Source organism: Brevibacterium luteolum, assembly GCF_013004595.1.
GTDB classification, from domain to species: domain Bacteria; phylum Actinomycetota; class Actinomycetes; order Actinomycetales; family Brevibacteriaceae; genus Brevibacterium; species Brevibacterium luteolum.
In genome coordinates this window covers 1-97,651 of record NZ_JABEMC010000009.1, presented here as the reverse complement: position 1 = coordinate 97,651, position 97,651 = coordinate 1, and the positions used below count along the sequence as shown (strand labels likewise).

General features: G+C 68.0%; 93 protein-coding genes, 2 pseudogenes and 1 riboswitch. Of the genes and pseudogenes, 46 read left to right on the top strand and 49 right to left on the bottom strand.

The window, feature by feature from the left end; genetic code table 11:
* Window positions 1–126: pseudogene (locus tag HLA91_RS12050) on the top strand (IS481 family transposase); the annotation flags it as partial.
* An 83-nt stretch (window positions 127–209) separates the two neighbouring features.
* Window positions 210–2,522 (top strand): immunoglobulin-like domain-containing protein, encoded by a 2,313-nt coding sequence (locus HLA91_RS12045; protein WP_170274875.1) that lies wholly within the window; start codon window positions 210–212, stop codon window positions 2,520–2,522.
* Window positions 2,523–2,690: 168 nt separating this feature from the next.
* Here HLA91_RS12045 and HLA91_RS12040 read toward each other — a convergent pair whose 3' ends face one another.
* Window positions 2,691–3,266, bottom strand: coding sequence for a CDP-alcohol phosphatidyltransferase family protein (locus tag HLA91_RS12040; protein WP_170274874.1), 576 nt, complete (start codon window positions 3,264–3,266; stop codon window positions 2,691–2,693).
* Complete coding sequence (locus HLA91_RS12035; RefSeq protein WP_170274873.1) at window positions 3,263–4,201, bottom strand: ABC transporter substrate-binding protein; 939 nt, start codon at window positions 4,199–4,201, stop codon at window positions 3,263–3,265. Before HLA91_RS12035 ends, HLA91_RS12040 begins: the two co-directional genes overlap by 4 nt.
* Window positions 4,202–4,338: 137 nt before the next feature.
* Between HLA91_RS12035 and HLA91_RS12030 the strand changes: the two genes are divergently transcribed.
* The 3 genes from HLA91_RS12030 (at window position 4,339) to HLA91_RS12020 (ending at window position 8,820) form a co-directional block, all read left to right on the top strand.
* On the top strand, window positions 4,339–4,926 hold the full coding sequence (locus HLA91_RS12030; protein ID WP_170274872.1) for a hypothetical protein: 588 nt from the start codon (window positions 4,339–4,341) through the stop codon (window positions 4,924–4,926).
* A 108-nt stretch (window positions 4,927–5,034) separates the two neighbouring features.
* A complete protein-coding gene (locus HLA91_RS12025; protein ID WP_170274871.1) occupies window positions 5,035–6,351 on the top strand; it encodes a C45 family autoproteolytic acyltransferase/hydrolase in 1,317 nt (438 codons plus the stop codon).
* A 90-nt stretch (window positions 6,352–6,441) separates the two neighbouring features.
* Complete coding sequence (locus tag HLA91_RS12020; RefSeq protein ID WP_170274870.1) at window positions 6,442–8,820, top strand: DUF255 domain-containing protein; 2,379 nt, start codon at window positions 6,442–6,444, stop codon at window positions 8,818–8,820.
* Between the two features lie 56 nt (window positions 8,821–8,876).
* Here the strand turns inward: HLA91_RS12020 and HLA91_RS12015 are convergent, their stop codons facing one another.
* From HLA91_RS12015 to HLA91_RS11985, 7 genes are all read right to left on the bottom strand, one after another.
* Window positions 8,877–9,644, bottom strand: coding sequence for a VOC family protein (locus HLA91_RS12015; RefSeq protein WP_170274869.1), 768 nt, complete (start codon window positions 9,642–9,644; stop codon window positions 8,877–8,879).
* Window positions 9,645–9,687: 43 nt separating this feature from the next.
* Entirely contained in the window at window positions 9,688–10,167 is a 480-nt protein-coding gene (locus HLA91_RS12010) for a VOC family protein (protein WP_170274868.1), read from the bottom strand.
* A gap of 41 nt (window positions 10,168–10,208) precedes the next feature.
* Window positions 10,209–11,012, bottom strand: coding sequence for a VOC family protein (locus HLA91_RS12005; protein WP_170274867.1), 804 nt, complete (start codon window positions 11,010–11,012; stop codon window positions 10,209–10,211).
* A gap of 112 nt (window positions 11,013–11,124) precedes the next feature.
* Window positions 11,125–11,850: a helix-turn-helix domain-containing protein gene (locus tag HLA91_RS12000; RefSeq protein WP_170274866.1), complete on the bottom strand. Its 726-nt coding sequence runs from the start codon at window positions 11,848–11,850 to the stop codon at window positions 11,125–11,127.
* 92 nt (window positions 11,851–11,942) lie between these two features.
* Window positions 11,943–12,914 carry an endonuclease domain-containing protein gene (locus HLA91_RS11995; protein WP_170274865.1) on the bottom strand — a complete coding sequence of 324 codons (972 nt, stop codon included), beginning with the start codon at window positions 12,912–12,914 and terminating at the stop codon, window positions 11,943–11,945.
* Between the two features lie 212 nt (window positions 12,915–13,126).
* Window positions 13,127–14,005 (bottom strand): class I SAM-dependent methyltransferase, encoded by an 879-nt coding sequence (locus HLA91_RS11990; RefSeq protein ID WP_170274864.1) that lies wholly within the window; start codon window positions 14,003–14,005, stop codon window positions 13,127–13,129.
* 136 nt (window positions 14,006–14,141) lie between these two features.
* Window positions 14,142–15,560: a M18 family aminopeptidase gene (locus tag HLA91_RS11985; RefSeq protein ID WP_170274863.1), complete on the bottom strand. Its 1,419-nt coding sequence runs from the start codon at window positions 15,558–15,560 to the stop codon at window positions 14,142–14,144.
* Between the two features lie 20 nt (window positions 15,561–15,580).
* On the opposite strand from HLA91_RS11985, the gene HLA91_RS11980 reads away from it, so the two are divergent.
* Both HLA91_RS11980 and HLA91_RS14225 read left to right on the top strand, forming a co-directional pair.
* Window positions 15,581–16,987 carry an MFS transporter gene (locus HLA91_RS11980; RefSeq protein ID WP_170274862.1) on the top strand — a complete coding sequence of 469 codons (1,407 nt, stop codon included), beginning with the start codon at window positions 15,581–15,583 and terminating at the stop codon, window positions 16,985–16,987.
* A 74-nt stretch (window positions 16,988–17,061) separates the two neighbouring features.
* Complete coding sequence (locus tag HLA91_RS14225) at window positions 17,062–18,564, top strand: DUF1684 domain-containing protein (protein WP_338076794.1); 1,503 nt, start codon at window positions 17,062–17,064, stop codon at window positions 18,562–18,564.
* Between the two features lie 217 nt (window positions 18,565–18,781).
* Here HLA91_RS14225 and HLA91_RS14220 read toward each other — a convergent pair.
* The 3 genes and pseudogenes from HLA91_RS14220 to HLA91_RS11965 form a co-directional block, all read right to left on the bottom strand.
* Window positions 18,782–19,051: pseudogene (locus HLA91_RS14220) on the bottom strand (DUF4440 domain-containing protein); the annotation flags it as partial.
* Between the two features lie 209 nt (window positions 19,052–19,260).
* Window positions 19,261–21,219: a M13 family metallopeptidase gene (locus tag HLA91_RS11970; RefSeq protein ID WP_170274860.1), complete on the bottom strand. Its 1,959-nt coding sequence runs from the start codon at window positions 21,217–21,219 to the stop codon at window positions 19,261–19,263.
* Between the two features lie 76 nt (window positions 21,220–21,295).
* Window positions 21,296–21,811 (bottom strand): mycothiol transferase, encoded by a 516-nt coding sequence (locus HLA91_RS11965; protein WP_170274859.1) that lies wholly within the window; start codon window positions 21,809–21,811, stop codon window positions 21,296–21,298.
* Window positions 21,812–21,907: 96 nt separating this feature from the next.
* On the opposite strand from HLA91_RS11965, the gene HLA91_RS11960 reads away from it, so the two are divergent.
* Both HLA91_RS11960 and HLA91_RS11955 read left to right on the top strand, forming a co-directional pair.
* Entirely contained in the window at window positions 21,908–22,471 is a 564-nt protein-coding gene (locus HLA91_RS11960; RefSeq protein WP_239557112.1) for a low molecular weight protein-tyrosine-phosphatase, read from the top strand.
* A 100-nt stretch (window positions 22,472–22,571) separates the two neighbouring features.
* Window positions 22,572–23,243 carry a copper resistance CopC family protein gene (locus tag HLA91_RS11955; RefSeq protein ID WP_239557113.1) on the top strand — a complete coding sequence of 224 codons (672 nt, stop codon included), beginning with the start codon at window positions 22,572–22,574 and terminating at the stop codon, window positions 23,241–23,243.
* Between the two features lie 161 nt (window positions 23,244–23,404).
* Here the strand turns inward: HLA91_RS11955 and HLA91_RS11950 are convergent, their stop codons facing one another.
* From HLA91_RS11950 to HLA91_RS11915, 8 genes are all read right to left on the bottom strand, one after another.
* Window positions 23,405–24,553 carry an FAD-dependent monooxygenase gene (locus HLA91_RS11950; protein WP_170274857.1) on the bottom strand — a complete coding sequence of 383 codons (1,149 nt, stop codon included), beginning with the start codon at window positions 24,551–24,553 and terminating at the stop codon, window positions 23,405–23,407.
* 400 nt (window positions 24,554–24,953) lie between these two features.
* Window positions 24,954–26,216 (bottom strand): MFS transporter, encoded by a 1,263-nt coding sequence (locus HLA91_RS11945; RefSeq protein WP_170274856.1) that lies wholly within the window; start codon window positions 26,214–26,216, stop codon window positions 24,954–24,956.
* 105 nt (window positions 26,217–26,321) lie between these two features.
* Entirely contained in the window at window positions 26,322–26,459 is a 138-nt protein-coding gene (locus HLA91_RS11940; RefSeq protein ID WP_170274855.1) for a hypothetical protein, read from the bottom strand.
* A 75-nt stretch (window positions 26,460–26,534) separates the two neighbouring features.
* Entirely contained in the window at window positions 26,535–28,184 is a 1,650-nt protein-coding gene (gene pgm, locus HLA91_RS11935; protein ID WP_170274854.1) for a phosphoglucomutase (alpha-D-glucose-1,6-bisphosphate-dependent), read from the bottom strand.
* Between the two features lie 163 nt (window positions 28,185–28,347).
* A complete protein-coding gene (locus HLA91_RS11930; RefSeq protein WP_170274853.1) occupies window positions 28,348–28,674 on the bottom strand; it encodes a rhodanese-like domain-containing protein in 327 nt (108 codons plus the stop codon).
* A gap of 133 nt (window positions 28,675–28,807) precedes the next feature.
* On the bottom strand, window positions 28,808–29,416 hold the full coding sequence (locus tag HLA91_RS13945; protein WP_239557114.1) for a TM2 domain-containing protein: 609 nt from the start codon (window positions 29,414–29,416) through the stop codon (window positions 28,808–28,810).
* Window positions 29,417–29,745: 329 nt separating this feature from the next.
* Window positions 29,746–31,251 carry a succinyl-CoA:acetate CoA-transferase ScpC gene (gene scpC, locus HLA91_RS11920; RefSeq protein WP_170274852.1) on the bottom strand — a complete coding sequence of 502 codons (1,506 nt, stop codon included), beginning with the start codon at window positions 31,249–31,251 and terminating at the stop codon, window positions 29,746–29,748.
* Window positions 31,252–31,373: 122 nt separating this feature from the next.
* A complete protein-coding gene (locus HLA91_RS11915; protein ID WP_170274851.1) occupies window positions 31,374–32,036 on the bottom strand; it encodes a TetR-type transcription factor C-terminal domain-containing protein in 663 nt (220 codons plus the stop codon).
* Between the two features lie 271 nt (window positions 32,037–32,307).
* On the opposite strand from HLA91_RS11915, the gene HLA91_RS11910 reads away from it, so the two are divergent.
* From HLA91_RS11910 to HLA91_RS11895, 4 genes are all read left to right on the top strand, one after another.
* Window positions 32,308–33,366 (top strand): phosphotransferase, encoded by a 1,059-nt coding sequence (locus tag HLA91_RS11910; RefSeq protein ID WP_170274850.1) that lies wholly within the window; start codon window positions 32,308–32,310, stop codon window positions 33,364–33,366.
* On the top strand, window positions 33,363–34,121 hold the full coding sequence (locus HLA91_RS11905; RefSeq protein ID WP_170274849.1) for a histidine phosphatase family protein: 759 nt from the start codon (window positions 33,363–33,365) through the stop codon (window positions 34,119–34,121). Before HLA91_RS11910 ends, HLA91_RS11905 begins: the two co-directional genes overlap by 4 nt.
* Window positions 34,122–34,267: 146 nt before the next feature.
* The gene (locus HLA91_RS11900; protein WP_102160812.1) at window positions 34,268–35,029 is read left to right on the top strand and encodes an SDR family NAD(P)-dependent oxidoreductase; all 762 of its coding nucleotides are present in this window, start codon (window positions 34,268–34,270) and stop codon (window positions 35,027–35,029) included.
* Between the two features lie 310 nt (window positions 35,030–35,339).
* Window positions 35,340–36,758, top strand: a complete 1,419-nt coding sequence (locus tag HLA91_RS11895; protein WP_170274848.1) for a sodium/glutamate symporter — start codon at window positions 35,340–35,342, stop codon at window positions 36,756–36,758.
* Window positions 36,759–36,893: 135 nt separating this feature from the next.
* On the opposite strand, the gene HLA91_RS11890 is transcribed toward HLA91_RS11895, so the two are convergent.
* Window positions 36,894–37,505, bottom strand: a complete 612-nt coding sequence (locus HLA91_RS11890; protein WP_257995020.1) for a hypothetical protein — start codon at window positions 37,503–37,505, stop codon at window positions 36,894–36,896.
* Between the two features lie 129 nt (window positions 37,506–37,634).
* Here HLA91_RS11890 and HLA91_RS11885 point away from each other — a divergent pair, with 129 nt between their 5' ends.
* The 5 genes from HLA91_RS11885 to HLA91_RS11865 all read left to right on the top strand — a co-directional run bounded on the left by HLA91_RS11885 (window position 37,635) and on the right by HLA91_RS11865 (window position 42,477).
* Window positions 37,635–38,600 carry a CPBP family glutamic-type intramembrane protease gene (locus tag HLA91_RS11885; RefSeq protein ID WP_170274847.1) on the top strand — a complete coding sequence of 322 codons (966 nt, stop codon included), beginning with the start codon at window positions 37,635–37,637 and terminating at the stop codon, window positions 38,598–38,600.
* Window positions 38,601–38,711: 111 nt separating this feature from the next.
* Complete coding sequence (locus HLA91_RS11880; protein WP_170274846.1) at window positions 38,712–40,289, top strand: sensor histidine kinase; 1,578 nt, start codon at window positions 38,712–38,714, stop codon at window positions 40,287–40,289.
* Window positions 40,280–40,942 (top strand): response regulator transcription factor, encoded by a 663-nt coding sequence (locus HLA91_RS11875; protein WP_170274845.1) that lies wholly within the window; start codon window positions 40,280–40,282, stop codon window positions 40,940–40,942. The genes HLA91_RS11880 and HLA91_RS11875 overlap by 10 nt, the downstream gene beginning before the upstream one ends.
* Window positions 40,943–40,954: 12 nt before the next feature.
* Window positions 40,955–42,097 (top strand): DUF4097 family beta strand repeat-containing protein, encoded by a 1,143-nt coding sequence (locus HLA91_RS11870; RefSeq protein WP_170274844.1) that lies wholly within the window; start codon window positions 40,955–40,957, stop codon window positions 42,095–42,097.
* 122 nt (window positions 42,098–42,219) lie between these two features.
* Window positions 42,220–42,477: a metal-sensitive transcriptional regulator gene (locus HLA91_RS11865; protein WP_102160826.1), complete on the top strand. Its 258-nt coding sequence runs from the start codon at window positions 42,220–42,222 to the stop codon at window positions 42,475–42,477.
* A gap of 12 nt (window positions 42,478–42,489) precedes the next feature.
* On the opposite strand, the gene HLA91_RS11860 is transcribed toward HLA91_RS11865, so the two are convergent.
* On the bottom strand, window positions 42,490–42,687 hold the full coding sequence (locus tag HLA91_RS11860) for a hypothetical protein (RefSeq protein WP_170274843.1): 198 nt from the start codon (window positions 42,685–42,687) through the stop codon (window positions 42,490–42,492).
* Window positions 42,688–42,872: 185 nt separating this feature from the next.
* On the opposite strand from HLA91_RS11860, the gene HLA91_RS11855 reads away from it, so the two are divergent.
* Entirely contained in the window at window positions 42,873–43,529 is a 657-nt protein-coding gene (locus HLA91_RS11855) for an SGNH/GDSL hydrolase family protein (protein WP_165884385.1), read from the top strand.
* 54 nt (window positions 43,530–43,583) lie between these two features.
* Here HLA91_RS11855 and HLA91_RS11850 read toward each other — a convergent pair whose 3' ends face one another.
* From HLA91_RS11850 to HLA91_RS11840, 3 genes are all read right to left on the bottom strand, one after another.
* Window positions 43,584–44,165 (bottom strand): CueP family metal-binding protein, encoded by a 582-nt coding sequence (locus HLA91_RS11850; protein ID WP_414632664.1) that lies wholly within the window; start codon window positions 44,163–44,165, stop codon window positions 43,584–43,586.
* Window positions 44,166–44,254: 89 nt separating this feature from the next.
* Entirely contained in the window at window positions 44,255–45,031 is a 777-nt protein-coding gene (locus tag HLA91_RS11845) for a cytochrome c biogenesis CcdA family protein (RefSeq protein WP_212754340.1), read from the bottom strand.
* On the bottom strand, window positions 45,031–45,645 hold the full coding sequence (locus HLA91_RS11840; RefSeq protein WP_239557115.1) for a TlpA family protein disulfide reductase: 615 nt from the start codon (window positions 45,643–45,645) through the stop codon (window positions 45,031–45,033). Before HLA91_RS11840 ends, HLA91_RS11845 begins: the two co-directional genes overlap by 1 nt.
* Window positions 45,646–45,861: 216 nt before the next feature.
* On the opposite strand from HLA91_RS11840, the gene HLA91_RS11835 reads away from it, so the two are divergent.
* The 8 genes from HLA91_RS11835 to idi all read left to right on the top strand — a co-directional run bounded on the left by HLA91_RS11835 (window position 45,862) and on the right by idi (window position 55,034).
* Entirely contained in the window at window positions 45,862–46,794 is a 933-nt protein-coding gene (locus HLA91_RS11835) for a cation diffusion facilitator family transporter (RefSeq protein ID WP_170274841.1), read from the top strand.
* A 73-nt stretch (window positions 46,795–46,867) separates the two neighbouring features.
* Window positions 46,868–47,581, top strand: a complete 714-nt coding sequence (locus HLA91_RS11830) for a response regulator transcription factor (RefSeq protein WP_170274840.1) — start codon at window positions 46,868–46,870, stop codon at window positions 47,579–47,581.
* The gene (locus HLA91_RS11825) at window positions 47,578–48,699 is read left to right on the top strand and encodes a sensor histidine kinase (protein ID WP_170274839.1); all 1,122 of its coding nucleotides are present in this window, start codon (window positions 47,578–47,580) and stop codon (window positions 48,697–48,699) included. The genes HLA91_RS11830 and HLA91_RS11825 overlap by 4 nt, the downstream gene beginning before the upstream one ends.
* A 95-nt stretch (window positions 48,700–48,794) precedes the next feature.
* Window positions 48,795–49,118, top strand: a complete 324-nt coding sequence (locus tag HLA91_RS11820) for a heavy-metal-associated domain-containing protein (protein WP_165884389.1) — start codon at window positions 48,795–48,797, stop codon at window positions 49,116–49,118.
* Between the two features lie 34 nt (window positions 49,119–49,152).
* On the top strand, window positions 49,153–51,402 hold the full coding sequence (locus tag HLA91_RS11815) for a copper-translocating P-type ATPase (RefSeq protein WP_170274838.1): 2,250 nt from the start codon (window positions 49,153–49,155) through the stop codon (window positions 51,400–51,402).
* Window positions 51,399–52,040 (top strand): DUF305 domain-containing protein, encoded by a 642-nt coding sequence (locus HLA91_RS11810; protein ID WP_170274837.1) that lies wholly within the window; start codon window positions 51,399–51,401, stop codon window positions 52,038–52,040. Before HLA91_RS11815 ends, HLA91_RS11810 begins: the two co-directional genes overlap by 4 nt.
* 163 nt (window positions 52,041–52,203) lie before the next feature.
* Entirely contained in the window at window positions 52,204–52,611 is a 408-nt protein-coding gene (locus tag HLA91_RS11805; protein WP_102160850.1) for a four-helix bundle copper-binding protein, read from the top strand.
* 425 nt (window positions 52,612–53,036) lie between these two features.
* Window positions 53,037–55,034: an isopentenyl-diphosphate Delta-isomerase gene (idi, locus tag HLA91_RS14290; RefSeq protein WP_170274836.1), complete on the top strand. Its 1,998-nt coding sequence runs from the start codon at window positions 53,037–53,039 to the stop codon at window positions 55,032–55,034.
* A 6-nt stretch (window positions 55,035–55,040) separates the two neighbouring features.
* Here idi and HLA91_RS11795 read toward each other — a convergent pair whose 3' ends face one another.
* Complete coding sequence (locus tag HLA91_RS11795) at window positions 55,041–55,955, bottom strand: amidohydrolase family protein (protein WP_170274835.1); 915 nt, start codon at window positions 55,953–55,955, stop codon at window positions 55,041–55,043.
* Between the two features lie 137 nt (window positions 55,956–56,092).
* Here HLA91_RS11795 and HLA91_RS11790 point away from each other — a divergent pair, with 137 nt between their 5' ends.
* Window positions 56,093–57,109: an NADP-dependent oxidoreductase gene (locus HLA91_RS11790; RefSeq protein WP_165884398.1), complete on the top strand. Its 1,017-nt coding sequence runs from the start codon at window positions 56,093–56,095 to the stop codon at window positions 57,107–57,109.
* 57 nt (window positions 57,110–57,166) lie between these two features.
* Here HLA91_RS11790 and HLA91_RS11785 read toward each other — a convergent pair whose 3' ends face one another.
* The 8 genes from HLA91_RS11785 to HLA91_RS11750 all read right to left on the bottom strand — a co-directional run bounded on the left by HLA91_RS11785 (window position 57,167) and on the right by HLA91_RS11750 (window position 63,363).
* On the bottom strand, window positions 57,167–58,204 hold the full coding sequence (locus tag HLA91_RS11785; protein WP_170274834.1) for an asparaginase domain-containing protein: 1,038 nt from the start codon (window positions 58,202–58,204) through the stop codon (window positions 57,167–57,169).
* 20 nt (window positions 58,205–58,224) lie between these two features.
* Entirely contained in the window at window positions 58,225–58,749 is a 525-nt protein-coding gene (locus tag HLA91_RS11780; RefSeq protein WP_204514243.1) for a DUF4442 domain-containing protein, read from the bottom strand.
* A gap of 65 nt (window positions 58,750–58,814) precedes the next feature.
* Complete coding sequence (locus HLA91_RS11775; RefSeq protein WP_170274833.1) at window positions 58,815–59,681, bottom strand: prenyltransferase; 867 nt, start codon at window positions 59,679–59,681, stop codon at window positions 58,815–58,817.
* The gene (locus HLA91_RS11770) at window positions 59,678–60,112 is read right to left on the bottom strand and encodes a lycopene cyclase domain-containing protein (RefSeq protein WP_259793957.1); all 435 of its coding nucleotides are present in this window, start codon (window positions 60,110–60,112) and stop codon (window positions 59,678–59,680) included. Before HLA91_RS11770 ends, HLA91_RS11775 begins: the two co-directional genes overlap by 4 nt.
* The gene (locus HLA91_RS11765; protein ID WP_170274832.1) at window positions 60,109–60,492 is read right to left on the bottom strand and encodes a lycopene cyclase domain-containing protein; all 384 of its coding nucleotides are present in this window, start codon (window positions 60,490–60,492) and stop codon (window positions 60,109–60,111) included. Before HLA91_RS11765 ends, HLA91_RS11770 begins: the two co-directional genes overlap by 4 nt.
* Window positions 60,489–62,072, bottom strand: coding sequence for a phytoene desaturase family protein (gene crtI, locus HLA91_RS11760; RefSeq protein ID WP_170274831.1), 1,584 nt, complete (start codon window positions 62,070–62,072; stop codon window positions 60,489–60,491). Before crtI ends, HLA91_RS11765 begins: the two co-directional genes overlap by 4 nt.
* The gene (locus HLA91_RS11755; protein ID WP_102160871.1) at window positions 62,069–62,974 is read right to left on the bottom strand and encodes a phytoene/squalene synthase family protein; all 906 of its coding nucleotides are present in this window, start codon (window positions 62,972–62,974) and stop codon (window positions 62,069–62,071) included. Before HLA91_RS11755 ends, crtI begins: the two co-directional genes overlap by 4 nt.
* Window positions 62,975–62,988: 14 nt before the next feature.
* Complete coding sequence (locus HLA91_RS11750; RefSeq protein ID WP_170274830.1) at window positions 62,989–63,363, bottom strand: DUF2568 domain-containing protein; 375 nt, start codon at window positions 63,361–63,363, stop codon at window positions 62,989–62,991.
* 206 nt (window positions 63,364–63,569) lie between these two features.
* On the opposite strand from HLA91_RS11750, the gene HLA91_RS11745 reads away from it, so the two are divergent.
* Entirely contained in the window at window positions 63,570–64,169 is a 600-nt protein-coding gene (locus HLA91_RS11745; RefSeq protein WP_170274829.1) for a PepSY domain-containing protein, read from the top strand.
* A 77-nt stretch (window positions 64,170–64,246) separates the two neighbouring features.
* Here the strand turns inward: HLA91_RS11745 and HLA91_RS11740 are convergent, their stop codons facing one another.
* Genes HLA91_RS11740 through HLA91_RS11730 form a run of 3 tightly spaced genes read right to left on the bottom strand, consistent with a single transcriptional unit; the run spans window position 64,247 to window position 67,829 of the window.
* Window positions 64,247–66,307 (bottom strand): TRAP transporter permease, encoded by a 2,061-nt coding sequence (locus HLA91_RS11740; RefSeq protein ID WP_170274828.1) that lies wholly within the window; start codon window positions 66,305–66,307, stop codon window positions 64,247–64,249.
* Window positions 66,308–66,327: 20 nt separating this feature from the next.
* Window positions 66,328–66,801 (bottom strand): DUF1850 domain-containing protein, encoded by a 474-nt coding sequence (locus tag HLA91_RS11735; protein WP_170274827.1) that lies wholly within the window; start codon window positions 66,799–66,801, stop codon window positions 66,328–66,330.
* A 47-nt stretch (window positions 66,802–66,848) separates the two neighbouring features.
* Complete coding sequence (locus tag HLA91_RS11730; RefSeq protein WP_170274826.1) at window positions 66,849–67,829, bottom strand: TAXI family TRAP transporter solute-binding subunit; 981 nt, start codon at window positions 67,827–67,829, stop codon at window positions 66,849–66,851.
* A gap of 385 nt (window positions 67,830–68,214) precedes the next feature.
* Between HLA91_RS11730 and dps the strand changes: the two genes are divergently transcribed.
* A complete protein-coding gene (gene dps / locus HLA91_RS11725) occupies window positions 68,215–68,718 on the top strand; it encodes a DNA starvation/stationary phase protection protein Dps (RefSeq protein ID WP_257995022.1) in 504 nt (167 codons plus the stop codon).
* A 79-nt stretch (window positions 68,719–68,797) separates the two neighbouring features.
* On the opposite strand, the gene HLA91_RS11720 is transcribed toward dps, so the two are convergent.
* Window positions 68,798–69,493, bottom strand: a complete 696-nt coding sequence (locus HLA91_RS11720; protein WP_170274825.1) for a GntR family transcriptional regulator — start codon at window positions 69,491–69,493, stop codon at window positions 68,798–68,800.
* Window positions 69,494–69,631: 138 nt separating this feature from the next.
* Here HLA91_RS11720 and HLA91_RS11715 point away from each other — a divergent pair, with 138 nt between their 5' ends.
* The gene (locus HLA91_RS11715; RefSeq protein WP_170274824.1) at window positions 69,632–70,381 is read left to right on the top strand and encodes a DsbA family protein; all 750 of its coding nucleotides are present in this window, start codon (window positions 69,632–69,634) and stop codon (window positions 70,379–70,381) included.
* A gap of 11 nt (window positions 70,382–70,392) precedes the next feature.
* On the opposite strand, the gene HLA91_RS11710 is transcribed toward HLA91_RS11715, so the two are convergent.
* Window positions 70,393–71,538: an ATP-binding protein gene (locus HLA91_RS11710; RefSeq protein WP_170274823.1), complete on the bottom strand. Its 1,146-nt coding sequence runs from the start codon at window positions 71,536–71,538 to the stop codon at window positions 70,393–70,395.
* A 167-nt stretch (window positions 71,539–71,705) separates the two neighbouring features.
* On the opposite strand from HLA91_RS11710, the gene HLA91_RS11705 reads away from it, so the two are divergent.
* Window positions 71,706–72,230, top strand: a complete 525-nt coding sequence (locus HLA91_RS11705) for a hypothetical protein (RefSeq protein WP_204514244.1) — start codon at window positions 71,706–71,708, stop codon at window positions 72,228–72,230.
* A gap of 450 nt (window positions 72,231–72,680) precedes the next feature.
* On the opposite strand, the gene HLA91_RS11700 is transcribed toward HLA91_RS11705, so the two are convergent.
* Together HLA91_RS11700 and HLA91_RS11695 are read right to left on the bottom strand one after the other, a co-directional pair.
* Window positions 72,681–73,091: an HNH endonuclease signature motif containing protein gene (locus HLA91_RS11700; RefSeq protein ID WP_170274822.1), complete on the bottom strand. Its 411-nt coding sequence runs from the start codon at window positions 73,089–73,091 to the stop codon at window positions 72,681–72,683.
* Entirely contained in the window at window positions 73,063–74,157 is a 1,095-nt protein-coding gene (locus HLA91_RS11695) for a DUF222 domain-containing protein (RefSeq protein ID WP_170274821.1), read from the bottom strand. The genes HLA91_RS11700 and HLA91_RS11695 overlap by 29 nt, the downstream gene beginning before the upstream one ends.
* A gap of 474 nt (window positions 74,158–74,631) precedes the next feature.
* Here HLA91_RS11695 and HLA91_RS11690 point away from each other — a divergent pair, with 474 nt between their 5' ends.
* The 5 genes from HLA91_RS11690 to HLA91_RS11670 all read left to right on the top strand — a co-directional run bounded on the left by HLA91_RS11690 (window position 74,632) and on the right by HLA91_RS11670 (window position 78,831).
* Window positions 74,632–75,273, top strand: coding sequence for an ABC transporter permease (locus tag HLA91_RS11690; protein WP_170274820.1), 642 nt, complete (start codon window positions 74,632–74,634; stop codon window positions 75,271–75,273).
* A complete protein-coding gene (locus HLA91_RS11685; protein ID WP_170274819.1) occupies window positions 75,266–76,741 on the top strand; it encodes an ABC transporter ATP-binding protein in 1,476 nt (491 codons plus the stop codon). The genes HLA91_RS11690 and HLA91_RS11685 overlap by 8 nt, the downstream gene beginning before the upstream one ends.
* Entirely contained in the window at window positions 76,738–77,487 is a 750-nt protein-coding gene (locus HLA91_RS11680; RefSeq protein WP_170274818.1) for an ABC transporter permease, read from the top strand. The genes HLA91_RS11685 and HLA91_RS11680 overlap by 4 nt, the downstream gene beginning before the upstream one ends.
* The gene (locus HLA91_RS11675; RefSeq protein ID WP_170274817.1) at window positions 77,484–78,512 is read left to right on the top strand and encodes a glycine betaine ABC transporter substrate-binding protein; all 1,029 of its coding nucleotides are present in this window, start codon (window positions 77,484–77,486) and stop codon (window positions 78,510–78,512) included. Before HLA91_RS11680 ends, HLA91_RS11675 begins: the two co-directional genes overlap by 4 nt.
* A 73-nt stretch (window positions 78,513–78,585) precedes the next feature.
* Window positions 78,586–78,831, top strand: coding sequence for a hypothetical protein (locus HLA91_RS11670; protein WP_170274816.1), 246 nt, complete (start codon window positions 78,586–78,588; stop codon window positions 78,829–78,831).
* On the opposite strand, the gene HLA91_RS11665 is transcribed toward HLA91_RS11670, so the two are convergent.
* Window positions 78,818–79,117: an amphi-Trp domain-containing protein gene (locus tag HLA91_RS11665; protein ID WP_170274815.1), complete on the bottom strand. Its 300-nt coding sequence runs from the start codon at window positions 79,115–79,117 to the stop codon at window positions 78,818–78,820. The genes HLA91_RS11670 and HLA91_RS11665 overlap by 14 nt on opposite strands.
* 286 nt (window positions 79,118–79,403) lie before the next feature.
* Between HLA91_RS11665 and HLA91_RS11660 the strand changes: the two genes are divergently transcribed.
* Window positions 79,404–80,411, top strand: a complete 1,008-nt coding sequence (locus HLA91_RS11660) for a baeRF3 domain-containing protein (RefSeq protein WP_170274814.1) — start codon at window positions 79,404–79,406, stop codon at window positions 80,409–80,411.
* 11 nt (window positions 80,412–80,422) lie between these two features.
* Here the strand turns inward: HLA91_RS11660 and ribH are convergent, their stop codons facing one another.
* The gene (gene ribH / locus HLA91_RS11655) at window positions 80,423–80,911 is read right to left on the bottom strand and encodes a 6,7-dimethyl-8-ribityllumazine synthase (protein ID WP_170274813.1); all 489 of its coding nucleotides are present in this window, start codon (window positions 80,909–80,911) and stop codon (window positions 80,423–80,425) included.
* Window positions 80,884–83,472 (bottom strand): bifunctional diaminohydroxyphosphoribosylaminopyrimidine deaminase/5-amino-6-(5-phosphoribosylamino)uracil reductase RibD, encoded by a 2,589-nt coding sequence (gene ribD / locus HLA91_RS13930; protein ID WP_425545967.1) that lies wholly within the window; start codon window positions 83,470–83,472, stop codon window positions 80,884–80,886. The genes ribH and ribD overlap by 28 nt, the downstream gene beginning before the upstream one ends.
* A gap of 101 nt (window positions 83,473–83,573) precedes the next feature.
* Window positions 83,574–83,716, bottom strand: a riboswitch (FMN riboswitch).
* 162 nt (window positions 83,717–83,878) lie between these two features.
* On the opposite strand from ribD, the gene HLA91_RS11640 reads away from it, so the two are divergent.
* On the top strand, window positions 83,879–85,405 hold the full coding sequence (locus HLA91_RS11640; protein ID WP_170274812.1) for an outer membrane protein assembly factor BamB family protein: 1,527 nt from the start codon (window positions 83,879–83,881) through the stop codon (window positions 85,403–85,405).
* A gap of 40 nt (window positions 85,406–85,445) precedes the next feature.
* Here the strand turns inward: HLA91_RS11640 and pdxS are convergent, their stop codons facing one another.
* Window positions 85,446–86,408, bottom strand: a complete 963-nt coding sequence (gene pdxS / locus HLA91_RS11635) for a pyridoxal 5'-phosphate synthase lyase subunit PdxS (RefSeq protein ID WP_170274811.1) — start codon at window positions 86,406–86,408, stop codon at window positions 85,446–85,448.
* Between the two features lie 195 nt (window positions 86,409–86,603).
* Here pdxS and HLA91_RS11630 point away from each other — a divergent pair, with 195 nt between their 5' ends.
* The gene (locus HLA91_RS11630) at window positions 86,604–87,992 is read left to right on the top strand and encodes an aminotransferase-like domain-containing protein (protein WP_170274810.1); all 1,389 of its coding nucleotides are present in this window, start codon (window positions 86,604–86,606) and stop codon (window positions 87,990–87,992) included.
* A gap of 6 nt (window positions 87,993–87,998) precedes the next feature.
* Here the strand turns inward: HLA91_RS11630 and HLA91_RS11625 are convergent, their stop codons facing one another.
* Complete coding sequence (locus HLA91_RS11625) at window positions 87,999–88,973, bottom strand: NAD(P)H-binding protein (protein WP_170274809.1); 975 nt, start codon at window positions 88,971–88,973, stop codon at window positions 87,999–88,001.
* Between the two features lie 25 nt (window positions 88,974–88,998).
* Here HLA91_RS11625 and HLA91_RS11620 point away from each other — a divergent pair, with 25 nt between their 5' ends.
* The 6 genes from HLA91_RS11620 to HLA91_RS11595 all read left to right on the top strand — a co-directional run bounded on the left by HLA91_RS11620 (window position 88,999) and on the right by HLA91_RS11595 (window position 94,778).
* Window positions 88,999–89,703 (top strand): CPBP family glutamic-type intramembrane protease, encoded by a 705-nt coding sequence (locus HLA91_RS11620; protein WP_170274808.1) that lies wholly within the window; start codon window positions 88,999–89,001, stop codon window positions 89,701–89,703.
* A gap of 97 nt (window positions 89,704–89,800) precedes the next feature.
* Window positions 89,801–90,007: a hypothetical protein gene (locus HLA91_RS13925; protein ID WP_239557116.1), complete on the top strand. Its 207-nt coding sequence runs from the start codon at window positions 89,801–89,803 to the stop codon at window positions 90,005–90,007.
* 299 nt (window positions 90,008–90,306) lie between these two features.
* Window positions 90,307–92,181 carry a molecular chaperone DnaK gene (gene dnaK / locus HLA91_RS11610; RefSeq protein WP_170274807.1) on the top strand — a complete coding sequence of 625 codons (1,875 nt, stop codon included), beginning with the start codon at window positions 90,307–90,309 and terminating at the stop codon, window positions 92,179–92,181.
* A complete protein-coding gene (locus tag HLA91_RS11605) occupies window positions 92,181–92,960 on the top strand; it encodes a nucleotide exchange factor GrpE (protein WP_170274806.1) in 780 nt (259 codons plus the stop codon). The genes dnaK and HLA91_RS11605 overlap by 1 nt, the downstream gene beginning before the upstream one ends.
* Window positions 92,961–93,188: 228 nt before the next feature.
* Complete coding sequence (locus HLA91_RS11600; RefSeq protein WP_170274805.1) at window positions 93,189–94,256, top strand: DnaJ C-terminal domain-containing protein; 1,068 nt, start codon at window positions 93,189–93,191, stop codon at window positions 94,254–94,256.
* 15 nt (window positions 94,257–94,271) lie between these two features.
* On the top strand, window positions 94,272–94,778 hold the full coding sequence (locus tag HLA91_RS11595) for a heat shock protein transcriptional repressor HspR (protein ID WP_170274804.1): 507 nt from the start codon (window positions 94,272–94,274) through the stop codon (window positions 94,776–94,778).
* A 219-nt stretch (window positions 94,779–94,997) separates the two neighbouring features.
* Here HLA91_RS11595 and HLA91_RS11590 read toward each other — a convergent pair whose 3' ends face one another.
* From HLA91_RS11590 to HLA91_RS11580, 3 genes are read right to left on the bottom strand one after another with little or no spacing between them, the layout of a single operon-like run.
* Complete coding sequence (locus HLA91_RS11590; protein ID WP_170274803.1) at window positions 94,998–95,726, bottom strand: hypothetical protein; 729 nt, start codon at window positions 95,724–95,726, stop codon at window positions 94,998–95,000.
* A gap of 32 nt (window positions 95,727–95,758) precedes the next feature.
* Window positions 95,759–96,538 (bottom strand): maleylpyruvate isomerase family mycothiol-dependent enzyme, encoded by a 780-nt coding sequence (locus tag HLA91_RS11585; RefSeq protein ID WP_170274802.1) that lies wholly within the window; start codon window positions 96,536–96,538, stop codon window positions 95,759–95,761.
* A gap of 51 nt (window positions 96,539–96,589) precedes the next feature.
* A complete protein-coding gene (locus tag HLA91_RS11580; RefSeq protein WP_170274801.1) occupies window positions 96,590–97,603 on the bottom strand; it encodes an SLC13 family permease in 1,014 nt (337 codons plus the stop codon).
* Window positions 97,604–97,651 lie beyond the last annotated feature (48 nt).

Genomic DNA, 97,651 nt, shown 5'->3' with positions numbered 1-97,651 from the left:
GAAGCCGAGCGGGAAGCCGCCTACGAGACGTTCCTCCACGACTACAATCAGCATCGAGCCCACACCGCTATCGGAGGCCTCACCCCAGCCGACCGCGTTCACAACCTCACGGGGAACTACACCTAGCCGACGGCGAGGGGCGCAACCTCGTCTACGGCGGCTCGAACTCCTCGGCGCCGAAGACCGGCCGCATCGACGTCGACGCCGATGTGCTCACCGCCGGTGAGAACACCATCGCCGTCCAGCTCCACCAGGGCCGGGCCACCAGCTCCGACATCTACCTCGACGTCGCCGACCTGAGCCTGAGCGCACCGGAGGAGAAGCCGGTGCACCACTCGCTGCTGCTGGGCATCGGCTCCGACCCCAGCGAACGCTACATCTCCTGGTTCACCACCTCCGGTGTCGATGAGTCCGTGCAGTTCGCGCCGGGTGAGCACACCGAGATGCCCGCCGACGCGCAGACCGTCGCCCCGGTCACCCGCGGCACCAGCGCAGTCGCCGGTGAGGAGTACGTCCACGCCACCCTGACCGGGCTCAAGCCGGGCACCTACTCCTACCGGGTGGGCTCCGAGGCCGGCGGCTGGACCGACATCGAGCAGTTCCGCGTCTACGAGGACACGCTTGAACACGAGTTCACGTTCATGGGCGACGCCCAGATCGGCGCCTCGGGCAACGTCGAGAAGGACCGCGCCGGCTGGCAGGCCACCCTCGATGCCGCCAACGAGATGTACCCGAACGCCCAGTTCATGTACTCCGCTGGCGACCAGGTGCAGACCTACGCCGGTGACGCAGGCGAATACCGCGCCTACCTGGATCCGAAGCAGATGCGCACCCAGGCCTCAGCACAGACCCTGGGCAACCACGACTACAACCGCACGAAGATCCAGGAACTCTACGGCCAGCACTTCCACCAGCCGAACATGTGGGACGGCGACCCGAGCAAGGGCACCTACTGGTTCAAGTACAACGGCGTCCTGCACCTCAACATCAGCACCGAGGACCGCGGCCGCTACGACGACTACCGCGCCTACCTCGAGCAGATCATCGCCGAGCAGTCCCACGACACCCACTGGACGGTGCTGACGTTCCACCGCTCGATCTTCTCCTCCGGTGCAACCCACTCGCAGTCGCTGACGACCAAGGGTCTGCGCGAGGGCATCGCCCCAATCGTCAAGGACCTCGACATCGACCTCGTGCTCGCCGGACACGACCACAGCTACACCCGCACCCACCTCATGGACGGCACCACACCGGTGCTGCCCGAAGGCGACGGGGCAGGTGCTGAGGGTGCCGGCTACGCGGCTACCCCGGACACCAACCCGGACGACGGCCACGACGTCGTCTATCCGAAGGACGGCCAGGTCATCTATATCACCGCGAACTCCTCCTCCGGGTCGAAGTACTACGAGCTCGTGCCGGACGGACTGGTGCCGTGGAAGTACACGAACAGCCAGAACTACACCCCGCAGTTCACCAACGTCGACGTCAAGGAATGCTCGATCACCTCGACGACGATGACGCACACCGGCGACCAGGTCGACAAGGTCGAACTCGTCAAGGACAAGTCAGCTCCGACGATCACCCACCCGGGCGACACGACCGTCCGCCTCGGCGCCGACTTCGATCCGATGGCCGGTGTCGAAGTCTCCGACGCCTGCAGCGACGTCACCGCCGGCGACATCACCGTCACCGGTGACGTCGACACCTCGACCCCGGGCGACTACGAGCTGACCTACACGGTCACCGACTCCTCGGGCAATGAGGCCACAGCCACCCGCACGATCACCGTGGCCGCCGGCGACGATCCGACCGAGAAGCCGACGGACGATCCCACCGGTGAGCCGACGGACGATCCCACCGGTGAGCCGACGGACGACCCCACCGAGAAGCCGACGGACGACCCGACGGGCCCCTCGGATGACCCGAGTGACCCGAGCGAAGATCCCACCGACCCGACCGAGGACCCGACTGACAGCGTGCGCGAACTGACCGTCACCCCTGAGACGATCACCGCCGCCGACTTCGTCACCGACGGTGCCGTCGAGATCGTCGCCCGCGGCTGCACACCGGGCAGCACCGCAACCGTCACCGTCGAACCGGAGGGCTCGGGCGTCACCGCGTTCACCGACACGGCGACCGCCGACGAGACCGGCGCGGCAGCGTTCACCGTCTACGGCGAGAACGCCGAGGCCCCGGAGGCCTACGTCGGCAGCTACGACGTCACCGTCCGCTGCGCAGGCGGAGACGATCTGACCGGCCGGTTCACCGTCGTCGCAGCAGATGATGGCGATGACGACGGATCAGACGACGGCCGGGACGATGACGGCCGCGACGATGACGGCCAGGGCGGCGGTGACCGGGAGGGTGACGGCACGCGCGAGGACCGCAACCGCGACTCCGACGGCCGTGAGCTGCCGCGCACCGGCAGCGACATCACCTGGGCGCTCGCCGCTGGCGGCGGACTCGTCGCACTCGGCGCCGGAGTCTTCGTCCTCGCCCGGCGCAGGACGAACCTGACCTGATGATCAGCGAACCTGACCTGATGACCAGGCAGACGCCAGCCTGAGCCACCACCTCGGCCACGGCAGGCAGGGACGCGGCCGCACCGACCGGTGCGGCCGCGTTCTGCTGTCAGGACACGTACCCGGCAACCGCCTCGGGAGCGGTGCCCACCGCCTCGGGCCCGGAACTCAGACCGCGGGACGCTGCCGACCGATCCGGATGAGCATGAGTGCGTAGTGGATGCCGGCGGCGAGGTGGAGGATGACGCCGGTGCTCAGCAGCCCGAGCGCGATCGTCTCGATCGGGGTGGCGGCCAGCGTCGGGGCGCTGCCGAGCAGCAGCAGCGGCAGCCCGGTCATGATGAGCGCGGTGCGGATCTTGCCCAGCCAGGTGACGTGCGAGTCCTGCGTGGCGTGCATGCGGGTCGCGCCGACGATGCCGAGGCCGAAGTCCGTGAGCACGATGACGAGCAGCATCCACACCGGCAGGATCCCGAAGAGCGTCATCGCCGCGCAGATGAACGCGATGCCCAGGCGGTCGGCGACCGGGTCGAGGACCGCGCCGACGCGGGAGGCCATGTTCCAGCGGCGGGCGATGAATCCGTCGATCCAGTCCGTTGCCCCGAACATCGCCAGCGCGATCGTCGCGAGGATCCGGTCGTCGGGTTCGCGCATGAGCCAGATGACGATCGGTACGAGCACCACCAGCCGGATGACCGAGATGACGTTGGGCAGCGTGAGCACTTCGCGGCGGGCAGGTCTCATGAGGCCAGGTCTTTCTCGGCTAGCCAGTCGCGGGCGATCGGCGCAGCCTTGCGGGTGCCGTAGTGGCTGCGCCGATTGAGCTGCTGGAGCTCGGCGATGTCGAGGCGCAGCGCCGCTCGGGCCAGCGCCTCGGTGAAGAACGGGTGCAGACTCGGCACCACCAGCGGGGTGACGAGCTGGGCGAGGACGAGTTTGCGCGGATCGCCCAGCACCTGCAGCTCGTCGCTCTCAAGCGCAGGATCGGCGGCCGGGATGAGCGCGACCGGCACCTCGCCGGCGGTGAGCATATCGCGGGCGGCCAGCGTGTCACCGGGGATCGTGTCGATGTACTCGGCCGTGACCCCGTAGGCGTCCTCCAGCCCGCGCGGACCGTACGGGCGGTGGCGCACATGTGCTCCCGCCGCGATTGCCACCGGCTCATCGACCCCGCGCAGCTCGCCGATGTCGACGAGCCGGTGCTCCTGCCCGTAGTTGCGGCGGATGACGAAGCACTCATGGTCAGCCGCCTCGGCGGGGGCGAGCACACGCATGTTCGTCGGCAGCGCCGACTGCAGCGCCAGCTGGATCTGGGCGGTGTCGACCTCGCGGATATCGGGCTTGAAGTACTGCAGCAGATGCCCGCCGTACTCCGGGAACACCTCGAGCCCCCCGGCCATGAACTGCGGCAGGTAGTCCTCCCGCTGACCCAGCTCGAACTTCCGCTCCACCTCGGCGCCGGCACCTTCGAGCACCTGGGCGAAGATCTCGGCGATGACGATGTTCGAGTAGTACGACTGCGAACCCACCCGCACCAGCGTGCCCGGCTCCGGCTTCTCCTCCTGCGGAGCCCGGATGATCGGCTCGGTGAGCCCGCACCCGGACAGCAGAGCCCCAGCCGCCGCCGAGGCGGTGAGTCCGGCTGCGGTCAGGAACCGCCGCCGAGGCAGTGGGGCCATGGTCTGGGCACCTGTCCTTTCGTGCCGGGAGGGTGGGGGCGGGTGGCTGCCGGGAGGGCTTCGGCATCGAGTGTAGCGAGGGGAGATGGACGCGCGCTGGCCGCAACCCGGCAGGGGGCCGACGCCAGACTGGCCGAATGCGACGCATCGACTTCCGCCGCCTGCCCGCACCTGCCGCCTGGAAGATGACAGCCGCTGTGATCGGGGTGCTGAGCCTGACCGGGCTGGCTGCCTGCGGGGACGGCGGGACGACCGGGCAGCCCGGGCATACCGGGCAGTCGGCAGGGACCGCCGGACAGACGAGTGCTGCCGATGCGGGTGACGATGCAGGTGCGGGTGACGATGCCGAGGCGGTCGATGTCACCCAGTCGGTCTCCGGACTCAGCGCAGCCGGATACACCTGCAGCAGCGAGACGTGCACGCGCACCGAAGCCGGTGTCGACTACACGGTGAGCCTGAGTGAGGACGAGCTGGAGGCCGAGGTGCGCGAGACCGGATCGCAGACCGCCCTGCACCCGCACTACGACACCCTGCTGCGCGAACTCGGCCAGGCAGTCGAACCCGGCCGGTACGCCGGCATGGACTGGGACGCGATCCGCGAATGGGCCAATGCGCATGCCGACTCCGATGACCACGACACCGCAGCCGGCGACTGGACCGTCTCCGCCCGCTTCGACGACACCAGCGGACAGCGCGCCCGCCAGCTCGTCATCACCCGCTCCTGAATCGGCCGCGCGGACACGGCTGCGGGCGCATGGCGGCCCGAGGGGCCGCCGCACTGCAGCTGAGACGCACCCTTGACCAGGCTCGACGCCCGCTGGAACCATGAGCCTATGGACGCCTCCCAGCCCTTCACCGAACCCCTGACTCCACCCGGCGACGTCGAGCCTGCCACGCTCATGATCACCGGAGACACGCCTCGGGACCGGGGCTATGCGCGCGGGCAGGCCGCCGCCGGGGACATCGCCCGCGCCGCGGCCGGGTATTCGGCCCTCTTCACCGCAGGGCAGATCCCGCCCCAGTCCCAGCGCGATGCCGCCGAAGCCTCGCTCACCGCGCTCGAAGCGTGGGATCCCCGTCAGGTCGAGGAGCTGCGCGGGGTGGCCGCCGGCGCCGCCGCGGCCGGCGCGACGTTCGACGGTCAGCCGCTGGAGCTGTGGCATGTGGGCCTGGTCGCCGCCCGCACCGAGATCCTCACCCTGGCCGTCGAACCGACCCCGGAGTGCTCGACGATCGCCTACGCCGCACCCGGCCGCACCGTCGGTGTGCAGACCTGGGACTGGCACGCCGAGTTCGCCGAATACTGGCACTACCAGCAGGTCAGCCCATGCGGGGAACCGGGCCTGTCGCATGCGGGATTCGCCGAGTACGGGATGCTCGGCAAGATCGGGCTCAACTCCGCCGGCGTCGGGGTGATGCTCAACATCCTCAAGAACCGCGACGACGCAGCCGGCGGGGTGCCCGTCCACGCGCTGCTCGCCGGGGTACTCGACCGGGCGCGCAGCGTCGAGGAGGCCCTCGACATCATCGACTCCGCCCACACCACCTCGTCCTCGGTCATCACCGTCGTCGGCTGCGATGACGCCGTCATGGTCGAGATCAGCCCGCACGGCACGTCCCGGCTGCGCCACGACAGCGAGGTCGTCGCCCTCGGCGGCGAGCCGATCGGCCCCGGCACCCCTGCCCCGAACTCCGGAGGCTTCCCGCACGGGCCCGGCGGCGGGGACCGGGGGATCGCGGCCAGTGGAGGATTCCTCATCCACACCAACCACTTCATCGCGCCTGACCAGCAGGACGGCGCCCTGCCGCTGTCGGCGACGAGCCGCTCCGAGGAGCGCATCAGCCTGCTCGACGAGAGGCTGCGCGGCTTCGCCGTCACGTCCTCAGCCGAGGGCGGACCGCACCCGGGTGCCGACGATCTGCTGGCCCTCATGTGCACCGGCACCGGCGACGCCCCGGTGTGCACGAGCGCGGATGCGCACGCGCCGTTCGGGCGGCGCACCGCCACTCTCGTCACCGTCGCCATCGATCCGAACGCCGGCACCATCCGGATGTCCCCGGGCAGCCCCCGCGAGCTGTTCGGCACCGACGCACCCGGCGCCTCGGGACCGGCCGAGGGCGCACGCCGGGAGACCTTCGAGGTCAGGTGAGCGGCAGACCGCCGTGAGACACTGAAGCTCCGGGACGCCGCAGTCCCGGCGACCGGCCGTGACCGGCCGGAGAAGGGAAGGACGCCCGCTGTGGCCAACAGACTCCGCGATGCCAGCAGTCCGTACCTGCGCCAGCACGCCGACAATCCCGTCGACTGGTGGCCGTGGTGTGCCGAGGCCTTCGATGAGGCCCGGTCCCGCGATGTGCCGGTGCTCGTCTCGATCGGGTACTCGACCTGCCACTGGTGCCATGTCATGGCCGCCGAATCGTTTGCCGACGCGGAGACTGCCGCTCAGCTCAACGCCGACTACGTCAGCATCAAGGTCGACCGCGAGGAGCTGCCGACCGTCGACGCCTACTATATGGACGCACTGCAGGCGATGCGCGGGGCCGGCGGCTGGCCGATGACCGTCATCGTCGACCACGACGGCCGGCCCTTCTTCACCGGCACCTACTTCCCGCCGCGGCCCCGGCCCGGCCAGCCGGCCTTCCGGCAGGTGCTCTCGGCGGTGACTGAGACGTGGCGGACCGAGCGCGAGCGCGTCGACGGGATCGCCTCCCACCTGACCGATGCGCTGGCCGCGGTGCATGAGAAGGTCGCCGCGAGCCTGCCTGCCGGCACCGCCGCCGAGGTGCCCGGCGCCGAGGAGCTCACCGCCGCCGTCGAGATGCTCGAAGGGTCCTTCGATGCGCGCACCGGCGGATTCGGACCCGCCCCGAAGTTCCCGCCGCTCATGACGGTCATCCAGCTCATCACCCACATCGCGCGGGTCGGGGTTGAAGACGCTGGCGGCGGTGGCGATTCCGGCAGCGGGGCTGATGCTGGGAGTGGGGCGCGGGCGCTGCGCATGGTGCGCACGACCATGTCCCACATCGCCGCCGGCGGGATGCGCGATCAGGTCGAAGGCGGCATCGCCCGCTACAGTGTCGACGGCCAGTGGCATGTGCCGCACTTCGAGAAGATGCTCTACGACAACGCCCTGTACATCCGTGCGACCACCGCCTGGTTCCGGCTCGAGCAGTGGCTGGCCGGCGGGGGAGGAGCCGGTGCGCAGGCAGCCTCCCGGTACGCGGCGCTGGCCGCCCGCGAAGCCCGCGAGACCATCGCCTATCTGCGCACCACACTGACACCTGAGGGCACCTTCGCCGCAGCCATCGACGCCGATTCGCTCGACGACCACGGCCGGTCAGTCGAAGGCGCCTACTACACCGTCGCCGCTGCCGACATGCAGGACGCCTTCCCCACCGGCAGCCTCTTCACTGCCGCCGGCAATGTTGAAGGCCGCAGCGTCGTCACCGCCCCGGCGATCCTCGACTGGCTGACCGACGGCCAGGCTGACCAGACCCCACCGTGGGAAGGCGAACAAGTCGCCGCCGACCGTCAGCTGCTCCTTGACATGCGCGCCGACCGTGCTTTCCCGCACGTCGATGACAAGACGGTCACCGAGTGGGACGCGCTCGCCGTCACGGCCCTGGCCGAGGCCTCGCTCGTCTTCGCTGAACCTGACTATGCTGACACCGCGCGCGAGGTGTTCGCTGCCCTGCTGGCCACCGCCGACCTGCCGGCCGGTCGGCTGCCGCGCAGCTCTTCTGCCGGGAAGCCGGGGGACAATGCCGGCGGGCTGGCCGACTGGGCAGGTGTGGGCCGGGCCGCGATCGCACTCGAGCTCCTCGATGCCGGTCGCCGCCACGAAGTCGGCGACAACCTCGGCATCGCCGTCGCTGCAGCCCGGCACATCCGCTCCCACTTCATCGACACGAACAGCGAGCCGATGCGCTGCACTGACGGCACTGACCCGGTCATCGGCATCAGCACCTCCGACCCGGTCGACAACGTCACCCCGGCAGGCCGCACCGCAGCAGCGGAGCTGTTCCTGTTGCTGGCCGAACTCATCGTCCCGGCCATCGGCTGGCGGGAACCCGGCGCCGGAGAGTCCGGTGACAGCAACGATCGCGACGCTGACGGGGATCGCTACGGCGGTGGCAGCAGCACTGGGGACGGCACAGGCGGCGGCCGCTACAGTGACGTCGGCCGCTCCGGCGACCGGTTCAACGACGGCGAGCACTCCGTGGGCGGCACGCGCGGCGACCAGGCCGAGACCGGTGTGAAGCTGCGGCCGCGCAGCGCCGCAGAGCTCGGCGCTGAGGCCAGCGACATCGTCTACGGGCTGCTGAGCGTCTACCGTCCGCTCATCCAGGAGGCCCCGCGCGGCTGTGGCTGGGCGCTGTACCTGTCCGAACTCCTCGAATCCCGGATGGTGCACGTCACGACCGCCAGCCGCACGCTCGCTGAGCGTGCTGCCCGCTATCCGCTCGTCGCCGTCGTCGAGATCGCAGCAGAAGGTCCCGGCGGATCCGTGCCCGAATCAGGAGCGACCGTCTGCCGGGATGCGATCTGCCTGCCGCCGCTGGTAGACGAGCAGGCGCTCACCCGGCAGCTCGACCGGCTCTCCCCGCCGCGCAGCTGAGCTGAGTGGGGAGGCGACCACCGCCTCGGGAACGGTACCGAAGCCGAGGCGGCCGGTCACTGCCCGTTGAGTACGAACTCCGCCCCACACGGGTCGGTGACAGGGGCGAACACCCCGAACGGCGTGCGGCCGGTCGATCCGATTGTGGCGCCGAGGCGCTCGGCTGCCTCGCAGCCGGCGGCGACCTCCGGGGTGTGGAAGTAGATGAGCCAGCGGGAGGACTGCTCAGGGTCCGGCATCGTCGCGGCATCGGCGAGCCCGCACACCACCGGACAGGGTGTGCCGTCGTCCAAGGTTCCGGTCGGTGAGCCGTTGGTGACATACCGGGTACCGTCATGGACGGTGCCGGTGCGATCGACGAGCGCCCAGTCGAAGACATCGCGGTAGAACTCTGCGGCGGCGTCGAAGGCGGTGCTGCGGCACTCGAACCATGCCGGGGTGCCGGGCGCATGCGGCAGGTCGAATCCGGTGATGGTGCCCGGCTGCCATACGTTGACTGTCGCGCCGCCGGGATCGTCGACGAAGATGAGCGCGCCGGTCTTGACTGGGCTCGGAGCTTCGTGCGGCTGTGTGCCGGCAGCCCGGGCGCGCTCGGCGGTGCGCGTGAGGTCGTCGGAGCGCAGATACACCCCGAAGCTGCTCGGCCATGGCTGGCCGGCTGGATCGGTCATCCCGCGGGTGCCGACGAAACCGCCGACGGTGTGGCCAGCAGAGGTGATGGTGGAGAACTCATCCGGCCCGGCTGGAGCCGCGAACTCCCAGCCGAAGAGACGGTGGTAGTATCCTGCGAGCGGTCGGGGTCCGGTGAGCCGAGGTCGAGCCAACAGGGTGCACCGGATCGGAAATCAGCAGTCATGGACAGTCCTTTCACACGCCCTGACCTGCGGTTTCGAGGGCGCTGATGTCGAGCTTGTGCATCTGCATCATCGTCTGGATCTGCGCATCGGTGCGGAGGAGGTCGGACATGTTCGCCGGCACGATCTGCCAGCTGAGCCCGAACCGGTCTTTGCACCAACCGCACTGCTCGGATTCGGGTACATGCGACAGTGCCTTCCAGTAGTAGTCGATTTCGTCCTGGTCTTTGCACTGGACAGTGAAAGAGGTCGCCTCGGAGAACGTGAACAGCGGGCCGCCGTCGAGGCAGATGAACGAGACCCCGTTGAGGATGAACTCCCCAGTGAGCACTTTGCCCTGCATGCCGGCGAAGTGCTCACTGAGGGACTCATCGGGGTATTCGGCGATGGAGACGATGCGTGAGTTGGGGAAGACGCTGACGTAGTACTCCATCGCCTCCCTGGCATTCGAGTCGAACCACAGGCATGGGCTGATCGGGAGGGTGGAGGTCATGGCATTTCCGTACTGTGATGGGGTGGCTGCGGCCGGGCTGGTCACAGTTCGTTGAGCATGAAGGCGGCACCCTGCGGGTCGGTGACCTGGCAGAAGCGGCCGAACGGCGACTGGCCGACCTCGCCGGTGGTGGCACCGAGGCGGTTGGCGGTCTCGAGTGAGGCGTCGAGGTCCTTCGTGCCGAAGAAGATCGACCACGTCGACTCCTGGAACTCCGGTGGCATGGCGGCGGCGTCGACGAGTCCGCAGACGGCTTCGCACTGGGTGCCGTCGGGCAGCGTCCCGGTGACCGAGCCGTTGGTGGCATAGCGCGGGGTGCCCTCCGGCGCGCTGTCCATCTCCACGACGGACCAGTCGAAGACCTCGCGGTAGAAGTCAGCCGAGGCATCGAAGTCGGTGCTGCGGCATTCGAACCACACCGGCGTGCCGTGTGTGAGCGGCAGCTCGAAGCCGGTCATCTGATTCGGCTGCCACGCGTTGAGGCCCGCGCCGGAAGGGTCGGCCATGACGGACATCGAACCGGCATCGCCTGCCTGGTCATTGTCGATGTACACGGTGCCGCGCTCGCGGGCCCTCGCGACTGTCGAGGCGAGGTCGTCGGTGTGGAGGTAGACGTCGAATCGCGTGGGGATCTCACCGCCTTCCGGGCAGGTCATGCCGGAGACATCCATCAGCCCGCCGACGGTGCTGCCATCTGCGGTGATGAGGTGGTAGTGATTCATCTCGGCGCCGAGGTCGTTGAACTCCCAGCCGAAGAGCTCGCGGTAGAAGTCGAGGGAGCCGTTGAGGTCACGGGTTCCGAGGTCGAGCCAGCAGGGAGCGCCGGTGCGGTATTGAGGTGACATGATGCAATCCAATCGCAGTAGGGCCATCGGTCACGGCCGGGTGATGCCAATCTATGGCGGCTCGGTGCGGTGATGTGTATCCGTTTTTGCGGTCTTGCCGGTCAGCGGAGGATCAGTGCGATGGAGCCAGAGCCGGCAGGGCTGCCAGCATGGGGACCGACGGCTGCGGGGCCGGGCCGAAGCTCAGCGTGATGTGCTGGGCTGTGGTCACCGGTTGCTGGTGGATGGCGACGACGGGAGCCGCTGGTGCCAGGTGGTCGACCACCTCGGCGGCGGCATCGACACTGAAACCGAGTAGCCACGGGGCGCCGGCGCACAGCGGCAGGCGGATGCGCTGCTGACCGCGGCACAGCACACCGGCCAGCGGCAGCCCGATGGGTGCGGGCTTTGGGAACCAGCCGATCCACATGAGCGGCGGCAGGCGCAGCCCGGACGGCGGGCTCTCGATGTCGATGGTGACGTGCGCGGCCTTCGGGTCGCCGATGGAGAACGGGGCCGGCGAGCGGTCGGCGACCTGGTCGGCGAGCGTGCGGAAGGCCGCCGGGCTGGTGCCGACGGCCTCGCGGAACCGGCGGGTGAACGACGACACCGAGGTGAAGCCGACCTGCGTGCACACGTCGACGACGGCGTCATCGCCGGTCAGCAGCAGGTTTTTCGCGGCGTGGAAGCGCAGCGCGGCGAGGAACCGGCCAGGCGGGGTGTGCGTGGCGGCGGCGAACATGCGGTTGAAGTGGAAGGGACTGTAGCCGAGGTGGTCGGCGATGTCGGCAACGCTGATGTCCTCCGCAAGGTGCTCCATGGCGAAGGCTGCGGCGCGCATTGCCGTGTCGGTGCTCACATCTGTGACAGTACTCCGTGGGCGGGTGCTTGTCACTGGTGGATTCGGATGGCGGGGTGGCCGGGCGGTCAGGTGGTCGGGGCCGCTGGGGTTCAGCTGGCGCGGTCCGCCTGAGCGGGGCCGGCGGGGGACTTCTGGCGCCGGCGGATGAGTGCGGCGCGAACGTCGTGGACGACCCGGCTCATATCGCTGCGGCGAGTGACCCGGATGACCGTCCAGCCGAGCTGCTCGAGCGTCTGCAGTCGGGCGATGTCGCGGTTGTACTGGACTTCGTCGTCACGGTGATGGTCACCGTCGTATTCGACTGCGATCTTCTCACGCCGGTAGGCCATATCGAGCAGGAAGTAATAGCCGGTGGCGGGATTCTCGACGCTGACAGAGACCTCGGGTTCGGGCAGGCCGGCGTCGACGAGGCTGAGGCGCACGCGGGTCTCCTGCGGCGAGTCGACTCCGGGCCGGGCGCGGTGGAGTGCGGCGATGGCGAGCTTGCGGCCGGGATAGCGTCGGGTCCCGATGATGAGTTGAGACAGCTGAACGGGTGTGAGCTGGGGCGGGCCATGCCAGCGACCGAGCACAGCGTCGAAGCACTGGACGAGTTCAAGGAAGCCGAGCTGACCGGCGAGGTCGAGAAGCGTCTGTCTAATGGTGGTCAGCCGGAAAGTCGCAACTGTGAGGTGGTTGACGGTTTCGGCTTGACGACAGCTGACCCATGGGCGCTTGATGACCGTTGCTGACCGTTCGACTGTCACTTCCAGCTTGTCGAGCCGTCCTCGGAGCGGGAGGCCGTGAAGATCCGCTGCAGAACGGTGAGAGACAGCCGCGTGGGGTGCCACGACAGCCAGTGCCGTTGCCATTTCGAATGTGCGCAGCCAGTTCTCACCGGCCCAAACCGGGATGCCGAGATCTGCCGGCCCATCCGGGTGGTCGTAGATGCCCTTGCCGTACCGGGACAGGAGTTGGCGCCGTCGATACCCGGTGAGGTTTCGCTGGACGAGGAAGTCGTAGTTGGCGAACTGTGGGAGGGTCGCTCTCTTCTTACGCTGAGAGCGGTTTCGCGTGCTCATGAGGACAGCTTTATCGGTTCCCATCGCGATTGGAACGGGAAAGCCAAATCTGTGGATGGCGGCGCCTGAGGCTCCTCGTTTCAGTCTTGACGTTGAGTACCACATCGAGTCCACTCGATGTGGTACTCAACGACTATGTTTCGCCGGATTCATGGGCATTGAGTACCACTTCGACGAACGTTGATGTGGTACTCAACGCACACCGGGAGAATCTACTCCGGCCGGTGCCCGATTCCGACGAGTGTGCTCGTGTTGAGCGAGGTGAATCCATCGCGGTGGAGGCCCGCGAGGAAGTCCAACCGGACCTTCTCGATCTGCTCGGCGGTCATCCCGGAGAACATGCTGCGGAATCCTGAACCGGTGATCACCAGCCAGGCGAGATCGTCGTCGAGCTCCAGGTTCCGTTCCTGCACGGTGACGGTCACGTCGATCAGGCCGAGCCCTTCCATCCACGGTCCGAAGGCGTCCTGGGTGTCGATCTGGTCGAAGCTGAGTCCGGCCTCGTTGCCGGCGTCGTCTGCGTGGGCGGCGGTGCCGTCACCGCCGTGCCTCTCATCCTCTCGGGCAGATTTCGCGTAGGCAGGGTCGGGCCGCTTCTCGTTTCTCACCCGCTGGATCGAATTGAAGGCCCGCATTCCGATGTCGGCCATGACCCCGTGATCCCAGACAGACAGCATCAGCCGCCCGCCTGGCCGCAGCCGGTTGACCAGCTGGCGCGACCCAGCTGTGAAGTCCGGGAAGAACATGATTCCGAGGACGCACTGCACAAGGTCGTACTCACCTGGTTGCCCGAAGTCCAGCACGTCCGCTTGGTGTGCACGCACCTGTCCCAGCCCACGCTTGCTCGCCTGCTGGTGCAGCACATCGAGCAGACCGCCCGCGAGGTCGACGGCGTCGACGCGTCCATCGGCCCCGACCGCAGCAGCGGCCGGCAGCGCTGAGGAGCCGATCCCGGAGCACGCGTCGAGAACCCGCTCACCGGGTTGGGGGCCTGCCGCCGCGACGGCATCTGCGCCGATGCGATCCCACAGGTGCGGAGCGAGGCGGGAGTAGTCAGCGGCGGCGTCGGTGAAGTGCTGCGAGTCGACCATGGTCGAACTGTAGAATCAGGCGGCCTACGGCGCTAATGCGCTGACCGGCATATGTGGCACTGTTGCTCCGCCAGGGCAGGCACTGTTGCTCCGCCACATCAGTCACCGGAGCACCGTCAGGGCCGACAATGGAGCGTCAGGCGCCGCGCATGTAGGCGTGTGCGACGTGGAACATGTCGTGCACGTCGGTGATCGCGCACATCTCGCGCGCCGAGTGCATGCTCCACAGCCCGATGCCGATGTCGACGGTCGTCATGCCCAGCCGGGTCGCGGTCAGTGGCCCGATCGTCGAACCGCACGGCATCGAGTTGTTCGACACGAACTCCTGGTAGGTGACGTCAGCAGCATCGCAGGCGGCGGCGAACCGGGCGGTGCCGATCGCATCGGTGGCGTAGCGCTGCTGGGCGTTGATCTTCAGCAGCGGCCCGGCTCCCAGACGCGGCCGGTTGACCGGGTCGTGGCGCTCAGGGAAGTTCGGGTGCACCCCGTGCCCGGTGTCGGCGGAGAAGCATATGGAGGATGCCATTGAGCGCAAGTACGCCTCCCGGCCGGCCGCGGCAGCGCCGGCCTCATCGCCGTCCCCGGTAGCAGCCGCAACGATCCGCTCGGTGACGTCGGCGAGGAACGGCCCGCAGGCGCCGGAGCGGGTGTTGGAGCCGACCTCTTCATGGTCGAAGGCGGCCAGCAGCGGGATCTCGCTGATCTCGGCCGGGTCGATGAGCGCCAGCGCACTCATTCCGGCATGCACCGAGGACAGGTTGTCGAGCCGGGGGCTGGCGAGGAACTCGTCATGCAGGCCGAAGGTCGCCGGCTCCTGCGCGGCGATCGTGACGACATCGAATCCGGCGACATCCGCGGCCTTGACCCCGGCCGAGGCGGCGAGCACCTCAAGCACGTCAGTGCTCTGCAGTCCGTCGGCGGCCTGCAGCAGCCCGGTGAGATCCTCCAAGCCGATGACCGGCTGCAGGTGACGCTGCTTGTCGAGCGAGAGCTTCTGGTTGACCTCACGGTCGAGGTGGATCGCCAGCTGCGGGATCCGGGCGATCGGCTTCGTGCGCGCCAGCACCGTCTGCCCATCACGGGTCACGAGTCGTCCGGCGAGGCTGAGCTCCCGGTCGAGCCACGAGTTCAGCAGCGGCCCGCCGTAGATCTCGACGCCGATCTGCAGCGCACCCTCAGTCGTGAACCCCGGGTTGGGCTTGAGTTTGAAGGCAGGCGAGTCGGTGTGCGTGCCGAAGACCCGGAACACCGGGGCCGAGGCGCCGCTCACCTTGCCAGTGCCGCCAGTCTTGCCAGCGCCGCCTGCCTTCCCAGCACTATCACCAGCACTGCCTTCGGGCATCACCCAGGCGATCGCCGCGCCGTCGCGCACTACGACGTATTTCCCGCCTGCGCGCAGCTGCCAGGCATCGGCCTCGTTCAGCTCGCTGAACCCGGCCGCGACGAGCCGCTCGCGCACATTGGCCGCCGCGTGGAACGACGACGGCGAGGCGTAGACGAAGGAGGAGAGGTCGGCAGCAACGGTGCTCGGCGCAGATTCAGTCGTGATGCTCATACGTAGTAGCGTAGTCAATCGTGCTCTCGGTTCTCATGCGCCTGTTCGGCTGGACCTACATCCCGATCTCCGTCATCGCCAAGCTGCCCTTCGCGATGTCGGTCGTCGCCGTGCTCACAGCCGTCGCCGCCACCCGCGAGAGCTACACCCTGGCCGGCTCGACCGCCGCGCTCGTCGGCCTCGGCACTGCGATCTCCGGCCCGCTCATCGGCGCGGCTGCCGACCGCTGGGGCCAGCGCATCGTCCTCATCATCACCGCGCTCGCCAACGCCGCCGCTCTCTTCGGCCTCGCCGTCGCCCTCCGGCTGGAGGTCACCACCCCGGTTGTGCTCGCCGCCGGCATGGCGATCGGCCTCACCAGCCCGCAGGCCTCGTCGATGGTGCGCACCCGCTGGCTCTACGCCATCCGCGCCACGCTCACCGGCACCGATGCCCGCAAGGTCACCTCGAAGGTGCTGTCGTATGAGTCGATGACCGATGAGCTCGTCTTCGTCTTCGGCCCGGTCATCGTCGGCATCGTCGCCGTAGCCTTGGGCGTCGTCGTCCCGCTCGACTTCGCCGCCGTGCTCACCGGCCTCGGTGTCCTCGCCTTCGCCGTCCACCCCTCGGTGCGCTTCACCACCGGCCACGCCCGCCAGCCCGCGTCTGCCCCCGAGGCGGCCTCCGCTCCCGAGGCGGCCGGCACCTCCCAGCCGGAAGACGCCCCCCAGTTGGAACGCGCCTCCCAGCCGGAAGGCGCCTCCCCGACGTGCGCCGCAGCCGGCCCGCTGCCCGAAACCGCCCAGCCTGCACCCGCCGCCCAGCCTGCACCCGCCGAGCCGACACGCCCGGCCCCGGTGCGCGAGATCTACCGCCTCATCGTCCTCGTCCCGGTGCTCGGCATGACGAGCATCGGCGTGTTCTTCGGCGCCTCGCTCACCTCCCTGAGCAATTTCATGGAGCGTTTCGGCCAGGCCGATGCCGCTGGCATCTACTACGGCATCATGGGCGTTGGCTCAGCGATCCTCGCACTGTCGGTCGTCCTGCTGCCCGAGCGCTTCACCTTCACCGCCCGCTGGCTCGTCTTCGGCTCGCTTGCCCTGGCCGGCTCGATCGTCATGCACTTCGTCTCCGACCCGCTCGACGTGGTGCTGCCGCTGGTCATCATGGGCTGCGGCATCGGCCCGGCACTCGTGACCCTGTACTCGATCGCCTCCGACGTCGCCCCCTTCGGCCGCACCACCACCGTCATGGCGATGATGTCGACCGGCGTCGTCGTCGGCCAGTCCGGCTCCTCAGCGCTCACCGGCGTCATCATCGACCGGTTCAGCTACGTGGAGGGCTTCCACATGATCACCGTCGCCACCGCGCTGCTCGTCTGTCTGGGCGGTGTGCAGCTGCTGGCAAACCGATCCGAGCACCGCCGCCGCAGCACCCGGATCGCCTAGGATAGGACTAGTCGCCAGCCCGATCGGCTGACGGCCGCTGACCGCGCACCCCCTATGCGAGTTCGAGGAGCCCTGTGGAACAGTACAGTGCCGAGTGGCAGGCGTGGCATGACGCCCGCATCTCCGATCTCGCCACCCCGTTCGGGTGGCTGAGTGTCACTGGACTCACGTGGCTGACGTCGTCTCAACCGGTCACCTGGCCCGAGGCGCCGGGCACCTTCACCGTTGACGGCGACTGGGTGCACTTCACCTTGGCTGACGGGGTGTCCGCCGGTCCGAGCAAGGCCGCGCTCGAGGTCATGAGCCGTCCGGCCGGTGAGCGCTCCGGCGGGGACGCCGCTCATGATTCGATTCCAGCGCGGGCCTCCCATCCCGCCGCCGAGGTGCGGGTCGACTCCTCGGAGTCGATGTCGGCCAGGCTTGATGACGGGGAGTCGCTCAACTGGTTCGTCGTCGATCACGTCACCTATGAGCTCATCCGCCGCGACGGGAACTACGGGATCCGCCGGCGGGATTCGAAGGCTCCGCTGCTGCAGCGCTTCATCGACATCCCCGCCTTCCCGCTGAGCCAGGAGTGGATCGTCTCCGGTGTCTTTACCCCGTATCCCGAACCGGAGCCGCGCCGCATCGCCACCGCCTGCCCGGGCCTGGAGCTCGACGAACAGCTGACCGGCGAGGTCCGGTTCACGCTGTGCGACGTCGAGTATGTGCTCAAGACCTCCGGCAGCCCGGACAAGGGCCTGCACATCAACTTCCACGACTACACTAACGGCCGCACGAGCGCGACGTGGCGGCGCATCAACCTTGGCCTGCCCGACGCGCAGGGTCATGTCATCATCGACTTCAATCGCACGATCAACTACCCGTTCGCCTTCATCCCGCACGCCACCTGCCCGGCGCCGGTGCCGGAGAACGTGCTGCCGGTCGAGCTGCAGGCAGGCGAGCGCCTGCCGACACAGACGCTGTCGGAGTCCGGGATCAACACGCCGGTGCTGTTCATCGACCTGTCCCCGGAGATCGAGATCGGCGGGGTTATCGACCTGTGGACCGAACTCGGTCTCGATGTCACGCTCGTCAACCGTGACGAGCCGCTGCCGCCGCTGCCCGGCTTCGCCGCCCTCGTCGTCTTCTGCTGGGGATGCACAAGCGAGGTCCGCACTGAGCGCATCACCGAGATCGTCGAGATGGTCTCCGATGCGATGGCCGCCCGGATCCCGGTCGTCGCCGTCGGCACCGCCACCACGATGCTCGCCGCCGCCTCGCTTGACGGTTCGCTGACAGCCGGGCGGATCACCTTCGAGAAGACCGCCGACAGCCTTGGGCCGATCCCGCTGGCTGTCACCGACACCGTCGCTGAGGACCGGCTGTTCCGCAACAACATCTCCCGCCTCGACCCTGACGGGGTCGGCTACATCGTCATCGACCGGGCCGAGGGCGAAGAGCTGCCAGCCGGGCTCAACGGCGACGCGGACCGTGACGAGGCCCGCCGCGAGGCGCAGCGGACCTTCGGCGCTCATGAGGTCGCCTGGCGCGATCTGGCTGAGCGCTTCGCGCGTCTCCTGCACACCACCATGTGACAGCTCCTGCCAGTACCATCTGCCAGTGCTGACGGACCCCGCCGTCAGCGGTTGACCAACTGGTGGAATCGCAGTGGATCGCAGGGCCAGACCCTGAGAGGCCGTCAGGGGTCTGGTTGTACTCCTGTACGGGAACGGGTGTCTGCTGGTAGAGCGCGAGTCGCCACGCGCCGTCGCATCGGGTGTAGACACTGGACATCAGCGCGATGAAGCTGGGCTCGTCCTCCGCGCGGTAGGCGCGGCCGGTGTAGACGAGGATCGCGTGATCGTCGTTGAGGGCGAGGAGTCTTGCGTCGGTGATGTCGTAGGTTCGCCACGGCGGCGCATCGTTCAGGGAGTCGACGACCGCCTGCCGGTCGAGGATCTGGCCGTGGGCGAGGACCATGACGCCGTCGCTGGTCATGATCTGTCCGTAGAAGTCCGCGCCATTGCTCTCGCAGAGGGACTTCCATCCCTGGTGCTCGAGTTCGAGCAGTTCGCTGAGCATGACGGCGGGCTCCTTCGCTTCGCGGAGTTCCAGCCTACCGCCGGATGACGCGACAGAACGATGACGCGACAGAACCCGGCCCGCGATGCGCGGACCGGGTTCTGTCGGGTTCGAGGTCAGCAGCCTGCGGCCGCCTGGCGCGCAGCCTGCGGCCGCCTGGCGCGCAGCCTGCGGCCGCCTGGCGCGACGGCGCGGCCGCAGGTACAGGCTCACACCCAGATGTGGACGCGCTCCTCCGGCGGCAGGTACATCGGTTCGCCCTCGCTGACGTCGAAGGCCTCGGCGAAGGCGTCGATGTTCTTGACCACCTGGTTGCAGCGGAACTCCTCGGGCGAGTGCGGGTCGACGCTGAGCCGGCGCAGCCGCTCCTCCTTGCGCATCTTGATCCGCCAGGCCTTCGCCCAGGCGTAGAAGAACTGCTGCTTCTCCTCGGTGGTGACCTCGCGGCCCTCGTCGGCTGCGGCGATCGTCAGTGCCTTGTACGCGATCGACAGCCCGCCGACGTCGCCGATGTTCTCACCGATCGTCAGCGCACCGTTGACAGTGTGCTTGGACTCGAACCCGGCCGGGACGAGCACATCGAACTGGTCGATGAGGGAGCGAGTGCGCTCCTCGAAGCGCTGACGGTCTTCAGCGGTCCACCAGTCGACGAGGTTGCCGGTGCCGTCGTAGCGGGAGCCCTGGTCGTCGAAGCCGTGGCCGATCTCGTGGCCGATGACCGCGCCGATCGCTCCGAAGTTCACGGCATCCGGGGCGTCGACGTCGAAGAACGGCGGCTGCAGGATCGCAGCAGGGAAGACGATCTCGTTCATCACCGGGTGGTAGTAGGCGTTGACCGTCTGCGGAGTCATGAGCCACTCATTGCGGTCGATCTCCTCACCGATCCGCCCGACGTGCCGGTCGTGCTCAGCCTCGGCGGAACGGCGGATGTTGCCGAACAGGTCATCGGCGCGGATCTCGGCCGGGTACTCCCGCCACACATCCGGGTAGCCGACCTTCGGCGTGAATTGCGAGAGCTTCGTCAGCGCCCGCCCCTTCGTCTCCTCACCCATCCAGTCGAGGCTCGTGATCGAGGACTCGTAAGCGCGGATGAGCTTGTCGACCAGTTCGCCGATCGCCTCCTTCGCCTCCGGTGGGAACTCCTGGGCGACGTAGAGCTTGCCGACAGCCTCACCGAGCAGCCCCTCCACGAGGCTGACGCCGCGCTTCCAGCGCTCGCGCAGCTGCGGGGTGCCCGAGAGCGTCCGGCCGAAGAAGTCGAAGTTCTCCTCGACGATCTCATCGCCCAGCACACTGGCTGAGGCGTTGAGCAGGGCGAACATCATCCACCCGCGCAGCACCCCGACGGGCGTGTCGGCCCACACCTGGCCGGCGCCGGTGAGGAAGGAGGGCTGGCTGACGATGAGGTAGTCGGCGTGCTCGATGCCGGCTCCGGCCCGCCATGCGTCGAGGTCGAAGCCGCGCACGAGGTCGGCGACCTCGGGCACGGTGAACCGGTTGTAGGTCTTCTCCGCATCACGGCTGGTGACCCGGTCCCAATGGTGTTCGGCGACTGCGGTCTCGAAGGCGAGGATCTTCTCGGCCAGTTCCTCACCGGTCATCCCGGTGTGCTCCTGGAGCCCGGCCAGCTGCGACATCTTGGCGATGTGGGCGCGGAACTTCTCACGCAGCTCGGCGTTGTCCTCACCGCGGTAGTACGACTCATCGGGCAGGTGCAGGCCCGACTGCACGATGTACATCGCGTAGACGTCGGAGTCCTTGGCATCGGCGCTGACGAACCCGCCGAGCAGTCCGCCGCAGCCCTCGCGGTCGAGTTCGCCCATGAGGCGGGCGAGCTCGCTGTGATCGGCTGCGGCCTTGACCCGCTCGAATCCTTCAGCAAGCGGGGTCACGCCGAGCTCGTTGATCCGCTCGGTGTCCATGAACGACGTGAACAGGTCGGCGATCTTCGCCTCTTCGCTGCCCGGAGCGGGAGAGGCGTCGGCGAGCCCGGTGATGAGGTCGCGGACCTTCTCCTCGGCGGCGTCGTAGAGTTCGCGCATCGCTCCGTCGCCGGCGCGGTCGTCGGGAATCTCGAACGAGTCGATCCAGGCGCCGTTGACATGGCGGAAGAGGTCGTGTGATGCAGCGACATCCGGGTCGCCGTGGGGCAGGGAGATCTCAGTCATAGTTCCAACCTATCGCCTGCGCGCCCGGTTGCGGTCGGCTGGGACTGGATTTCCCGCTCCCGAGGCGCCGGCTGGCTCATGGACGTGGGGCATCCCAGCCGCGTGCGCCGCGGATGAACGCCGCCTGCCCGGCGTGCTGGGCGGCATCGTCGATGATCGATACGAGCCGCACTCCGCGGGTGACCGGCTGGCCGTCGTAGCGGTCGATGACGTCGTCGAGGTCAGCGGGCGCGAGCCCGCGCAGATAAGCGGCCATCTCGTTCTCGACAGCTGCCAGGTACTCGCCCAGCGCCTCCGGGTCGTCGATGCGGATTCCGGCGGCCTCGTCAGCGCTCTGCCCGAACCCGAACCCCTCGGCCGGCAGCCCGAGGCGAGCGTGGAAGGACTGCTCGGTCCACACCTCGGGCGCGGACGTCAGCGCCGCCAGCTGGACGTCGGCCTCGCGGCCGGTGTGCCACAGCAGCCAGGCGGTCGAGTTCGTGCCGGGCACAAGGTGGGCGTTGAGGTCCTCGGTGCAGATCCCAGCGAGGACCCGCCGGCAGACCTCGAAGGGACGGGTGAGCATATCGGCGAGCACGGACACGGCATCCATCGGATCCTCCTACGACACAGGGGCAGGCACCAGTGCTTCCGAGTCTATGCGCCGGGGCGGACAACCGGCAGGGGACAGGTCGCTAGAGTGGAGGCGATGACCGAGACGGGAGGATCCATGAGCGCACAGGCAGACAGCACGCAGGACAGCCAGGGCGGCCAGGGCAGCCAGACCGGTGAGGTGAGCATCGTGTTCGTGTGCACCGGCAATATCTGCCGCTCGGCGATGGCCGAGCGGATCGCAGCCGCCGAGCTGTCCGATCTGCCGCTGCACATCGACTCAGCTGGGATCAGCGACGAGGAGCACGGCAACCCGATCGACCCGCGGGCCGCCCGCGTGCTGAGCGAGCGCGGATACGACACTGCAGGTCACGCCGCCCGCCAGCTCACCGCCGACTGGCTGGCCTCCCGCGACATCGCGATCGTCATGACCGAACGCCACCGGCAGGCCACCGAACGGCTGCTGGAATCCGTGCCCGAGGCGAATCGCCCCGAGGTGCGGATGCTCAGGTCCTATGACCCGGCCTGCGCCGGCCGGACCGGCGACGACCTCGACGTCTTCGACCCGTGGTACGGCGACCAGGACGGGTTCTACGAGACCTTCGACATGATCACCGCCGCCCTTCCGGGCATCCGCGAGGCCGTCGCATCACGCCGCTGATCGTAGCCAAGTCGTAATGGACCCCGCCCCCATATGCAGGCAGCGGCCAGGTCGATGGTGGATAATGAGGGCGCGAGTCCGCCCTGATTGGAGTATCCCTTTGAATATCCGCACCTTCTCGACTTCCCTGCTGGCGATCGTCGCGGCTGTGGCCCTGGGCTTCACGCTGCTCTGGTCAGCCCCCGCCAGCGCCCACGACCGCCTCGTCAGCTCGAACCCGGAGCATGGTGAGGAACTCGACGAGCAGCCGGACTGGCTGGAGATGGAGTTCTCCGGCCAGCTGCAGCAGGTCGGCGCTGAGATCAAGGTGATGCACGACGGAACCGACGTCTCCGCCGGTGAGATCACCATCGAGAACCGCACCCTGAAGTCGGCGCTGCCCGATGACCTCAAGCCCGGTGCGTACACCGTCAACTGGCGCGTCGTCTCCGAAGACGGCCACCCCATCAGCGGCTCCTTCGACTTCACCCTCAAGGACGACGGCTCCGGCGGCGGCGAGGCCCAGTCCGGTGAGGCCACCGAGGGCGCCGGTGCCGGTGAGGAATCCGCTGGACTCGGCGGCTCAGCCGTCGACGCCCCGGACCGTGAGTCCCAGGACCGCGGCGAGCTCACCAGCGATGAGGCCGGCGGCATGTCCATGCCGATGATGATCCTGCTCGGCATCGGCGGCCTGGCTGTCCTCGCCCTCGTGGTGCTGCTGCTCATGCGCAAGCGCCAGGGCCTGCCCGGCACCGAAGGCGACGACCCGAAGGGTCCTGCCCCGCGCAGCTGATCGCCTGACCTGGCATCGGATCCCCGGTCGAGGGGTGCGCCCGCACCCGCCTCGGCCGGGGATCCGTTCTCGAGAGGCCGGTCATGCGGGGCCGTGCCCGAGGTGCAGGTCGGCTCTGCGGGGCCGTGCCCGAGGCGGGGGTCGCGTGGGGACGGTGCGCGTCAGGCTGGGGTCTGCCAGTCCTGCAGTGCGTCCAGCTGCCGGCGCAGGACGGATGCGGGTATGAGGTGCATGAGCCGATCGCGCAGTCGGCTCAGCTGTGGGCCGGGGCGGTGGGCGATCTGGCCGACCAGCCGCGAACGGGCGGCGACCTGCTGAGTGCGCGGGCGGCGCAGCGCGTCATAGCGGTCGAGGGCGACGATGAGCCGGCCGGTGTCGTGCGCGTTGGCTGCGGTGAGCGGGGCGAGCAGCCGGGTGAGTGTTGCGGCGTCTTCGAGAGCCTGGTTGCCGCCCTGCCCGAGGTTGGGTGTCATCGCGTGGGCGGCATCGCCGAGGAGGACGATCCGGCCGCGCACAAAGGACGGCAGTCGTCCGGCGAGCTCCTCGATCGGCAGGTAGCTGATGGCGGCAGGGTTCGTGGCGGCGATGAGTTCGGGGATCGGAGCGTGCCAGTCGGCGAAGACCGCAGCGACCGCCTGACGGTCTGCCGAAAACCGCCGGCCGGCCGGGGCGTCGATGACGCCGAACCAGTACACGCGGCCATCACCGAGCGGGGCGAGCCCGAAGCGCGTGTCCACACCCCAGGTCTCACCGGCCTCGCCGTGCAGCTCAACGGGCTGCTGCGTGATCCCGCGCCAGGACCCATATCCGGCGTAGCGGATGCCGGGATCGGCAGGCCAGGCGGTGCGCACGGTGCTGCGCAGGCCGTCGGCACCGATGATGACATCGAAGCGCTCATCCTCCCGGCCTGCAACACTGAGCGTCCCGTCGGGGGAGCAGCCGGTGACCGGGGCGCCGGAGCGAACCGTGCCCGGTGCCAGCGCGGCGGTGAGCATCGCATGCAGGTCCGCGCGGTCGACGATGCGCAGCTGGGCGACGGCATCCATCGGGTAGACACTCACCCAGCTGCCGTCGGGGCGACGCTGCCCGCCGGTCAGCTCGGCAGCCTGCGCGGTGCTGATCGCCCGGAAGTCCGCACCGAGGCCGAGCGCATCGAGGGCGCGCAGCCCATTGCCGAAGATCGACAGGCCCGATCCATGCGGACGCAGGCCGGCGGACTGTTCGACGACCGTCACCTCGGCGCCGGCACGCTGCAGTCCGATCGCGGCGGCCAGTCCGCCGATCCCAGACCCGACGACGGCGACCTTCATGGCGAGATCAGCCCAGACAGGTCCCGGGCGGCGGATCCGGCAGGACGAAGGCAGCGGGGGCGGGAGTCGATGCGGCATGCCTGTGAGCAGGCGGCGCGGGCGCGGGCGCGGACCGGCAGAGGGCGCATGCTGATACGCTACCCGCCCGGCGCCAGTTACTGAAAGGTAATGCGAATCGGCTGGACTCCGCCGTCCCAGTTCCCCGAGCTCGGCGACCCGGCCACCGCCTCGGGAGCGGTCATCGTCACCAGGCCAGCGCCATGCGCTGGCGGAAAGTGAAATGCCATGGCAGCCACGCACTCTTTCAGCCTGGCCACCACGGCTGATCTACTATAACTGTCCAGTAATCATTTATGCCAATCATTGAACGTCGAACCGGCAAGGGCCCGCACCTGCGTTTTCAGCTCTGAGCGGAAGCCGCATCGTCGTCGGTGATGGTGTTGATGACCGTGCGGTTCTGGCGCGCGGCATGGCTGCGCGTGGCCGGATCCATCTGCCGGTTGAACGCGATCGCGAGGACTGCGGCCAGGGTCGCGCAGACGGCCGGGAGGATGAGGGCGTTGCGTGCGCCGAGGGTGTCGATGATGACGCCGGAGACCGCCGATCCGATCGAGACGCCGAAGCCGAGCGCTGTGCCGATCCAGGCCAGCGCCTCGGTCAGCCGGTGCGGCGGGGCGAGCTCCTGGATGACGGAGGCAGCGGCGATGAGCGAGGGAGCCAGCGCCAGGCCGACGGCGAAGATCGTGAGCCCGAAGGTCAGCATCGAGCCTGCCAGCAGCATCGGCCAGGTGAGCGCGGCCAGGCATGTCAGTGCGATCGCCAGGCGGTGCTGGACGGGGGACTTCCAGGTGCGCACGCCGTAGAGGATGCCGGCCAGCAGCGAGCCGAGCGCCATGGCGCTCACGAGCACGCCGGCCATCGGCTTGTGCCCGGATTCCTCTGCGAAGGCCACGGCGATGATGTCGAGGGCGCCGAAGTTCACGCCGAGCACGGCATGGGCGACGATGACCATGAAGATGCCGAGATTGGACAGCACCCTGCCCTTCGCCGCACCGCGCTGGCGGGGCTGCGGGACCGGTTCGGTGGACTTCTGGCTGTAGAACAGCGCTGAGCCGAAGATCGTCGTGAGCAGCGAGGCGATGATGCCGGCGGCCGGGTAGATGATGGTCGCGAGGAACGTGACGATCATCGGGCCGGTGACGAAGAGCATCTCGTCGGCCACCGATTCCCAGCTGAAGGCGGTGTCGAGCTGTTTGCGGCTGGTCACGATCGCGTTCCAGCGGGCGCGCACGAGCGAGCCGAGCGAGCCGACCGTCGCGCCGGAGATGCCGGCGAAGACGAAGACGAGGCCCATCCACCAGCTCTGGTAGACGGCGATGAGCAGCATGATGAGCCCGATGACGTGGATGACGACGACGGGCAGCATGATGCGCGCCTGGCCGTGGGCGTCGACGAGGCGGGCGATGATCGGGTTCGAGACTGCCTGGACGAGCATGAAGACCGCTGCGACCAGACCGGCGAGCGCGTACGATCCGAGCACACCCTGGATGAAGAGGACGATGCCGAGTCCGAGGATGGCGATGGGGAAGCGCGCGATGAGTCCCGCCAGCGAGAACTTCAATGCTCCGGGCAGGGAGAAGATCTCCTGATAGTTGCGGAACATCAGGACAGTCTATCCCGCACCCGCCTGCCGGCAGGCTCGATTCCGTGGTGTGATTGGTCACCGCGGCACCGGTCCCGAGGCGGTGGATGCGCGGGAGCGGGCGCCTCAGTATCCGAGTGCGGCGAGCAGTCCTTCCTGCAGTGTGAGCATGAAGCCGAGGCTGACTGCTCCGACGGGCCGGTCGTCGACGAGATCTTCGTCCCAGAGTTCGGTCTGAGAGTCGCACGTGACCCATCCGCGCACACATTCACCGTCCGGTACAGCTATCACGGTCAGTGCTGCAGACAAGGCGGACGTCTGCGCTGTGCGTGGGCGATCTCAGGGCTGTGATCCGATGACCCCGTCGACGACAGCCTTCGCCTCAGCCTGGACCTCGGCGAGGTGCTCGGCGCCCTTGAACGACTCGGCGTAGATCTTGTAGACATTCTCGGTGCCTGAGGGGCGCGCGGCGAACCAGGCGCTCTCGGTTGTCACCTTGAGCCCGCCGAGTGCCTCGCCATCACCGGGAGCCTCGGTGAGCTTGGCGGTGATCGGCTCACCGGCGAGCGTATCGGCACTGACCTGCGCGGGGCTGAGCTGCTTGAGCGCGGCCTTCTGCTCGCGGGTGGCCGCAGCGTCGATGCGGGCGTAGGCGCTCTCACCGTGCTCGGCGGCCAGCCCGGCATACAGCTGCGAGGGCGTCTTGCCGGTCACCGCGGTCATCTCAGCAGCCAGCAGACACAGCAGCATCCCGTCCTTGTCGGTCGTCCAGGCGCTGCCGTCGAAGGCGAGGAACGAGGCGCCTGCCGACTCCTCTCCGCCGAAGCCCACACTGCCGTCGAGCAGTCCGGACACGAAGTACTTAAAGCCCACCGGCACCTCATACAGCTCCCGGCCGCGGGCAGCGGCGATCCGGTCGATGATGCCGCTGGTCACCGCGGTCTTGCCGATCTTCGTGTCCTTCGGCCAGTCCGGCCGGTGGGTGAAGAGGTAGTCGACGGCGGCGGCGAGGTAGTGGTTGGGGTTCATGAGTCCGGCATCCGGGGTCACGATGCCGTGCCGGTCGGCGTCGGCGTCATTGCCGGTGGCGATGTCGAACCGGTTCCGGTTGGCGATGAGTGAGGCCATCGCGTGCGGCGAGGAGCAGTCCATCCGGATCTTGCCGTCCCAGTCCAGCGTCATGAACGACCACGTCGGGTCGACCTCGGCGTTGACGACGTCGATGTTGAGGTCGAGGCGCTCGGCAATGATCGGCCAGTAGTCCGCGGCCGCTCCGCCCATCGGGTCGGCACCGATGTGCAGCCCGGAGCCGCGGATCGCAGCGATGTCGATGACCTTCTCCAGGTCGTCGACATAGCTGGAGGTGAAGTCGAAGTTCATCGTCTCATCGAGGTGGAAGGCCCGCTGGAACGCCTGCCGGGGGATCTTCTCCCAGCCGGCTTCGAGCAGTTCGTTCGCCCGGTTCTCGATCCAGGTGGTCACCGATGAGCCGGCCGGCCCGCCGTGCGGCGGGTTGTACTTGAAGCCGCCGTCCGAGGGTGGGTTGTGCGAAGGCGTGATGACGATGCCGTCGGCCAGGCCCTGCGCGCTGCCGCGCGAGGCGTTGTGCTTGAGGATCGCGTGCGAGAGCACCGGGGTGGGGGTGTAGCCGTCGCGCTCATCGATCATCGTCGGCACCTCGGCGGCCGAGAGCACCTCCAAGGTCGTCAGCAGCGCCGGCTCCGACAGCGCATGGGTGTCCCGGGCCAGGTAGAGCGGACCGGTGTAGCCCTGCTCCCGACGGTACTCGACGATCGCGGCCGTGATCGCGGTGATGTGCGCTTCGTTGAACGACCCGGCACTCGAACTGCCCCGATGCCCCGACGTCCCGAAGCTCACCCGCTGGGCGGGATCACTCGGATCAGGGACGATGTCGTGGTAGTCATCGAGCAGATCGGGGATCGAGACCAGATCCGACTCAGCTGCGGGTTCTCCTGCACGAACATTCATAGACACACTTTCTCAGAGCCGCGCGCCGAAACGTAGTCGAAAGCTGAATCATCTCGCCATGCGGCCAGCTGGCCGAGACAGCGCGGGCGCGGCGTCCCAGCTGGTGAGAACGCCGCGCCCGAGGCGGTGGTTGGGCGGCAAGTCGGCTTGCCGCCGCGGGTGGTCACTTGACGTGCGGTTCTGCGTCGGTGTCGCCGACGATCGGACGGCCGTTGTCGAGGTGCCAGGCACCCATGCCGCCGTTGACGTTGATGGCGTCGAAGCCGTTCTTGTTCAGCCACTCGGTCGCGGTGCGCGAGCGCCCGCCGGAGCGGCAGATGACGTAGACGTCCTCGTCCATCGGCACCTCGCCGTAGCGCACCGGCAGGTCGGAGAGCCTGATGTGCTGGGCGCCGTCGATATGGCCTGCGGCGAACTCATCGTCTTCGCGGACATCGAGGATGTTGGCACCCTCGGGGATCTCGGTGATGCTGCAGCTTGGAATACTCATGCCGGTCATTCTAATCGCCGCACCCACAAGCCGACAGGGGGCGAATCGCGCAGCGGCCGGGACGAGCACAGTGCCCGTCCCGGCCGCTCACGCGATCCGGTGGCTGCGGCGAGGACTCACCGCAGCCGGGTGATCAGCCGTTGTACACCGCCGGCGAGGATGCCGCTGTGGCGATGACGATGATGATCCAGACGATCGACGACAGCACACCGAGCACGATGAGGATGATCGAGATGATCATCGTGATCTTCCGGTGCTCCTCGTAGCCTTCGAGCGGACGGCCTTCGGAGTCGGTGCGCTTGCCGAAGATCGTGAGGAAGACGTCGATGATCGACCAGATGCCCAGGCCGCCGGCGGTCAGGAGTTTGGCCACACCGGTGCCGATCTTGCCGAGGTAGAAGTGGTCGATGCCCCAGCTGCCGAGGAACTGGGCGAAGACCCACGTGAGGATGTAGGACTTCTGCGGGGTGCCGCCGTAGCCGGCGCCGGGCTGCGGGCTGCCATAGGTCTGGGCGCCGTAACCGGAGCTGGGGCCCTGGCCGGGCTGCTGAGCGACCGGGCCGCCGGGCTGCGATCCGTAACCGGGCTGTCCGCCGGGCTGGGAGCCGTAGCCGGCCTGCGGCTGTGCGCTGGGCTGAGAGCCGTAGCCGGGCTGGGCGGAGTGGGAGCCGCCGGGCTGGCTGCCGGCAGGCTGGCCGTGCGGCTGCGGTGAGCCGCCGGGCTGGGATGGGGTATCGGTCATGGATGGTCCTCCTGTTGGTGCGCTGGGGACACGGCCCCCATGGTGCGGTGGGGTTGCCGCGCTGAAACCAGGATGCGGCGGAGTGCTGACCCCGCTGGAGGGCACCTGCACGCCGACGATCGGCGGCGGCGGGCGATGCCCGTCGCGCATCGGCTGATCGTGACTCATGGTCCCTCCCTGCGAAATCGGCGGGGTTGAGCCGGGCGGCTCATTGTCGCTTCGATCGTAACCGAGCCGTGAGCCGATTCCACGCCGCTGCCCGGCTGTGTGTCGAGACTGGCACAACCGCTCCCGAGGCGCCGGTCACCGCTCCCGAGGCACCGGTCGCCTCACATGCGGCCGGTGTCGCGCAGACTTCGGTGCCAGCTCAGCGCCTCATCGAGCAGGTGCGGGGTGTGGCGGGCCCCCTCGGAGGCGGCCCAGGCGCGGTCGAGGTAGTCGTGCAGGCGCTCGCGGTAGTCCGGGTGGGCGCAGTTGTCGATGATCCTCTTCGCACGCCGGCGCGGGGCGGCCCCGCGCAGATCGGCGATGCCGTTCTCGGTGATGACGACGTGGACGTCGTGCTCGGTGTGATCGACATGCGAGGCCATCGGCACAATCGACGAGATCGCCCCGTCCTTGGCGGTCGAGGGTGAGACGAAGAAGTTGAGGAAGGCGTTGCGGGCGAAGTCGCCGGAGCCGCCGATGCCGTTGATCATCTTCGCGCCGAGCACATGGGTGGAGTTGACGTTGCCGTAGATGTCGGCTTCGACCATCCCGTTGATCGCGATGACCCCAAGCCGGCGGATGATCTCCGGATGGTTCGACATCTCCTGGGTGCGCAGCAGGATCTTGCCCTTGTACGACTCAGCGTTGGCGTTGAACTTCTCAGCTACCTCGCGCGAGAGGCTGAATGCGGTCGCCGAAACCGAATCCATCTTCCCGGTGTCGATGAGTTTGAGCAGGTTGTCCTGCATCACCTCGGTGTAGGAGTGGAGTTGCTCGAACTCGGAGTCGGCCAGGCCTTCGAGCACGGCGTTGGCGACGTTGCCGACACCGGACTGGAGCGGCAGCAGATTCTTCGGCATCCGCCCAGCCTTGACCTCGTGGCGCAGGAAGTCGATGAGGTACCCGGCCATTGCCTCGGACTTCGCATCGACCGGGGCGAAGGTGTTGTCGCGGTCCGGAGCATTGGTCTCGACGACGGCGACGACCTTGTCCGGGTCGACGCGCAGGTACGGATCGCCGATGCGCTGGGTGGGCTCCAGGATCTGGATCGGGTTGCGGTGCGGGGGCAGCTTGGTGCCGTAGTAGACGTCGTGGAAGCCTTCGAAGGCCCGCGGGTGCCAGGAGTTGACTTCGATGATGACCTTGTCGGCCAGGTCGAGCCAGGTCTTGTCATTTCCGACCGAAGAGGACGGCACGAGCAGCCCGTTGGGCAGCGCCGCCGCGACCTCGACAACGGCAACATCGAGGTTGCCGTAGAAGCCGAACCACACCTGCTGGGCCAGGTGGCTCAGGTGGGTGTCGACGTATTCGACCTCTCCGGAATTGATGCCTGCGCGCATGTCCGGATCCGTGTTGAACGGCGCCCGCAGATGCACGCCCTTGGACTCGGCGAGCACTCCGTCGAGCTCATGTGCGGTCGAGGCGCCGGTGAGCAACCCGATGCTGAACTCGTCGCCGGCGGCGTGCGCTTTCGCGATCTGCTCGGCGAGTGCACCGGGGACGGCTTTGGGATAGCCGGAGCCGGTGAAGCCGCTCATGGCGACGTTGTCGCCGTTGCTGATGTGGGTCGCGGCCTCGTCAGCGCTCGTCACCCGCTGGGCCAGAATGGGGCATGTGATACGGGACATGTACCCATTATCTACCCGCCAGCAGATACGTTTCACTCAGGTCAGCCTGAATGTCCTAACGCAGGGAAAGCGGCCCGGGCGTCCGTCTGGGCCGACGCTCCGCAGGCCCGCGGGCGGCCGGTTCAGTCGGCGGGCTGGGCGATGAAATCGAGCTCCTCGGCAACCGCCAGCGGCTGGTCCATGAGCCGGTCGAGCTCGGTGTCATCGGGGGAGTGGCCGAGCAGCCGCAGGCAGTACTGCAGATACGTCCGCTCCAGTTCGGCCACGCTGATCGGCCCGTCCGCGCGGTACCACAGTGCGATCGAATTGCAGATCGAGAGCACCGCCCGGCCGGCCAGCTCAGCGTCATCGACGTCGAATACCCCGGCCGTCACGCCGGCGGCGATCCGGTCGTTGAGCACTGCACGGGAGGCGCGCTGCTGTTCGTGGATGACCTCGAACTTCTCCGCATCCAGGCGTTCGGCATCGCGGACGACGACCCGGGAGATGAGCTGGTTGTGCGCCCGGTAGCGCACGAGCAGCCGGACGACAGCTGCGGTCTGGTCGATCGGGTGGTCCCCGGCGTCGGCGATGACACGGGTGGCGGTTTCGATGTAGCCGGCAAACGCCGAGCGGATGAGCTCGAAGAGGGCATCCTGCTTCGAGGGGAAGTAGTAGTACAGTGCCGACAGGCTCAGGTCCGCCTCTTGGGCGATGTCGCGGATCGAGGCGCCGTCGAAGCCCTTCTTGGCAAAGGTGTTGCGGGCGGCGGTGAGGATGACGGACCTGCCGTTGGACGATCGCATGCTGGCTCCTGACGTGTCTCGATTCGCGGGGGCCAGGCGGCGCAGGCGGCAGCCGGGGCGGCGCACCTCGTCGTGGCCCGCTTTCAGTCTAGCGGGCATTCTATCGAGCAATCGCTCAATTTCTTCATCCGTGCCCGAGGCGGTGGCCGGCCGCCGTGCCCGAGGTGCCGGTCGCCGGCGGGTGCCTGCGTGCGGGTGGTCCTCTTGACAGCGGCCGCCCGGCCTCCATATTTTGAATGTAGACGAACGTTTGTTCACAAGGAGGTTTAGGGTGGTCGACAAGGAGCAGCAGCCGGAGCACAGCTCAGTCCCGGCAGGCATCGACGCCGAGCGGGTCGGTGCATGGATCGCCGAACACCACGGTGCCGACCCCGGCAGGCTCAGCTATGAGGTCATGTCGGTCGGCCGGTCGAACCTCACCTACACGGTCCGGCATGACGGTGAGCCCCGCTGGGTGCTGCGCCGTCCGCCGCTGGGCCACACCGGCGGCAGCGCCCACAACGTCGCCCGCGAAGGCCGCATCATGGCGGCGCTGAAGGACACCGACGTGCCGGTTGTCAACGTCCTCGACATCGTCGACGATGAGAACGTCCTCGAAGTCCCCTTCGTCTTCATGGACCACTGCGCCGGCTTCCCCCTCAACACCCCCGACGACCTCGGTCGCATCCCTGCTGACCAGCGCCGGCAGACCGCCTTCAACCTCGTCGACTCACTCGCGGCCATCCACCGCGTGGACATCGATGCCGTCGGCTTGGGCGACTTGCGCCGGCCCGGCGGCTTCGTCGAACGCCAGCTGCGCCGCTGGCTGGGCCAGTACGAGGCGATCACCACTCGCGACCTGCCGGCCATCCGCGAGGTCCACGCCGAACTCGTCGCCCGCATGCCCGATGACTCCCAGGCCGCCGTCGGCCTCGTCCACGGCGACTTCAAACCCAACAACGCGATCTTCACCCCTGCCGGCGAGATCGCCGCGATAGTCGACTGGGAGCTCTCGGCCATCGGCGAGGTCGTCACCGACCTCGGCTACCTCGTCGCGATGCTGTACTCGGATCCGAAGCTCACCCACATCTGGGTGCCGAGTGTCGCCGAGGGCTTCCCGGAGAAGTCCGAGCTCATCGCCCGCTACGAGGAATCCGCCGCCCGGGAGGCCGCCCACGTCGACTACTACGCCGGCTTCGCACTGTGGAAGCTCGCCTGCATCTCCGAAGGCGTCTACACCCGCATCCTCAAAGGCCAGATGGGCGACACCGGCTTCGACCCCGAACAGGCTGGCCACGGTGTCGAAGAGCTCGCCCTCGCCGGACTCGACCTCATCACCGGCAGCCGATGAGCAGCTTCCTCGGCCGCACCCTCGGCGCCGCCCTGCTGACCCGCGGCACCGACTGCCTCGACGTGTTCCTCATCCGCCACGGCCAGCAGACCCGGCCCGGCCCCGACGCCCCGGAGGCCGCCTCCTACGACCCGCCGCTGTCAGATACCGGCCGCGCCCAGGCCGAGGCCGCCGCCGACGCCCTGGCCGCTCACCCGATCACCGCGGTCTACGCCTCTCAGCTCGCCCGCGCCCATGACACGGCCGCCGCGATCGCCGCCCGCCACCGCCTCGGCGTCGGGGTCGATGAGCGGCTGGCCGAGGTGGGGATCTTCCAGCAGGTGCCCGCCCACCTCAGCTTCGAACAGGCCGTCGGAGCCCAGGCCGCGGCCGAGGCGGCGGAGACGATGGTGCGCACCCGCAAGTGGGATGCCCTGCCGCTGGGCGAAGGCTCGCAGGCCTTCCGCACCCGCGTGCACACCGCGATCTGGGAGCTGGCCAGCCGGCACCTGCCCGAACCGGGCACTGCGGCACAGGCCCGCGCGGCGGCTGAGCAGAATGGTGAACCGGTCCCGCACCCGCAGGCAATCGCCATCGCCTGCCACGGCGGGGTCATCAACGCCTTTCTCGCCGAGGAGTACGGGCTGGAGGCCGACTTCCTCTTCCGACCCGCCCATGCCGGGATCACCCGGGTGCGCTTCGCCGCCGACCGGGCGGTCATGCTCACCGGAAACGAACTCGGCCACCTCGAAGACCGCGACCTGCTGACCTTCTGATCACCACCGCCTCGGGCGCGGTAAGGATCATCGCTGGGACCGGGCCGGGACCGGTTCGGGGCCTGGCCGGGACCGCCGGAGGGAACGCAGGCAGGTGGTCGGTATAGTGCTCAGCGTGCCCCGTGAGTGAAAGGAATCACACCGCAATGGAACTCAACAACGCCGTCGCCCTCGTCACCGGAGGTGTCTCCGGTCTCGGCCGTGCGACCGCCGAACGCCTGCTGAATGCTGGTGCCACCGTCGTCCTGCTCGACCTCAACGCCGAAGCCGGTGAAGCCGCCGCCGCCGAGCTCGGCGACAAGGCCCACTTCGTCGCAGCCGACGTCACCAGCGAAGACGACGTCCAGAAGGCCGTCGACCTGGCCACCTCGCTGGGCAACCTGCGGGTCGTCGTCAACTGCGCCGGCGTCGCCACCCCCGGCAAGCTCGTGAGCAAGCGCGGCCCGCTGGGCCTCGACGACTTCGCCAAGGTCATCAACATCAACCTCGTCGGCACCGTCAACGTCTGCCGGCTCGCCGCTGCCGCCATGCAGCAGCAGGAGGCCGACGGTGAGGAGCGCGGTGTCATCATCAACACCGCCTCGGTCGCGGCCTTCGACGGCCAGATCGGCCAGATCGCCTACTCCGCCTCCAAGGGCGGCGTGCACGCCGTGACCCTGCCGATGGCCCGTGAGCTTGCCAGCTCGCTCATCCGCGTCGTCACGATCGCCCCGGGCATCTTCATGACCCCGATGATGGCCGGCCTGCCGCAGGCCGCCCAGGACTCGCTGGCCGCTTCGATCCCGCACCCGGCCCGCCTCGGCCAGCCGGCCGAGTACGCCCAGCTCGTCGAGTCGATCGTGGCCAATCCGATGCTCAACGGCGAGACCATCCGCCTCGACGGCGCCATCCGCATGGCACCGAAATGATCCGCACCACCTGACGCGGAGACGTCCCCGCGGGGACGTGACAGCCCGCAGCACAGGCGCCGGTCGACCACACGGTCGGCCGGCGCCTGACGCGTACGCGGGCAGTCCGCATGCGCACAAGGGCACTTGCGCCCATGACAGAGGCGACCGAGACCCGGAAGGGCTATCTATTGGCAGGCCCGCACGATAGGGTGTTCACAGGGAACACTCAGCCCTCCTGGTGGGCTGGATCGTGGTGGGCCGGGGTTCCCGGCACCCGGGCCGAGAGCGCATCGCGCCGGCGGCGACGCACACGACCAGGAGGACCCTGATGGAGTACACCCCCTACACACTGCTTGTGGACATCGGCCTCATCTCAGCGCTGCTGCTCATCGGCAAGCTCATCCGCGCCTACACCCGTACCCGTCCGGTGCAGAGCCTCCTCATCCCGTCATCGATCACCGCCGGCATCCTCGGCCTCATCTTCGGCCCTGCCGTGCTCGGCTGGCTGCCCTTCAGCGACCAGCTCGGCACCTATTCGACGATCCTCATCGCAGTGGTCTTCGGTGCGATGCCCTACAGCATGGAGTTCTCCGGCCGCGTGCTCAAAGGCGCTCGGGCCATGTGGTCCTTCTCCACGGGGATGTACGTCATGCAGTGGGGTGCTGCGGTGCTCTTCGGGCTCATCGTCCTGTCCTTCCTCTTCGACACTCCCGACTGGTTCGGCCTCATGCTGCCTGTCGGCTGGGTCGGCGGCTTCGGCACCGCTGCCGCGATCGGCGGCAGCCTGGAGGACAGCGGCCAGGAAGCAGCGATGACGCTCGGCTTCACCTCGGCGACGATCGGCACACTCGTGGCGATCATCGGCGGCATCATCATGGCCAAGTGGGGTGCCGAGACCGGTCGGACCGCGCAGATCGGCGACACCTCTGAACTGCCCGAGGAGCTGCGCACCGGCCTCATCTCGATCATCGGCCAGCGCCCGGCCATCGGACACGCGACCTCCTCGCCGTCCTCACTCGAACCGCTCGCTCTGCACGTCGCCGTCGTCGGCATGACGACCATCGGCGCCTACGGCCTGCAGCAGGGCGTGGCTGCGCTGTTCCCCGAGGTGAGCATCCCGCTGTTCGCGCTCGCCTTCGTCGTCGGCATGGCCGGCCGCGGGATCCTGGAGATCACCAACGGCAAGAAGTACGTCGACCAGGACACCGTCTCAGCCGTCTCCGGTTCGGCAACCGACTTCCTCGTCGCCTTCGGTGTCGCCTCGATCGTCCCGGCGATCGTCGCCGACTACGCGATCCCGCTCATCATCCTCATGGTCTTCGGATTCGTGTACTGCTTCATCATCTTCCGCTTCGTCAGCCCGGCGATGTTCGGTGAGCAGTGGATCGAGCGCGGCATCTTCGGCTGGGGCTGGTCGACCGCCTCGGTCGCCACCGCGATCGCGCTGCTCAAGATCGTCGACCCGAAGATGAAGTCGAAGACGCTCGAGGAGTTCGGCGTCGCCTACGTCGGCTACTCGCCGTTCGAGATCGGCATGACGATCGCGGCCCCGCTGCTCATCATCGCCGGGTTCACCTGGCCCTACGCGATCGTCGTCACCCTCGGAGGTATCGCCGTGTTCGTCCTGGCCTTCATCCTCGGCTGGACGAAGAACGGCGATGAGGACGACGAGGGTGAGGAGGCCGAGGCCGAGGAATCGGCAGGCGGCTCGCACGCCAGCGGGCTGCCGAACAAACCCACCGGCTGACTTTCCGGCAGGCCATAAGTCGTAAAGCTGGAAAAGCTATTCATGGTCAGATGCCCACTGACCATGAATAGCTTTTCTAACTTTCGAGTCGGACGGACTGGAGGCATGCCGGACCGCCGAGTCGCGCCGAGGCGATCATGACTGGCGCTGCAGGTCGGCGCGCTCCTGGCGGCGCAGCACGACACCGCGGATGCTGCCCATCGCGATGAGGGTCACCGTCAGCAGCACGGCACCGAGGGCGAAGTGCGGGGAGGCATCGGCCTGGGCGAGGGCCAGCTGGAAGACGATGATCGACAGCAGTGAGGCGCAGAAGGCCGGGATCGTCCAGTTCGCTGATAAGCGCGCGGCGATCGAGATGAGCACCACCGCACCGGCTGGGGCGGCGAGCACTGAGACCATCCACACACACAGGATCACCAGCCCGGCCACAAGTGCTGAGGGCGGGCCGACATAGGAGTCCTCACGCTCCATCGGGTCGTGCTGGATGGCCGCCGGCAGCATCGCAAGAGCGAGCGTGCCGAGGGTGACGTCGACGATGAGGTGCACGCTTGGGATGCCCGGCTGGATCGCCCGGCCGAGCGCGGCACCGGAATTCAGCTGCAGCCAGTGGTAGGCCGCGCACATGATGACTCCGGAGACTGCCGCCAGCCAGAACAGCACCATTGTCCGGGCAGGCGAGCGCAGCGGCTGGGGCGCCTCGACGGCAGGACGGGAGCCTGTGGCTGCAGGGTGGCGGGGCGAGTCCACAGAACGTCTACTATTCATACGAGGAACTCTACGAGTCCGACCCTAGAACTCGCCGTGCCACGCCTCGGTGCCGGCTGTCCGTGTCTGTGTCAAGTGACCACCTGCCAGAAGGGAGATGCGACGGTCCGCATGCGCAAGATCCATCAGCCTCCCTACTACGATCCTGCCAAGGCGCCGGTGTTCCGCTACTTCCGGATGGCCGAGACCTATCCGCACATCCGCTGGTGGCGTCCGCTGCTCGTCGGGGTGCTGACGATGGTGTACGTCCTGCTCTTCTCCAGCCTCATCATCACCCCGGTGATGCTGCTCTCAGACCACTTCGCCCCGAACCTCTTCGACCCGATCCGCCGGGAGGGCGTCCCGCTCATCGCCAGCCCGGTCACGCTGTTCTTCACCGTGCTCGTCACCATCGCCCTCATTCCCGCCTGCCTGCTGGCGATGAACGTCTCCGGCCGGCCGCTGGGCACCCTGTACTCAGTCGAGGGCCGGTTCCGGTGGCGGCTGTTCGGGCGCAGCACCATGCTCGCCGTGCTCATCACGGTGCCGATCACCTCCCTGCTCATGATCTTCGACCCGGTCGCCCACGATCACTTCCGGTGGCCGGATCACAACGGCTTCATCCTCATCGTCATCACCCTGCTGCTCGTGCCGATGCAGGCCGCCGGCGAGGAGCTCGTCTTCCGCGGCATCCTCGGGCAGATGATCGGCTCGTGGCTGGCACATCCGGTATGGCCGATCCTGCTGCCGCTGCCGCTGCTCATCCTCGGGCAGAACTACGGGCTTGTCAGCCAGGTCGACATCGCGATCTTCGCCCTCGGGGCCGGGTTCGTCACCTGGGCGACCGGCGGGCTGGAGGCCGCGATCGCCCTGCACATCGTCGGCAACGTCGTGTTCTACTCCCTGGCCGCCTTCAACCTGCTGCTGCCCAACAGCCTCGACGGCGGGTCGATGGTCCAGCTGCTCGTCTCCACCCTCATCGTCGTCATCTACTCCACCCTTGTCGTCACCCACCACGACGCCGTCAAATACCCCAACCACGCCCGCGCCCAGCCCGGCGCGCTCGTCGGCCGGGTCATCAGTCCCGGCGGCATGTGACATGACCGGCCGGCCGTTCCCGAGGTGGGGGAGACCGAGTAGGGAAAACCCGACTCACGTGGATGGTTGGCTCCATGTCCGGCATGCTCGCGGCGAAAATACAGTGAAGCTATGAACACCACACCCAGCCCAGACGGGGCCCGCGAGGACGTCACACGTCCGACCATCCCCCTGCCGCAGGGCACACCGAGCACACCCCCGGAACCCGCCACCCCCGCCCCGACCGCCGTCATCCCGACCGGCGACGAGAACGACCAGAACCACCCGGCCGACGCAGCCGCCCAGGCCGGCGCAGCCGCCCAGGCCGACTCAGCCGCCCAGGTCGACCGCGCTGACGAGACCGAGGCGGCCACCGCCTCGGGCACGGACACCGCAGCAGGCACAGGCGGCACTCCGCCTGCACCTCCGGCGCCGGTCCCCGGCGCGGCAGAAAGCCCGGCCTGGCAGCCGGCGGTTGCCCAACTGACCGAGAGAAAGTGGCGCAAAGGCCATCCCGGCTTCTTCGGCATCGCCAACGTCATCGTCTCCGGCGTGCTGGCAGTCGCGTGGCTGTGGCTGCCGATTACCGTGCTCTTCGTCGGTCTCAGCGGCCTGTTCGCACTCGGGCTCGGACTCATCGGTCTGTTCCTGTGGTTCCTGCTGCAGCGCGGGATCAACCGCGCCGAACGCTTCCGCGCTGAGGCGATCTACGGCGACGGCATCGCCTCAGCCCCGACACCCGAGTCAGCCTATGCGCCGGGCTTCAGCCGGTTCATGCATAACCAGTGGCTGGTGTTCAAGTCCCCCAGCTTCTGGCGCTCAACCGCCCACCACTACATCAAGGTCATCTACGGCGGCTTCGTCTGCGGGCTCGCCGCTCTCGGCCTGACCTTCGCCGGGCTGCTTGCCGCGGCGCTCAACCCCGAGTTCCTCCCCGGACAGCTGGGCGACTTCTCCCGCCTCGGCAGCGGCCTCATCGCCCTGGCCGCCTTCGTCTCCACCGTCCTCATCCTGCTGCTGAGCCCGTACCCGGACCGCGCCCTCGACCGCGCCCTGCTGCCTGCGACCCGCACCGAGGCGCTGCGCGCTGAGGTCAAGACCCTCGACCGCGCCCGTGCCGGTGCCGTCGACGCTGCGACGAGTGAGCGGCTGCGCATCGAACGCGACCTCCACGACGGCGTGCAGCCGATGCTCGTGGCGACCTCGATGAAACTCGGGATGGCCAAGGCCAAGATGGACACCGACCCCGAGGCGGCCAAGGCGCTGCTGACCGAAGCCCACGCCGAGTCGAAGGCGGCGATCACCGAGCTGCGCCAGCTCGCCCGCGGCATCCACCCGGCTGTGCTCAGCGACCGCGGCCTCGACGCCGCCGTCTCGGCCCTGGCCGCCCGCTGTGCCGTTCCAGTCCGCGTCACCGTCGATCTCCTCGACCACTCCGCCGCTCAGCTCGCCGGTGTCACCGGCTCGGTGCCGCTAACGAAGGTGAGCAGCGAAGCCGAGGCCGAGGCCCACGTCAGGATCTATGTGCGCGACGGCCGGCTGCACATCAGCGTCAGCGACAACGGCCGCGGCGGCGCACGCGTCGACCCAGTGGTCGGCTCGGGGCTGGCCGGGTTGGCTGACCGTGTGACCGCAGCCCGCGGCACATGGGCCCTGACCAGCCCGGTCGGCGGCCCGACAACCCTGGTAGTGGAGGTGCCATGCGCATAATCATCGCCGAAGACGCCGTGCTGCTGCGGGAGGGCCTCGTCAGGCTGCTGACCGACGCCGGACACGAGATCGTGGCAGCCGTCGGAGACGCCAACGAGTTCCTCGCTGCGATCAACACCGCCGCCCAGTCGCCTGACGGGCCACCGGATCTGGCGATCGTCGACGTGCGGATGCCGCCGACCTTCACCGACGAGGGCATCCGGGCCGCGGTGCTCGTGCGCTCGCAGAACCCCGAGGTCGGCGTCATCGTCCTCTCCCAGTACGTCGAGGAGCGCTACGCCCGCGACCTCATCGCCGACAACTCCGGCGGCTTCGGTTACCTGCTCAAGGACCGCGTGGCCGATGTCGAGGACTTCCTCGCAGCCGTCACCGAAGTCGCCGGCGGAGGCACCGTGCTCGACCCCGAGGTCGTCAGCCAGATCCTCGTGCGCACCCGCAAGCAGGACGGCCTGTCCGATCTGACCGCCCGGGAGCGCGAGGTCCTCCAGCTCATGGCCGAGGGCAAGTCGAACTCCGCGATCGCCGGCAGTCTCTACCTCAGCGCTGGTGCTGTCGAGAAGCACATCAGCTCGATCTTCACGAAATTCGGTCTCATGGCCGACACATCAGAGAACCGCCGCGTCCTTGCCGTGCTGCGGTTCCTCGGGGCCTAGGAGGTACCCGCCATGTCATTCCCGCAGAACCGACACCAGAACCCCAGCCAGCCGAACCCCCAGCCGTCCTACCAGTCGGCAGGCTCCCAGCAGCCAGGCCAGCGCGGCAGCCAGCAGGTGCGCTCGAACCCGGAGACCGCCTTCCGGCCTGAGCGCGTGACCTCCGGTACCCGCACCGGGATCCGCGCCGTCATCGCGATCGTCGCAGCTCTGGCCGTGCTGCTGCCGCTGTCATTCGGCGGAACGATGTTCGCCCAGGCCCTGCAGACCCGTCACTACGAGACAAGCGAATCGTTCACCCCAGGTGCCGACGGCCTGCTCGTCGACGTGCCCACCGGCGTCGTCGACATCAGCACCACCACAGCCACCGCGGCACAGGTGAACCTGGAGTACAACGGCACCAAGCACCAGCCCGACCTCACAATCGAAGAAGACGCCGACGGCCGCACCGTCATCTCCGTTTCCCGAGTGGCCGGACGCACCTTCGGACCTGCCGGCGACCTGCGTGTCGACGTGCAGGTGCCTGAGGAGATGGCGGAGAAGATACAGCTTGAAGCCCGTTCACAGGTCTCGGCGGTCTACATCGCCGGGCAGTTCGACCAGGTGCGCGCTTTCAGCGATCTCGGTGCGATCGACACGGAGGGGCTCACCACCCGCGAGCTGACGATCGAGACGAAGACCGGAGCCGTCGAGCTCAGCGGCCGCCACGAGATCGTCAACGTCACCGCCGATCTCGGCACCATCAACGGCGAAGCCCTCACCGTCACCGACCAGCTCACCGCCCTCACCGATGCCGGCGCCATCGACATCGGGCTCAGCACGGAGGCGGTGCCGGCCAGCGGCATCGATCTGGCTACCAGCTTCGGGTCAGTCGATCTGCGAGTGCCGCGCCTGTCCGACGTCCCTGGTGCTGATGCCGACGGCTACCTGGTCAACACCGCAGGCAACGGCACGGCCGATGTCAACATCGACACCATCCGCGACGGCCACGGCAAGACCGTCGTGCCGATCAGCATCCGCAGCACCAGCGGTGCCATCGCAGTCGACTACGTCAGTGGGAACACCTCCGGTGAGCTCAGCGACCAGGACGCCGACGACCAGGATCCAGACGACACAGACGGTGACGATCCGGACGCCACCGGCAACGGTTCCTGACCGGCAGCACCCCTGTCCGTCACCGCTTGAGACGCGGCCGTGCAGACAACAGCGGCGGCGCCTGCAGAAGCCAGTAAAATGACTTCAGACAGGCGCCGCCGTGGCGTTGGGAGGAGGACAGGATGCAGGTCAACACTGAGACGCTCAAGCCGGCGATCAACCGGCTCAAGCGGGCCAACGGTCAGCTCGCGGCCGTCATCCGGATGGTCGAAGAGGGCAGCGAATGCCAGGACGTTACCAACCAGCTGGCCGCTGTCTCCTCAGCCGTCGACCGCGCCGGATTCGCGATCATCGCCGACACGCTCCACCACTGCATCGCTGAAGGCGGAGCCGATGTCGACGTGCGCGAACTGGAGAAGATGTTCCTCTCCCTGGCCTGAGCCCGGTCGCGCTCAGCTCCTGCGGCTACTGAAGAGGCGGGCGAAGAATCCGCCGCCGCTCTTGGCGCTCGCGGCCTCCTTCTCAGCCTGGGTGTGCTTGCCGTTGCACCACTGCCCGGACGGCACCTGGGCCTTGACCTGGGAGATGTGCTGGCCGCAGCCGGCCCAGGTCGTCTTCTCGCACACTTTGCAGCGCACTGGTCGGCACATGGTGTGCCTCCTTCCTGTGCTGCCGCTGAGGCAGCCTCGGGGTCTCGTACATGGAAAAAATACCCTAGAGGGCATAAAACATGTCGAGCGGCGCATACCCTTTTTGACACTCCGAACCTCCGCTCTTTTTGAGCCCTTAGCACTAGTGGGTGCTTCGCATATACCGTCTGGGGTATATTGGCCGCGTGGGTATCGCATTACGGCGCGGCCGCGCACAATCACGCAACCACATGATGCATTGGGCACAACCCCAAGAAGGCACGCTGACCTATGTGGCACTTGGCGACTCGGCAGGCGTTGGCGTCGGAGTGGATGACCCCGCCCGAGGCTATGTCGGCGTGATCGCCAAACGACTTGCGGAGGTCACCGGTGAGACAGTCCGGGTCGTGAATCTATCGACCTATGGGGCAAGAGCCAAGAATGTACTGGACGCGCAGCTACCAAAGCTTGCTGAGGTCACGGCACCGGATTTCGTGACCTGCGTGATCGGTAGCAACGATGTGGCCTGGGCACCAGCTTTCAAGACTGACGACTTCGCACGTGATATGACAGCGGTCGCTTCGAAACTGCCCCAGGGAGCGGTGATGGGTCTGGTGCCGAATTTCCTGCACTGGCCATACGACCGCCGCGCAATTAGAGCGAACCACGCGATACGACAAGCAGCCAGCCTGCACGGTCACGCCATTGCTGACATTGATACTGCAACCAAAGCACTGTCGCTTCGCGAGTATCTGGCGACGTTCTCGGGCGACTACTTTCACCCCAACGCGACGGGCCACGCCCTGTGGGCTGATGCAATCTGGGAACAGCTCGCCGATCAGCTCACTGCTTCTGCCTCATAATGGGCAGCTCGCATGACATCCGGGTCTGCTGGAATCGCGTTCGCTCACCGGATGTCATGCGAGCTGCAGGTCGGTGATGCAGGTGGCACCGTCGTCAGTGGTGGTGAAGTCCGAGGTGCCCGTCCGGCCGTCATGGCTGATCTCGATGGTGCCGTTGATGTCGCTGGGCACCCAGAAGCCGACGAACCCGTTGTCGAAGGTGGTGATCTGTTCATCGACCACGGTTTCACCGGTGGTGCTGTCGGTGATTTGGACGTCGATGGTTTCGTTGCTGAGCTCGCCCTGGCAGGTGGTCAGGCTGTGGTAGAAGCAGTCGTGTGTCTGCTCGACGTAGGGGGCGATCGACAGGTAGGACAGGTTCTGCGGCAGGTCCAGGGTCACTTCCTGCCTGTTGTCGGTCAGCACCAGCTCATCGGGATAGACCGATGCGATCAGATCTGCTGGCCTGTCGGCGATTTCGAGCTGGTCCAGATGATCGATGATCTCGACGGCATCCATGCTTTCGAGATCGAAAGTGGCAAGGAGCTCCGCCTGCGAGCCGGCGCCGGGTGCTGGTTGGGAGTCTGCTGCCGGGGCGCATCCTGCCAGCACCAGCGAGAGAGCGGCTGTCATGATTGCTGTCCGTTTCACTTTCATCTCCTTGTCGTTCGGGCGGGTGCCCGAGGGTCAGCATGCACAGCAGTGACGGCTGCGCGGGGGTGGTCTCGCTGAGTGGTCAGGGGGTGTCAGATGATGGTCTCGAAGCCGCCGATCATGCCTTGCAGGCTGTTGACCCACTGGGTCCAGACGCCGCTGACGAGCAGCACGCCGATGATGATGAGCATCGCGCCGCCGATCCTGCTGATCAGGAGGTGGTGGTCTCTGGCCCACTGCAGCCTGCCGGTGCCCTTGACGATGAGCACGGCCACGACGATGAACGGCACTCCCAGTCCGAGGCAGTACATCAATGTCAGCAGGGCACCCCGCCAGATGCCGTCGGCGCCGGTCGCCCCGAAGCTGGTCGACAGTGCCAGCACCGCCGCCAATGTGGGGCCCATGCACGGTGCCCAGCTGAGGGCGAAGGTGGCGCCCAGGGCGGGGGCGCCCCAGAGGCCGGCGGGTGGACGCTTGCTGATCCGGGCGGTGCGTTGGAACATGCCGATGCCGCCCATGAACACGATGCCGGCGATGATGACGACGACGCCCATCACGCGGTTGAGGACATCGGCCCACTGGCTGAGCAAGACACCGGCGAGGCTGAACGCCAGGCCCATCGACACGAAGACGGCGGCGAAGCCGACAATGAACAGGGAGACCCCGATGACGACCCGGCTGATCTTCCGGTCAGTCAGCGCGGCGGCACCCAACCCGGTGACGTAGCCGACGTAGCCGGGGACCAGCGGCAGGACGCACGGGGAGAAGAACGAGACCGCCCCGGCGAGGATCGCCACCGGGATCGCCAGCAGCATCGGACCGGACAACGCAGTCTGTGAGAAGGTCTCCCCGATGGAGGCCAGCAGCATCACGCCGGTTCCTCCAACACGTCACCGATCAACGCTTTGAGGGTGGACTCGTCCACGGCTCCCATCACCCGGGCTGCCGCCCGGCCCTGGGAGTCCAGGACAACGGTGGACGGGACCGCCTGCGGGGGCAGCACCGAACCGAGCGCGGCGACGCCGAGGCCGTCCTTATCCAGCATGGAGGGAAACGTCAGATCGAAGGTCCTGGCGAACGCGTCGGCGGCCGGCGCCTCGTCGCGGACATTGATGCCCAAGAACTTCACGCCGTTTTCTTGGTACCGCTCGTAGTTGGCCTGCAGCGCCGGGGCTTCCTTGCGGCACGGGGGGCAGGCGGCGTACCACAGGTTGAGCACCGCCGGGGCCCCGCGCCAGTCGGCGAGGTCGAAGGCGGTGCCGTCGGTGTACTCACCGGCCAACTTGATCGGCTCCCCCCGCTCGCCGAGGGGCAGCTGGGTGATGACGCCGGCCCCGGAGATGTAGCCCTGCTCATTGACCTCCGGCACCTGGTCGGCCAGCTCGTCGGTATTGGCGCCGCACCCGGCCAGACCAAGTGCGAGGAGGACGGTCAACGAGCCTGACCGGCGGATCATCGAACGACGTGACAGAGGTGAGAGCATCCTTCTTCTTCTTCAACTCGCAGGAAACGACTCCCTCCATTCTGGCGGGATCGCCACGGGTGAAGGGACCAGGATTCTTGAAGATTTGGCGAAGATTGCCCTGGTGACAGCCTCGTGGAGGTGAGGCGGGTTACATTCGAATCAGCGCGTGGCTCGACGGCGCCGTGTGCTGTCCCCGGAAGTTCATTTCCCTGACAGGTCAACTAGGAGGCCAGGATGAGCGAACACAGCGGACATCTGCCGGTCGACGGAGACCGCAAAGCCCTCCGGATCTCCGGGTGGTTGACGGGAGTGTATTTCGTCATCGAGTTGGTCATCGGGCTGTGGTCCGGGTCGGTTGCGGTGGTCTCCGATGCCTTCCACACGTTCTCGGCTGTCGGCGGGGTGCTGATCGCGCTGGTCGCTCAGCGTCTGAGCCAACGCCCCGCCACTGCGCAGGAGACTTTTGGGTGGGCCCGCGCGGAGATCATCGGGGCCCTGTTCAACGGACTCTTCCTCGCCTTGATGGCCGTCTACGTGTTCTACATGGGTGCCATGCGGCTGGCCGATCCGATCGAGCTGCCCACCACGGTGATGCTCTGGGTGGCCGCCGGTGGCATTGTCACCGAGCTCATCGCGTTCTGGTTGCTTTACCGACGGCAGAAGACGAACCTGAACATCAAGGGCGCGTTCTGGCACATCCTGCAGACCTTCGTCGGCAGCATCATCATCATCATCTCCGCGGTGGTCATCCGACTGACAGGCTTCCTCGCGATCGACCCGCTGCTGGGCATGGTGTTCGGCGTGGTGCTGCTGTGGGCGTCGTGGACCATCATCCGGTCGGCCTTAAGAATCCTGCTCCAGGGCACCCCCGAGCACCTCGACCTGCCGGCGGCGATCGCCGCGCTGGAGGAGATCGACGGGGTTGAGGACGTCCACCACGTGCACGCCTGGACCATCACCTCGGGGCGCACCGTCTTCTCCGCGCACCTGCACGTGGTCAACCCGTCCCAGCATGAGGCCGTGCTGGAACAGGCGACCGACCTGCTCACCGACCGGTTCGGCACCTACTTCTCTACGCTGCAGATCGAGCGCACCTGCCCGGCCGAGACCGCCACGAGCATCGACATCACCCGACAGTCCGAGCGCGGGACAGGCTCGAGCGTTTGAAGGTTTGACGAAGATTCGGCCGCAGCGGGCGCTGAGGGCTGTGCGCCGCCAGCACTGGGGGCAGACTGGGTACATGCGGGCTGAACGAACCGACCACCACTCTGGCGGGCGCATCGTCGTTGCCGAGGATGAAAAGCCTCTGGCGCAGATGGTGGCGACCTATCTGAGTCGAGACGGCTTCCACGTTGAGCAGGCACACACCGGAGTCCAGGCGCTCGACAGCGTCAGGGCCGAGGAGCCTGACGTGCTGATCCTCGACCTCGGACTGCCCGGGCTGGACGGCATCGAGGTCTGCCGTCGCGTGCGGGCGATGTCGGAGTGCTACGTGCTGATCCTGACCGCCCGCGGTGGTGAGAACGACAAGCTCATGGGCCTTGCCGCCGGTGCTGATGACTACATCACCAAGCCCTTCAGCGTCCGGGAACTGGTCGCCCGGGTCCATGCCGTGCTCAGGCGTCCCCGCACCGGAATCCCACCCCAGGACTCCGTCCGCGTCGTCGGCGACCTCACCATCGACCTCGCCGGCCATGAGGTCCGCCGCGACGATGCGGTGCTTCCCCTGACGCGCACCGAGTTCGACCTGCTGGTCGCCTTGTCTGCAGCACCCAACCGCGTGCTCTCCCGCCGGCAGCTCATCGACGCCGTCTGGGACACATCCTGGGTCGGCGATGAACGGATCGTCGACGTCCACATCGGCCACCTGCGGCGCAAGCTCGGTGAAGAGCCCGACGGTGGCGGCCTCGTCGAGACCGTCCGCGGCGTCGGCTATCGCATGGTGCTCCGATGAGGCTGCGCAACTCCGGCCTGGCCACCCGCCTGTTCGCCACGCAGCTGATCGTGGTGGCGGCAAGCCTGCTCGGAGCGGTGGCAGTCGCCACCCTGGCCGGGCCCCCGCTGTTCCACGAACACCTGGAAATGGCCGGCATCCCGGGGGGATCCTCGGAACTGTTCCATGTCGAGCAGGCCTACCGCGACGCGAACCTGATCACCCTGGCGGTGGCATTGGGCACCGGTCTGGCCTGCGCGCTCCTGGCCAGCTTCCTGCTCTCCCGCACGATCCGCACCCCGCTGGAACAGCTCACCGCTGGGGCAGCCGAAGTCGCCCGCGGCAACTACAATGTGCGCGTCCCGGTGGTCGGCGCCGGCGTCGAACTCGACTCCCTGGCCCGAGCGTTCAACACGATGGCCGACCAGCTGACCCGCACCGAGGAGACGCGGCAACGCATCCTGTCCGACCTCGCCCACGAGATGAGCACACCGGCCTCGGTCATCTCCGTCTACCTCGAGGGGCTGCAGGACCAGGTCGTCGAGTGGAACCCCACCACCCACGCCGTGATGGCCGAACAGCTGGCACGCCTGACACGCCTTGTCGAAGACATCGACGATGTCTCCCGCGCTGAGGAAGGCCGCATCGACCTCGACCCCGCCCCCGTACCCATCGCCGACCTGCTCGACAGCACTGCTGCCGCAGTCCAGGAGAGCTACACAGCCAAGGGCGTGACCCTCACCATCCCCACCGACACCCGAATCGGCACCGTGATCGCCGACCGGCAACGGCTGGCGCAAGTCTTCGACAACCTCCTGTCGAACGCGCTGCGCCACACCCCACCCGGGGGAACCGTCTCCCTCACCACCACCGGCACCACGGACACCGTGACCATCCGCGTCACCGACACCGGCGACGGCATGACCGCCGACCAGCTCACCCACATCTTCGAACGCTTCTACCGCGGCGACACCGCCCGCGACCGCGACCACGGCGGCTCCGGCATCGGCCTGACGATCTCCCACGCCCTCATCGCAGCCCACAGCGGTACCCTCACCGCCACCTCCGCCGGCCCCGGACACGGCTCGGAGTTCACCATCGAACTGCCCCGCACCCCCGGAAAGGCCCGCCCCGCGTGAGCATGAACACCTTTACTCATATACCCCTACAGGGTATAGTCGGAGGCGCGCGAAACCCGCGCGGCCTCACCGAGCCCGCAAGTCAGGAGCACACCATGACCGCATCCTCCCGTCAGCTGCCCCTCGCATCGGCAGGCTGCGCCTGCTGCGCACCAGCCGACACCGCCACTACAAACGCAACTGGCAGCAGTGCCGGGCCGGCCTCCACGCTCACACTCGCTGTAGAAGGGCTGACCTGCCAGGGCTGCGCCTCGCGCGTGACCAAGGCCATACACGCGGTGGACCGCAACGCCCAGGTGGACGTCACGCTGGTAGCCCACGGCCGGTCCACCGTCACGGTGACCAGCAGCGCACCGGTGGACACGGCGGCGCTGCAATCAGCGCTTGCCGCGGCCGGATACCCCGGAACAGAAGCCTGATCGGCTACCCATCCCCTGACTGTGAAGGACAACGATGAGCAATCCGGAGCACCACCACCAGCCCGAACCGGCAGATCACACCCACGCCCATCACCACCACGACCACCTCGACGCAGACAGCCACGGACAGGCGATGCCGCAGGGCCACGGCCACTCCGCCCTTGACGAAGCCCCGGCACCCGCCCACGACAGTCACGCCGGACACGACCATGACGCGCACGCAGGCCACGGGGAGCACGCCGGGCACAGTGTCGCGATGTTCCGCAACCGGTTCTGGGTCAGCCTGATCCTGTCGGTGCCGGTCGTCATCTTCAGCCACATGGTCGCCGACCTGCTCGGCTACCAAGTGCCCGAGTTCTTCGGCTCGGCCTGGATCGCCCCGGTGCTGGGCACCGTCATCTACGTCTACGGCGGCATGCCCTTCCTCAAGGGCGGGCTCAATGAGCTGAAATCACGGCAGCCGGGGATGATGCTGCTGATCGCGATGGCCATCACCGTGGCCTTCGTCGCCTCCTGGGCCACCAGCCTGGGCATCGGCGACTTCATGCTCGACTTCTGGTGGGAGCTGGCGCTGCTGGTCACCATCATGCTGCTGGGGCACTGGCTGGAGATGCGCGCCCTCGGTGCGGCATCCGGTGCCCTCGACGCGCTGGCCGAGCTGTTGCCCGACGAGGCGGAGAAGGTCACCGAGTCCGGGACCATCACCGTCCCGATCGCCGAACTGCAGACCGGTGACACGGTGCTGGTTCGGTCCGGGGCCCGGGTCCCGGCCGACGGACGCATCATCGACGGGCACGCCGAGTTCGACGAGTCCATGATCACCGGTGAGTCCAAACCCGTCCTGCGTGAACTCGGTGACAAGATCGTGGCCGGCACCGTCGCCACGGACAACGCGGTGCGTCTAACCGTGGAAGCCACCGGCGGCGAGACTGCCCTGGCCGGCATTCAGCGGATGGTCGCCGACGCGCAGGCATCGTCGTCGCGGGCGCAGGCGCTGGCTGATCGTGCCGCAGCGCTGCTGTTCTGGTTCGCGCTGGGCGCCGGCATCATCACTGCGCTCATCTGGACGCTGCTGGGCGCGCCCGACCAGGCAGTCATCCGCACCGTCACCGTGCTGATCATCGCCTGCCCGCACGCACTCGGACTGGCGATCCCGCTGGTGATCGCCATCTCGACCGAGAAGGCCGCCCGGTCGGGCCTGCTCATCAAGGACCGGCTCGCGCTGGAGCGGATGCGCTCGATCGATATCGTGCTCTTCGACAAGACGGGCACTCTCACGCAGGGCGCGCACGCCGTCACCGGGACCGCGCATGTGTCAGGAATCAGTGAAAGCCGCGTGTTGGCGCTGGCCGCCGCCACCGAAGCCAACAGCGAACACCCGGTGGCACGGGCGATCACCGCAGCGGCAGCCGAACACCCGGAAGCGGCCTCGACTCGTCTGCAGGCCAGTGAGTTCACCACCGCCGCCGGGCGCGGGGTCCGCGCCATCGTCGACGGTTCCGAGATCACCGTGGGCGGGCCCAACATGCTGCGCGACTACGGGCTGGAATCCCCGACCGAGATCGCCGCCGACGTCGCGGAATGGACCCAGCGCGGCGCCAGCGTCCTGCACATCGTGCAGGACCGGACCATTATCGGCGCGGTCGCCCTGGAGGACCAGGTACGGCCGGAATCCCGGGCCGCAGTCCACGCCCTGCAGGAACGCGGTGTGAAGGTCGCCCTCATCACCGGCGACGCCCAGCAGGTCGCCGACGCCGTCGGGCGCGACCTCGGCATCGACGAGGTCTTCGCCGAAGTCCTCCCGCAGGACAAGGACTCCGCCGTCACCGACCTGCAGAACAGGGGACTGTCGGTAGCAATGGTCGGCGACGGCGTCAACGACGCCCCCGCCCTTGCCCGGGCAGACGTCGGCATCGCGATCGGGGCCGGCACCGACGTGGCGATGGGATCGGCCGGCGTCGTACTGGCCAGCGACGATCCGCGAGCAGTGCTGTCGATGATCGACCTATCCCGGGCCAGCTACCGCAAGATGATCCAGAACCTGGCATGGGCGACCGGCTACAACGTCCTCGCCGTCCCGCTGGCCGCCGGAGTCCTGGCCCCCATCGGGTTCGTGCTCTCCCCGGCCGTCGGCGCGATCCTGATGTCCCTGTCGACCATTATCGTCGCGCTCAACGCACAGCTGCTGCGCCGCACCGAACTCGACCCGGCCCGGCTGGCACCGACCCCCACCGAGACGTCCCGACCGGAAACCGTCCACCAGCAAGGAAAGGTCACCTCATGAAGCGCACCTCACTGGCAGTTGCAGCAGCCGTCGCCGGCACGCTCATTCTTTCGGCATGCGCCGGGAACGCCGACCCCGGCAGCACCGGGGAGGCTCCCGTCCCTGAGACCTCGGTCGCCACCGACACCGCTGGCACCGGAGAGGAGATCTCCGCGGAGCACAACGACGCCGACGTGATGTTCGCGCAGATGATGATCCCCCACCACCAGCAGGCCGTCGAGATGAGCGAGATCCTGCTGGCCAAGGACGACATCCCGCAGAACGTCGCCGACTTCGCCCAAGGCGTGATCGACGCGCAGGGGCCCGAGATCGACCGGATGAACGCCATGCTCGAAGCCTGGGGCCAGCAACCCATGAACATGGACGACATGGACGGCACGGGTGGCATGGGCGGTCACGGCGGCATGAGCGGGATGATGAGCGAAGACGACATGCAACAGCTCGAAGACGCCACCGGCACCGACGCCGCGAAGCTGTACTTGGAACAGATGACCAGACACCACGAGGGTGCCGTCGACATGGCCGAGCAGCAGGTCGCCGACGGGCAGAACCCGCAGGCCGTCGCCCTGGCCGAGCAGGTCATCGAAGACCAGGAAGCAGAGATCCAGGAGATGAAGACGATGCTCGAAAACCTCTGAACTTTTTTCTCCGGAAGGGGAACCGGGCATCGGACCGGACTGCGGTTCATGAAGATTCTGCGAAGATCAGCTTCTGGCGGCTTCGCTTTGGTCGGCGGGTCACCTAGCGTCGATGGTAGCCGGGTGCTTCCTAGCACCGCCTCGGAGAAGAAGGAGCGCAGCGATGACTCACATCACTTCAATGATCGAGACCCACCCCAACGACACCACCGGTCTGGACGTGCAGAAACTCGCCGATTGCATCGCCGCCTGTTTCGAGTGCGCCCAGACCTGCACGGCCTGCGCCGATGCCTGCCTGGCCGAAGACATGGTCGCCGATCTGCGCAACTGCATCCGTCTCAACCTTGACTGCGCGGACCTCTGCGCGGCCACCGGCAGCATTCTCAGCCGCCGCACCGGGCAGAACCTGGCCACGGTCAAAGCCGCACTCGAGGCATGCCGGGCAGCGTGCGCAGAATGCGCCGCCGAATGCGAGAAGCACGCGGACATGCACGAGCACTGCCGCGTCTGCGCCGAGGCCTGCCGCCGATGCGAACAGGCCTGCGCCGACCTCCTGGCCGCGATCGGCTGACCCCTACTACCCGGCCTGGTCGATCCGACAACGATCGACCAGGCCGCCGTTCTGCCCACCGACAGGGACCCTTTGCAATTGACCCCAGCTCTGTGGCTGAGTGGCTCAAGTCCGACCGGAGGGGTTGTGAGGGGCGACCGTCAAACAGACGCATGCTCCACCTTTCACTGTTCTCGCTAAGCACGCAGTTGGTCGGACATCCCTCAGTTGCACCGCGGCGCAACGCTCCCTCAAAGCTCAGGCATCCAGGGTCCATCCCGCGATCAAGCCTGCCGACAAGAACCCACCGCACCGGTCGTCAACGCAAGTTCGAAGCTAGACACATCTGCCAGCCGAACACCACCGTGCCGGACACTTCTGCACAACGGGTATACTCCCCATCGGATGAGCGCCCACTCAGGCCGCAGATGCTGTACGAATGGACTATGGACAATCCCCGTGGCACCACCGCCGGCCAGCCCATCCGCGCCCTCACCGTCGCCCAGGCGCTGGCGGCGTGTGAGACGATCGGCCGCGACCTCAACGCCATCGTCGAGACCCTCCCGGTCGACCCGCGCGCTGCCGGCATGCCGATCGCGGTCAAGGACGTCATCGACATCGCCGGCTCCCTCACCACGATGGGCTCCCACGTCCGACCCGAGGAGCCGGCCGCTGCCTCGGCGGCGGTCATCGAACTGTGCGAGCGCCTCGGCCTGGTGCCGGTGGCCAAGACGACCTGCCAGGAGCATTCCTACGGCATCATGGGCGAGGAGAGCACGCACGGCCGCGGCGTCAACCCGATCTGGCCCGGCTATACCACCGGGGGCTCCAGCTACGGCTCCGCGCTCGCCGTCGCCGCCGGCATCGTGCCCGCCGCCCTCGGCACGGACACAGCCGGATCTGTGCGCGTGCCAGCCGCGTGTGCGGGGATCGTCGGCTTCAAGCCGACGCTCGGCCGGCTCCCGACCGCAGGTGTCGCCCCGCTGTCAGGCAGTTTCGACACCGTCGGCCTCTTCACCCGCACCCCAGCTGAGCTTGCCGCCCTGTGGCCCCGGTTCGCCGCAGCCTGCCCCGGCCCGGTTCCCGGACAGGCCACGGTGCCCGCCCCCGAGGTGGGGGACCAGCGGCTGGCGGACCTCGCCTCCGGTGAGGGGCGCCGCGTGCTGCGGATCGGCGTCTTCGCCGCCGACGACCTGGGTGCCGGGGCGCACCCCGGCGGCGGCCTCGCCCATGATCGCGCGTGGTTCGAGGCCCGCGTGCGGCCGTGGCTTCAGCAGCGCTGCGCGGCCGCAGCCGCCACGGGGTGGCAAATCGAGCTCGTCGACCTCACCGGCGCCTTCGACCTCCCGGCGACCGCCCAGAGCTACTCGACCATGCGCGCCCGGGAGAGCTGGCTCATCCACCGCCCGGCATGGGAGGCCGGCCACCGCGACTATCAGCCGCAGGTGCGGGCGAACATCGAACACGATCAGACGGTCAGCGCTGCTGACTATGAGCGCGCGGTGGCCGGCTGCGCGGAGCTGCGTGCCGCCGCAGCCGAGGTGTTCGCCCGGGTCGATGTCATCCTCACCCCGACGATGGGCTGCCAGCCAGTGCCGTGGGAGGCTACCGACCAGGGGGTGCGCTGGGCGTTCCGGGCCTATTCGCAGCTGTTCAACGTGCTCGGCTGGCCGGCGGTGAGCGTGCCCATCGACGCGCTGCCGCGGCTGCTGCCCGGTGCTGACGGGCAGGTGACGGCGCAGTTCCCTGCCAGTGTGCAGATCGCCGCAGCCCCGTGGCAGGACAGCGCGCTCGTCGACATCGTCGCCCAGATCATCACCGCCGGCGCAGATGAGGCGCGGGGCGATGGAGCGAGCGGGGGTGGATTGGACGGCGGGCAAGGCGCTGCGGATGCGGGAACCGGGCAGAACCCGGTCGAGCAGGTGGTGCTCGTCTCCGATGACGGTGCCGCGCTCGGCACCGCAGACAAAGCCACGGTGCACACCGCCGAAACGCCGCTGCACCAGGCGTTCTCCTGCTTCGTCTTCGACACCGCCGGCCGGGTGCTGCTCACCCGCCGCGCCCTGAGCAAGAAGACCTGGCCGGGCGTGTGGACCAACGCCCTCTGCGGACACCCGGGCCCCGGCGAACCGCTCGCCGCTGCCGTGCACCGGCGTGCCGCCGAGGAGCTCGGCTGCCGGCTGCGCGACCTCACCACGGTGCTGCCGGCCTACCGCTACCGCGCGACCGACGCCTCGGGCGTGGTGGAGAACGAGATCTGCCCGGTCTTCACCGCTGTGCTCACCGGCGACCTCGACCCGGCTGCTGACGAAGTCGCCGAATACGATTGGGTCGAACCCGAGCACCTCGACGCTGCTGTGGCCGGGATGCCGTTCATGTTCAGCCCGTGGATGCAGGAGGAGTGGCAGCTGCTGCGTGCCTCCACCGGCGCCCAGCAGGCATGAGCGCACTCACTGGCGAGGCTGTGTGCGGGCCGGCAGGCCGAGCAGGCGGGCACCGTTGTCCCACAGCACCGCGCGCAGCCACTCGTCCCCCAGGCCCAGCCGCACGAGAGCCTCGAGCTGATGGGCATACGGGTACGGGATGTTCGGGAAGTCCGAGCCGAGCACAACCCGCTCACGCAGCTCCGCCAGCCGGTCGACGTAGCGGTCGTCGAAGGGGGCGAGCTGGTTGATGAAGTCGGTGGCGAACATCGTCGTGTCGAGGTGGACGTTGTCGAACTCCTCTGCCAGGTCGGCGAACTCGTGATACTCCGGCATTCCCATATGCGCGATGACCGCCGTGAGCTGCGGGAAGTTCCGCAGCACCTGCCGCATATGCTCCGGTCCCGTATAGGTGCCCGGCCGCGGACCGGAGCCCACATGGATGACGACCGGCACCCTGGCTGCGGCCAGTGCCTCCCAGGCTGGGTCCAGCAGTGCGGAGTCCGGGGCGTAGTCGCCGACCTGCACATGCATCTTGAACAGCCTGGCCCCAGCATCGAGGGCGGCCTGGACGTAGTCGCCGACGCCGGGCTCCGGATAGAGGGTGCCGCAGTGGATGACATCGTCATGAGCCGCAGCGAAGTCCGTGTTCCAGCCATTGAGCCAGACGGCCATGCCCGGCTTATGCGGGTAGGTCAGGGCCGGGATCGCCGGGATCCCGAAGCTGCGCGCGATCGAGAGCCGGGTGGCGGTGTCGAAGCGGTAGGTGATCGGCCAGTCCTGGCCGTAGACCTCACCGGCGTTGTCGAAGACCGCCCACACTTTCTCAAGCATCCGCTCGGGCAGGAAGTGGATGTGGATGTCAGCCAGACCGGGCAGGCCGAGGCCGGCGATGAAGGCTGGGATCTCGGCATCAGCGCGCGGGGCGGGGGCACTCGTCATGATCTCGACGCTAGCAGGTCGGAAGTCACATCCTTGCCTCTCGACGCCGGCCGCAACGACCGTTAGAGTCTTGAACAGTCGTTCGATCGCTAAATTTCTGCGAATGCAGGACAGCCGAGCGCAGCAAAGGAGAACCCATGACCGTCAATCGCAGCATCCGCCTAGCCCGCCGTCCGCACGGCGAGCCCGTCGCAGACGACTTCCAGTTCGACGAGGGCGAAGTCCCGACCCCCGGTGAGGGGCAGGCGCTCGTGCGCACCCGCTACCTCTCACTCGACCCGTACATGCGCGGGCGGATGTCCGATGCCAAGTCCTACGCCGCCCCGCTGGAAATCGGCGACGTCATCATCGGCGGCACCGTCGGCGAGGTCGTCGAATCCAATGACCCGAAACTCAAGGTCGGCGACCTCGTGCAGAACTACGGCGGCTGGCAGGAGTACAGCCTCACAACCGGCAAGGAGGCCTTCGCCATCGACGAGTCCGTCGCCCCGGCCAGTGCCTACCTCGGCATCCTCGGCATGACCGGCTTCACCGCATACTCCGGCCTGCTGGCCATCGGCAAGCCCCAGGAGGGCGAGACCGTCGCCGTCGCCGCAGCCACCGGACCGGTCGGCTCGGCGGTCGGGCAGATCGCCAAGATCAAGGGCTGCCGCACCGTCGGCATCGCCGGCGGGCCGCAGAAGGTCGAATACCTCAAGGAGCTCGGCTTCGACGTGGCACTCGATCATAAGGAGCCGGATCTGCGCGGCCGGCTGAAGGAAGCAGTCCCCGAGGGCATCGACGTGTACTTCGAAAACGTCGGCGGGCATGTGTGGGATGCCGTGCTGCCGCGGCTGAACACCTACGCCCGTGTGCCGGTGTGCGGCCTCGTCGCCAACTACAACCGCACCGAAGCCCCCGAGGGGCCGGATCGCTCGGCTGCGCTCATGGCCAATGTGCTCACCAAGAGCCTGACGCTGCGCGGCTTCATCCAGATGGAGTTCGTGCGTGACATGTACCGCGACTTCCTGGAAGAGATGGGTCAGTGGGTCTCTGAAGGCAGGATCAGCTACCGCGAAGACGTCACCGAGGGTCTGGAGAACGCCCCGGAGACCTTCATCGGGATGCTCAACGGCAAGAACTTCGGCAAGACCATCATCAAGGTCGCCGACTGAGTCATCACAGCTGACGGAACCAGCTCAGCTGACTGAGCTTCACGGGACTGCCCGGGGTCAGCCGCGGAATGCGGCGAAGACCTCGGGCAGTTTCTCTGCCGGCACACCGGCGCGCAGCGCGAGGATGAGCAGCAGTCGAGCCCGGTCGGCGTCCAGCATCTTGGCGGGGATGAGGCCGCGGGAGAGCAGGTCGATCTCCGCCCCCGGATAGCCGTAGGTGCGCTCGAGCACCGCCCCGGCTCCGGTGCGGCTGGCGAGCACCACCGGCATCTTCTCAGCGAGTGCTGCAACAGCGTCGATCGCCCGGGTCGAGACATGCCCGCCGCCGACGCCGGCGATGACCGCGCCAGCATATCCTGCCGCGGGTAGGCCTGCGAGGTAGGCGAGGTCGTCGTCGAAGCCGACGCTCACGAGCGCGACCCGCGGTGGGATCGGTTCGGAAGTCTCCTCGACAGACTCGGTGCCGCCCGCCTCGGGCACGGTGAGGGTGCCGGGCAGGGTGGCGGGCATGTGCTGGAGGATGACGCGGTCCTCGCTCACCCAGCCCAGCGGCCCGGCCGCCGGTGAGGCGAAGGCCGCGACCGAGGTGGTGTGCGCCTTCGTGACGGTCAGCGGGCTGTGGATCTCGTCGGCGAAGACGAGCAGGCTCGGCAGGCCGGCCAGGCTCGGGTCGAGGGCGGTCAGGGCTGCCGCGCGGACGTTGGCGGGGCCGTCAGCACCGGGCAGGGTTGGGTTGCGCATCGCGCCGGTGGCGATGATCGGCAGGCCGGAGTCGTTGATGAGGGCGAGGACGAACGCGGAATCGGCCAGCGTGTCGGTGCCCTGGGTGAGGACCACACCGCGGGCACCGTCAGTGCGCGCCTGGCGGGCGGAGGCGACGACCGCGTCGAGCATGCCGAGGGTGATGCTGCCCGAGCCGACCTGCGCGACCTGGTCGAAGGTCACCTCCGGGGCCCCGCCGGGCAGCGTGTCGAGGCCAGCGGCTGCGGCGATCTCACTGGCGCTCACCGAGGGGGTGACGCCTGAAGCGGAATCGGTGCCGGAGTTCGTGGCGGCGATGGTGCCGCCGAGGGCGATGACGTGCAGGCGGGACATGGAGCTCCTGGGGGAGGGGGTCAGCGGTTCTTCGGGCGGGCGTAGAGCTGCTTGCGGACCGTGGCAACGACGGTGCCGGAGGCGTCGACGATGTCGTTTTCGAACCACATGAGCGACTTGCCCTCGGCGTCGGATTCGGCGCGCATCGCCTCGACGGCGGCGTCGTCGAGGCGGATCTCGGTGGTGACGGTGCCGCGGCCGGGGCGCTTGAAGTCGATCTCACCGGCCTTATCCCACACGATGTAGTCCTTGCCGAGGCGGTGCATCATGAGGATCATCCAGAACGGGTCGCTCATGGAGAACAGCGTGCCGCCGAAGTGGGTGCCGACGTAGTTCATGTTCATCCGGCCCTGCTTGAGCTCGATGTGGGCGGACGTCCAGTCGGGGGCGATGTGGCGGACCCGCACACCGGAGGCGAGGAACACCGGCCAGGCGTTCATCGCCGCCTTGAGGGCGGCGGGATTGTTCTTGACGTCGGTGACGACGCGCTTGGTGCGGGCACGGGCTGTCAGGAACGCCTGCTGGGCGCGATGCACAAGAACCATGGGCTTCAGTATACGGACGTCTGGCCAGGCGTTTCAGCCGTCTCAGCGAACGCCCGATCTCCGGCTCAGAACCCCATGACGGAGGCGATCATGAGCATCGTGACGCAGAAGCCGACGACGTAGTTCAGCCACAGGAACACCCGCCAGCCGGCGCGGGCACGCTCGGCGCTCTCGTCGGTCAGCCCAGCGAACCGGCCGGTGTTGATCGCATACGGCAGCGCGAGCACCGCCGCGATGCGCACAAGGAACGAGTCGGCGTAGAGCAGCAGCACGCCTGCGACAATGTAGGCCGCGGTCGCCAGCCACACGGTCGACCGGGCCCCGATGACGGTGGCGATCGAGGCGAGCCCGCCGGCTCGGTCGGGTCCGATGTCCTGCACAGCACCGAAGGCCTGGCTGGCCACACCCCAGATGAAGAACGCCGCGAAGATGACGGCCACATTGCGGTCGAGGGGCGCCCCGGTGAGCGCCAGGCCGTACCAGGCCGGGGAGGAGAAGTGGGTTGAGGAGGTCACCGCGTCGAGGAACGGGATCTCCTTGAACCGCAGTCCGCGCACGCTGTAGGCGGCCACGGCGAACATGCTGATCGCCAGCACGAGGTTCGCCCGCCAGTCGCCGAGGACCACGAGTGCTGCGAGGAACGGCAGGCAGGACACGGCCGCACTGATGAGGATCGTGCGGTGGTGCTTGGGGGCGGTGACGTGGCCTTCGATGCCGCCCTTGCGCGGATTGCGGATGTCGGATTCGTAGTCGAAGACGTCGTTGATGCCGTACATCGCCAGGTTGTACGGGATGAGGAAGAACAGGCAGCCGAGCACGAACGGTGCGTCGACGCCGCCGCCGGTGAGCAGATAGGCCGCCCCGAATGGGAAGGAGGTGTTGACCCAGGAGACCGGGCGCGAGGTGCGGGTCAGGAGTCCGAGTGTGCTCACGACCCGGCCCGCCCGTCGGCATCCTCGGGCCGGCGTGGTTTCCGGCGGTTGCCGAGCAGCAGCCACAGGCTCGGCAGCGCTGCGACGGCGACGATCGTGTAGGCGAGATCCTCGATCGGCATGAGCCCGATGCTGATGCCCAGATGGTTGTCGTAGGTGAACAGGCCGGCGGCGATCATGAGGTTGTCGAAGATCATCGTCAGCCCGATGAGCAGCGCTGCGGTGATGGCCAGGGCCCGCTGGTGGATCCGGGACCGGGAGGCGGTCATCGACGGGTCGGCCGGCGCCGAGGTGGCGGGCCGGTGGGCCGGATCGGTCGGGCTGCCGAGCCGGGCTGAGGAGGGATCGGAGCTGCGCAGCCGCAGCAGGGCGGCGAACAGCAGCCCAAGCGCGGGGATGAGGAAGACGAGGTTGATGAGCGTATAGGTCACGGCCGGCCACCGCCTGTTCCTGGTGTGCCTGTTCCCGTCGGCTCGGGGCCGGGCTCATCGGTGCTGCGCAGGTGGGTGAGGATGCGCATCGAACGGGTGAAGACGACCATCGTGACCCAGCACAGGAAGAAGAGGAAGAAGACCTCTTCGACCGGCAGCTCCGGGGCGAGCTCGATGCCGGTCATGTACGGGCTGTCACCGCGGTAGAACACCCCGAAGACGATCCCGGCGGCATCCCAGAGGAGGAACGTCGCCAGACCGACACCGTGGACGATTGCCGCGCGCTTACAGTCGGCGAACCAGAACAGCTGGTGGCGCCAGTCGAGCAGCGCCATGCCCGCGATGGAGAACAGCAGGCAGCCGAGGTAAACGAAGCTCACCTGTCCACCGCCTCGGGAACGGGCAGGGGACCGGAGGTGCGGTCGCCGCGGAAGGCCTTGAGGACGTTCTCGGCACTGATGACGCACATCGGCAGACCGACGCCGGGTGCGGTGAAGGCTCCTGCATAGAAGAGATTGGCGACCTTGGCAGAGCGCACCCGGCCGCGCAGGAAGATCGACTGCATGAGCGTGTTCGCAGGCCCCAAAGCGGTGCCGGACCAGGCGTGGAAGTCACGAGTGTAGTCAGCTGGGGCGATGACGCGGCGCACTTGCAGCCGCTCGGCCAGGTCCGGGTGGCCGGTCCAGCGGGCGATCTGGTGGATGGTCGCCTCGGCGCACGCCTGCACGTTGGGATCGTCTGCGCGGAGGGAAGCGTCGGCCGGCCAGGGGACGAGGACGAAGAGGTTCTCACAGCCGTCCGGTGCGACCGTGGGATCGGTGCGCGAGGGTGCGCAGACGTAGATCGAGGCCGGATCGGGGATCTGCCGGTCGCGGTAGATCGCGTCGAAGTTCTTGCCCCAGTCAGAGGTGAAGAGCAGATTGTGATGCGCCAGCCTGTCGAGCCGGCCCTCGACGCCGAGCAGCAGGACGAGCGCGCCCATCCCCGGGTCGGCACGCTTCCAGCTGGCTGCCGGGCGGGTCTGGAGTCTGCGGGGCAGCAGCCGGGTCTCCAAGTGGTGGAGGTCGCAGGCGGCGACGACGGCATCGGCATCGAAGGCTTCGAGCCCGTCCCGGGTGCGGGCGAGCACCTCGCTCAGCTGCGCTCGCCTTCCCGGCAGGCCGAGACGACCCCGCCACCGGACGGGCTCATGGCGGGTCAGTGAGACGACCTCGGCTTCGGTGCGGATGTCGACCCCGAGGTCGCGGGCGCGTTCGGCGATCGCGGTGATGAGCGTGTGCATGCCGCCGGCCGGATAGCGGACCCCGTCGACGAGGTCGAGGTGGCTCATGAGGTGGTACATCGCCGGGGCGGTCTCCGGGCGGGTGCCGAGGAACACGGCCGGATAGCCGAGGATCTGCCGGGCGACGGGATCGCTGACGGTGCGGTCGATCTTCTCCTGCATCGAGGTGCTCAGCAGTTCGGTCAGCTCGCCGAGCCCGGTGAGCACCTCCGGGTGGGCGAACCCGGCCGGGGTGGAGAAGGTGGTGTAGAGGAAGTGGCCGAGTGCCAGCCGGTAGGTCCGGGAGGCGGAGTCGAGATAGGCGTCGACCCGATCCCGGCTGCCGGGCTCTAAGCGCTCGAAGAGGTCGAGGACCTTCTCACGTCCGGCCGGCACGTCAAGCCGAGTGGATGCTGACTCGCCAACTGGTTCGGGGAAGATCCGGTAGGCAGGATCGAGGTCGATGAGCTCGAGCGGGTTCGGGGCGCCGGTGAGGTCGAAGAGGTGGTCGAACACCTCGGGCATGAGATACCAGCTCGGGCCAGTGTCAAAGGTGAACCCGGCCTCCCGATGGATGCCGGCGCGTCCGCCGAGGGTCGCGTTCTTCTCCAGCAGCGTGACCGCATGGCCCCCCTGTGCGAGCAGCGCGGCGGAGGCGAGGCCGGCGATGCCGCCGCCGATGACGATGGTGCGCGTCACCGGCTCTCACCGCCGGTCGATGGGCGGCGCAGCGCACAGGCGGTTATGGCGAGCTTGCGCGGGTTGCTCACCCGCATCCGCTGCGTGCGGATCTGCACGGCAGGCGTGGTGGCCAGCGTCCGGTTGAGTTCGGCGAACAGGGCGTGGGCGATCCGCACGGCCGGGCGCACACGGGCCGGCAGCAGCTCGATGACTTCATCGGCTGCGGCGAGATCGGCGTCGATGTCGGTGACGATCCGGTCCCGGTCGGCATCTGTGAGTCCGTCGGTGCTGATGCCGGGCAGGTAGCTGCGGCCCAGGGCAGTGTCCTCGGCGAGATCACGCAGGAAGTTGACCTTCTGGAAGCCTGCCCCGAGCGCCATCGCTCCGCGTCGCAGGCGCTCGTGATCGGCCTCGGGCACGGCACCGAGGAAGAAGGCCTTGAGGCACATGAGCCCGATGACCTCCGCGGAGCCGTGGATGTAGTCAGCGATCGACTCCTCGGTGTGGACAGCTGGGGAGATGTCGGCGCGCATCGAGGCGAAGAACGGCTCCCATTCGGCCGGCCCGATGCCGACCTCGCGGGCGGTCGCGGCGTAGGCGTGGGCGATGATGTCGGCCGAGGCGCCGGTCGCCACCGCAGTAGCGATGCGGTGTTCGAAGGCGTCGAGTTCGGCCGAGCGCTGGGCGGCCGGCAGCCGGTGCATGCTGCCATCGACGATCTCATCGGCGACCCGGGCCATCGCGTAGATCGCGGTGATGTGGATGCGGACGACCCGCGGCAGGGTGCGCACGGCCAGGGAGAACGATGTCGAATACCGGGCCAGCACCTCGGCGGCGGCAGCCCGGCAGGTGCGGGTGTACTCCACCGGTGCAGGTGGGAGCTGCGCTTTGGCAGCGGCCGGCCGTGTTCTGCGGAACATCAGCGCACCACCCCTCAGTGCCGACCGGTCCGGCGGGTGGCGGCGAGCGCCTCGTGCTTGTTCTGCCAGATGAGCAGGCCCTCGCAGGCGAGCAGCAGGACGCCGAGCACGATGCCGACCCAGGCCGGGCCGACGATGATGAGCCCGACGACGGCGGCGAGGTAGACGATCGCACGCACGGCGATGACCGAGGTGCGGGAGGCGAGGAAGCCCTTCGGGGAGGCGAACAGCGCCCAGACGATGATGACGAGAACGAGCGCGCCGATGCCGGCCAGCCAGGCGAGCGCGCCGCCGCCGACGAGCATGAAGGCAACGTAGGCGATCGCCAGCCAGGCCAGCGTCTCGAGGAAGAACAGCGTCGCCTCGGCGATCTTCACCAGTGTCGACATCGCTGGGTTCCTCTCTCGGCAGGGCGGGGCGTGTGGTTCCACGATACCGCCTCGGGCATCGGCGGCCCGGCAGGCGGGCCGCGTTTGCGCAGGACAGAGCTGGGTGGAAGCTCAGTGCCGGGATCGCGGTCCTCAGTAGCCCGGATCGCGGCCGTGAGTAGACTGAACGGCGTGCCCGTCTGACCGGCAACCCGAAAGGACGCTTCATGACCCGTCGGACCCTGACCGCGACGGCAGCTCTATGCGCTGCCGCGCTGGCGCTCTCCGACTGCTCGCAGAACGACTCCGAGCCCAAGCAGGGCCCCGCCACACAGACCCCGGCTGACCCGCGCGGCACCGAGGGCCCGCCGAACTCCGGTGAGGAGGACGACCTGGCGAACTTCAAGCCGGCGCTGAGCTGGGAGGACGCGCAGAAGAAGGCGCAGGAGGACTTCGACGGGGACTTCCGGGCGATCCAGATCGCACTCGCCGAGGGCGGGGAGATCCGCTACGACATCGAGATGGCCTCCGATGAGCAGACGTACACCGCTGCCTACGACGCCAAGACCGGGGACGTCATCTCCACTGATAAGGAGAAGCACGAGGGCAAGGGCGAGGTGCTCTCCCTCGATGACTACGTCGGCCTCGATGAGGCGAAGTCCTCGGCCCTCGATGTGCTGCCGGGCCGGATGACGAAGATCCACCTGGGCACCAGCAGCGACGGCAAAGCCGCCTACACGATTGACATCTCACCGGAGCAGGACGGCGAGACCTTCGAGGTCGTCGTCGATGCCGAGTCCGGCAAGGCCCACCGCTCAGACGACTGAGGCACAGGCCCGCTAACAGCGGATCGCCGCCGCATCTCTTGCAGGTGCGGCGGCGATCGGCGTTCACGGCAAGGGCGTCAGATATTCCTCAAGGAGAGCCTGTCGGCCTTCTTCGCCAGTGCGATGATCGCCAGCAGGCTGACGACGAGCACCGCAGTGCCGATGAGGTCGAGGACGAGGTTCGGGGTGAGGAACAGGACCGAGCCGATGATGAGCGAGATCCGCAGCACCCACGGCACGGTCACCATGAGGAAGCCCTCGGCGGCCACAGCGAGCAGGATGACGCCGATCGAGGCGGTGGCGATGACGCGGATGGCGGTCATGACATCGGCGTCCTGCATGATGAGCACCGGGTTGTACACGAATACGAACGGCACGATGTAGCCGGCCAGCGCGAGTCTCATCGCCGTGAATCCGGTCTGCATCGGTGTGCCGCCTGACAGTCCGGCTGCCGCGAACGCGGCGAGCGCAACCGGCGGGGTGATGTTGGCGAACAGTCCGAAGTAGAACACGAACAGGTGGGCGGCCAGCGGTTCGACACCGAGCTGGGCGAGTGCCGGGGCGGCCATCGTCGCGGTGACGATGTAGGCCGGGATCGACGGCAGGCCCATGCCGAGGATGATGCAGGCGACCGCGGTCATGATGAGCGTCGGCAGCAGGTAGCCGCCGCCGATCGTCACGATCGCGTTGGCGAGCTTGACGCCGAATCCGGTCTGGCTGGCGACACCGACGATGATGCCGACCGCCGCACAGGCCACAGCGACCGAGACTGCGGTGATGGCGCCGTCGCGCAGGGCCAGGATGATGTCCTTGAAACTCATCCGGGTGGTCTTGCGCAGCATCGCCACGAGCACGGTGACGAAGATCGTCGTGACCGCTGAGAACAGGATCGTCCGGCCGGAGAAGAACAGCATGTACAGCAGGTAGGCCAGCGGGATGAGCAGGTGGCCGCGCTCGCGCATGACGTCCATGACGGCTGGCAGGTTCTTCCGCGAGATGCCTTCGAGTCCGCGGCGGGTGGCGCGCAGGTGCACCTGCATGATGATGCCGAGGTAGTACAGCAGTGCCGGCACGATCGCGACCAGGGCGATCTCCCGGTACGGGATGCCGAGCGTTTCGGCCATGATGAAGGCTGCTGCACCCATGATCGGCGGCAGGATCTGCCCGCCGACCGACGCAGCGGATTCGACAGCGCCGGCGAAGTTGCGATGGTAGCCGATCTTCTTCATCAGCGGGATCGTGAATGCGCCGGTGGTGACGACGTTGGCGATTGCCGAGCCGTTGATCGAGCCGAGAAAGCCTGAGGCGATGACCGCGACCTTCGCCGGCCCGCCGCGGGTCTGCCCGGCGATGGCGAGGGCGATGTCGTTGAAGAATTGGCCCATCCCTGAGCGCTGGAGGAAGGCGCCGAAGAGGATGAAGAGGATGATGTAGGTCGATGACACCCCGATCGCGGTGGAGAAGATCCCCTCGGTCGAGGTGAGCATGTAGTTGAGGATCCGGTCGAGGTCGTAGCCGCGGTGGCGCATGAGCCCGGGCATCGACCGGCCGTAGATGTCGTAGATGATGAACAGCACTGCCAGCGCCGGCAGGAACCAGCCGGTCACGCGGCGGGCGGCCTCCAGGGTGGCGAAGACGAGGATGCCGCCGATGATGACATCGGTCATCGTGAACCGCGAGCCGCGGGTGACGAGCTCGGCGTACTGGGTGGCCAGATAGATCGCCACCGAGGCGGAGGCGGCGATGAGGATGTAGTCGAACCAGGGTGTCGTCGCCCGCTTCTCCTTGGCGTAGGGCCGGTAGAGCGCGAAGGCGAGGACGAGGATCGCTGAGACGTGGATCGCGCGGTGCACGAGCGTCGGCGGCCCGCCGAAGAGCGCGGTCCAGATGTGGTAGACCGACAGCGACACGGCGACGACTCCGACCGGCCAGGCCAGCCATGTGCTGAAGACATCGCGGGTGCGCGATTCGCGGTCGTACTTCTCCAGGGTCTCCAGGTCGGCGTCGGAGGTGTCGGCGTGCAGCACGCCGGTGTCGGCGTCAGCCTGCCCGGCGGCGGTCGATCCAGTGCCCGGGCGCGGGTCGTCTGCGGCTGCGTCGCGGGCGTTTCCGGTCGGCGGAGTGTGCGGTGTGCTCATCGTGTGTGCTTTCTTCCTTGTCAGGCCAGGACCATCTCCACCGGGCTGCGGTGGGGGATGTCGGCCGGTGCCAGGAGGCGGTGGCCGTCGATGCTGAGGGTGTGCTCGACGTCGTGGGAGTGGATCCAGCGCACGGCATCGAAGTGCCGGGCAATTCCGCAGTAGCGGAGCATGTCCCCGACCTTCACGACGTGCGGGGCCTCCGAGGGTGCCCCGGCGCCGGTGAGGGCGATGTCGGTGCAGTCGAGGAGGAACCCGCCGCGGCTGAGCGTGTAGTACTCGATCCAGGGTGTGTGATCGACGGAGTGGATCCACGCCAGGGCGATTGTCGCCTGGCGGCTGACCGTCACGTGTCGGTAGACCTCGTGCGGCCGGCGCTGGTGGCGGATGAGGACGGTGGCCTGCGCCGCGGCCGAGGCGGTCATCGCCACGGCCGCGAGCGTCGCCGCCCAGCCGGCGAACCGGCCGAGCGCCGCCCGTCGCGTGTGCCGCACCGGCCCGTCAGCAGGCTGCGGCGGGCGGGCACGCGACGGGCTCAGGCTCAGGACGTGCCGGCTTCGTCGAAGTAGCGCTTGGCACCGGGGTGCAGCTCGGTGACGACGACGTTGGGAGCGTTCTCGAGCGTGATGTCCTTGGCGGCGTTGTGCGTCGCGTGGACCTGGTCGAGGTTGTCGAAGATCGTCTTCGTGATGTCGTAGACGGCGTCTTCGCTCAGCTCCGGGCTGGCCAGCAGCAGGTTCGGGATGGTCACAGTCGCGGCATCCTCCTTGCTGTCGTAGGTGTCCTTGGGCACGGTGCCCTCGCCGAAGAACTCGTATTCGAGCAGCTTGTTCAGCCCGTCGCCTTCGAACGGCACGACCTTGACGTCGTGGGTGGTCGCCAGGTCGGTGACCGCAGAGTTCGGCAGGCCGGAGGTGACGAACGCGGCGTCGACCTGGCCGTTCTTCATCTGGTCGATGGCCTCGGCATAGGGCAGGTAGTCGGCGGTGAAGTCGTCGTAGCTCATGCCGTAGGCGTCGACGACAGTGCGGGCGTTGAGCTCGACGCCGGAGTTGACGTCGCCGACGGACACGCGCTTGCCCTTGAGATCCTCGATCGAGTCGATTCCCTTGTCCTCGAGCGTGATGACCTGCAGGTACTGCTCGTACAGGTTCGCGATCGCCGGCAGGCTCTCGACCTTGTCCTCGAACGGCCCCTCGCCCTTGAGCGCCTGGTCGGTGGCATCGGCCATCGCGAAGGCGATCTCGGCGTCGCCGTCGTTGAGCAGGGTGACGTTCTCGACCGAGGCGCCGGTGGCCTGGACGGTCGAGTCCGAGCCGAGCTCGTCGCTGAGCAGCTGGGACATGCCGGCTCCGACCTGGTAGTAGACGCCGGAGTTGCCGCCGGTGGCCACGGTGATGAACTCGGTGCCGGCGTCGCCGCCGCCCTCACCTGAGTCGCCTCCGCCGCCGGCGCAGCCGGAGAGCACGAGCGCGGCAGCTGCGGCGCCGGCCAGGACTGTGGGAAGAGTACGTGTGCGCATAGAAAGTGGATCCCCTCGTGGTGGGTGGCGCAGCTGCGCGTGGTGTGCGCAGATGCCGCACCCCCTGTGGTGCGGATTACTAACGATACTGTCGTGAAACTCACAGATTCAATTGCAATATCGGCTCCCGGACGCCCACCGGGCCGCTGTTATGGAATCGTTGTCGCCCAGGCCGCGCAAGCCGCACCAGCATGCCGATCGCCCGTGCCCGAGGTGGGCGTTCCCGCAGCCGGTGACCCCCGCCTCGGCGACGGGGTTCTCCCGCTCTCGAGGCGCCGCTCACCGGCCGTGGCAGGGAGCCTTGTCTGCGGGGTGGGGAATAATCGCAGGTGGGAGGATGTTGTTCCCATGGTTAGCGAATGTTCTCGATCGTGGAGGTAAAGCAGTGACGAAGCGCCCGTACACCGTTCCCGGACTGACGAACGAAGATGCCAAGAAGGTCTGCGAGATCCTGCAGGACCGGCTCAACTCGATGAACGACCTGCACCTGACCCTCAAGCACGCCCACTGGAATGTGGTCGGCCCCAACTTCATCGGCGTCCACGAGATGCTCGACCCGCAGGTCGAGACCGTGCGCGGCTTCGCCGATGCCATCGCTGAGCGGATCGCCGCACTCGGCTCCAGCCCGGTCGGTGTGCCCGGCCGCCTGACCTACCAGCGGCCGTGGGAGGACTACGACGTCGACCGTGCCGGCACGATCGAGCACATCAAGGCGCTCAACCGCGTCTACGACGGTGTTGTGAAGTCCCACCGCGACGCCATCGAGGAGACCGGCGAGATCGACCCGGTCACCGAGGACATGCTCACCGGGCAGTCCTTCGAGCTCGAGCAGTTCCAGTGGTTCCTGCGCGCCCACCTCGAAGACGGCAGCGGCAAGATCGATCAGTGATCGGCAGCTGAATCTCTCGCGGGCCCTGCTTCTTGCAGAAGCGGGGCCCGCAGTCATTCGCAGGGGCTGGAGTACCGGTTCAGAATCGGTGGGTGATGCTCAGCTCGGTGCCGAGCAGCACCCCGGTGCGGAACTCGACCGGCTGCCCGCCGGAGGTGCCGAGGCGTTCGAAGCGCAGCAGCGCCTCACCGGTCGCGCATCCGAGCAGATGGGCCTCATCGGGCCCGGCGAGCACAGCGGCGACATCCTCGAAACCGCCGTCGATGCGCACGTTCGCGGTCTCGGCGAGCACATGGTAGACCGCCTCGCGGGTGAAGTCGGCGCTCATGAGCGGCTCCCCGAGGGCCGCCGGCAGCCACACATGGTCGACGGCGACCGGCGTGTCACCGGCCCGGCGGATGCGCGCCAGATGGAACAGCCGCGCATCGGCTGGCAGGGCGAGCCGGTCAGCGGCCTGCGCATCGGTGATGATCTCCTGGGCGAGGATGTCCGAAAGCGGTTCGAGACCGGAGCGGGAGATGACCTCGAACAGCGAGTAGATCGCCCCGTAGGCAGACGGGCTGGTGGTGAGCAGGTGGGGGCGCTTGCCGCGGTTGGCTGTGAGCACACCGCTTTCGCGCAGCGGGCGCAGCGCCTGACGCATGGTGCCGCGGGATACCTGGTATTCGGCGGCGAGCTGCAGCTCACCGGGGAACCCGGCGTGGAACTCGCCGGCGGCGATGCGGGCGCGCAGGTCGTCGTGGATCTGCTTCCACCGCGGAGCGTTGGCTGCCATTGCGTCCCCTTCCCACAGTGTTCCCGCGCCTGTTCTGTGTTCCTGCGTCTCTTCTGGCTACCACTCACCGGAGCCGCGTATGGTGGCAGGCGGACAGCGGAAACATCCGACTCGATATCAGCATAGGAGAGAGCACGCATGAACCGGCCCCGAGCCACACGATCCCAGGGATTCCTGGCCCGGAACTGGCCGTGGACGATCGCGGCCGGCCTGCTCGTCATCATCCTCGTCATCAGCATCATCGCTGGTTCGGGCTTGGGTACGAACTCCGGCACGCAGGCAGAGGACGAGTCCGGCAGCCAGGGCGCAGCCACCGGTGCCCAGCAGCAGGAGTTCGACCTCTCCCGCCGCATCGACGGCGACCCGACCGCTATGGGCGAGGTCGATGCCCCGGTCGTGCTCATCGAGTTCGCCGACTACCGCTGCCCGTTCTGCGGCAAGTTCCACCGCGACACGCTCGGCGACCTTGTCGATGAGTATGTTGCGGACGGCCGGATGCGCGTCGAGTGGCGCGATGCACCGGTCTTCGGCGACCAGTCCGTCGACGCCGCTGTCGCTGCCCGGGCAGCAGCTGAGCAGGGCGTGTTCTGGGAGTACCAGCATGCCGTGTTCGGTGAGGCGCCGGACAGCGGCCACCCGGACCTGCCGCGCGAAGTGCTCATCAAGCATGCCAAGACCGCCGGAGTTGCGGACATGGAGAAGTTCGAAGCCGACCTCGACAGCGAAGACCTGCACGCCCAGGTGCAATCAGACTTCGAAGAGGCTCAGCGCCTCGGCGTCACAAGCGTGCCGACCTTTGCGATCAACGACTCCGTCATCTCCGGTGCCCAGCCAGCCGAGGTGTTCCGCGAGACGATCGAGAAGGAACTGGCTGAAGCCGGTCAGTAAGGCTCGGCAGCTCAGCGGCGGGCGCTTTCGGACCGCAGGAAGTCGCGCAGGTACGGGATCGCGAACTCGACCTTCCCGCGGCCGGACTCCATGATGACCCCATCGATGATGAGCCGGCTGCGGTACACCCCGGCATGCTGGATGCTGACCCCGAGGCGTTTGGCGACCTCACGGGTCAGCGAGGGCTCGTCATCAGCACTCATCGCGAAGATGTAGTCCTTGTCCCGATCCGACAGGCCTGCCAGTGTTGGTTCGTGGATCTGCCGGAACAGGGCGGGTCTGGCCTGCTCGACCGCCCAGGCGACATGCTCTGCGGTGATGACCGGTGCCTCGGCGGCGGCCTCCCACGCGAAATCGCCGATGAGCTGCACCAGATACGGGTAGTTCTCTGAAGCCTCGACTGCGGTTTCGAGAGCATCGGCGTCGATCGACTTGCCGGCGTTCTCGATCGGGTGGCGCAAGGCGACGGCGGTGTCGTCGGCGGTGAAGTTCTTCAGTGCGATCCGTTCGGCCCGGCGCAGGAACGTCGAGACGTCGTCGTTGACGAGCTTGTTCATCGTCGCCGGCAGTCCGGCGGCCACGAACGCCAGCGGCGCTCCCTGGGACACTGCATGTGCCACTGCATCGGTGATGGCCCGTAGCTCAGCGACATTCGTCCGGTGCACCTCATCAAGCGTCAGCAGCAGACCGGTGCCGTGAGCAGACAGAATGTCGAGGGCCTGCATGAGCCGGTGACGCAGATCCGGGGTCAGCGGATTCGTCGAATCGGCTCGGGCCGTCAGTCCGCCGCCGATGACCGGCAGCGTGAACCCGACAGTGGAGGACGTCGAGGTCTGGGCGGCATCGAGGTCTTCGAGCAGCTGCGGCAGTCGTGCTTCGGTCAGCCGCTGCACGACACCCGGGGAGGCCTGTTCTCGCACTGTCACCCACTGGCGGGAGTCAGCGACCTCGCCGAAGGTGTTGAGCAGCACCGTCTTGCCGACCCCGCGCGGGCCGGTCACGAGCATCGCGCGACCGCGGACCGCACCGTCGAGAGCGCGGGCGAAGAGGTTGACCTCCTTTTGGATGCCGACGACGGCAGCCGGGGTGGTCCCGAAACTCGGGCTGAACGGCGAGGGGTGCCGACGCGGATTCGGCGGCGGAATGGTGACGGTCACAGCTGCCCTCCGATCGGAACGACACCACGGCGGTGAGGCACAGCAGGTGCAACTGGTGCTGCAATGCACTCAGGTTCGGTTATGGAGCTTACGGTATCGTCGCCAGCGGACACGACAGCTGCGGCCCGGACCGAGCCGCGGCACACACCAGGAAAGGGAGAGGGTCGATGCTGGCCGAGCTGGCAACCTGGCAGCCGCGCCGCTGGCTGTTCGCTCTCGGCACCGCTGCTGCCACCATCCTCCTCGTCGCTGTCCCAACTGACCTCATCGACACGCCGCTGTTCACCCGCGATGTCCCGCCGACCTGGTGGGCTTGGCCGGTTCTCATCGCCAATGCCGTGCTCGCCGGCCTCGTCGCCGCCACGTACGTCGCCCGACGCGATACCGGTGAGAACTCCGAGGAGCGCGGCGGCCGGCTCGGTGCGGCCGGAGCGGTCATCACGTTCTTCGCCGTTGGCTGCCCGGGGTGCAACAAGCTCGTGCTGCTAGCACTGGGCTATGCCGGGGCGATGCAGTACTTCGAACCCGTTCAGCCGGTCCTCGCGCTCGGGTCGATTGCGCTGCTGGCTTGGGCGTTCGTCGCCCGCGTGCGCAAGGAGCGCAGCTGTCCGCTGTCGAACGCCGGTCAGGCGGCCGCCGCCTCGGGCGCGGAAAATGCACCGGTTGATGCCGCGTCCGGCAAGACGCGCTGAGATTAACTTCCGGCAGTTTCGTTTCGCGCCACGGCACATGGTTGCCGGCAGGGTCCCGCCTGCCCAAGGTGCCCGGTTTGGGAGGCCGGAGCAGTCGAACGGGCCTGTCCGGCCGTTCCGGCCTGCGAAACCGGGGGGTGCCTTATTCGCTATGCAATTGCCAGACCACAGTCGCTCAGCCCCTGTTCTGTGCAGCTGCGACCATGGCTGACACTGGCTGTGTCGGTGTGCAGGTGCTGCCGCGGGTGTGGGGGCGGCGAGGTTCTCATCACGGGTGTGCCTCTTCAGGGGAGAAGAGCCCGTCGTTCACATTGTCGTGCGAGCCTGGCGTGTCCGGCTGGGAGTGGGCTTCACCTGGCGTGGTGTTGGTGATGAGTTCGGCATGCCGGCGGTGCAGCACTGACCCCGGTGGATGGGTCGTTGCTGTTGTGCCTCCTGGCAGCGTCCACGTCAGTACCCCTGTTCGGGGCTCGCGTCTGAGTCTAAGACTCCTTGGGTTTTGAGTTGGTGGTGCTGTTTGCACAGTGGGTGCAGGTTCTCCATGGTTGTCGGTCCGCCGTGGGTGGGGTGCCTGTGGTTGAAGGGTTCGATGTGGTCGAGTTCTGCTTTTGTGGCCGGCCGGTCGCAGCCGGGGGCGGTGCAGTATCGCCAGCGCGCCACGAGTGCGTGCCGCATGCGTGCACCGATCGTGTACGTCGTTGCGACATGGTCGAGGACTTCACCGGTGTTCGGGTCGGTGAGCAGACGGTAGATTGTGTCCCCTGCCGAGCCGACCAGCTGACGGGCCACATCAGCACTGACGGGGCTACCGTCGACCGAACCGGGCAGCTCGTCAGCGGCTGGGCCCTCGGTCAGTGCCATGGCCGGTACGGTGATGGTGATCTTGGCCTGGCGTGCCAGCCACTGGCCGCTGGCCGGGACATGAGACGGGCGTATCACTGAGCAGGTCGGCGAGATCATCCGCCAGCGGATCCAGTGGCGAACCAATGTGTCCCGAAGCTTCCTGCCGTTTGGCTAGCGCCTCCTGTGCGAGGTCGAGGGTGTTGACATCCCCGCCGATCGTCGCGCCGATGAGGAAGTCGTACTTCAGCTGCTCAAAGGAGCGGGAGTCAGCGAAGACATGGTTGTCCGGCAGGTCGAACCCGGCAGTGTAGCCGCGGACCACACAGCGGGCCATGCCCTCAAGGCGCGCGTGAAGGAGCGCGATCTCATGAGACGGTCCCTGCACGATGAGCGTGCCGCGACCGTGCTGATCGTAGAACGCCTCGACGCGGCGGCGCTCCCGGATCTGCTGAGCCTGTTCGGCGCGCGTGACCAGCGCGGCAATGGCGGCCTTGACCTCCGAGTAGTACACGCTCTTCTTCGTCGCGGTGATCGTGGCCAGCAGCGTGTCGAGCTGACCGAGCAGGGCCGGGTCGACGGATGCTGCCTGCCCGGCGGCGGAGACGAAGCGATCGAAGCTCAATCTGCCCGCGCGCACCTGTGCGGTGAGTTTCGGCAGTCCGATGAATGCCGTGGCGGCGCCAGTGACCCGTGACCACGCGGTGTTCGACGTGATATCGAGGGCGTGGGCGAGAGCGGCCAGCGTCGGTGTGCCGATGCGGTCGCGCAGCCAGGTGAGCGCCTCTGCGCGCGCTGCATCGGAAACTCCGCCTGCTGCTTGCGGTTCAACCGCAGTTTTGGCTGCCTGCGGTTCAGCCGCAGTCTCGGCGAAGCCAGCACCGGCGAGGGAGTGCAGCGCATCGACCTGAGTGTCGATGTTGTCACGGCTGTCAGCGCGCACCCGTTCGAGCACGACGCCGAACATCTCCTCATACCCCTGCAACTGTGCCCGCTCGAGCGCGCTGAGGGACTGCTCGAAGGCGCAGAACCGGGTCCGGTACGCCCCAGCAGGCGTCGGCACGGAAGTCTCAACTGTCGCCGTCATCGCCGTCGCCTCCCTTCGCTTATCGATGCAATGGTTCCATCACACCACGAGGCACGGACAACGCAGACTGACCAGGGACAACGCCGAACCATGGGTGCAAAAGCGACCGTGCCCGCCACCGCCGTCCGCGTCATGCCCATCACCCCTCTGTCCAACTGGAGCCCTCAGGGCTCTCCTTCCTTGCTTCCATCACAGCACGAGGCACGGACATCGCTCGCTCACCAGCAAATATACACTCGACGGGTGCTGAGCAAGGGGCTGGCAGACCCGAGCCAGCCACCACCTCGGCAGACCCGACTCAGCCGCCGCCTCGGCAGCGGAGGCCCCCATCGGGGCAACGGCGCCCCCTCGGGAGCGGCAGCCACCCCAGCAGACCCCGCAACCGGCAAGGCGGCCTGAGATTATCCACCGGCAGGTGTAGACTCGCGGACCAAGGGCACGATCCACTGACGGCAGCCGAGGGGAGCCACACACGTGTGGGAGTACTTCACGCAGCGCTCTGACCAGATCCTCTTCGCCTCCTGGCAGCACTTCAGCCTCGTCGGCCAGAGCCTCCTGCTCGCCACCCTCATCGCCGTTGTCATCGCCGTGCTGTCGTACCGCTCCTCAGCGCTGACTGCAGCAGCCAACAGCGTCTCGGCGATCGGCCTGACGATCCCGTCGTTCGCGCTCGTCGGCCTGCTCATCGCCCCGGTCGGCTTCGGCGTCATTCCCGCCGTCATCGTCGTGACCTTCTACGCCGCCCTCCCGATCCTGCGCAACGCCCTCGTCGGGCTCGCCGGCATCCCCGGCGACGTCGTCGAATCCGCCCGCGGAATCGGCATGAGCCGCCTGCGCACCCTGATGACCGTCGAACTGCCGATGGCCTGGCCGGTCATCCTCGCTGGCGTCCGCGTCTCCGGGCAGATGGTGATGGGGATCGCGACCATCGCCGCCTACTCACTCGGCCCTGGCCTCGGCGCGTTCATCTTCTCCGGCCTCGACCGCCTCGGCGGCGCGAACTCACTCGAATCCGTCGTCATTGGCGTCGTCGGCGTCATCATCCTCGCCTTCATCCTCGACCTGCTGCTTGTGGCAGTCGGCCGCTTGACCATCCCGAGGGGTATCCGTGTCTGAGAACCACCGCACTGCATCCACCGCTTTCGAGGCGGCCGGCACCGAGCATGAGACCGGCACCCAGGGCGTGTCGATCACCCTGGAGGGGATCACCAAACGCTACGACTCGGGCAAGCCGCCGGCTGTCGACGGGCTGAATCTGGAGATCCCGGCCGGTTCGATCGTGATGTTCTGCGGGCCGTCCGGCTGCGGGAAGACGACGACGCTCAAGATGATCAACCGGCTCATCGAACCGACGTCGGGCCGGGTGCTCATCGATGGTGAGGACGTCACCGACCTCGATGCCGACAAGCTGCGCCGCCGGCTGGGCTACGTCATCCAGGCCGGCGGGCTGTTCCCGCACATGACGGTGGCCAAGAACATCGGACTGGTGCCCAAGATGCTCGGCTGGGATGCCAGCCGGATCCGCGCCCGCGTCGACGAGCTGCTCGAACTCGTGTCCCTTGACCCGGCCGCCTACCGCGACCGGTTCCCGCGCGAGCTCTCCGGCGGCCAGCAGCAGCGCGTCGGTGTCGCCCGGGCGCTGGCAGCAGACCCGCCGGTGCTGCTCATGGATGAGCCCTTCGGCGCGGTCGACCCGATCACCCGCCAGCGGCTGCAGGATGAGCTCATCGCCATCCACTCGGAGCTGAAGAAGACGATCGTGTGCGTCACCCACGACTTCGACGAGGCCGTCAAGCTCGGCGACTGGATCGCGATCTTCCGCGAAGGCGGCATCCTCGCCCAGTACGACTCACCTGAGAGGATCCTCGCCCAGCCGGCGAACTCCTTCGTCGAGGACTTCATGGGCGCAGGCGCCGGGCTCAAGCAGCTGTCCCTGTCCCGCCTCGATGACGTTGAGCTGACCGAACCGGTGCGCGTGCGTGCCGGTGCCCCCGCCGCCGAGGCGGTGGAGACGATGCGTGCGGCAGGCGATGACTACGTGGTCGTCGTCGACGACCAGGACCGGCCCGTCGACTGGCTCATCGCCAGCCAGCTCGAACGCTTGGAGACGATGCCGACGCAGGTGAATGAGGACCTGCCGGTGGTCTACAACCGCGCCTCGCTCAACGACGCACTCGATTCGATGCTCGTGACGACGACGTCATCGGCGATCGTCGTCGGCCAGCGCCGCCAGATGCTCGGCCTCGTCACCGTCGATACGATCATGGACGTCATCTCCGGGCTCAACGGCCGCGCCCACGACACTGCCGCCGAGGCGCCGCTGGGGCAGAACGAACCCGAGGAGTTCGAGATCCCCGAAGACGATGGGCGCACCGGCCGCAACACTGACGAGGCGATCGCCGCTAAGCAACGCGAAGACCCGACCGCAGACACAGGCGACACCGGTGACGGCACGGCTGCTGACGATACGGCAGGCGGCACGGTTGCCGACGAAACGGCAGGCAAAACGGCAGGCGACACGGCTGCCGGTGAACCCGCCGATCGTCCGGCCGGCGCGCACCGTGCAGACGAGGACCGGCCATGAGTACCCTGACCGTCGGACAGCGCAGAGACATCCGCGACCTGCTCGTGCAGGCCGGGATCATCGTCGCGGCCTTCGGCGTGCTCATCTGGTGGCTGCTGACCACCGACCTCACCGAGGTCGAATCCTCCACTCTGGCACCCGGCGCGGTCTGGTCGCTGACCGTGGAGCACCTGCTGCTCACCGTCATATCCGCCGTCATCGTGCTCGCCGTGGCGATCCCGCTCGGCATCCTGCTCACCCGCCCAGCCCTGCGCCGGGCCGCAGGACCGGTCATGGCCGTAGCGAACATCGGCCAGGCCGCCCCGGCCGTCGGCATCATCGTGCTCTTCGGGTTCTGGCTCGGCTTCGGCCTGCAGGCCGCGATCGCAGCACTCGTCGTCTACGCGCTGCTGCCGGTGCTGCGCAACACGATGGTCGGCCTCACCCAGGTCGACCGGCAGCTCATCGAAGCCGGCCGCGGCATGGGCATGAGCGCTGCCGCCGTGCTCTTCCGCGTTGAACTGCCGCTTGCGGTGCCCGTCATGCTCTCCGGCATCCGCACCGCACTCGTCCTGCTCGTCGGCACCGCCACTCTGGCGACCTTCGTCAACGGCGGCGGACTCGGCCTGCTCATCACCACCGGGGTGACGCTCGACCTCACCCGGGTGCTCATCGCCGGAGCCATCCTCGTTGCCCTGCTCGCCCTCGTCGTCGACTGGACCGGACGCGTCGTCGAACTGGCCGTACGGCCGAAGGGACTGGCATGACACCCCACCCGATCATCACCCCAGCCAGCCGCACACGCACGAGGCTCGGCCGCCTCGGCGCCGGGATCGCACTGCTGAGCACCCTGGCGCTCGGTGCCTGCGGACTGCAGCCCTCGGCCGCCTACATCCCGCCGGTGAACCCCGGGTCGATCGAGGAGATCCCCGGTGCCGCCGACGGAAAGGTCTTCACCGTCACGAGCAAGAACTTCACCGAGGCGGTCATCCTCGGCAAGATCTCCGTCATCGCCGCCGAAGCAGCCGGGTTCAGCGTCAAGGACCTCACGAACGTGCCCGGCAGCGTCTCGGCCCGCAAACTCATGACGAGCGGGCAGGCCGACCTGACCTGGGAGTACACCGGCACCGCCTGGCTGACGTACCTGAATGAGGAGGAGGGCATCCCGGATCCGCACGAGCAGTGGCAAGCGGTCCACGATGCCGACCTTGCCAACGGCCTGACCTGGGGCCCGGCGGCTGAGCTCAACAACTCCTACGGCATGGCGATCCGGCCCGATGCCCCCGGGGAGCTCGGCGCGGTGACGAAGATGTCGCAGCTGGCCGATCTCAAGCCGGAGGACCGCACGATCTGCGTGGCCGCCGAATTCAACTCCCGGCCTGATGGGCTCACCCCGATGCTCGAGGCCTACGACATTCCGCGCGGGGAGGCCGACGGCACACCGGAGGACAACATCGGCATCTACGATGCCGGCCCGATCTACTCCGCAACGGCGGCCGGGCAGTGCAACTTCGGCAATGTCTACCTCACCGACGGCCGGATCAAGGCGATGGGCCTCGTCGTCCTCGAAGACGACAGGCAGTTCTTCCCCGCCTACAACGCAGCCCCCGTGTTCTTCACTCAGACGCTCGAGGAGTACCCGCAGCTCGAAGAGGTCTACGCGCCGATCGCCGAGAAGCTCACCACCGAGCAGATGCAGGAGCTCAACCGGCAGGTCGACGTCGACGGTGACGACCCCGTCGACGTGGCACTGCGCTGGATGGTCGACGAAGGCTTCGTCACCGAACGGTGACTCGGCGGCCAGACGGTAGGCTTGTCGCCGGCTCGTGACGGAAGGAAGCGGCTCGTGACGGAAGGAAGCGGCGATGTTGGGTCTGAATCTCACCGAAGGCACGGTGCTCATCATCTGGCTGATCGGCATCGCCTGCGCGGCTGGCACCCGGCGCGAACCCGGTGACACCGCCCGCTACCCGCTCACTGTCATGGCCGCGCTGTTCGCCCCGATCATCGGTTCGGTCTATGCGGTTGTGCGGTTCTTCCAGGTGCGGGCACGCCACCAGCTGCAGCGCGGACTCGGCCGCGCGAAGGACACAGGGCTCAGCCGAGAGTGAGCGGCTCGTCGGCTGCGATCGGGCCGTCCTCGCCGACCCGCCAGGAGATCTCGACCTCCACCTCGCGCTTGGTGCCCTTGCTCGGCTTCTGCTCGGTCGCCGGCTTCTCCTCGTCGACGACCTCGACGGACAGGCGCACCGAGCTCGGCATCTCCAGCCGGGTCTCCTCAGCACCCTGACGGAACGCGAGCGTGCCCTCGGCGATCTGGTCGGCAAGCTGCTGGAGCAGGTCGGCGAGCTCGTCGCGGCTGCGGATCTCTTTGGTCTTGAGGTGAACGGTCTTCACAGTGACATCCCTTCAGTAACAGGGCGCCGGCGCAGATGCCGTGACAACGGCGAAAAGGCGCGCAACCGAATGGATATCCATCGTATCCGAGTCCGCATCTGCGGGATATGAACGCATGCGGAGCAGAAACAAAAGGTCTCGCCTGCTGGCACCAGTTCACAAGTGTGACCTGCGTCGCTAAGCTCTGTGTATGGACGTCACTCATACTCTCGGTTCATTTGACTACGTTGACCCAACTGATCTCAAGAGGATGGCTGAGGCCTCAGGGCCCAAGGTGACCATCCTGATGCCGACATCGCGAGCGGACCACCAATCCCGCGAATCCTCCACCCGGCTCAAGTCGCTCCTCGATGAGGCAGGCCGCAAGCTCGCTGAGACCGGCGTCGAGGCGAAGGAAGCCAAGGAGATCCTCGGCCCGCTCAACGACCTCGTCAACGACGGCCCGTTCTGGCGCCATCAGGCCGACGGGCTGGCTCTCTACGCAGCCACGGGCATGACGCTGACTTACCGCCTCGGTGTGCCGCTGAGCGAGCACGTCAGCGTCGGCGACTCGATGACGGTCCGCCCGATCGCCCCGGCGCTCGCACAGTCCCATGCCTTCTACATCCTGGCTCTGTCACGGAACAAGGTGCGCCTGTTCGACGCGACGAAGGACTCGATCGTCGAACTCGACCTCGGTGAGACCGTGCCGCAGAGCATGGACGACGTCGTCGACCCCGATGAGCGGCAACGGCAGCTGCAGAGCCGTTCGGTCGGTGGGGACCGTGCCATGTTCCACGGCCACGGCGCCGGCGGTGAGGTCGACCGGATCTTCGTCGAGAAGTTCGTCAAGGCTGTCGGTGAAGGAGTCGGAACGCTGCTCGGCAAAGCCCGCAGCCAGCCGCTGATCCTCGCAGCTGTCGCTGAGGCGATGCCGCTGTTCAAGCCCGTGTGCACCTACCCGGCGCTGCTTGACGAGATGGTCACCGGCAACCCCGACGACCGTACGCCCGGTCAGCTGCACGCCGATGCGTGGGAGGTCGTCATGCCGGCCTTCGCTGAACGCGACGACGCAGCCTACGCCCGCTTCGCTGATGCGCAGGGCACCGGCCGCGGCGTCACCCAGACCGATGTCATCCGCGAAGCAGCTGCCGAGGGGCGGGTCGACACGCTGTTCATCAACCCGTCGCTCTCTGCCTCAGAGGGCAGCGGGGATGTCGATTCCGCGATCCTGTCGACGCTGCAGAACTCCGGCACGATCGTCATCATCTCCGACGGCCGGGTCGAGAACGTCGCAGCACTGATGCGGTACTGACCCCCGGCCGCTCAGGCGGTCCTGATCTCTGTCAGAGCGGCGAGTGCGGCAAGGGCTGCGCTCGCCGCTTCGTGTCCCTTGTCCTCCCGTGAGCCCGGCAGCCCGGCCCGGTTGCGAGCCTGCTCGTCGTCATCGCAGGTCAGCAGCCCGAACCCGACCGGTGTGCCGGTCTCGGCCGCCACCTTGGCCAGCCCGTCGGTGGCGGCCCGGCAGACGTAGTCGAAGTGCGGGGTGCCGCCGCGGATGACGACGCCGAGTGCGACGACGGCGTCGAAGCGTTCCGCCGCCGCACGGGCCAGCAGCGGCAGCTCGAAGCTGCCCGGCGCCCGGAAGACGCTGACCTCCATCCCAGTCGTCTCAGCTGCGGCCTCGGCGAGGGCGCGCTGGGCGCCGGCGAGGAGCCCGTCCATCACCTCGGTGTGCCAGGAGGAGGCGACGATCGCCACGCGGGTGCCCGGTGCGGCCTGCGGCTTCATCGTCGGTGCTCCGCTCGATGCCATGATGTGATCCCTTCTCTCAGTGTTCGGTGCGGTGTCCGGTGCAGTGCCCGGTTCAGTTCTGGTGCGGTGTCCGGTTCAGTTCTGGTGGGCGGCTGGGGTGTGCGTGTCGAGCCATGTGCGCAGGTCGGCGATCGAGATGACCGGCAGCCCGAACCGGGTCCCGAAGGCCAGCAGAGCGTCGAGGCGCATGACCTCGCCGGTGTCGTCGACGACCTCGGCGATCGCTGCGACCGGCCGGCAGCCGGCCAGCCGGGCGAGTTCGACTCCGGCCTCGGTGTGCCCGGCGCGCTCGCGGACCCCGCCGGCGGCGGCGATGAGCGGGAACACATGCCCCGCCGGGTCAGCTGCTCCGGGCCCGCCTGCGGGTCGGCCAGCATGCGCAGGGTTGTCGTGCGCTCACCGGCGCTGATGCCGGTGTCCAGGCCGCGGGCATCGCAGCTGACGGTGTAGTTCGTGCCCTTCGGGTCCTCGTTCACCGCGGTCATGGCCGGCAGATCGAGGTGGGCTGCGATCTCAGCGGTCATCGGCGCGCACACCACGCCGGAGGTGTGGCGGACGATGAAGCCCATCCACTCCGGGCTCAGCAGCTCGGCCGGCACGATGAGGTCGCCTTCGTTCTCGCGGTCGGCATCGTCGACGACGATCGTCGGGACACCGCGGCGCAGTCGGCTGATCGCCTCCTCGATCGAGTCGAGCCCGTGTGCCGGGGACGCGTCGGCTGCGGTGGTCTCCCACGGCTTGTCCTGCCACGGCGACGGCGGCGCCTGCACGGGATCGGCACGTCGCACGTGGCGTCCGGCGAGGCTCTGGGCGTACTTGGCCAGCACATCGGTTTCGATGTTGACGAGGTCCCCGACGCTCGCCTGCCCGAACATCGTCGCGGCCAGGGTCGCCGGGATGAGCCCGACTTCGCACCACGGCTGCCCGGCACCTGCCGGGGAGACGGCGGTGATCGTCAGCGAGGTCCCGTCGAGTGCGATCGAACCCTTCTCCACGCACAGCGGGGCGAGCGCGGCTGGCAGCTCGATGCGCATCCGCGTCCACGCCCCGCAGTCCTCGAAGACGCTGATCCGCCCGACCCCGTCGACGTGACCTTGGACGATGTGCCCGTCGAAGCGCCCGCTGGCCGGCATGCAGCGTTCGAGGTTCACCTGCGTGCCCGCCCTCAGCGCACCCAGGCTCGTGCGCGCCAGCGTCTCGCCCATGATGTCGGCGGTGAAGATCCCCGGGCCCGAGGTGCTGGCCGGGTTCTCATCTGCCGGCGCGGCTTCGGCGGAGGTGCGGGTGGCGGTGAGGCAGACGCCGTTGACGGCCAGGGACCCGCCGGCTGGCAGGTCGTCGATGAGGCTGCCGGCCCTGATGCTGATGCGGGCGGTGTCGGTGCCGGGAACGGAGGTGACGGACAGGACGGTGCCGGTGGCTTCGATGATGCCGGTGAACATGTGGTGACTCCTGTGGTCGGTGGTGGATGGGGCTGGCGGTGCCGGGGCCGGGGCGGCGGGTGCCGGTCTCAGGTGCAGGATGGTGTCGGTCCCGCTCGCGGCAGCGGCAGGGGCGGCAAGGTCGTCGGGGATGAAGCGCGGGGCGGCTGCGAGTGTCGGCACCTCAAGGCCGGCGGTGGCGGCGAGCCCGCCGGTGCCGAGCAGCTGCGGGCCGAGGTGGAGGAACAGCTCGTCGACGAGCCCGGCGGTCAGGAAGCCGCTGAGCAGGTGCGCCCCGCCCTCAACGAGCACGTGCTCGACTCCGCGCGCACGCAGCTGCCGCAGCGCGTGCAGCAGGTCGTGGGTGCGCAGGTGGATGGTGCGCGGGTCGGCGGCGAGGTGGCTGGAGGCGTCGAGATCGCGGGTGCCGATGACGACCGGCACCGGCTGCCGGGCCGCAGCGCGGCCGTCGATGCGGGCGGTGAGCCGCGGATTGTCGGCCCGGGCGGTGCCGGTGCCGACGATGACGGCGTCGACCCGGGCGCGCAGCGCGTGCACGCGGGACCGGGTCTCATCGGAGGTGATCCACTGGCTGGTGCCGTCGGCAGCGGCGATCCGCCCGTCGAGGCTCTGGGCGAGCTTCGCCGTCACGAATGGCCGGGCCTCACGCTGCGCGGCCACCCACCGGTGATTGAGCACCGCCGCCTCATCGGCTGCCAGCCCGGCGACCACCTCGCGTCCGGCCGCCCGCAGCACCTCGGCGCCACCGGTGGCGACCGGATTCGGGTCGGCTGCCGCGTAGACGATGCGCGGGATCCCGGCCCTGACGATCGTATGCGCACACGACGGGGTCCGGCCGACATGGGCGCACGGTTCGAGCGTGACGACGAGCGTGGCGGTGCCGAGGTCGATGCCGGCTGCGACGGCGGCTGCCAGGGCTGCCGGTTCGGCGTGCGGGTGCCCAGCACCTGCGTGGTAGCCGGTGACGATCGTCCCGTCGGCGCCGATGACGGCCGCACCGACGAGAGGGGTGGCCCCGCGCTGGCCGCGGCGGGCGGCGGTGAGAGCAGCGGACATGGCCCGGCGTTCACGGGCAGTGATCCCGGCGGCAGGCGCGGCGGGTGCAGATGAGCGGTGCATTCTCCCTCTCCTCCTACCGGGGAGACGGGAGACAGGCGGCAGGCGTCCGCGCAGACACGGGTGCGCCGCTGCCGGTCCAGGCAGACACGGGTGCCCTGGACCGTGTGTTCCTCCCATCCAGACTTTCACTGTCGGTCTCGGAATCGCACCGAGTCAGCCGAACCCCTCCGCCCGTCTGGGCCTCGGCGTTCGGGTCGCGGACTGTCACCGCCGGTACGGAATCTCACCGTCCCCGGAACATCTGCCCACACCGTAGCACGCGTCACAGACACACCGGTCACCGCACCCGAGGCGGTGGGCGCCTCCCGTGCTTTGCCAGCACCGTTGTCCGGCCCGTCTGGCATAGTGAAGACAGGACGCTCACCAGGGAGATCATCACGGTGTCCCTGCTTGCGAAGGAACAGTCATGCACCCGTTCTCCCGCCCCGCGCTCGCCCTCATCGCCGCAGGCGCCGCTCTCACACTGGCCGCCGGATGCACAGCGGCAGATGATGCACCCGGCAGCTCACCTGCGCCCAGCACACCGGAACCGCCGCAGCTGAGCGAGGCGATCACCCTCGACTTCTACGCCAGCCTGCTGGCCGACAACGACACCGACCGGGCGCTGGTCGCCGACGCGATGGGCGGCAGGCTCGTCGCCGTCGGCGCTGATGGCGCTGAACTGTGGAGCCACCAGGCGCAGGTCGATATGGACCGGCCCGACAGCGTGGCCGCCTACTCTCACGGTGAGATCGTCATCGTCGACGACGGGACCGGCCATCTGCGCGCACTCGACTGGGGCGATGGCAGCGAAGCCTGGACCTATACGCCTGCCGATGCCGATCTCGGCTGCACCGAACCGGGTGACTACTACTCGTCCTCCTCCACCGGGACGAGCGCCCTGGGCGAGGATGGGATCATCCTGCTCGAATACGGGATGATCGATGCCGATCGCGGCAGCTGCACCGGTGATGAGCAGAAGGCCATGGTCCTCGGCCTCGATCCGGCCTCCGGCCAGCCGGCGTGGCCGGCCGTGCAGGCGGCCTCCGATGCGCAGCCCATGGGCGGGGCGAACCTGCAGATCACCCCGGACCGCACGCACGCCTACCTGCCGTGGCGCGATGGCGACGGCAGTTTCCTCACCCGCCTCGACCTGCCATCGGGTCAGCATGCCACAGTCGATCTCAGCGCGTACGGGGAGCAGGACCTCGGCTTCGGCATCTACCCGCAGAAGGCACCCGGCACGCTTGTCTACGCCTTCGGCACCGCCGATCCTGACGACCCGTACTCCGGGTCCATCACCCGCACCGCACTGCTGAGGGTGCCGATGGACCTGCCGGAGAGCTCTGGGGTGCTCACTCCGCTCAGCGCTGCCGACGATCCTGACCTCGCCGCGGGAATTGACTTCAGTGAGGAACCGGTCGACTACTGTGCCGCCCGGCCCGTCTCCACCGCCACGGGCACTTTCGTGTGCGCGAGCACCCAGCTGTTCGCCTCCCGGATCCTGGTGCTCGGCTCACTGCTCGACGGCGAGGCCTGGCACACCGACATCTCCGGGGACGCTTTCGAGTTCGGGCTGTTCGACGAGCAGTACGGTCGCCTCCACACACCCGTCGACGGCACCGACGCGCCGCTGGTCATCATGCCCGGTCTCGATGCCGGCGTCCGGGCCGTCAGCGCCACTGACGGATCGACGCTCTGGGAGGCAGGAGAGGACGCCGATCCGTTCGATCCGGTCGAAGGCAGCTACGGATTCGGCGGCAACGGCGCGCTCCCGCAGCTCGGCCTCATCCCAGTGCTGCTCAACGACGCGGTGCACTTCTTCACCCTTGACGGCAAGGAGCACCCCGAGGCCCACGCCGTCGGCCAGTATGCCGAGCCGAGTGCCACCGGCCGCTGGTTCGCAGCAGCCGCCGGTGAGTCCACCACGCTGTGGACCGTCACCGGCGGCTGAACGACGCCGCTGTGCGGCGCCGGTAAAGCCGCGCTGCATCTTACCAGCCGCGTTCGGCCAGGCGGTGCGGGGCCGGCAGGTCGCTGACGTTGAGGCCGACCATCGCCTCACCGAGTCCGCGGGAGACCTCGGCGAGCACCTCGGGATTGTCGTAGTTCGCTGTGGCCTTGACGACGGCTTTGGCCCGTGCCTCCGGGTTGCCGGACTTGAAGATGCCTGAGCCGACGAACACGCCCTCAGCACCGAGCTGCATCATCATCGCCGCATCGGCAGGCGTGGACACGCCCCCGGCGACGAAGGTGACGACCGGCAGGCGGCCGTCGCGGGCGACCGTGCGCACGAGGTCGAACGGCGCCTGCAGCTCCTTGGCCGCAACATAGAGCTCATCTTCGTTCAGCGCAGCCAGGCGGCGGATCTCACCGCTGATCGTGCGGATGTGGCGGGTCGCTTCGGAGACATCGCCGGTGCCGGCCTCACCCTTCGAACGGATCATGTCGGCACCTTCGTTGATGCGGCGCAGCGCCTCTCCGAGGTTGGTGGCCCCGCACACGAACGGCACCTCGAAGGCACGCTTGTCGATGTGGTTGACGTAGTCGGCAGGGGAGAGGACCTCGGATTCGTCGACGTAGTGCACGCCGAGAGACTGCAGGATCTGCGCTTCGACGAAGTGGCCGATGCGCGCCTTGGCCATGACCGGAATCGACACGGCATCGAGGATCCCGGCGATGAGGTCCGGGTCGCTCATCCGGGCGACGCCGCCCTGGGCGCGGATATCGGCGGGCACCCGCTCGAGCGCCATGACCGCCACTGCTCCGGCATCTTCGGCGATGCGGGCCTGATCAGGGGTGACGACGTCCATGATGACGCCGCCGGCCAGTGAGCGTGCGAGCTCAGAGCTCAGCTGGGCGCCGGTGGCGCGCTGCTGCGCGGCGCCGTCGGCAGTCCCGGCAGTGTGCGTGTCCGCAGCGGCGTTGGCGGTGGTGTCGGTCAGTGTGGCAGTCATGCAGTCTCCTGGGTTGTGGCGGGTGCCGGACACCCGCTGGTGGTGAGCCGGACGTCCAGGCGCCCGACGGGGTATTCGTGAGCCTAGCGAGCATTGGACTGCAGATATGGTCCAGATCCAGGGGTATTCTGTAGTCCAGTTGCGCGCGGTTCCGGATGGCCGCGAGACCAGAGACCAGGTGGGGGAGGGGTGCTCATGGCGCACGACGCGGATCTCACGGTTCGGCTCGACCGCAGCTCGCGCATCGGTCTGCCGCTGCAGATCGTCGCCGGCATCCGGGCCGAGATCGTCACCGGCCGTCTGCGCCCGGGCGACAGTCTGCCCTCCAGCCGGGTGCTCGCCGCGCAGCTCGGTGTCGCCCGCGGCACCGTGCAGACGGCGTATGAGCATCTCATCGCCGAGGGGCAGCTCGTGACTGCCGCCCGTTCGGGCACACGCGTCAACCCGGCATTGCAGACGGCGCGGACTGGTCGCGCTTCGGCCGCGCGCCGCTCGGGGTCACGGGCCGTGACGGGCCGAGCGATGCCCTCCCACCACTCCACTGACATCGCGGCGGAGGTGCGCATCGATGCCCGGGGTGTGAGCGTGCGCCCCGACCCGCGCGATGAGCCCGATTTCCGGGCTGCCTGGCGCCGCGGACTCGACACCCGCGACGTCAGCGATGACGGCTGCGGCACCCAGACGGTGCGCCAGGCGATCGCCGGGCACCTGCGGCTGGTGCGCGGCATGCAGGTCGAGCCCGCCGACATCGTGCTGACCGCCGGCGCCCGCGACGGGTTGCGCACCGTCCTCAACGTCCTCGCTCCCGCAGCGCTCGGAGTCGAGAGCCCGGGCTTTCCCGGTCTGCGCCGGGCACTGGCGAACACCGCCACCGTCGATGTGCCCGTCGACACCGACGGCATCGACCCCGCTGCGACCCCGGTGCAGCTGCGCGCCCTGCTGCTGACGCCCAATCACCTGCATCCGCATGGAGATTCGATGAGCGCGACCCGGCGCGTGCAGCTGCTGCGCTGGGCCGAATCGTGCGGCGGCCACCTGATCGAAGACGACTACGACACCGAAGCCCGCTACGCCGGCAGCCTGCCGCCGACTCTCGCCGACCTCGACAGCAGCGGCCGGGTGCTGCACCTCGGATCCTTCGCCACCCTGCTCGGCACGCGCCTGGGCATCGGCTACATCATCGCCACCGGCCCGCTCAGCGCTGGGATCGCCGCCCACCGCCGGATGCTCGGTCCTGCGGCCTCACCGCTCATCCAGGCAGCGCTCGCCGACTACCTGGACTCCGGCGGGCTGCGCAGGCGGATGCTGCGGATGCGCAAGCGGCTGGCAGCCGCCGCCGAGGCGGTCGATGCCGCAGGCCTGCCGGTGACCCAGGTGCGCGGGCGGGTGATCCTCGAGCGGCCGGCCGGGGATGCGCGGCGTTTGCGGCGCGCCCTCGCTGAGCGTGGCATCCTCGTCGACGACCTGGCCGGCAAATGGACCGGCGGGCAGCAGACCGGCATCGAGATCGCGTTGAGCTCGCTCACCAGCCCGGAGCTGACTGCTGTCCTGGCGGCTCTGCGCGCCGAGCTCAGCCAAGGCTGATGACACTCAGCAGCGGTCGCCGGGCATCACTGCAAGCGGATCCCGTTCGGCGGCCGGCAGGCTGAGATCCGGCTGCGCCAGCGCCCGCGCCAGGGCGGCCCGCGGTGTCAGCGGCTGATGGGCAGGCGCCCCTGCGAACAGCTCGCTGCGCCAGCTGTCACCGGAGGAGACCATGTCCTCCTGGAGCGATTCGATGAGCGCTTCGACTGTCGATCCCGGCAGATCCGTCAGCACTGCTGCAGCCTTCGCCACGAGCGGCTCCGGCAGCGGTCCGCCGGGCAGCTGCGGGCGGATGAGCCCGCTGAGCTCGGTGAGCAGATCGATGAGCTCGGGGTACGACATCACCGTCCCGCCGCCGATCGAGAACTGCCCGGTCGGCAGATCGACCCGCAGCGCCGCCTCGATCGCGGCGGCCACATCGGTGATGGCGATCGGCTCGACGAGGTGGCGCATCCACGACGGCACCACTATGACCGGCAGCCGGGTCACCAGCTGCCGGACGAGTGCCAGGCTCGTCGAGCCCGCCCCGATGATCATCGCCGCACGCAGCGTGATGACCGTGGCGCTGGCCCGGGAGAGCTCCTGTTCGACCTCGAGCCGCGAGATCAGATGCTCGGACAGGCGCTCCTCGCCGACAGCCGGGATGATCCCCGAGAGGTAGACGATTCGGTTGATGCCTGCAGCATCGGCTGCCCGGCGCACGCGCTGAGCTGACTGCCGGTCAACTGTGCGGAAGTCAGACCCGCCCATCCCGTGGACGAGGTAGACGATGGCATCGGCAGCGCTGTGAGCCACCGCCGCAGACACGGATGCGTCATCGGTGACGTCGAGTCGGGCGGCGGTGACGCGGTCTGCCCACCAGAACGCCCTGAGCTTCTCCGGTGAGCGGGCAGCGGCAATGACGGTGTGCCCGGCACCGAGCAGGACGGGGATCGTACGCGAGGCGACGTATCCGGTGGCGCCGATGAGCAGAACTCGCATTGCAGTCATCTCCTAGACTGGTGCCATGACGTCGCAGCTGGTGCTCACCTCACGTGCTGCTGTCTGGGCTCCTGCGGCCGTCACCATTGTCCTCGGCGCTCTCATCCTGCGCAAGGCCTTCGGCCTCGGCACATCTGCCGGCACCGCGGCACTGCCGCTGTGGAGCCTTGCCCTCGCCGCGGTGTGGACACTCGGTGGGATCGCCCTCCTGCTGCTCACGCGAGCGCATGTCACACGTCACCGCTCCGCTGATCCGGCGCCCGGCCCGCCGGCGCACCGTACTGCCGCCTCGGCCGGGTGGCGGGCGCTGGCTATCGGTGCGGTGCTGGCGGGTGTGTCGCTCCTCGGTGGCTGGATCCTCAGCCTCATCCCGGTGACCGCGCCATGGATCACCGCCGCCCTCGTGACCGCCGGGAGCTCGGCGGCCGGGCTGACGCTGGCGGCGGCTGTCGTCACGGGGCTGTCGGAAGAGGTGTTCTTCCGCCTCGGCCTGGCCGACCTGTTCCGCGGCCACGCCCGCTGGATCGCCCCGACCGTCATCTACACGCTCGTCACCTGCGCAACGCTCAACCCCGGCCTCATCGCCGCCGCCCCCGTCGTCGGACTCGCCGCAGCCTGGGCCCGCGAATCGACTGGCCGCTGGTTCGCTCCGCTCATCGTCCATGGCCTGTGGTCGATCGCCATGGTCGGGATCTTCCCGCTCGCAGCCCCCGTGCCGGGAGGCATCTGATGGTCGCCTGGATCGCCCCACCACCGGCCGCGCCGCGGCGTCCCGGCGCCGAGGCGGGTCGCGCCGAGGTGGGCAGCGTGAGCGCGGGGAGCCGCATATGAGCACGCCGGAGCGGACCGCAGACGGCCGCTGGATCATCGTCAGGGGTAGGCGCTGGCGAGCCCAGGATCCTGTGCTGCCCAAGGCGCTCACCGCCCCGCTGCTGAGTGCCCTCGGCACTGCCCGCTCGCAGCTCTCCCGCTCTCGCCAGCTGAACGACGAGCAGACTGCAGCGCTGCGGAAGCGCGTCACCTGGGCCAAATAGGGCCTCGGTGAGCGCGGCACCCCGTGGTGGGAGCTGACCGAGGATGAGCGGCTCGCCCGCGCACGCGACCGGCTGCAACGACTGACACGCCGGGATGGCGCGGAGCGCGACGGGGGTCGCTGAAAGAATTCTGCCTGCCTGCGGAATAATCTCCCTTCCCGCAAAGTTGAGTCTGGTGTACGCAACTTTCATGATGCTGGGTTTGACAGTCAGATTCAGCGTGACCAGACTTGAGTCAGATGCGCTCAATGCCGGCGCCAGCCGGGTTGGGCCTGACTCAGAAGACAAGGAGAAACACTATGGCTCGTGCAGTAGGAATCGACCTCGGCACCACCAACTCGGTTGTGGCCGTGCTTGAAGGCGGCGACCCCAAGGTCATCGCCAACGCAGAAGGCGGCCGCACCACCCCCTCGGTCGTGGCCGTGAGCAAGAACGGCGACTCCCTCGTCGGTGAGATCGCCAAGCGCCAGGCTGTGCTCAACGTCAAGAACACCGTCGCCTCGGTCAAGCGCCACATGGGCAGCGACTGGACCACCGAACTCGGCGGCAAGACACTCACTGCACCGGAGATCTCTGCCCGCATCCTGCAGAAGCTCAAGCACGATGCTGAGGAGTACCTGCAGGAAGAGGTCACCGACGCCGTCATCACCGTCCCGGCCTACTTCAACGACTCGCAGCGCCAGGCCACCAAGGACGCCGGCAAGATCGCAGGCCTCAACGTCCTGCGCATCATCAACGAGCCCACTGCCGCCGCACTGGCCTACGGCCTCGAGCGCGGCAAGGAGGACGAGCTCATCCTCGTCTTCGACCTCGGCGGCGGCACTTTCGACGTGTCCCTGCTCGAAGTCGGCAAGGATGACGATGACTTCTCGACCATCCAGGTCCGTGCGACCTCCGGCGACAACGAGCTCGGCGGCGACGACTGGGATCAGAAGATCGTCGACTGGCTCGTCAGCCAGGTCAAGAACGGCTACGGCGTCGACCTGACCAAGGACGCCGCCGCTGTCCAGCGCCTCAAGGAGGCCGCGGAGCAGGCGAAGAAGGAACTGTCCTCGGCGACCAGCACGAACATCTCTCTGCAGTACCTGTCGATGAGCGACAACGGGCCCGTCCACCTGGATGAGACCCTCACCCGCGCGAAGTTCGAGGATCTCACCAAGGACCTCCTCGAGCGCACGAAGGCCCCGTTCAAGGCCGTCATCGCCGATGCCGGCATCTCGGTCGACGAGATCGACCACGTCGTGCTCGTCGGCGGTTCGACCCGCATGCCGGCCGTGGCCGAGGTCGTCAAGGAGCTCACCGGCGGCAAGGAGCCGAACAAGGGCGTCAACCCCGATGAGGTCGTGGCGATCGGCGCCGCCGTGCAGGCCGGTGTCCTCAAGGGTGAGCGCAAGGACGTGCTGCTCATCGACGTCACCCCGCTGTCTCTCGGACTGGAGACCAAGGGCGGTGTGATGACGAAGCTCATCGAGCGCAACACCCCGATCCCGACGAAGAAGTCCGAGACCTTCACCACGGCTGAGGACAACCAGCCGTCTGTGTCGATCCAGGTCTTCCAGGGCGAGCGCGAGTTCACCCGGGACAACAAGCCGCTGGGCACCTTCGAGCTCACCGGCATCGCCCCGGCGCCACGCGGCATGCCGCAGATCGAGGTGTCCTTCGATATCGACGCCAACGGCATCGTGCACGTGTCCGCCAAGGACAAGGGCACCGGTCAGGAGCAGTCGATGACGATCACCGGCGGCTCGGCGATCCCGCAGGAGGACATCGACCGGATGGTCCGCGAGGCCGAAGAGCACGCCGATGAGGACAAGAAGCGCCGCGAGGCCGCTGACACCCGCAATATGGCTGAGAACCTCGCCTACCAGACCGAGAAGCTCATCACCGACAACGACGACAAGCTGCCCGAGGATGTCAAGACCGAGGTGCAGGGCGATGTCGACGCGGTGAAGGAAGCGCTCAAGGGCGAGGACGACGAGGCGGTCAAGACCGCCGTCGAGAAGCTCAGCCAGTCTCAGACGAAGATCGGCGAGGCACTGTACCAGCAGGGCGGCGCCGAGGGCGGCGCTGAGGGTGCTGCCGGAGCCGAGGGAACCGCAGACGCCGGTTCCGATGCGACTGAGGATGACGTCGTCGACGCCGAAGTGGTCGACGAAGACGAGGAGAAGAAGTGATGTCCGCCGAGAATCCTGAACAGGGCTTCTCGTTCACCGACAAGCGTCGGGTGGATCCGGAGACCGGCCAGGTGCGCCAGCCCCAGGCCGGCTCCGGGGACACCGGAGCCGCTGAGCCGAGCGAGGCTCAGGAGCAGGCGCAGGCCGCAGCAGCCGGGGGCCGCCTCGACAGCGACGGCCCGGAGGTCGCCACCGGCGGCGAACCAGCCGCCGAGACCGAACCGGCAGCCGAGCAGGCCGAGGCTGCCGCGCAGTCTGAGGGAGCCGAGCAGGCTCAGGGAACCGCGCAGGCCGAGGCGCCCACTGCCTCGGGCGCGGAGACCGGCGAAGGCGCGCTCGATCCTGAGAACGTCAGCCCGGCCAACGACACGGAGGCCGAGCTGCTCGATCACCTCAAGCGGATCAACGCCGAATACGCCGCCTACCGGATGCGCTCCCAGCGGGAGCAGGACCGCGCGAAGGAAGCCGGTGTCGCCAGCGTCGTCGAGGCGCTCTTCCCGGTGCTCGACGAGGTCCGCCTGGCGCGTGAGAACGGCGACGTCGAGGGCCCCTTCGACACGCACGTGACGAAGCTCTTCGACACGCTGGCCAAGCTCGGCGTCACACAGTACGGCGAGGTCGGTGAGGAGTTCGACGCCAACATCCACGAAGCGCTCATGCAGCAGCCCAGCGACGAGGTCGAGACACCCACGGTGTTCCTCGTCATGCAGCCGGGCTACATGCTCGGCGAGCGGGTGCTGCGCGCCGCCCGCGTCGGCGTGCAGGCCCCGGCAGACTGATCTGCACAGCCGGCACCCGGCATGAGCCGACCGCGGCGTGAGCTGCGGATTCCGTTCCCGAGGCGGCCATCGCCTCGGGCACGGACCGGATGGGCAGGCAGACGGCCTGCGCATGCGGTGCGTGAGGAACGACAGACCGGCAGCCGCGGCTGCCGCACAGCAGACAGGGACAGACATCCAGACACACACGACAGACGATGACGGCGCGAGCCGGAAAGGAGGTGCCAGGTGAATTCCGGACCTCAGAACGAATGGTTCGACACGGACTACTACCAGATCCTCGGCGTCTCCAAGGACGCCTCGCAGTCCGAGATCAAGAAGGCCTACCGGAAGCTGGCCCGGAAGTACCATCCGGACACCAACCCCGGTGACAAGGCCGCAGAGGAGAAGTTCAAGCAGATCGGGCAGGCCAACCAGGTGCTGTCTGACAAGGAGACCCGCGAGCAGTACGACCAGGTGCGGGCGATGGGCCGCGGCGGTGCCCGGTTCTCCGCCGGTGCCGGCGGACCCGGCGGTGCCGGCGGTGCCGGCGGGTTCGAGGACATCTTCTCCGGCCTGTTCAATACCGGAGGCGGCGGCACCCGCACCCGCTACACGACCCGCAGCCCCGGTGGCGGGCCGGCTGGCTCGGCTGGCGGGGACATCCCGCCGGAGTTCGCTGATCTGTTCGGCGGATTCGGCGGCTCCTACGGCGGCAGCCCCTATGACAGCCCCTACGGCGGTGGGTTCTCCACCGGCCCGCTCAAGGGCGGAGACATCAAGGCCAGCACGAAGCTGTCCTTCACTGAAGCCGCCAAGGGCGCAACAGTCAAACTGTCGATGCCCGGGGGCAAGCCGCTGACCGTGCGCACCCCGGCCGGCGTCAAAGACGGGCAGAAGATCCGCCTGCGCGGCAAAGGCAAGGCCAGCCCCAACGGCGGCGAACCCGGTGATGTCATCCTCACCGTGCAGGTCGAACCCCACCCGGTGTTCACCCGCGACGGCGCGAACCTGCGGATGACGCTGCCGGTGACCTTCGACGAGGCCGCCCTCGGCGCCGAGGTCGAGGTCCCGACACTCGGTGGGATGCCGGTGCGGGTGAAGATCCCGGCCGGCACACCGTCAGGCCGCACCCTGCGGGTGCGCGGCAAGGGCATCGAGACGAAGAAGCTCACCGGTGACCTGCTGGTGACCGTCGAGATCGCCGTTCCGAAGAACCTGACGCCCAAGGCCAAGGAAGCGGTCGAGGCCTTCCGTGAGGCCACCAGCGGTGAAAATCCGCGATCCGGGCTGCTCGACCGGGCCCGGGAGAGATGAGCGGGGTGAGCGACGATGACCATCGGAGCGACAGCCGCCGTCTACGTCATCTCCGTCGCCGCTGAACTGGCGGGCATGCACCCGCAGACGCTGCGGCAGTACGACAGGATGGGACTGGTGGTGCCCAAGCGCACCGCCGGTGCCGGGCGGCGCTACTCACCGCGCGACATCGAGCGGCTGCGGCTGATCCAGAAGCTGAGCAAGGAAGACGGCATCAATCTCGCTGGCATCAAGGAGATCCTCGCCCTGCGCCGCGACCTCGACGAAGCCCGCGACGCCGCCACCCAGGCGCATGCTGTCGTCCACGAACTGCGCCAGCAGGTCGAAGGACTGCGGCAGCGCGTGCAGGCCGAATCCCGGGTCTTCGCCGCCGGGCAGAGCGGCGACATCGTCTCCGTCATGCACGGCAGGCGCCCGCGGGTGCGCATCGCCGGGGCTCTTCCCTCAGCAGCCGGCGCCCGGCCCGGCGGCAGTGAGGCCGATCGCGCCTCCCGCGACATCCTCCTCTTCCGCCGCCGGTGACGCGGCAGCCTGCGAGGCGATCTTTCGCACCTGACCATGCGAAGCGGCGCCCAGCTCAGCAGCTGGGCGCCGCTTACGCTGTCCCGGTGGTGCGGCCCCGCTGCCCAGGTCGTACCGCCCGGACTTGATCGCCTCAGATGAGGGTGTCGTGAAACAGTGGTGCCAACGCGAACCACTTGAGCAGCACGACAGTCGGCCCGTGTCGAACCGGGGCGTCGGTCATGCCCGCTGTGCTCGCTTCCGGCCGACGATCCACAGGATGATGCCGAGAATCGTCAATCCCACGCCGAGCAGGCCGCCGAACACAGCGATGAGAATGCCGCCGACGGTGGAGAAGATCCCGCCGACCGACAGGGGTGGGGCGATGATGACATCGGGTTGGTTGCACGTGATCGAGTAGGTGCCCGCTTCCCGGACCGAGAACCCGTCGATCGACTCATAGGTCCTGCCGTCGAAGGAGTAGGACGACGTCTGATTCGTTCCCTTGCCCACCGGAGTGGGCCCTGTGATCGTGCAGCTGGTGAAGCCGGAGTCCTCCGGCGCGTAGACCTGCCACTCAGACTCCGCCTCGAAGAACTGGCTCGTAGTGCCGTTGACGCGGATCGCCTCATCGGAGAACCCTGACAGGGACGAAACGCCGGCGATCGTCATGATGATGCCGCCGATGATGGTGAGTGCGAGGATGCCGGCACCGATGAATGTCAGGATCTTGCCGATCAGCGTCATCTTCGACTTCGGCTTCGGGGCACCAGCCCCGGTGGCATACGGATCTTGGCCGCCGTACTGCGGCGCCTGGCCGGGATACTGGGGCGGCTGCTGGCCCGGTTGAGGTGCCTGGCTGCCGTACTGCGGTGCCGGCGGCTGGCCACCCGGCGGCTGCTGACCTCCCGGAGGCGGCCCGCCTGCTGGCGAGCCGTTCGGCGGGGGCGGCTGGGGTGGGTAGCTCATGACGCTCGTCCTCTTCCTCGTCGTTGTCGGTGCTAGATCCAGGGCGGCGGTTGGGGGAGGTCCTGCGGAGTCGCCGTTCCCGAGGCGCCCTTGTCGTTGTCCTCGAGCCCGGAGTTCGGCCAGCCGCGCCCGGTGAGATAGGAGACGATCTCGGCTGCCTCGCCGGTCACCTCGATCGGCTCAGCTGGACGCCTGTCTTTCGGCCCGGCGACGACCGTGCGCGGGGAGTCGTCGCGGTCGGTGATGTTGAGCGTGAAGTTGACCGGTTCGTCGCGGGCGATCCACGTGTCGGTGATCTCATCGAGCAGTGCGTTGACCATCGCAGCCGGGAAGTCGAGGGTCGTCATCCCGATGTTGAGGTCCAGGGAATGCATCCAGGCCTCCCGCGCCCGCGACCACGGGATCTGCGCGGCCTGGATGTCCTCGCCCCGCCCGTTGACGACCGTTGCGTTCCAGGCCTCATCGTCCATGTCGTCGAACTCGTCGCTGAGCTCGTCGACGACCTCATGGGCCATCGTCATGACATCACCGTTGGAGATGAGGGCGACAGTCGAGTCGATCTCCTCATCGCGGGCCTGCCGCGAGGGGTACATCCGGTTCTCCTCGCCGGTGCGGGCCCATTCGAGCAGCCGCATGAACGCCTCTGCGTTGTGGATGACGTGTGCCGCAACGTGCTTGCGGGTCCAGCCGGGCAGCAATGAGGGCTGGTCGAGATCGGCGCGGGAGAGCTGGTCGAGTGCCTGCAGGAAGAACTGCTCGCCGAGGAGTCGCAGGTCGAGGTCGCGTTGAAGCTGATCTGCATCGATTGCCATGTCCTCAGCTTAACGTCCCACCTCGGAGCGTGCCTGCCTGAACCCGAGCCCTCACACAAGTCCCAGCCACTTCCAGTACGTCGCCGAGAGAAGCAGCACGAACAGGTAGCCGGCGATGGTGAGCGGGATGCCGGTCTTGAGGAACTGCTTGGCAGTGAACGCGCCGGTGCCGTAGGCGAGCATGTTCTGCGGTGCCGAGATCGGCAGCAGGAAGCCGAAGCTGATGACGAACTGCTGGATGATGACGAAGCCGAATCCGCCCTGCGCGGCACCCGGCAGGCTCATCGCGAGAGCGATGTAGACCGGGATGAGGGCCGAGGCCAGCGAGGTCGCCGAGGCGAAGCCGAGGTGGATGAGGATGGTGAACACCGACACGACAGCGATGATCGCCAGCATCGGCATCTCCGACAGGCCGACCGCCCCGAAGGTCTTCGACGACAGCCACGCGGCCGCACCGGTCTTGAGCAGCAGGGAGCCGAGTGAGATGCCGACGGCGAAGACGACGAGTGTGCCCCAGTTGATGAGCTTCTCGACGGCCTTCCATGAGAACACGCCGATCTTCGGGGTGAGCATCACCGCGATCGCGACGATCGTCACCGTCGAGGAGTCGAACGGGTGCAGCACCTCCTCAGTCGACCACAGGATCAGCAGCAGCACGGCGATGATGATGAGGCGGATCTCGCGGGCGGAGATCGGGCCGAGCTCGGAGAGGTTCTGCCGGATCATCTCGCGGCCGCCGTCGATCGTGTCGGCCTCGGGCTTGATCGCCCAGCGCATGACGAAGTACAGGGTGATGGACATGAGCACCGACCATGGGGCTGCCCACAGGAACCACGAACCCCAGGCGACGTCGACGCCCATCTCCGAGGAGATGAAACCGGTGGCCACGAAGTTCTGCGCGGCAGCCGTCTTGATCCCGACGTTCCAGATCGAGACCGCCTGCGCGGCGGCGATGACGAGGAGTGCGCCGAGCTTCGAGTTGTTGGCTAGGTGTACTTCCTCGGGAGGTTGTGATCGGGATTTGAGGTGAAAGAAGACCTCCGATATCGAAGTGGGTAACCACACTCACTCGAACCGGAGGTCTTCCATGACTCACCGTAATGCACCGATGAC

What these genes read in the sequence shown, in the direction of transcription:
- HLA91_RS11705 (WP_204514244.1), top strand. Translation starts at nt 71,706, where the DNA reads ATGCTGGCCGAGCTGGCAACCTGGCAGCCGCGCCGCTGGCTGTTCGCT.
- HLA91_RS11990 (WP_170274864.1), bottom strand. Translation starts at nt 14,005, where the DNA reads ATGGTCGACTCGCAGCACTTCACCGACGCCGCCGCTGACTACTCCCGC.
- HLA91_RS11660 (WP_170274814.1), top strand. Translation starts at nt 79,404, where the DNA reads ATGCCGACATCGCGAGCGGACCACCAATCCCGCGAATCCTCCACCCGG.
- HLA91_RS11915 (WP_170274851.1), bottom strand. Translation starts at nt 32,036, where the DNA reads ATGCGATCGTCCAACGGCAGGTCCGTCATCCTCACCGCCGCCCGCAAC.
- HLA91_RS11870 (WP_170274844.1), top strand. Translation starts at nt 40,955, where the DNA reads ATGTCATTCCCGCAGAACCGACACCAGAACCCCAGCCAGCCGAACCCC.
- HLA91_RS11750 (WP_170274830.1), bottom strand. Translation starts at nt 63,363, where the DNA reads ATGTCGACACTGGTGAAGATCGCCGAGGCGACGCTGTTCTTCCTCGAG.
- HLA91_RS11850 (WP_414632664.1), bottom strand. Translation starts at nt 44,165, where the DNA reads ATGAAAGTGAAACGGACAGCAATCATGACAGCCGCTCTCTCGCTGGTG.
- HLA91_RS11605 (WP_170274806.1), top strand. Translation starts at nt 92,181, where the DNA reads ATGTCCGCCGAGAATCCTGAACAGGGCTTCTCGTTCACCGACAAGCGT.
- HLA91_RS11730 (WP_170274826.1), bottom strand. Translation starts at nt 67,829, where the DNA reads ATGCGCACACGTACTCTTCCCACAGTCCTGGCCGGCGCCGCAGCTGCC.
- HLA91_RS12040 (WP_170274874.1), bottom strand. Translation starts at nt 3,266, where the DNA reads ATGAGACCTGCCCGCCGCGAAGTGCTCACGCTGCCCAACGTCATCTCG.
- HLA91_RS11995 (WP_170274865.1), bottom strand. Translation starts at nt 12,914, where the DNA reads ATGAGCACGCGAAACCGCTCTCAGCGTAAGAAGAGAGCGACCCTCCCA.
- HLA91_RS11930 (WP_170274853.1), bottom strand. Translation starts at nt 28,674, where the DNA reads ATGAGTATTCCAAGCTGCAGCATCACCGAGATCCCCGAGGGTGCCAAC.
- HLA91_RS11885 (WP_170274847.1), top strand. Translation starts at nt 37,635, where the DNA reads ATGCGCAAGATCCATCAGCCTCCCTACTACGATCCTGCCAAGGCGCCG.
- HLA91_RS11880 (WP_170274846.1), top strand. Translation starts at nt 38,712, where the DNA reads ATGAACACCACACCCAGCCCAGACGGGGCCCGCGAGGACGTCACACGT.
- pgm (WP_170274854.1), bottom strand. Translation starts at nt 28,184, where the DNA reads ATGAATGTTCGTGCAGGAGAACCCGCAGCTGAGTCGGATCTGGTCTCG.
- HLA91_RS11630 (WP_170274810.1), top strand. Translation starts at nt 86,604, where the DNA reads ATGGCGCACGACGCGGATCTCACGGTTCGGCTCGACCGCAGCTCGCGC.
- HLA91_RS12005 (WP_170274867.1), bottom strand. Translation starts at nt 11,012, where the DNA reads ATGTCACCTCAATACCGCACCGGCGCTCCCTGCTGGCTCGACCTCGGA.
- HLA91_RS11825 (WP_170274839.1), top strand. Translation starts at nt 47,578, where the DNA reads ATGAGGCTGCGCAACTCCGGCCTGGCCACCCGCCTGTTCGCCACGCAG.
- HLA91_RS11675 (WP_170274817.1), top strand. Translation starts at nt 77,484, where the DNA reads ATGACACCCCACCCGATCATCACCCCAGCCAGCCGCACACGCACGAGG.
- scpC (WP_170274852.1), bottom strand. Translation starts at nt 31,251, where the DNA reads ATGTCCCGTATCACATGCCCCATTCTGGCCCAGCGGGTGACGAGCGCT.
- HLA91_RS11590 (WP_170274803.1), bottom strand. Translation starts at nt 95,726, where the DNA reads ATGAGCTACCCACCCCAGCCGCCCCCGCCGAACGGCTCGCCAGCAGGC.
- HLA91_RS11695 (WP_170274821.1), bottom strand. Translation starts at nt 74,157, where the DNA reads ATGACGGCGACAGTTGAGACTTCCGTGCCGACGCCTGCTGGGGCGTAC.
- ribD (WP_425545967.1), bottom strand. Translation starts at nt 83,472, where the DNA reads ATGCACCGCTCATCTGCACCCGCCGCGCCTGCCGCCGGGATCACTGCC.
- dnaK (WP_170274807.1), top strand. Translation starts at nt 90,307, where the DNA reads ATGGCTCGTGCAGTAGGAATCGACCTCGGCACCACCAACTCGGTTGTG.
- HLA91_RS11950 (WP_170274857.1), bottom strand. Translation starts at nt 24,553, where the DNA reads ATGAAGGTCGCCGTCGTCGGGTCTGGGATCGGCGGACTGGCCGCCGCG.
- HLA91_RS11790 (WP_165884398.1), top strand. Translation starts at nt 56,093, where the DNA reads ATGACCGTCAATCGCAGCATCCGCCTAGCCCGCCGTCCGCACGGCGAG.
- HLA91_RS11700 (WP_170274822.1), bottom strand. Translation starts at nt 73,091, where the DNA reads ATGGCACTGACCGAGGGCCCAGCCGCTGACGAGCTGCCCGGTTCGGTC.
- HLA91_RS11680 (WP_170274818.1), top strand. Translation starts at nt 76,738, where the DNA reads ATGAGTACCCTGACCGTCGGACAGCGCAGAGACATCCGCGACCTGCTC.
- HLA91_RS11755 (WP_102160871.1), bottom strand. Translation starts at nt 62,974, where the DNA reads ATGTTCCGCAGAACACGGCCGGCCGCTGCCAAAGCGCAGCTCCCACCT.
- HLA91_RS11810 (WP_170274837.1), top strand. Translation starts at nt 51,399, where the DNA reads ATGAAGCGCACCTCACTGGCAGTTGCAGCAGCCGTCGCCGGCACGCTC.
- HLA91_RS11670 (WP_170274816.1), top strand. Translation starts at nt 78,586, where the DNA reads ATGTTGGGTCTGAATCTCACCGAAGGCACGGTGCTCATCATCTGGCTG.
- HLA91_RS12035 (WP_170274873.1), bottom strand. Translation starts at nt 4,201, where the DNA reads ATGGCCCCACTGCCTCGGCGGCGGTTCCTGACCGCAGCCGGACTCACC.
- HLA91_RS11875 (WP_170274845.1), top strand. Translation starts at nt 40,280, where the DNA reads ATGCGCATAATCATCGCCGAAGACGCCGTGCTGCTGCGGGAGGGCCTC.
- HLA91_RS11835 (WP_170274841.1), top strand. Translation starts at nt 45,862, where the DNA reads ATGAGCGAACACAGCGGACATCTGCCGGTCGACGGAGACCGCAAAGCC.
- ribH (WP_170274813.1), bottom strand. Translation starts at nt 80,911, where the DNA reads ATGGCATCGAGCGGAGCACCGACGATGAAGCCGCAGGCCGCACCGGGC.
- HLA91_RS11865 (WP_102160826.1), top strand. Translation starts at nt 42,220, where the DNA reads ATGCAGGTCAACACTGAGACGCTCAAGCCGGCGATCAACCGGCTCAAG.
- HLA91_RS12010 (WP_170274868.1), bottom strand. Translation starts at nt 10,167, where the DNA reads ATGACCTCCACCCTCCCGATCAGCCCATGCCTGTGGTTCGACTCGAAT.
- HLA91_RS11985 (WP_170274863.1), bottom strand. Translation starts at nt 15,560, where the DNA reads ATGAGCATCACGACTGAATCTGCGCCGAGCACCGTTGCTGCCGACCTC.
- HLA91_RS11620 (WP_170274808.1), top strand. Translation starts at nt 88,999, where the DNA reads ATGACGTCGCAGCTGGTGCTCACCTCACGTGCTGCTGTCTGGGCTCCT.
- HLA91_RS11860 (WP_170274843.1), bottom strand. Translation starts at nt 42,687, where the DNA reads ATGTGCCGACCAGTGCGCTGCAAAGTGTGCGAGAAGACGACCTGGGCC.
- HLA91_RS11830 (WP_170274840.1), top strand. Translation starts at nt 46,868, where the DNA reads ATGCGGGCTGAACGAACCGACCACCACTCTGGCGGGCGCATCGTCGTT.
- HLA91_RS11900 (WP_102160812.1), top strand. Translation starts at nt 34,268, where the DNA reads ATGGAACTCAACAACGCCGTCGCCCTCGTCACCGGAGGTGTCTCCGGT.
- HLA91_RS11595 (WP_170274804.1), top strand. Translation starts at nt 94,272, where the DNA reads ATGACCATCGGAGCGACAGCCGCCGTCTACGTCATCTCCGTCGCCGCT.
- HLA91_RS11585 (WP_170274802.1), bottom strand. Translation starts at nt 96,538, where the DNA reads ATGGCAATCGATGCAGATCAGCTTCAACGCGACCTCGACCTGCGACTC.
- pdxS (WP_170274811.1), bottom strand. Translation starts at nt 86,408, where the DNA reads ATGACTGCCACACTGACCGACACCACCGCCAACGCCGCTGCGGACACG.
- HLA91_RS11820 (WP_165884389.1), top strand. Translation starts at nt 48,795, where the DNA reads ATGACCGCATCCTCCCGTCAGCTGCCCCTCGCATCGGCAGGCTGCGCC.
- HLA91_RS12030 (WP_170274872.1), top strand. Translation starts at nt 4,339, where the DNA reads ATGCGACGCATCGACTTCCGCCGCCTGCCCGCACCTGCCGCCTGGAAG.
- HLA91_RS11715 (WP_170274824.1), top strand. Translation starts at nt 69,632, where the DNA reads ATGAACCGGCCCCGAGCCACACGATCCCAGGGATTCCTGGCCCGGAAC.
- HLA91_RS11640 (WP_170274812.1), top strand. Translation starts at nt 83,879, where the DNA reads ATGCACCCGTTCTCCCGCCCCGCGCTCGCCCTCATCGCCGCAGGCGCC.
- HLA91_RS11960 (WP_239557112.1), top strand. Translation starts at nt 21,908, where the DNA reads ATGACCGAGACGGGAGGATCCATGAGCGCACAGGCAGACAGCACGCAG.
- HLA91_RS11805 (WP_102160850.1), top strand. Translation starts at nt 52,204, where the DNA reads ATGACTCACATCACTTCAATGATCGAGACCCACCCCAACGACACCACC.
- HLA91_RS13925 (WP_239557116.1), top strand. Translation starts at nt 89,801, where the DNA reads ATGAGCACGCCGGAGCGGACCGCAGACGGCCGCTGGATCATCGTCAGG.
- HLA91_RS11745 (WP_170274829.1), top strand. Translation starts at nt 63,570, where the DNA reads ATGACCCGTCGGACCCTGACCGCGACGGCAGCTCTATGCGCTGCCGCG.
- HLA91_RS11895 (WP_170274848.1), top strand. Translation starts at nt 35,340, where the DNA reads ATGGAGTACACCCCCTACACACTGCTTGTGGACATCGGCCTCATCTCA.
- HLA91_RS13945 (WP_239557114.1), bottom strand. Translation starts at nt 29,416, where the DNA reads ATGACCGATACCCCATCCCAGCCCGGCGGCTCACCGCAGCCGCACGGC.
- HLA91_RS12025 (WP_170274871.1), top strand. Translation starts at nt 5,035, where the DNA reads ATGGACGCCTCCCAGCCCTTCACCGAACCCCTGACTCCACCCGGCGAC.
- HLA91_RS11780 (WP_204514243.1), bottom strand. Translation starts at nt 58,749, where the DNA reads ATGGTTCTTGTGCATCGCGCCCAGCAGGCGTTCCTGACAGCCCGTGCC.
- HLA91_RS11965 (WP_170274859.1), bottom strand. Translation starts at nt 21,811, where the DNA reads ATGGATGCCGTGTCCGTGCTCGCCGATATGCTCACCCGTCCCTTCGAG.
- HLA91_RS11840 (WP_239557115.1), bottom strand. Translation starts at nt 45,645, where the DNA reads ATGCTCTCACCTCTGTCACGTCGTTCGATGATCCGCCGGTCAGGCTCG.
- HLA91_RS11625 (WP_170274809.1), bottom strand. Translation starts at nt 88,973, where the DNA reads ATGCGAGTTCTGCTCATCGGCGCCACCGGATACGTCGCCTCGCGTACG.
- HLA91_RS11945 (WP_170274856.1), bottom strand. Translation starts at nt 26,216, where the DNA reads ATGTTCCGCAACTATCAGGAGATCTTCTCCCTGCCCGGAGCATTGAAG.
- HLA91_RS11815 (WP_170274838.1), top strand. Translation starts at nt 49,153, where the DNA reads ATGAGCAATCCGGAGCACCACCACCAGCCCGAACCGGCAGATCACACC.
- HLA91_RS11720 (WP_170274825.1), bottom strand. Translation starts at nt 69,493, where the DNA reads ATGGCAGCCAACGCTCCGCGGTGGAAGCAGATCCACGACGACCTGCGC.
- HLA91_RS11970 (WP_170274860.1), bottom strand. Translation starts at nt 21,219, where the DNA reads ATGACTGAGATCTCCCTGCCCCACGGCGACCCGGATGTCGCTGCATCA.
- idi (WP_170274836.1), top strand. Translation starts at nt 53,037, where the DNA reads ATGGACAATCCCCGTGGCACCACCGCCGGCCAGCCCATCCGCGCCCTC.
- HLA91_RS11905 (WP_170274849.1), top strand. Translation starts at nt 33,363, where the DNA reads ATGAGCAGCTTCCTCGGCCGCACCCTCGGCGCCGCCCTGCTGACCCGC.
- HLA91_RS11740 (WP_170274828.1), bottom strand. Translation starts at nt 66,307, where the DNA reads ATGAGCACACCGCACACTCCGCCGACCGGAAACGCCCGCGACGCAGCC.
- HLA91_RS11845 (WP_212754340.1), bottom strand. Translation starts at nt 45,031, where the DNA reads ATGCTGCTGGCCTCCATCGGGGAGACCTTCTCACAGACTGCGTTGTCC.
- HLA91_RS11785 (WP_170274834.1), bottom strand. Translation starts at nt 58,204, where the DNA reads ATGTCCCGCCTGCACGTCATCGCCCTCGGCGGCACCATCGCCGCCACG.
- HLA91_RS11795 (WP_170274835.1), bottom strand. Translation starts at nt 55,955, where the DNA reads ATGACGAGTGCCCCCGCCCCGCGCGCTGATGCCGAGATCCCAGCCTTC.